Source organism: Labrys sp. E2SS-1L (genome assembly GCF_057073705.1).
This window is the reverse complement of record NZ_CP172712.1, coordinates 3,109,844-3,220,743: the sequence shown is the minus strand read 5'-3', so window position 1 is coordinate 3,220,743 and position 110,900 is coordinate 3,109,844. Positions and strand designations below refer to the sequence as shown.

General features: G+C 63.5%; 118 protein-coding genes (2 of these 118 running past the window's edge). 74 read left to right on the top strand and 44 right to left on the bottom strand.

Annotated features, from left to right (window positions below; translation table 11 throughout):
- The 4 genes from ACIGJE_RS14890 to ACIGJE_RS14875 form a co-directional block, all read right to left on the bottom strand.
- Positions 1 to 593 carry the 5' portion of a hypothetical protein gene (locus ACIGJE_RS14890; protein WP_483677825.1) on the bottom strand. 184 nt of this gene lie to the left of the window's left edge, so the window shows 593 of its 777 coding nt (coding positions 1-593); its start codon is at positions 591 to 593; its stop codon lies off the left edge, out of view.
- Between the two features lie 498 nt (positions 594 to 1,091).
- Entirely contained in the window at positions 1,092 to 1,805 is a 714-nt protein-coding gene (locus ACIGJE_RS14885; RefSeq protein ID WP_483677823.1) for a hypothetical protein, read from the bottom strand.
- A gap of 587 nt (positions 1,806 to 2,392) precedes the next feature.
- Positions 2,393 to 4,288 carry a hypothetical protein gene (locus ACIGJE_RS14880; protein ID WP_483677821.1) on the bottom strand — a complete coding sequence of 632 codons (1,896 nt, stop codon included), beginning with the start codon at positions 4,286 to 4,288 and terminating at the stop codon, positions 2,393 to 2,395.
- Between the two features lie 203 nt (positions 4,289 to 4,491).
- Positions 4,492 to 5,370 (bottom strand): LysR family transcriptional regulator, encoded by an 879-nt coding sequence (locus ACIGJE_RS14875; RefSeq protein ID WP_415087353.1) that lies wholly within the window; start codon positions 5,368 to 5,370, stop codon positions 4,492 to 4,494.
- A gap of 74 nt (positions 5,371 to 5,444) precedes the next feature.
- Between ACIGJE_RS14875 and pdxA the strand changes: the two genes are divergently transcribed.
- Positions 5,445 to 6,515: a 4-hydroxythreonine-4-phosphate dehydrogenase PdxA gene (pdxA, locus tag ACIGJE_RS14870; RefSeq protein WP_415087352.1), complete on the top strand. Its 1,071-nt coding sequence runs from the start codon at positions 5,445 to 5,447 to the stop codon at positions 6,513 to 6,515.
- Complete coding sequence (locus ACIGJE_RS14865; protein WP_415087351.1) at positions 6,515 to 7,522, top strand: cupin domain-containing protein; 1,008 nt, start codon at positions 6,515 to 6,517, stop codon at positions 7,520 to 7,522. Before pdxA ends, ACIGJE_RS14865 begins: the two co-directional genes overlap by 1 nt.
- 22 nt (positions 7,523 to 7,544) lie before the next feature.
- Here the strand turns inward: ACIGJE_RS14865 and ACIGJE_RS14860 are convergent, their stop codons facing one another.
- Positions 7,545 to 7,742 carry a hypothetical protein gene (locus ACIGJE_RS14860; protein WP_311938888.1) on the bottom strand — a complete coding sequence of 66 codons (198 nt, stop codon included), beginning with the start codon at positions 7,740 to 7,742 and terminating at the stop codon, positions 7,545 to 7,547.
- 154 nt (positions 7,743 to 7,896) lie between these two features.
- Positions 7,897 to 8,601 (bottom strand): outer membrane protein, encoded by a 705-nt coding sequence (locus ACIGJE_RS14855; protein WP_415087350.1) that lies wholly within the window; start codon positions 8,599 to 8,601, stop codon positions 7,897 to 7,899.
- A gap of 237 nt (positions 8,602 to 8,838) precedes the next feature.
- Between ACIGJE_RS14855 and ACIGJE_RS14850 the strand changes: the two genes are divergently transcribed.
- On the top strand, positions 8,839 to 10,647 hold the full coding sequence (locus tag ACIGJE_RS14850) for a glycosyltransferase (RefSeq protein ID WP_415087349.1): 1,809 nt from the start codon (positions 8,839 to 8,841) through the stop codon (positions 10,645 to 10,647).
- 65 nt (positions 10,648 to 10,712) lie between these two features.
- On the opposite strand, the gene gpt is transcribed toward ACIGJE_RS14850, so the two are convergent.
- From gpt to ACIGJE_RS14835, 3 genes are all read right to left on the bottom strand, one after another.
- Positions 10,713 to 11,213, bottom strand: a complete 501-nt coding sequence (gene gpt / locus ACIGJE_RS14845; RefSeq protein ID WP_105862778.1) for a xanthine phosphoribosyltransferase — start codon at positions 11,211 to 11,213, stop codon at positions 10,713 to 10,715.
- Positions 11,214 to 11,442: 229 nt separating this feature from the next.
- On the bottom strand, positions 11,443 to 12,213 hold the full coding sequence (locus ACIGJE_RS14840; RefSeq protein ID WP_415087348.1) for a competence/damage-inducible protein A: 771 nt from the start codon (positions 12,211 to 12,213) through the stop codon (positions 11,443 to 11,445).
- A 52-nt stretch (positions 12,214 to 12,265) separates the two neighbouring features.
- A complete protein-coding gene (locus tag ACIGJE_RS14835; RefSeq protein ID WP_311938879.1) occupies positions 12,266 to 13,396 on the bottom strand; it encodes an Mrp/NBP35 family ATP-binding protein in 1,131 nt (376 codons plus the stop codon).
- Between the two features lie 359 nt (positions 13,397 to 13,755).
- Between ACIGJE_RS14835 and ACIGJE_RS14830 the strand changes: the two genes are divergently transcribed.
- The gene (locus tag ACIGJE_RS14830; RefSeq protein ID WP_367626690.1) at positions 13,756 to 14,379 is read left to right on the top strand and encodes a 2OG-Fe(II) oxygenase family protein; all 624 of its coding nucleotides are present in this window, start codon (positions 13,756 to 13,758) and stop codon (positions 14,377 to 14,379) included.
- A 155-nt stretch (positions 14,380 to 14,534) separates the two neighbouring features.
- On the opposite strand, the gene ACIGJE_RS14825 is transcribed toward ACIGJE_RS14830, so the two are convergent.
- Together ACIGJE_RS14825 and ACIGJE_RS14820 are read right to left on the bottom strand one after the other, a co-directional pair.
- On the bottom strand, positions 14,535 to 15,029 hold the full coding sequence (locus ACIGJE_RS14825) for an anthrone oxygenase family protein (RefSeq protein WP_394309494.1): 495 nt from the start codon (positions 15,027 to 15,029) through the stop codon (positions 14,535 to 14,537).
- Positions 15,022 to 15,870 carry an NmrA family NAD(P)-binding protein gene (locus ACIGJE_RS14820; protein ID WP_415085753.1) on the bottom strand — a complete coding sequence of 283 codons (849 nt, stop codon included), beginning with the start codon at positions 15,868 to 15,870 and terminating at the stop codon, positions 15,022 to 15,024. Before ACIGJE_RS14820 ends, ACIGJE_RS14825 begins: the two co-directional genes overlap by 8 nt.
- 174 nt (positions 15,871 to 16,044) lie before the next feature.
- Between ACIGJE_RS14820 and ACIGJE_RS14815 the strand changes: the two genes are divergently transcribed.
- The 3 genes from ACIGJE_RS14815 (at position 16,045) to radC (ending at position 18,490) form a co-directional block, all read left to right on the top strand.
- On the top strand, positions 16,045 to 16,608 hold the full coding sequence (locus ACIGJE_RS14815) for a TetR/AcrR family transcriptional regulator (RefSeq protein WP_311938870.1): 564 nt from the start codon (positions 16,045 to 16,047) through the stop codon (positions 16,606 to 16,608).
- A 295-nt stretch (positions 16,609 to 16,903) separates the two neighbouring features.
- Entirely contained in the window at positions 16,904 to 17,734 is an 831-nt protein-coding gene (gene map, locus ACIGJE_RS14810) for a type I methionyl aminopeptidase (RefSeq protein ID WP_415085750.1), read from the top strand.
- Positions 17,735 to 18,490: a RadC family protein gene (gene radC, locus ACIGJE_RS14805; protein WP_311938866.1), complete on the top strand. Its 756-nt coding sequence runs from the start codon at positions 17,735 to 17,737 to the stop codon at positions 18,488 to 18,490.
- 156 nt (positions 18,491 to 18,646) lie between these two features.
- Here radC and ACIGJE_RS14800 read toward each other — a convergent pair whose 3' ends face one another.
- Positions 18,647 to 19,402 carry a DeoR/GlpR family DNA-binding transcription regulator gene (locus ACIGJE_RS14800; protein ID WP_415085748.1) on the bottom strand — a complete coding sequence of 252 codons (756 nt, stop codon included), beginning with the start codon at positions 19,400 to 19,402 and terminating at the stop codon, positions 18,647 to 18,649.
- 100 nt (positions 19,403 to 19,502) lie between these two features.
- Between ACIGJE_RS14800 and ACIGJE_RS14795 the strand changes: the two genes are divergently transcribed.
- A complete protein-coding gene (locus ACIGJE_RS14795; protein ID WP_311938862.1) occupies positions 19,503 to 20,102 on the top strand; it encodes an NUDIX domain-containing protein in 600 nt (199 codons plus the stop codon).
- Positions 20,103 to 20,171: 69 nt separating this feature from the next.
- Here ACIGJE_RS14795 and ACIGJE_RS14790 read toward each other — a convergent pair whose 3' ends face one another.
- The gene (locus ACIGJE_RS14790; RefSeq protein WP_415085745.1) at positions 20,172 to 21,200 is read right to left on the bottom strand and encodes a zinc-dependent alcohol dehydrogenase family protein; all 1,029 of its coding nucleotides are present in this window, start codon (positions 21,198 to 21,200) and stop codon (positions 20,172 to 20,174) included.
- Between the two features lie 115 nt (positions 21,201 to 21,315).
- Here ACIGJE_RS14790 and ACIGJE_RS14785 point away from each other — a divergent pair, with 115 nt between their 5' ends.
- The 5 genes from ACIGJE_RS14785 (at position 21,316) to ACIGJE_RS14765 (ending at position 27,409) form a co-directional block, all read left to right on the top strand.
- The gene (locus tag ACIGJE_RS14785) at positions 21,316 to 22,230 is read left to right on the top strand and encodes a LysR family transcriptional regulator (protein WP_415085757.1); all 915 of its coding nucleotides are present in this window, start codon (positions 21,316 to 21,318) and stop codon (positions 22,228 to 22,230) included.
- Between the two features lie 373 nt (positions 22,231 to 22,603).
- Positions 22,604 to 23,941, top strand: coding sequence for an MFS transporter (locus ACIGJE_RS14780; protein WP_311938857.1), 1,338 nt, complete (start codon positions 22,604 to 22,606; stop codon positions 23,939 to 23,941).
- 204 nt (positions 23,942 to 24,145) lie between these two features.
- Positions 24,146 to 25,561, top strand: a complete 1,416-nt coding sequence (locus ACIGJE_RS14775; RefSeq protein WP_311938855.1) for a circularly permuted type 2 ATP-grasp protein — start codon at positions 24,146 to 24,148, stop codon at positions 25,559 to 25,561.
- Positions 25,562 to 25,620: 59 nt separating this feature from the next.
- Entirely contained in the window at positions 25,621 to 26,562 is a 942-nt protein-coding gene (locus ACIGJE_RS14770) for an alpha-E domain-containing protein (protein WP_311938853.1), read from the top strand.
- 7 nt (positions 26,563 to 26,569) lie between these two features.
- The gene (locus ACIGJE_RS14765; RefSeq protein WP_415085741.1) at positions 26,570 to 27,409 is read left to right on the top strand and encodes a transglutaminase family protein; all 840 of its coding nucleotides are present in this window, start codon (positions 26,570 to 26,572) and stop codon (positions 27,407 to 27,409) included.
- Between the two features lie 116 nt (positions 27,410 to 27,525).
- Here the strand turns inward: ACIGJE_RS14765 and ACIGJE_RS14760 are convergent, their stop codons facing one another.
- From ACIGJE_RS14760 to ACIGJE_RS14745, 4 genes are all read right to left on the bottom strand, one after another.
- Positions 27,526 to 27,828 carry a hypothetical protein gene (locus ACIGJE_RS14760; RefSeq protein WP_311938847.1) on the bottom strand — a complete coding sequence of 101 codons (303 nt, stop codon included), beginning with the start codon at positions 27,826 to 27,828 and terminating at the stop codon, positions 27,526 to 27,528.
- A gap of 317 nt (positions 27,829 to 28,145) precedes the next feature.
- A complete protein-coding gene (locus tag ACIGJE_RS14755; RefSeq protein ID WP_415085739.1) occupies positions 28,146 to 29,588 on the bottom strand; it encodes an FAD-binding oxidoreductase in 1,443 nt (480 codons plus the stop codon).
- Between the two features lie 32 nt (positions 29,589 to 29,620).
- Positions 29,621 to 30,553: a dimethylarginine dimethylaminohydrolase family protein gene (locus tag ACIGJE_RS14750; protein ID WP_311938844.1), complete on the bottom strand. Its 933-nt coding sequence runs from the start codon at positions 30,551 to 30,553 to the stop codon at positions 29,621 to 29,623.
- Between the two features lie 17 nt (positions 30,554 to 30,570).
- Positions 30,571 to 32,139, bottom strand: coding sequence for a zinc-binding metallopeptidase family protein (locus ACIGJE_RS14745; RefSeq protein ID WP_394309514.1), 1,569 nt, complete (start codon positions 32,137 to 32,139; stop codon positions 30,571 to 30,573).
- Positions 32,140 to 32,278: 139 nt separating this feature from the next.
- Between ACIGJE_RS14745 and ACIGJE_RS14740 the strand changes: the two genes are divergently transcribed.
- The 9 genes from ACIGJE_RS14740 to ACIGJE_RS14700 all read left to right on the top strand — a co-directional run bounded on the left by ACIGJE_RS14740 (position 32,279) and on the right by ACIGJE_RS14700 (position 40,504).
- Positions 32,279 to 33,187 (top strand): LysR substrate-binding domain-containing protein, encoded by a 909-nt coding sequence (locus tag ACIGJE_RS14740; RefSeq protein WP_311938840.1) that lies wholly within the window; start codon positions 32,279 to 32,281, stop codon positions 33,185 to 33,187.
- A 218-nt stretch (positions 33,188 to 33,405) separates the two neighbouring features.
- The gene (locus tag ACIGJE_RS14735; RefSeq protein WP_367626702.1) at positions 33,406 to 34,539 is read left to right on the top strand and encodes an ABC transporter ATP-binding protein; all 1,134 of its coding nucleotides are present in this window, start codon (positions 33,406 to 33,408) and stop codon (positions 34,537 to 34,539) included.
- Between the two features lie 99 nt (positions 34,540 to 34,638).
- Entirely contained in the window at positions 34,639 to 35,754 is a 1,116-nt protein-coding gene (locus tag ACIGJE_RS14730; RefSeq protein WP_367626703.1) for an ABC transporter substrate-binding protein, read from the top strand.
- A gap of 61 nt (positions 35,755 to 35,815) precedes the next feature.
- Positions 35,816 to 36,655 carry an ABC transporter permease gene (locus ACIGJE_RS14725; protein ID WP_367626704.1) on the top strand — a complete coding sequence of 280 codons (840 nt, stop codon included), beginning with the start codon at positions 35,816 to 35,818 and terminating at the stop codon, positions 36,653 to 36,655.
- The gene (locus ACIGJE_RS14720; protein WP_415085734.1) at positions 36,652 to 37,464 is read left to right on the top strand and encodes an ABC transporter permease; all 813 of its coding nucleotides are present in this window, start codon (positions 36,652 to 36,654) and stop codon (positions 37,462 to 37,464) included. Before ACIGJE_RS14725 ends, ACIGJE_RS14720 begins: the two co-directional genes overlap by 4 nt.
- A 146-nt stretch (positions 37,465 to 37,610) precedes the next feature.
- Entirely contained in the window at positions 37,611 to 38,378 is a 768-nt protein-coding gene (locus tag ACIGJE_RS14715; protein ID WP_311938829.1) for a proteasome-type protease, read from the top strand.
- A gap of 188 nt (positions 38,379 to 38,566) precedes the next feature.
- A complete protein-coding gene (locus tag ACIGJE_RS14710) occupies positions 38,567 to 38,974 on the top strand; it encodes a DoxX family protein (protein WP_311938827.1) in 408 nt (135 codons plus the stop codon).
- A 369-nt stretch (positions 38,975 to 39,343) separates the two neighbouring features.
- On the top strand, positions 39,344 to 39,748 hold the full coding sequence (locus ACIGJE_RS14705) for a DUF930 domain-containing protein (RefSeq protein ID WP_311938825.1): 405 nt from the start codon (positions 39,344 to 39,346) through the stop codon (positions 39,746 to 39,748).
- A 30-nt stretch (positions 39,749 to 39,778) separates the two neighbouring features.
- Positions 39,779 to 40,504, top strand: a complete 726-nt coding sequence (locus ACIGJE_RS14700) for an MOSC domain-containing protein (RefSeq protein WP_483677811.1) — start codon at positions 39,779 to 39,781, stop codon at positions 40,502 to 40,504.
- Positions 40,505 to 40,509: 5 nt separating this feature from the next.
- Here ACIGJE_RS14700 and ACIGJE_RS14695 read toward each other — a convergent pair whose 3' ends face one another.
- Entirely contained in the window at positions 40,510 to 41,265 is a 756-nt protein-coding gene (locus ACIGJE_RS14695) for an SDR family NAD(P)-dependent oxidoreductase (RefSeq protein ID WP_394309524.1), read from the bottom strand.
- A 134-nt stretch (positions 41,266 to 41,399) separates the two neighbouring features.
- Here ACIGJE_RS14695 and ACIGJE_RS14690 point away from each other — a divergent pair, with 134 nt between their 5' ends.
- A complete protein-coding gene (locus tag ACIGJE_RS14690) occupies positions 41,400 to 42,290 on the top strand; it encodes an AraC family transcriptional regulator N-terminal domain-containing protein (protein WP_311938819.1) in 891 nt (296 codons plus the stop codon).
- 28 nt (positions 42,291 to 42,318) lie between these two features.
- Here ACIGJE_RS14690 and ACIGJE_RS14685 read toward each other — a convergent pair whose 3' ends face one another.
- Positions 42,319 to 42,921 (bottom strand): exopolysaccharide biosynthesis protein, encoded by a 603-nt coding sequence (locus ACIGJE_RS14685; RefSeq protein WP_105862748.1) that lies wholly within the window; start codon positions 42,919 to 42,921, stop codon positions 42,319 to 42,321.
- Between the two features lie 414 nt (positions 42,922 to 43,335).
- Between ACIGJE_RS14685 and ACIGJE_RS14680 the strand changes: the two genes are divergently transcribed.
- From ACIGJE_RS14680 to ACIGJE_RS14605, 16 genes are all read left to right on the top strand, one after another.
- Entirely contained in the window at positions 43,336 to 43,830 is a 495-nt protein-coding gene (locus ACIGJE_RS14680; protein WP_311938816.1) for a (2Fe-2S)-binding protein, read from the top strand.
- 247 nt (positions 43,831 to 44,077) lie between these two features.
- A complete protein-coding gene (locus tag ACIGJE_RS14675) occupies positions 44,078 to 46,447 on the top strand; it encodes a xanthine dehydrogenase family protein molybdopterin-binding subunit (RefSeq protein WP_483677808.1) in 2,370 nt (789 codons plus the stop codon).
- A gap of 123 nt (positions 46,448 to 46,570) precedes the next feature.
- Positions 46,571 to 47,368, top strand: coding sequence for an FAD binding domain-containing protein (locus tag ACIGJE_RS14670; protein WP_311938812.1), 798 nt, complete (start codon positions 46,571 to 46,573; stop codon positions 47,366 to 47,368).
- 79 nt (positions 47,369 to 47,447) lie between these two features.
- A complete protein-coding gene (locus ACIGJE_RS14665) occupies positions 47,448 to 48,029 on the top strand; it encodes an O-acetyl-ADP-ribose deacetylase (protein WP_483677806.1) in 582 nt (193 codons plus the stop codon).
- A gap of 138 nt (positions 48,030 to 48,167) precedes the next feature.
- Positions 48,168 to 49,085 (top strand): AAA family ATPase, encoded by a 918-nt coding sequence (locus ACIGJE_RS14660; RefSeq protein ID WP_311938810.1) that lies wholly within the window; start codon positions 48,168 to 48,170, stop codon positions 49,083 to 49,085.
- Positions 49,078 to 50,307, top strand: coding sequence for a vWA domain-containing protein (locus ACIGJE_RS14655; RefSeq protein WP_483677804.1), 1,230 nt, complete (start codon positions 49,078 to 49,080; stop codon positions 50,305 to 50,307). The genes ACIGJE_RS14660 and ACIGJE_RS14655 overlap by 8 nt, the downstream gene beginning before the upstream one ends.
- A gap of 201 nt (positions 50,308 to 50,508) precedes the next feature.
- Positions 50,509 to 50,850 (top strand): XdhC family protein, encoded by a 342-nt coding sequence (locus tag ACIGJE_RS14650; protein WP_394309534.1) that lies wholly within the window; start codon positions 50,509 to 50,511, stop codon positions 50,848 to 50,850.
- 39 nt (positions 50,851 to 50,889) lie between these two features.
- Positions 50,890 to 51,618: an XdhC family protein gene (locus ACIGJE_RS14645; protein WP_483677803.1), complete on the top strand. Its 729-nt coding sequence runs from the start codon at positions 50,890 to 50,892 to the stop codon at positions 51,616 to 51,618.
- 10 nt (positions 51,619 to 51,628) lie between these two features.
- Positions 51,629 to 53,245, top strand: a complete 1,617-nt coding sequence (locus ACIGJE_RS14640) for an NTP transferase domain-containing protein (RefSeq protein ID WP_483677801.1) — start codon at positions 51,629 to 51,631, stop codon at positions 53,243 to 53,245.
- A 432-nt stretch (positions 53,246 to 53,677) separates the two neighbouring features.
- Complete coding sequence (locus ACIGJE_RS14635) at positions 53,678 to 54,631, top strand: branched-chain amino acid ABC transporter permease (RefSeq protein ID WP_068299287.1); 954 nt, start codon at positions 53,678 to 53,680, stop codon at positions 54,629 to 54,631.
- A gap of 2 nt (positions 54,632 to 54,633) precedes the next feature.
- A complete protein-coding gene (gene livM / locus ACIGJE_RS14630; protein WP_483677800.1) occupies positions 54,634 to 56,031 on the top strand; it encodes a high-affinity branched-chain amino acid ABC transporter permease LivM in 1,398 nt (465 codons plus the stop codon).
- A gap of 20 nt (positions 56,032 to 56,051) precedes the next feature.
- A complete protein-coding gene (locus ACIGJE_RS14625) occupies positions 56,052 to 56,975 on the top strand; it encodes an ABC transporter ATP-binding protein (protein WP_367626720.1) in 924 nt (307 codons plus the stop codon).
- Between the two features lie 2 nt (positions 56,976 to 56,977).
- Positions 56,978 to 57,700 (top strand): ABC transporter ATP-binding protein, encoded by a 723-nt coding sequence (locus tag ACIGJE_RS14620; RefSeq protein ID WP_311938799.1) that lies wholly within the window; start codon positions 56,978 to 56,980, stop codon positions 57,698 to 57,700.
- A 1-nt stretch (position 57,701) separates the two neighbouring features.
- Positions 57,702 to 58,055 (top strand): DUF6867 family protein, encoded by a 354-nt coding sequence (locus ACIGJE_RS14615; RefSeq protein ID WP_311938797.1) that lies wholly within the window; start codon positions 57,702 to 57,704, stop codon positions 58,053 to 58,055.
- Between the two features lie 123 nt (positions 58,056 to 58,178).
- Complete coding sequence (locus ACIGJE_RS14610) at positions 58,179 to 59,297, top strand: branched-chain amino acid ABC transporter substrate-binding protein (protein ID WP_068299299.1); 1,119 nt, start codon at positions 58,179 to 58,181, stop codon at positions 59,295 to 59,297.
- A gap of 258 nt (positions 59,298 to 59,555) precedes the next feature.
- Positions 59,556 to 60,677, top strand: a complete 1,122-nt coding sequence (locus ACIGJE_RS14605) for a branched-chain amino acid ABC transporter substrate-binding protein (protein WP_311938794.1) — start codon at positions 59,556 to 59,558, stop codon at positions 60,675 to 60,677.
- A 169-nt stretch (positions 60,678 to 60,846) separates the two neighbouring features.
- On the opposite strand, the gene ACIGJE_RS14600 is transcribed toward ACIGJE_RS14605, so the two are convergent.
- On the bottom strand, positions 60,847 to 61,638 hold the full coding sequence (locus ACIGJE_RS14600; RefSeq protein WP_311938792.1) for a cytochrome c biogenesis CcdA family protein: 792 nt from the start codon (positions 61,636 to 61,638) through the stop codon (positions 60,847 to 60,849).
- 363 nt (positions 61,639 to 62,001) lie between these two features.
- Between ACIGJE_RS14600 and ACIGJE_RS14595 the strand changes: the two genes are divergently transcribed.
- From ACIGJE_RS14595 to ACIGJE_RS14580, 4 genes are all read left to right on the top strand, one after another.
- Positions 62,002 to 62,991 (top strand): P1 family peptidase, encoded by a 990-nt coding sequence (locus tag ACIGJE_RS14595; protein ID WP_483677797.1) that lies wholly within the window; start codon positions 62,002 to 62,004, stop codon positions 62,989 to 62,991.
- Between the two features lie 199 nt (positions 62,992 to 63,190).
- Positions 63,191 to 63,862, top strand: coding sequence for a ribulose-phosphate 3-epimerase (rpe, locus tag ACIGJE_RS14590; protein WP_311938789.1), 672 nt, complete (start codon positions 63,191 to 63,193; stop codon positions 63,860 to 63,862).
- Positions 63,863 to 63,942: 80 nt separating this feature from the next.
- Positions 63,943 to 65,253, top strand: a complete 1,311-nt coding sequence (gene purB / locus ACIGJE_RS14585; RefSeq protein WP_311938787.1) for an adenylosuccinate lyase — start codon at positions 63,943 to 63,945, stop codon at positions 65,251 to 65,253.
- Positions 65,254 to 65,419: 166 nt separating this feature from the next.
- Positions 65,420 to 65,983, top strand: coding sequence for an RBBP9/YdeN family alpha/beta hydrolase (locus ACIGJE_RS14580; RefSeq protein ID WP_394309550.1), 564 nt, complete (start codon positions 65,420 to 65,422; stop codon positions 65,981 to 65,983).
- 34 nt (positions 65,984 to 66,017) lie between these two features.
- Here the strand turns inward: ACIGJE_RS14580 and ACIGJE_RS14575 are convergent, their stop codons facing one another.
- On the bottom strand, positions 66,018 to 66,812 hold the full coding sequence (locus ACIGJE_RS14575) for an HpcH/HpaI aldolase family protein (RefSeq protein WP_483677795.1): 795 nt from the start codon (positions 66,810 to 66,812) through the stop codon (positions 66,018 to 66,020).
- A gap of 101 nt (positions 66,813 to 66,913) precedes the next feature.
- Entirely contained in the window at positions 66,914 to 67,237 is a 324-nt protein-coding gene (locus tag ACIGJE_RS14570; RefSeq protein ID WP_311938783.1) for a DUF1476 domain-containing protein, read from the bottom strand.
- Between the two features lie 360 nt (positions 67,238 to 67,597).
- Here ACIGJE_RS14570 and purC point away from each other — a divergent pair, with 360 nt between their 5' ends.
- The 5 genes from purC to ACIGJE_RS14545 all read left to right on the top strand — a co-directional run bounded on the left by purC (position 67,598) and on the right by ACIGJE_RS14545 (position 70,423).
- Positions 67,598 to 68,362, top strand: a complete 765-nt coding sequence (gene purC, locus ACIGJE_RS14565) for a phosphoribosylaminoimidazolesuccinocarboxamide synthase (RefSeq protein WP_068294993.1) — start codon at positions 67,598 to 67,600, stop codon at positions 68,360 to 68,362.
- Positions 68,359 to 68,922, top strand: coding sequence for a hypothetical protein (locus ACIGJE_RS14560; protein WP_415085708.1), 564 nt, complete (start codon positions 68,359 to 68,361; stop codon positions 68,920 to 68,922). Before purC ends, ACIGJE_RS14560 begins: the two co-directional genes overlap by 4 nt.
- Positions 68,923 to 69,016: 94 nt before the next feature.
- Positions 69,017 to 69,583 (top strand): RNA 2'-phosphotransferase, encoded by a 567-nt coding sequence (locus ACIGJE_RS14555; RefSeq protein ID WP_483677793.1) that lies wholly within the window; start codon positions 69,017 to 69,019, stop codon positions 69,581 to 69,583.
- A 64-nt stretch (positions 69,584 to 69,647) separates the two neighbouring features.
- Entirely contained in the window at positions 69,648 to 69,887 is a 240-nt protein-coding gene (purS, locus tag ACIGJE_RS14550) for a phosphoribosylformylglycinamidine synthase subunit PurS (protein WP_483677791.1), read from the top strand.
- Positions 69,887 to 70,423 (top strand): hypothetical protein, encoded by a 537-nt coding sequence (locus ACIGJE_RS14545; protein ID WP_483677790.1) that lies wholly within the window; start codon positions 69,887 to 69,889, stop codon positions 70,421 to 70,423. The genes purS and ACIGJE_RS14545 overlap by 1 nt, the downstream gene beginning before the upstream one ends.
- A gap of 31 nt (positions 70,424 to 70,454) precedes the next feature.
- On the opposite strand, the gene ACIGJE_RS14540 is transcribed toward ACIGJE_RS14545, so the two are convergent.
- The gene (locus ACIGJE_RS14540) at positions 70,455 to 70,802 is read right to left on the bottom strand and encodes a DMT family transporter (RefSeq protein WP_311938777.1); all 348 of its coding nucleotides are present in this window, start codon (positions 70,800 to 70,802) and stop codon (positions 70,455 to 70,457) included.
- Between the two features lie 189 nt (positions 70,803 to 70,991).
- Between ACIGJE_RS14540 and gcvA the strand changes: the two genes are divergently transcribed.
- The 3 genes from gcvA (at position 70,992) to ACIGJE_RS14525 (ending at position 73,805) form a co-directional block, all read left to right on the top strand.
- A complete protein-coding gene (gcvA, locus tag ACIGJE_RS14535) occupies positions 70,992 to 71,942 on the top strand; it encodes a transcriptional regulator GcvA (RefSeq protein ID WP_415085702.1) in 951 nt (316 codons plus the stop codon).
- 137 nt (positions 71,943 to 72,079) lie between these two features.
- A complete protein-coding gene (gene purQ, locus ACIGJE_RS14530; protein ID WP_311938772.1) occupies positions 72,080 to 72,775 on the top strand; it encodes a phosphoribosylformylglycinamidine synthase subunit PurQ in 696 nt (231 codons plus the stop codon).
- Positions 72,776 to 72,821: 46 nt separating this feature from the next.
- Entirely contained in the window at positions 72,822 to 73,805 is a 984-nt protein-coding gene (locus ACIGJE_RS14525) for an asparaginase (protein WP_311938770.1), read from the top strand.
- Between the two features lie 282 nt (positions 73,806 to 74,087).
- On the opposite strand, the gene ACIGJE_RS14520 is transcribed toward ACIGJE_RS14525, so the two are convergent.
- Together ACIGJE_RS14520 and ACIGJE_RS14515 are read right to left on the bottom strand one after the other, a co-directional pair.
- Entirely contained in the window at positions 74,088 to 74,378 is a 291-nt protein-coding gene (locus ACIGJE_RS14520) for a hypothetical protein (RefSeq protein ID WP_068294959.1), read from the bottom strand.
- 244 nt (positions 74,379 to 74,622) lie between these two features.
- Complete coding sequence (locus ACIGJE_RS14515; protein ID WP_156771708.1) at positions 74,623 to 74,865, bottom strand: hypothetical protein; 243 nt, start codon at positions 74,863 to 74,865, stop codon at positions 74,623 to 74,625.
- Between the two features lie 443 nt (positions 74,866 to 75,308).
- On the opposite strand from ACIGJE_RS14515, the gene ACIGJE_RS14510 reads away from it, so the two are divergent.
- Complete coding sequence (locus ACIGJE_RS14510) at positions 75,309 to 75,773, top strand: hypothetical protein (protein WP_311938765.1); 465 nt, start codon at positions 75,309 to 75,311, stop codon at positions 75,771 to 75,773.
- Positions 75,774 to 75,854: 81 nt separating this feature from the next.
- On the opposite strand, the gene ACIGJE_RS14505 is transcribed toward ACIGJE_RS14510, so the two are convergent.
- Positions 75,855 to 76,091 (bottom strand): Lrp/AsnC ligand binding domain-containing protein, encoded by a 237-nt coding sequence (locus ACIGJE_RS14505; protein WP_068294951.1) that lies wholly within the window; start codon positions 76,089 to 76,091, stop codon positions 75,855 to 75,857.
- A 238-nt stretch (positions 76,092 to 76,329) separates the two neighbouring features.
- Here ACIGJE_RS14505 and purL point away from each other — a divergent pair, with 238 nt between their 5' ends.
- From purL to ACIGJE_RS14485, 4 genes are all read left to right on the top strand, one after another.
- Positions 76,330 to 78,552, top strand: coding sequence for a phosphoribosylformylglycinamidine synthase subunit PurL (purL, locus tag ACIGJE_RS14500; RefSeq protein WP_311938763.1), 2,223 nt, complete (start codon positions 76,330 to 76,332; stop codon positions 78,550 to 78,552).
- A 28-nt stretch (positions 78,553 to 78,580) separates the two neighbouring features.
- The gene (locus ACIGJE_RS14495; protein ID WP_105862715.1) at positions 78,581 to 78,811 is read left to right on the top strand and encodes a BolA/IbaG family iron-sulfur metabolism protein; all 231 of its coding nucleotides are present in this window, start codon (positions 78,581 to 78,583) and stop codon (positions 78,809 to 78,811) included.
- A 104-nt stretch (positions 78,812 to 78,915) separates the two neighbouring features.
- The gene (gene grxD / locus ACIGJE_RS14490) at positions 78,916 to 79,257 is read left to right on the top strand and encodes a Grx4 family monothiol glutaredoxin (RefSeq protein WP_311938761.1); all 342 of its coding nucleotides are present in this window, start codon (positions 78,916 to 78,918) and stop codon (positions 79,255 to 79,257) included.
- Between the two features lie 91 nt (positions 79,258 to 79,348).
- Positions 79,349 to 79,654 (top strand): putative quinol monooxygenase, encoded by a 306-nt coding sequence (locus ACIGJE_RS14485; protein ID WP_311938759.1) that lies wholly within the window; start codon positions 79,349 to 79,351, stop codon positions 79,652 to 79,654.
- Positions 79,655 to 79,691: 37 nt separating this feature from the next.
- On the opposite strand, the gene ACIGJE_RS14480 is transcribed toward ACIGJE_RS14485, so the two are convergent.
- Positions 79,692 to 80,600 (bottom strand): DMT family transporter, encoded by a 909-nt coding sequence (locus ACIGJE_RS14480; RefSeq protein WP_311938757.1) that lies wholly within the window; start codon positions 80,598 to 80,600, stop codon positions 79,692 to 79,694.
- An 87-nt stretch (positions 80,601 to 80,687) separates the two neighbouring features.
- Between ACIGJE_RS14480 and ACIGJE_RS14475 the strand changes: the two genes are divergently transcribed.
- Positions 80,688 to 81,614 (top strand): LysR family transcriptional regulator, encoded by a 927-nt coding sequence (locus ACIGJE_RS14475; protein ID WP_440726032.1) that lies wholly within the window; start codon positions 80,688 to 80,690, stop codon positions 81,612 to 81,614.
- 14 nt (positions 81,615 to 81,628) lie between these two features.
- Here ACIGJE_RS14475 and ACIGJE_RS14470 read toward each other — a convergent pair whose 3' ends face one another.
- Entirely contained in the window at positions 81,629 to 82,267 is a 639-nt protein-coding gene (locus tag ACIGJE_RS14470) for a glutathione S-transferase family protein (RefSeq protein ID WP_311938753.1), read from the bottom strand.
- Between the two features lie 295 nt (positions 82,268 to 82,562).
- Complete coding sequence (gene rpsD, locus ACIGJE_RS14465; RefSeq protein ID WP_068294931.1) at positions 82,563 to 83,180, bottom strand: 30S ribosomal protein S4; 618 nt, start codon at positions 83,178 to 83,180, stop codon at positions 82,563 to 82,565.
- Positions 83,181 to 83,642: 462 nt separating this feature from the next.
- Here rpsD and ACIGJE_RS14460 point away from each other — a divergent pair, with 462 nt between their 5' ends.
- From ACIGJE_RS14460 to ACIGJE_RS14450, 3 genes are read left to right on the top strand one after another with little or no spacing between them, the layout of a single operon-like run.
- The gene (locus ACIGJE_RS14460; protein ID WP_367626962.1) at positions 83,643 to 84,005 is read left to right on the top strand and encodes a hypothetical protein; all 363 of its coding nucleotides are present in this window, start codon (positions 83,643 to 83,645) and stop codon (positions 84,003 to 84,005) included.
- Positions 84,006 to 84,020: 15 nt separating this feature from the next.
- Entirely contained in the window at positions 84,021 to 85,037 is a 1,017-nt protein-coding gene (locus tag ACIGJE_RS14455) for a serine hydrolase domain-containing protein (protein WP_311938748.1), read from the top strand.
- Between the two features lie 3 nt (positions 85,038 to 85,040).
- The gene (locus tag ACIGJE_RS14450; RefSeq protein ID WP_311938745.1) at positions 85,041 to 85,751 is read left to right on the top strand and encodes a DUF930 domain-containing protein; all 711 of its coding nucleotides are present in this window, start codon (positions 85,041 to 85,043) and stop codon (positions 85,749 to 85,751) included.
- Between the two features lie 63 nt (positions 85,752 to 85,814).
- On the opposite strand, the gene ACIGJE_RS14445 is transcribed toward ACIGJE_RS14450, so the two are convergent.
- From ACIGJE_RS14445 to ACIGJE_RS14410, 8 genes are all read right to left on the bottom strand, one after another.
- Positions 85,815 to 86,096, bottom strand: a complete 282-nt coding sequence (locus tag ACIGJE_RS14445) for a hypothetical protein (protein WP_311938743.1) — start codon at positions 86,094 to 86,096, stop codon at positions 85,815 to 85,817.
- Positions 86,097 to 86,202: 106 nt separating this feature from the next.
- Entirely contained in the window at positions 86,203 to 86,907 is a 705-nt protein-coding gene (locus ACIGJE_RS14440) for a hypothetical protein (protein ID WP_311938741.1), read from the bottom strand.
- Between the two features lie 40 nt (positions 86,908 to 86,947).
- Positions 86,948 to 87,511: a DUF4337 family protein gene (locus ACIGJE_RS14435; protein ID WP_311938740.1), complete on the bottom strand. Its 564-nt coding sequence runs from the start codon at positions 87,509 to 87,511 to the stop codon at positions 86,948 to 86,950.
- A gap of 267 nt (positions 87,512 to 87,778) precedes the next feature.
- Entirely contained in the window at positions 87,779 to 88,024 is a 246-nt protein-coding gene (locus ACIGJE_RS14430) for a GlsB/YeaQ/YmgE family stress response membrane protein (RefSeq protein ID WP_311938738.1), read from the bottom strand.
- 28 nt (positions 88,025 to 88,052) lie between these two features.
- Positions 88,053 to 88,307: a PsiF family protein gene (locus ACIGJE_RS14425; RefSeq protein WP_068294909.1), complete on the bottom strand. Its 255-nt coding sequence runs from the start codon at positions 88,305 to 88,307 to the stop codon at positions 88,053 to 88,055.
- Between the two features lie 154 nt (positions 88,308 to 88,461).
- A complete protein-coding gene (gene murI / locus ACIGJE_RS14420) occupies positions 88,462 to 89,283 on the bottom strand; it encodes a glutamate racemase (protein WP_311938736.1) in 822 nt (273 codons plus the stop codon).
- A gap of 248 nt (positions 89,284 to 89,531) precedes the next feature.
- Positions 89,532 to 90,029 (bottom strand): CYTH domain-containing protein, encoded by a 498-nt coding sequence (locus ACIGJE_RS14415; protein ID WP_415085692.1) that lies wholly within the window; start codon positions 90,027 to 90,029, stop codon positions 89,532 to 89,534.
- A gap of 73 nt (positions 90,030 to 90,102) precedes the next feature.
- Complete coding sequence (locus ACIGJE_RS14410) at positions 90,103 to 90,849, bottom strand: RNA methyltransferase (RefSeq protein ID WP_367626970.1); 747 nt, start codon at positions 90,847 to 90,849, stop codon at positions 90,103 to 90,105.
- Positions 90,850 to 91,103: 254 nt separating this feature from the next.
- Here ACIGJE_RS14410 and ACIGJE_RS14405 point away from each other — a divergent pair, with 254 nt between their 5' ends.
- The 9 genes from ACIGJE_RS14405 (at position 91,104) to ACIGJE_RS14365 (ending at position 101,232) form a co-directional block, all read left to right on the top strand.
- Positions 91,104 to 91,352 (top strand): hypothetical protein, encoded by a 249-nt coding sequence (locus ACIGJE_RS14405; RefSeq protein ID WP_068294903.1) that lies wholly within the window; start codon positions 91,104 to 91,106, stop codon positions 91,350 to 91,352.
- A 341-nt stretch (positions 91,353 to 91,693) separates the two neighbouring features.
- Positions 91,694 to 93,934: an NADP-dependent isocitrate dehydrogenase gene (locus tag ACIGJE_RS14400; protein WP_367626972.1), complete on the top strand. Its 2,241-nt coding sequence runs from the start codon at positions 91,694 to 91,696 to the stop codon at positions 93,932 to 93,934.
- A gap of 277 nt (positions 93,935 to 94,211) precedes the next feature.
- Positions 94,212 to 94,856, top strand: coding sequence for a glutathione S-transferase family protein (locus ACIGJE_RS14395; RefSeq protein WP_483677780.1), 645 nt, complete (start codon positions 94,212 to 94,214; stop codon positions 94,854 to 94,856).
- Positions 94,857 to 94,970: 114 nt separating this feature from the next.
- A complete protein-coding gene (locus ACIGJE_RS14390; RefSeq protein ID WP_367626974.1) occupies positions 94,971 to 96,182 on the top strand; it encodes an NADP-dependent isocitrate dehydrogenase in 1,212 nt (403 codons plus the stop codon).
- Positions 96,183 to 96,308: 126 nt separating this feature from the next.
- Positions 96,309 to 96,776 (top strand): RidA family protein, encoded by a 468-nt coding sequence (locus ACIGJE_RS14385; protein ID WP_415087167.1) that lies wholly within the window; start codon positions 96,309 to 96,311, stop codon positions 96,774 to 96,776.
- Positions 96,777 to 96,881: 105 nt separating this feature from the next.
- On the top strand, positions 96,882 to 98,120 hold the full coding sequence (locus ACIGJE_RS14380; RefSeq protein ID WP_415087165.1) for a GNAT family N-acetyltransferase: 1,239 nt from the start codon (positions 96,882 to 96,884) through the stop codon (positions 98,118 to 98,120).
- Between the two features lie 5 nt (positions 98,121 to 98,125).
- Entirely contained in the window at positions 98,126 to 98,539 is a 414-nt protein-coding gene (locus ACIGJE_RS14375) for an HIT family protein (RefSeq protein WP_068294889.1), read from the top strand.
- Positions 98,540 to 98,770: 231 nt separating this feature from the next.
- Positions 98,771 to 99,340, top strand: a complete 570-nt coding sequence (locus tag ACIGJE_RS14370; RefSeq protein WP_367626977.1) for a hypothetical protein — start codon at positions 98,771 to 98,773, stop codon at positions 99,338 to 99,340.
- Between the two features lie 464 nt (positions 99,341 to 99,804).
- Positions 99,805 to 101,232, top strand: a complete 1,428-nt coding sequence (locus ACIGJE_RS14365; RefSeq protein WP_415087163.1) for a DEAD/DEAH box helicase — start codon at positions 99,805 to 99,807, stop codon at positions 101,230 to 101,232.
- A gap of 62 nt (positions 101,233 to 101,294) precedes the next feature.
- On the opposite strand, the gene mce is transcribed toward ACIGJE_RS14365, so the two are convergent.
- Positions 101,295 to 101,699, bottom strand: a complete 405-nt coding sequence (gene mce, locus ACIGJE_RS14360) for a methylmalonyl-CoA epimerase (RefSeq protein WP_311938714.1) — start codon at positions 101,697 to 101,699, stop codon at positions 101,295 to 101,297.
- Positions 101,696 to 102,823, bottom strand: coding sequence for an anhydro-N-acetylmuramic acid kinase (locus tag ACIGJE_RS14355; RefSeq protein WP_415087161.1), 1,128 nt, complete (start codon positions 102,821 to 102,823; stop codon positions 101,696 to 101,698). Before ACIGJE_RS14355 ends, mce begins: the two co-directional genes overlap by 4 nt.
- 198 nt (positions 102,824 to 103,021) lie before the next feature.
- On the opposite strand from ACIGJE_RS14355, the gene tyrS reads away from it, so the two are divergent.
- Entirely contained in the window at positions 103,022 to 104,263 is a 1,242-nt protein-coding gene (gene tyrS / locus ACIGJE_RS14350) for a tyrosine--tRNA ligase (RefSeq protein ID WP_483677775.1), read from the top strand.
- Between the two features lie 96 nt (positions 104,264 to 104,359).
- Here tyrS and pssA read toward each other — a convergent pair whose 3' ends face one another.
- Positions 104,360 to 105,184 carry a CDP-diacylglycerol--serine O-phosphatidyltransferase gene (gene pssA, locus ACIGJE_RS14345; RefSeq protein ID WP_367626981.1) on the bottom strand — a complete coding sequence of 275 codons (825 nt, stop codon included), beginning with the start codon at positions 105,182 to 105,184 and terminating at the stop codon, positions 104,360 to 104,362.
- A 2-nt stretch (positions 105,185 to 105,186) separates the two neighbouring features.
- A complete protein-coding gene (locus ACIGJE_RS14340; RefSeq protein ID WP_311938707.1) occupies positions 105,187 to 105,885 on the bottom strand; it encodes a phosphatidylserine decarboxylase in 699 nt (232 codons plus the stop codon).
- A gap of 150 nt (positions 105,886 to 106,035) precedes the next feature.
- On the opposite strand from ACIGJE_RS14340, the gene ACIGJE_RS14335 reads away from it, so the two are divergent.
- From ACIGJE_RS14335 to ACIGJE_RS14320, 4 genes are all read left to right on the top strand, one after another.
- Positions 106,036 to 106,836, top strand: a complete 801-nt coding sequence (locus ACIGJE_RS14335; protein WP_311938705.1) for an ABC transporter ATP-binding protein — start codon at positions 106,036 to 106,038, stop codon at positions 106,834 to 106,836.
- A 135-nt stretch (positions 106,837 to 106,971) separates the two neighbouring features.
- Positions 106,972 to 107,748, top strand: a complete 777-nt coding sequence (locus ACIGJE_RS14330; protein ID WP_311938702.1) for a transporter substrate-binding domain-containing protein — start codon at positions 106,972 to 106,974, stop codon at positions 107,746 to 107,748.
- A 121-nt stretch (positions 107,749 to 107,869) separates the two neighbouring features.
- Entirely contained in the window at positions 107,870 to 108,550 is a 681-nt protein-coding gene (locus ACIGJE_RS14325; RefSeq protein ID WP_311938700.1) for an ABC transporter permease, read from the top strand.
- Between the two features lie 2 nt (positions 108,551 to 108,552).
- Positions 108,553 to 109,281, top strand: a complete 729-nt coding sequence (locus ACIGJE_RS14320) for an ABC transporter permease subunit (protein WP_311938698.1) — start codon at positions 108,553 to 108,555, stop codon at positions 109,279 to 109,281.
- A 144-nt stretch (positions 109,282 to 109,425) separates the two neighbouring features.
- Here the strand turns inward: ACIGJE_RS14320 and ACIGJE_RS14315 are convergent, their stop codons facing one another.
- The 3 genes in view from ACIGJE_RS14315 to alaS are tightly spaced (at most 37 nt apart) and all read right to left on the bottom strand, a layout consistent with a single transcriptional unit that may run on beyond the window.
- Positions 109,426 to 110,217, bottom strand: a complete 792-nt coding sequence (locus tag ACIGJE_RS14315) for an arginine deiminase family protein (protein WP_483677772.1) — start codon at positions 110,215 to 110,217, stop codon at positions 109,426 to 109,428.
- 37 nt (positions 110,218 to 110,254) lie between these two features.
- On the bottom strand, positions 110,255 to 110,443 hold the full coding sequence (locus ACIGJE_RS14310) for a DUF3329 domain-containing protein (protein ID WP_209430862.1): 189 nt from the start codon (positions 110,441 to 110,443) through the stop codon (positions 110,255 to 110,257).
- A 4-nt stretch (positions 110,444 to 110,447) separates the two neighbouring features.
- Positions 110,448 to 110,900, bottom strand: partial view of an alanine--tRNA ligase gene (alaS, locus tag ACIGJE_RS14305; protein ID WP_415087154.1) — the end only. The gene runs 2,217 nt beyond the window's last position; the window shows 453 of its 2,670 coding nt (coding positions 2,218-2,670); its start codon lies beyond the right edge, outside the window; the stop codon is at positions 110,448 to 110,450.

Below are 110,900 nucleotides of genomic sequence, written 5' to 3'. Positions count from 1 at the left end.
AGCAGTCGTTGCGCTTGAACAACATCAGACACACCCATGGAAGCGCAAATTGCGTGTACAACAACCACGTCCGCACTGAAATTCAACATATTTGAGAGGCCACCATGAGGACTCACATATATGTTCCAAGCGTCCTCAAAGTCCGGGTCGGACGACGCAGCGCTGAAGCCGGCCTCAAGCCACTTATCATCAGCAATGTGAAACGAAAATTTATTGCGGATATTGTGTAATCTCCCGCCGCTACCAATCCGCTTGTTAAGCTGTCTCTTAGCTAGACGCCCCGCGTCGCTCATACTATCAACAAGCCATTTGTATTTAAGCGCCCCGAATACACGCTTATCTATGAGTAAGCAGGTCTCAGCAACGGCCCCAATGAAATGACGCAGAATCATATTAGTCTGAGCGCCGGTTACATCGATCTCAGTTTCATCGCATTGTTCTTTATTGGCAGCGAACTTCAAAAGCTTGAACATTAGGTTCAATTGGTTCTCAGCGTAGCCAATTGCGAAAAACAGGGTGCGGTCATCTACCGGCATCGCTCTGAGTGTCTCGATAGGCAGCTTCAGCCGCAGAACTTCAAGCTTATTGTCCATGGCCCTTCCTCCCAAAGCCCCCTGCCAATTACCTCAATGCATCCGGCCCGCACCAATATAGACGCTTCTCCTCATGGGCCGCTGCGCCGGTCTTGTAGGGCACCGCAAGGTCCTCTCGGACTAGGTGCATGCCGGCGTTAAGTCCGCTCGGGCTGCCTATCCTGAGGGACGCCAGGGTCCGCCCATAGGGGTCCTTGCGGGCCTGGGGTCCCGCTCAATGTAGACCGTCTTGCCCCGGAGGAGTCGGGCCAGCCGAGCTTTGGCTTTGAGCCCCATTTCAGCCACTCCTCGCAATCCGGGTGGAAGACCTCGGGAGCGTCGATGTCCTTGAGCCTGACGCGCTCCGAGCAGCCGGGCCGTGGTGAGGCACAAGGGAGAGCCACTGTGTCACCATCAAGGACAATGATGCAGGAGCCATCTATGGGCTGGTAGGTGGCGGCTCTAGCCTGGGTAACTCCCAACTTGGCAACGAGCACCATCACGCCGGTTGTCGTGTGATCACTTCGCATTCGCACGATGCTTACTTATCAGATAGCTTGTAAAGGCGGAGCAGGCAGTTAGCATGAATAGAGCTTCGTCCTCCCCCACATTAGCGCTCCCCTTCTCTAGGAGAGCGTGCCGTACTCCCTCCTCGTCGCTCGCATAGCCGTAGAGGGAGAGAAAGGCCGATTTGAGCGCCTTGTGCATTGTCCATTTACGCTCGAACTCGTTTAGCGCGTCCGATAGCTTATCGGACCCAGTGAAGCCCCGCGCCACCGACTCTACAGCATGAATGCTCTCTCGGATTGAACCAGCACTGTCCCCTTTGCTTAAGGCGCTAGCTGATTTTCTGAGATGCGTATTGGCCCCCTGAAACTCCTTCTGACCGGTGTCCACAAAGGCCTTACTCACTGCCGCAACTTCCTCATCAGAAGCAACGGGCATTATGGTATCGCCATTAACAACTCTGTAGGCTGCCCGATACTTTGCGAGTGCCAGTGCAAAGGCTTCCCGCCAACTCTGCGGGCACAGTCGGTCGCGAATAATAAATTCTACTAGCTCCAATACAGATTCATAAGGGGCGCTTTGAAATAGATTCCTTAATTTGTCTTTCCAAACATACAATGTATCATCAAACTCTGCAAAGCTTACGAGGAATTCAACATGCACCCTACGAAGTATGTCCTCCATGGGCCGTATTACCATTCCCTCAAATGAACTAATTTCCAGCATACTATCGACCTGAGATCACAGATATGCTCTCAGCGGTTGAGTAAGAACTCCTCTTTCCATCTGCGAAGGCAGTGGTCCACCCCTTCCGCCTGCCGAAATGTTAGCCCCCGTCTTCTCTCGTACTCAGCATCCATTACACCGCCGTCCCCGCAAATAACGACAATTGAAGCGCTTGGCGGGGAAGATCACAATAGGCCGTCCTTACTACGAGGTGGATATTCCCCCTCTGATCTGCTTGTACAACACCGTTGGCATACATTTGGAATTGACCGCCAGAAATTTCCCTTTAAAATCAATGGCATCCAACTTCCCAGGCGCAGTCCCGCCGTCCGCACCAGACATAGTTAGTAAATTTTCGCCGTAATTCCCGCGAATGGACGCCATTCGGACCGCTCATTGTCCATAGCTGTGTGGTCGCTGCCCCGTCATGTTCGAGGAGCAAGCCATGTCAGCTTAACTGCGTGTCCACAAAACCGGCAGCGGGCCGGAGTAAATCGATGTGAGCCCCCAAGCGCCTGTCGATTATCGCTGTTCGTGGATCGCCCCAAGGTGTTCTTCCCAGGAGCAGGAGCGCTCGCAGCGTTTACTTACCTAAGCCGGATGCACTGACCCGCATTGGAAACATTGACGGAACCACCTGAGTAAGCTGCGAGGCCCACGAGGTAGACGTTCGTGTTGGCCGTGGCAGTTGTAAAGTCGAACGTCCAGGATGTGAGTGCCCTCGAAACACCCCCTTTCCATGTCCCTGCCTCGGTGATGCTTCCGAGAGCCGGCGTCAGGGGAACTTTGGCGGACGTGGTGTTGAGGCCGGCTTGAATGACCGAGATCGAAGCCCCAGCCGTCGGACTAAGGTAGATATTCGATGAGCACGTCCACATCCCCGGCGGCAGGGACACCGAGGCTACATCGGTGGCCGTGGCGCTTGCCATCCCCGTCACGGATCCCGCCAGGCTATAAATCTCACCGGGAGCAGCCCTGACCAGGCTGTCGGTTCGCGTGGCGTTATCGACCCAATTGAAGGCATTGGCCGGAGGTAGTGGCTGATAGCTCCAAGCATTGACGAACTGGTTGTTCATCACCCGGGTGCCGACAGCCTCGAATTCCTTCCATATCTGCGCATTGGTCGCTGTCAAATTGGCGTATTCGAACTTGTTGTTGTCGACCGTCACATTGTGAGCCGAGCCGCCGAAAGGACCCGCATTGGCCAGGCGCACATAGGAAGAGATCGTCATGGCCTGGGCATTGTTGGAAATATGGGCATCTCGCAGGACACCTGTCTCCACCCGGCCGAACAGGAACCAGTCTTTACCGACACCGGTCCACGAGCCTGTGGGGCGCGCCAGAATCCAAGAGCCGCCGATGATCCGGAGCGCCCCGGCCTGCTCAGCCTGCACGAAGCCCTCATAGGCCTGGCAGGCCATGTTCTCGATATTCCAGTGCAGCGGCGAATAATGATGATCTGTGGACTTGATCCGCACGCAGGCACGGCCTTCCCCGGAAGCCGAGTTCCTTAAGGCGATGTCCTCCATGCCCGCGCTTGCGGGGTTTCCGTAGTCAGCCGCATTCTCGAAGTGCCAGCCATCGGCAAACCCCTGCGTCTGGGAGTTATCGATGTGGACCACGAAGACCGAGTTGCCCATCAGCCGGAAGCCGTCGCCAACGGCCCCGCCTGCAGGCACCCCCGAGGATGCAAACAAGTGGTTGATGTCCCAGCCGCCCGCGCTCCACACTTCAATCGCCTGATTGAAATTATCGACACGAACATTGTCGATCTTCCCGCCAATAGAGCCGGGGATCCATTTGCCGTAGAGGCCGATAGCGGTGTTGCCCGGTGTGGTCTGGCGAAGTTCCAAGTCGCTCAAAAAGATGGGGTTCTGAGTCCTCCCGGTGTCAGGGGAGTTGACGCAGACCTCGATGCCGTTAACGCCGCCGTCATACTGAAGGACCGTCTGCTTGTCGCCAGCACCGGCAATCGTCAGCGTTTGGGAGCAGGCCTTGAGCGCCCTGTTGAAGCGAGCGGTTCCAGCCCCAAGGGTGAAGGTTACCTTGCCGTTGGCGTTCGCATCGATGAGGGACTGAAAGATCGCCCAATCCAGATAATCACCTAGCGAGGTAGCGGCGGGAAGGATGGCCTGCCACTGGCTGAGCGTCCATCCCGACGTCGGGCGCCCGTTCAGGGAAGTAACCGAACTCAATGTCCTGGCGATACCATCGCCCCTATAGCCGAACCCGCGAAGGGTGGTTTCGTCGATCTCCGTAACGTTGCGAAGAGTGGCCGGGAGGTTCCATGCGCCCTTTTCGTCCAAACACCCAAAGGGGACTCCCTTGTCCGTCGCGTTGGAACTGTCGAGATCCCACAGGTAGAGACATCGGGAGGAACCCGACTTGTCGATAGACAATGTCGGCGTACCCCTGGCCTGGGCTTGGGCGAAAGCAGGCCCTGCGCACAGAAGAGCGAGCAGAGCCGCTATGAAACGGGTCATGATGACGAGTCCTGTGTTTCGGCGATTGTATCGCGGGTAGCGCCCAGGGACACCCTGCGGACACCCCGTTCCCCCAACGCTTGCATGCGAACTTCCTACGGATGTCATCGAGCGCGCCACGCCGTACGAGAGCGCCGTTATGGTCCCTCTGCCGAGCAGCATACCGGCATCAAGCCCGCTCCAGCGGCCGATTCAACGGTTCGCTAACCGAACGACTTCTGACATTCCGCCACGAGCCAGGCCATCAACTGCTCGCCTTTCGCACCCAGTTCTCGCTCGCCCGGCCAGACCAGTCCGTAATGCGTGCCGTCGGCCCAGAAACCGGCGGGCGCGGTGAGGCGGCCTCGCTTGAGGTCGTCGGTTGCCAATACCAGCGGGCCGAGGGCCACACCCAGGCCCGCCGAGGCCGCTTCCATCATCAGGAAATGGTGGTCGTAGAAGCGGGTTTCCTGCGGGCGCGGCCGGTGGGGGTGGCGCGCCAGCCATGTCGGCCAGGCGTCGGGGCGCGTCCTGCTGCCGAGGCCGATATAGGCGCCCTCCTCGAAATCGGCGAGGCGGTCGGGCACCATCACCGGCCCGACCTTTTCGGCGAACAGGCGCCGGACCTGCCAGGTCTCGGGCATGGCGAAGTCGAGGCGGCGGATGGCGAGGTCGATGCGCTCGCGCGCGAAATCGATCGAACCGCCGCCGACCGAAAGATGCAGGGCGATCGCGGGATGGGCCGCCTGGAAGCCGCCCAGGCGCGGGATCAGCCAGCGCATCGCCACCGAGGGCTCGCAGGACAGCACCAGGGCATCGTCCTGCGTCGCCGCGGCGCGCAGGCCCTGCACGGTGCTGCGCAATTCGCCGAAGAAACGGTTCACCGTCAGGAACAACGTCTCGCCCGCCGCCGTCAGCTTGAGGCCGCGGCCGCTCTTTTCGAACAGTTGGAAGCCCAGATCATCCGAGAGTTTGGCGATGCGCCGGCTGACTGCGCCATGCGTCAGTGCCAGCGTGTCGGCGGCCAGGCGTACCGAGCCCAGCCGCGCCGTGGCCTCGAAGGCGCGCAAATCATCGAGGGAGGGAATGACGGAGCGATCCATTGGTGATCTGATATCACCGATATCGGTTAGAAACTATCGCTTTTTTCGAACTTGTTTTCCTCGATAATCGGGTCATGCAAACAGTTCCTTCCGAAATCGCAGGCCTGTCCGGTGGAGAGCAGCCTCCCATTGTCCCAGCTGAAGCCCCCTCGCCGCTTGCCATCACCATGGGCGATGCCGCCGGCATCGGGCCGGAGATCATCGCCAAGGCCTTTGCCGGGGGCTGCGGGCGCTGTATCGTCTATGGCAGCGCCGGCGTGATGACCGATGCCGTGGCCCGCCTTGGCCTGGCATTGCGGGTTCGCAGCATCGCCGAGCCGGAGAAGGCCCGGTTCAGCCCTGATGTCATCGATGTCGTCGACGCCTGCGACATCCGAGAAGCGCCGCCTTCCGGCCGGATCAGCGCGGCTTGCGGCAAGGCTGCCCATGACGCGCTGCTGGCAGCCATCGGCGCCGCCAGAACGGGCACGGTGGCAGGCATCGTCACGGCCCCGATCAACAAGGAAGCGCTGGCGGCAGCGGGCCTGTCCTACCCAGGCCATACCGAGATCCTGGCCGCCCACGGCGGAGCCGCGCGGGTGGCGATGATGCTGGCCAATGACGAGATCCGGACAGTTCTCGTCACCATTCATACCGCGCTGCGCCTTGCCATCGAACAGGCCGATTTCGCAGCCCAGATGGCGGCGATCCGCTTTGCGCATGAAGGCGGGCGGGCGCTCGGCATTCCGGCGCCACGCATCGCCGTCGCCGGCCTCAATCCCCATGCCGGCGAAGGCGGCCTGTTCGGCAGCGAGGAGATCGAGATCATCGCGCCGGCCATCGCGGCGGCACGCCGCGAGGGCATCGACGCCAGCGGCCCCTGGCCCGGCGACACCGTGTTTTTCCAGGCCCGGCGCGGCCGGTTCGACGTGGTGGTCGCCCAATATCACGACCAGGGGCTCATTCCGATCAAATATCTCGGGCTGGATCGGGGCGTTAACATCACACTGGGCTTGCCTTTCATCCGCACCAGCCCCGATCATGGCACGGCGTTCGACATCGCCGGACAGGGCATCGCGGATCCTGCAAGCCTCATGACCGCCATCGCCTATGCCCGGCGTCTCATTGCGGCCAAAGCCGATACTGAAAGAGAGAGGGTCTCCTGATGGGTCTTCGCTTCATCTTCATGCTCACCCGCAACGACCAGACTGTCGAGGATGCGGACATGCATCTTCAAACGGCACTGAAACTCGGGATCCGCCATATCGGCTTCAAGGATATCGGCCTGCCGATCGAGCGGCTCAAGGACCTCAGCCGGATGATCCGGGCGGGTGGTGCGACCTCCTATCTCGAAGTGGTCTCCCTCGATCGCGACAGCGAACTCGCCTCGGCCCGGGCCGCTGTCGAGATCGGTGTCGATATCCTGCTTGGCGGCACGCATGTCGAGGAGGTGTCGGCGATCGTCAGGGGCACCCGGATCCGCTACTGCCCCTTCCCCGGCCGCATCAGCGGCCATCCCAGCGTGCTCGAGGGCAGCATCGAGGAGATCGTTGCCAGCGCCCGCAAGCTCGCCGCCCATGAAGGCGTGCACGGCCTCGACCTGCTGGCCTATCGCTCGAGGGAAGATGTGCCAGCGCTGATGCAGGCCGTGTGCGCCGCGGTGTCCAAGCCCGTCTACATGGCCGGATCGATCGAGACGCCCGGCCAGATCGCGGCGGTGAAGCAAGCGGGCGGCATGGGCTTCACCATCGGGACCGCCGCGCTCGACGGGCGCTATCCGGCCGAGAGCAAGGATGTGGCGGGCCAGCTTGCCTCCATCATGCGGGACGTGGCGGAGATCAACAACCATCTCTCCCCCTATCACAAGCAGAGCCTTACCTCAGCTTTCGGCGCCTTTGCCGACACGGCTTCGCCCCGGATTGCCGGGCGGATCAACGACATCGAGATCAAGCTCGCCAAGGTCGAGGCCGAATCCGGCTGGCATTTCAACGCCAGGGAGGATGCCTTCCTGCTGGTGCACAAGGGCCGCCTGCTCATGCGCTTCCGCGACCGCGACGAAGTCGTCGAGGAGGGCGATTTCATCATCGTGCCGCACGGGGTCGAGCATTGTCCGGAGGCGCTGACCGCCGAATGCCAGATCGTGCTGATCGAGCCGCCTCGCAGCCACGCCTGAACGCTGCGCCGGACTGCAATGCTCAGTCCGCGCTCCCCTCCTCCGCTCGTCCCCTCGCCTCGACGATCGCGGACTGCAGGGTGAACAGGCGGTACAAGGTCAGCGCCGCCTTGTAGGGATCGCCATCGCAGTCGCGGATGATGCCGTCCAGGGCTGCCGCTTCCTCCGCGGTCGCCGGCACGACCTCGTCCGCAAAGAGCACTTTCGGATCTATTGCCATCCCTGCCTCCCATCCTCGACTCAGCGCGAAATTAGCCGGGAAGCCAGGCGTTGGCCAGCATTTTGTTCTTGAATTGTTCTTATTTGAAATTCCGCCGCGCCGGACGAAAAAGCCCGGCGGAGCCGGGCTTCTCATACCGTCGCAGTGCGGTTAATCAGAACTTGTAGCTGATACCGGCCGTAACCGTCGTCTGGTTCCAGTCCGCCTTCACGCGGCCATCGGGCGTCGCGTAGCTCTTCTTGTTGAAGTCGCTGTAGCGCACTTCCAGGCGGCCGATCCAGTTCTGGGTGAAGGCGTATTCGGCGCCCAGGCCCACCGTCCAGCCGATATGGGTATTGCTGGAATCAGCACCGGCCGTGGAGAGCTTGGCATTGGCCAGGGCAAGGCCGCCGGTGGCGTAGATCAGGATGTTGTCGAAGGCATAGCCGACACGGGCCCGGGCCGAGCCCTGCCACTCGGTCTTCAGCTTGAGTGTGCGAAGCGTGCCGCCATAGTTGGCATGGGCGCTGCCGTTCAGGTTGGAGTAGTCGATGTCGCCTTCGACGCCGATGACGAACTCGTTGATCTGGTAGTTGTAGCCGGCATGGGCGCCGCCGATGAAACCGCTGAGATCGAACTTGTCCGCGAACTGCGGCGCAACCGTGGTCGTCGTCGTAACCGAGAAGAGCTTGCTCTGGTCGTCATTCTCGCGGCCCCAGCCATAACCGGCATGCAAACCCACATAGGGGCCGCTCCAGTTGTAAGGTGTTACCACCGGCGCAACCGGCTCGACGGCCTGCGCGGCCAGGTCGGCGGCATAGACCGAAGTCGAGCAGAGCAAGGCAGAAAGGCCGGCTATGGCGAAGCAAATCGTACGCATCGAATCCCCCTCGTAAAATGCGATACAAGCTATACTTTCAGGGCAAGTAAAAGTCGGTGACATATCGGCAACAGGCAAAATTAATTCGGCACCATAGCACCGCCATCGATGATTGCCTTGCCGGCGGATTTGGCCAGGGCTTGCAAGGCCTCGCCCGCTCGTGCTCTGCATCCTGCCATGCGGATCGTCCACGCCACGGCGGTGGATCCCGACCATGAAGAGGCAACAGGAGAAGGGATGAGCGAAAGCACTATCTCGATCACGCTTTGCGGCATCGACCTCGCGCTGATCTATCCCGACGATCTGGACGAAGAGATCTGGCCCTATTTCTGGCATGTCGCCCATGACGGCCAGCCGGAGGCTCCACCCGCGACCTTGCGCCTCTACCGCCAGGCCTACGGCCGGCTCGAACTCTATCGCGACGGCGCCCTGGTCTGGAAGGATCTGTCCTGGCCGGAGGCCCTGCATCCCCTGCTCGACGAGATCGGCCGCGTGGTGGCCGCGGCGTCCATCCGCCCGGTTCTGCGTGCCGCGGCAGTCGCCTATGACGGCAAAGTGGTGCTGATTGCCGGCCCTCCCGGCTGCGGCAAAACCGGCCTGGCAGCCTGGCTCGTCGAAAAGGGCTTCCAGTTCCTCGCCGACGATCTCGTCTGCCTCGGGGATGCGGAGGCGTCCGTGAGGCCGGGCTCGCTCGCCCTCGCGCCGCATGCGCAGGCATCGGCCCGGATCCTGTCTTCGCCGGCCTTCATCGATGCCTATGCCAGCCTCACCCAGGCGGGTGCCGTAATCAAGCCGGAGGCCCTGGCGGAGGGACATGCGGCCGAGTGGCCCTGCGCCCTCGTCCTCATCCCGCAACGCCATGAGGGCGCCGAACCCGACCTGCAGACGATCTCGACCGACAGGCGCCGCTTCTTTCTCGAACTCGCCCAGCATCCCGACCAGCGCATATCGGCTGCGACCGAAGCCAGGCTCACCGATTTCGCCCGGCAGGTGCCGATGGTCAGGGCCCGCTTCGGCCAGCCCGGCGACTGGCTCGACAACTTCCTCCGCCGCACGCTCGATGCCGGTCTGCCGGCGGCGAATGCGGTCCATCAGCGCAAGACCGAGGCGCGCCAGCAACTGGAGGCCGTGGCGGCGGTAACGGCGCGTCCGGCCGGCGACTGGTTCTTCCCCAAGCCGGCCCTCGCCGCACCGCGCAAGCGCCTGAGCATCGGCATGGCGACGTTCGACGACTATGACGGGGTCTATTTCACGCTGCAGGCCTTGCGGCTCTATCATCCCGAAGTCGCCGACGATCTCGAACTCCTGGTGGTCGACAACAATCCGAACGGGATGTGCGGCGACGCCCTGCGACGCCTTGCCAAGGGTTCGGGCGGGTTTCGCTATATTCCGGTATCAGAGAGCATCGGCACCGCCGTACGCGATTTCGTGATGCAGGAAGCCGCCGGCGAGCACGTTATGTGCCTCGATTGCCACGTCCTGCTGGTGCCGGGCGCGCTGGCCAGGCTGCTCGACTATTTCGAGCAGCATCCCGGCAGCAACGACCTGCTGCAAGGACCGCTGGTCAGCGACGACCTCACGAGCCTTTCCACTCATTGGAAGGCGGAGTGGGCCGGGGGCATGTATGGCACCTGGGCGCTCGACGCCGCTGGCAGGGATCCGGAGGCGCCGCCCTTCGACATCCCGATGCAGGGGCTCGGCCTCTACGCCTGCCGCCGCGCCGCCTGGCCAGGCTACAACAAGCTCTTCCGCGGCTTTGGCGGCGAGGAAGGCTATATTCACGAAAAATTCCGCCAGGCAGGCGGGCGCACCCTATGCCTGCCTTTCCTGCGCTGGATCCACCGCTTCGACCGACCGATGGGCGCGCCTTATACGATCAGCTGGCACGACCGTATCCGCAACTACATGATCGGCTTCGACGAGCTCGGCCTGCCGATGGACGAGATGCTGGCCCATTTCCGCGAACATGTCGGCCCGAGCGCGGAGCCGATCATCCGCAATTGCTGGGAGGAACTGGAACGGCTGCACATCGCGCAGCCGGGCTGATGCCATATCATCCCGAGAAGAGCGAGAAGAGTTGGTACCAACGCCGCGCTTTCAGCGCGCCGATGTCAGCCCTCGGTGCTCTGGGCGATCGGCGGCTGGAAGGCAAGGCCCATGTCCCAGGGGAAATAGATCCAGGTATCCTGGCTGACCTCTGTGATGAAGGTATCGACCAGCGGGCGGCCGAGCGGCTTGGCGTAGACGGTGGCGAAATGCGCCTTGGGCAAGCGGTCGCGCACCACCTTGGCTGTGGAGCCGGTATCGACGAGATCGTCGACCACCAGGATGCCTTCGCCGCCATTGGCAGCCAGCTTCTCGTCGACGTCCTTGAGCACCTGCAGGCCGCTCTGGGTCTTGTAGTCGTGATAGGAGGCGATGCAGACGGTCTCGATCAGGCGGATGCCGAGCTCGCGCGAAATGATCGCAGCGGGGACGAGGCCGCCGCGCGTGATGCAGACGATGGCATTGAAGGGGCCGCTGCCGGACAAGCGCCAGGCAAGCGCGCGCGCATCGCGGTGGAACTGATCCCAGGATACGGGGAAGGCCTTGTCGGGCTTCGGCGAGTTCATGATCCGGTCCCTAGCAAAAAATTCACCAGCTTCATCCACGGGTGGATGAAGCTGGTGAATTTTGCAAATGTTAAAAATCCCGCAAAGTATGGCTTATCGGGTTTCCGATCCGACGAGCCATAATTTGCGGGTTCGCGGGTCGCTCTTCATAGCGGTGAAATCGAACGGATCAAGCCCAGTTTTCGCCCTTCCACGCCATTTTACGAGCCAATCCCGGAAAAATCGGTGATCAGCGCTTGATGGTGGCGACCATCGCCTCGATATCGGCCTTGGCGGCAGCGACCTTGGCGGCATCCTTGCCCCGGATCACCAGCTGGGTCTGGAAGCCGGCCGGGCCGAAGGAGGGATAGGAGCCGATCGAGACTTCGGGATGAGCCAGCGCGATCGCCGCAAGCGGCTCGGCGACGGCGCCCTCGCCGATCCCCGGCCCCGGCGAAACGCTGTCGGACAGCGTGATGGCGCCCGTACGCATCCTGAGGATGGCGTTGTCCAGCATGCGCTGCATGATGTTGGGCACGCCCGCCATCACGATGACATTGCCCAGCATGAAGCCGGGTGCCGCGGAGACGGGATTGTCGACGAGCTCGGCCCCATCCGGAATGCGCGCCATGCGCAAGCGGGCCGGCGTCAGGTTTGCGGCACCGCCATAGTGCCTGGTCATCACCTCGACAGCGCGCTGGTCGATCTCGATGCCGACCCCGAAGGCCTTGGCGACGGAATCGGCCGTGATGTCGTCATGGGTCGGCCCGATGCCACCCGTCGACAGCACATAGTCATAGCGTGCGCGCAGGGCATTGACGGCCTCGACGATACGCTCCTCCTCGTCGGGAACGACGCGCACCTCCTTCACGTCCACCCCCGCACCCGTGAGGAATTCGGTGATGTAGCCGATATTCTTGTCCTTGGTGCGGCCCGACAAGATCTCGTCGCCGACGACGAGAATGGCGGCCGTCACGGATACAGGAGCGGCTTGCTCGGGATTTGCAGAGAGCGTTTCCATAGGCATTTCCGAATGATGTCGCTGTCGGGTTCCGGCGGGTTGCGGCCGGCCGTCACTCGATGACAATACGCGGCGGCTGGCGTTGATCAACACCCTCCCCCGACAGACCGGCCCAGACCTGCGCCGCGATCCGACGATAGATGCCGGCCTCGGCACTGTCCGGCAAGGTCGCAGTCACCGGCCTGCCGGCATCCGAGCGTTCGCGCACCTCCATGGACAGAGGCAGTTCGCCGAGGAAGGGCACGCCGAGCTTCTCGGCCTCGCGCCGTGCACCGCCATGGCCGAAGAGATGGCTGACATGGCCGCAATTGGGGCAGGAGAAGGTGGACATGTTCTCGATGATGCCGAGGATCGGCACGTTCACCTTCTGGAACATGCCGACGCCACGGCGCGCGTCGATCAAGGCAAGATCCTGCGGCGTCGAGACGATCACCGCGCCGGCCAAAGGCGTGTTCTGCGCCATGGTGAGTTGCGCATCGCCCGTGCCCGGCGGCATGTCGACCACCATGACGTCGAGTTCGCCCCAGACGACATCGCGCAGCAGCGTGGTGAGCGCCGACTGCACCATCGCCCCGCGCCAGATCATCGCGGTCTCCTGGTCGACCAGGAAACCGATCGACATCGCCTTTACGCCATAGGCTTCGAGCGGGATGATTTTCTTGTCGGCATTCTGTTCGGGCTTGTCGGTCAGGCCGAGAAGTTTTGGAACAGATGGTCCAAATATATCGGCATCGAGCAGCCCGACGCTCAGCCCCTGCGCTGCGAGGGCAATGGCGAGATTGCAGGCCGTCGTCGACTTGCCGACGCCGCCCTTGCCGGAGGCGACGGCGACGACGCGCTTGACGCTGGGCAGCACGGGCGGCCGCTGCTGCGGCGCATTGTGCGCGGCGGCCTGCGCCCGCGGGCCCGGCGGTTCCTGCCGCGCCGCGCCGGCCGGCCGCTCGGCCGTCAGCCCCACCAGAACATTGGCGACGCCGGGAAGGCCGCGCACGGCGCTCTCCGCTGCAGCACGCACCGGCTCCATGGCCCGCGCCTCGGTGGGATCGATGGCAATGGCAAACATCACCTTCGAACCGTCGATGCGGATTTCGGTCAGCCGGCCGGTCGAGGGCAATGATTGGCCGCTTGCCGGCAGCTTGACGAGTTCAAGGGCGCGAATGACATCGGCTGGCGTCAGAGACAAGGAACGATCCTCACGAAGCAAGGGAAGGTGCCGGCGAGGCGGCCCCGAAAGTTTCCCTCAATATTGGGAAGCGCGGCGGGGGCATTCAAGCACAACCACCGCCAAGTCCCGCAATAATATGGCGCGCCAGCGCGATTCTCCTATCGGGCAGATTGCAGCAAGGACACGCGTGCAAGCCGGTCACGAAAAGGAGCAGGCAGCAGGGGCTCACAGGACCGCCTATAAACCAAAAGCATCTTGACCACGACGGGCGTCAGCGAGACATTCAAGCCCGTCATATCCATTCAGGGTCGGGGGACGCTCGGGCAGCACCGTGCAGGCTTTGCCAGCCGGTGCCTGCATTCCAGGAGTGACCGGCGATGCCTGTCATCGACCTTGATGTCATCCGCAATGCTGAAATCCATGACGAGCCCTACCGCCACATCATCGGCGAGGGTTTTCTCCAGAAGAACAAGATCCCGTCGCTTCGGCAGGACTTTCCGGCCATCGACAAACCCGGCTTCCTGACCGTTTCCGACATTGCGCTACGAGGCAGCTTCCGGGAGCTGGTCGAGGAACTCGAAAGCAGCGCGATGGCCCAGTCCCTGTCCGAGAAGCTCGGCCTCGATCTCGATCCCCTGCCCCGGCTGACGACGATCCGCCGGCTTTCGCAACTCAAGGACGGGCGCATCCATACCGACAGCGAAAGCAAGCTCGCCACCTTCCTGGTCTATATGAACGATGGCTGGAAGGAAGGTGAAGGCGGATGCCTGCGCGTCCTGAATGGGCCTGACAATTTCGACGACATGACGGCCGAGATCTCGCCCGTCATGGGCTCCTGCTTCGGCTTTCGCCGGGCCGCCAACTCATGGCACGGCCACAAGCCCTTCGCAGGCGAGCGGCGCGTCGTCCAGATCACCTGGCTGAAGGATGCCGGCGAACTCGAACGCAAGAAGAAGCGCAACAGCGTGGCCCAGTTCTTCAAGGGCATCTTCGGGCGTTGAGGGCATTCTCCAGAAAGGCCGGCAGGCTTTCCGTTCCAGAAACGGCGCGAGAACAAGGAGCTCGAGCAGGGTCGGATTCGAAGAAGCCGTACCTCGCTCCAAAGACGCAGCATCGGAAGATGCCAGCCCCTCTCCCGGCCGCCGCGCAAGTGCCCTCAGGCAGTGCTGCGCGCAATCAGCGCAAGCATGAACAGCACCATGGCGAGCGCCGAAGCCGCGGTCCTGACGCTGTTCCAGAATGTCCAGTCCACCAGATAACGCTGCCAGAGTTCCCCGGCCTCGATCGTCTCCGGCTTGACCACGGCGATGGCATCGTTGAGCGGTACGTTCAGAGCCATGGTCACGCCGATGCAGGCGATGAGATAGATCAGGCTGCCAAGCAGCAGCAGTTTGCCGCTCCACTCTCCCAGCCAGAGCCAGGAGCCCAGGGCAAGTCCGAGGCAAAGCACCGCCGTGCCCATGAAGGCCAGCATGAAGCCGGGATTGATCACGGTGACGTTGATCGCCTGCATCGCCGCGATGCCGCTCGCCGGAGCGACACGGCCAAGCGCCGGCATGACGAAATTGGAGAAGGCGAAGAAGATGCCTGCGACCACGCCGCTGCCGACGGCAGCGATGAATGTGGTGACGTAGAGGCTGCGCTCAAGCATGGCTTCCTCCCCAGATGCCGGTGGCGGCAGTGCGGGCGACATAATCGGCGAAGCGGCGCGGCTGATGTCCCAGAGCGCGTGCGACGCCGTCGGCAATCGGCTCGTTGCGGCCGTCGAGCACGGTAGAGAACAGATAGGTGACGAGATCGACGACCTCCGGCGGCAGGCCCTGCTCGACCAAGCCGGCGCGATAGGCCTCCTGGGAAACCGGCACATAGTCGATGCGGCGTCCGCAGGCCTCGGCAATCGCCGCGATGGCCTGCTGGAAGGTCAGGGCTTCAGCACCGGTGATCTCATAAAGCTGGTGGGAATGCCTGGCATCCGCAAAGGCGGCCACTGCGATTTCGGCGATGTCGTCGGCATCCACGAAAGGCTCCGGGGCGAGCGTGTCAGGCAGAACAATCTCCCCCGCCAGGATGGCGTCGAGGAAGAAATTCTCGCTGAAATTCTGGAAGAACCAGCTGCAGCGCAGGATCGTCCAATCGAGGCTGGTGGCCCGCAGCGCCTCTTCCGCTTCCTGGGCCTCCGGCTCACCCCGCCCGGACAGCAGCACGATCTTGCCAACACCGGCCGCCCTGGCTTCGGCGAAGAACCGGCTCACTGCCGCGACCGCTCCGGGCAGGGCGAGGTCGGGCTGATAGGCGACATAGACGGCAGCGATACCGTCAAGGGCGGCGGCCCAGCCTTCCGGCCTTTCCCAATCGAAGGCCGGCTGTGCCTTGCGCGAGCCGAGGCGCACCGTCCGCCCTGCCTTTTCCAGCCCTTCGACAACCCGGCGCCCCGTCTTGCCGGTTCCGCCCAACACCAGCACTGCGCCCTTGGACCAGTGATCATTTGCCATTTCGACCTCCCGCTGATAAACATGAGTAATTCTCATATTTGAGAATGTGATAATTACTCATGTTTTCGCTGTCAAGCCATGCCTGCAAAAAGATCTCCTGCCGCCTCCCCCGCAGAGGCAAGTACAGCAACCCTTCCCCGGCGCGCGCCGGTCCAGCAGCGCAGCCGCGAACGCATGGACAGGATCCTGGCGGTGGCAACGGCAATGATCGGGGTACGCGGCAGCGACCAGTTGAAGATGGGCGAGGTCGCCGAACAGGCCGGCATCTCCATCGGCTCGCTCTACCAATATTTCCCCGACAAGAGCGCCATCATCCGCAGCCTCGCCGAGCGCTGCAGCGCCGAGAGCCGCCGCTGTATCGAGGACGCCCTGACACCAGTTCAATCGCTGGCGGAGCTGGAGGCGGCCTATGGTTCGCTGATCGACATCTATTACGACATCTACCGGGCCGAGCCGGTGATGCGCGACATCTGGTCGGGCACGCAGGCCGACAAGCAGCTCGCGGCCCTCGAACTCGCTGAAAGCCGCATCTGCGGCGGCATGCTGGCCGATGCCATGGCGCGGGCCCACGGGGCGGCGGATGCTTCAGCCTATGCCACCACCGCTTTCACGATCTGGCAGCTCGGGGAGGCAACCATGCGCCTGGCGGTCTCGGTGGACGAAAAGGAAGGAGCGGCCATCGTAGCGGCCTTTCGCCGGATGACTTTGCGGGAAATCCTGGCACCAGCGCGGTCATAGCTTCTGGGATCGCGGACGTCCTCGCCCGCATCTGGAAACATTGCGGGTGATGACAACGAAGTTGCAGGCTGGAAGCCCATAGGCGCTAACTTAAGTTGAGAATGCGCCGATTTCTTACCCTCCCCTGGAGGGGGAGGGTAAAGGGCCCGCACCTCATCCGCAAAGTTAGCGCCTATGGGCTGGAAGCCTGCGATCCCAAGACGATCACAAGGCAGCCATGCGATATTCAGAATTCTCTTTCCTGTCCGCATCCCCAGATGGCATAAGAATCCTACATGTCTAATCAGGTAGTTTCATGAGCTTCATCGACGCAGAACTGTCTCCCCAGCGCAAGAATGGCCAGATCAAGATCCATGGTCCGGAGGCCTTTGCCGGCATGCGCGCGGCAGGCAGGCTTGCGGCCCAGGGGCTGGACCTGATGGTGGACGCGGTCAAGCCAGGCATCACCACCAACCAGCTCGACCGGATGCTGTTCGAATTCGCGATGGACAACAAGGCCTACCCGGCCACCCTGTTCTATCGCGGCTATCGCAAGTCGAGCTGCATTTCGCTCAACCATGTGGTCTGCCACGGCATCCCGGACGACAAGCCTCTCCAGGATGGCGTCATCCTCAACATCGACTATACCGTGGTGCTCGATGGCTGGCACGGCGACTCCAGCCGCATGTATGCAGCCGGCGACATCGCTCGCCGGGCCGAGCGGCTGATGGAAGTCACCTATGAGGCGATGATGCGCGGCATCAACGTCATCAAGCCGGGCGCGACCACCGGCGATATCGGCTACGCCATCCAGAGCTATGCCGAAGCCGAGCGCTGCTCGGTGGTGCGCGATTTCTGCGGCCACGGCCTCGGCCGCCTGTTCCACGACGAGCCCAACATCCTGCATTACGGCCGGCGCGGCGAAGGCGTGGTGCTCAAGCCCGGCATGTTCTTCACGGTGGAGCCGATGATCAATCTCGGCCGGCCGGACGTGAAGGTGCTCAATGACGGCTGGACCGCGGTCACGCGTGACCGTTCGCTCTCGGCGCAGTTCGAGCACAGCGTCGGCGTGACCGAAACCGGCGTCGAGATCTTCACCCTCTCCCCCGCCGAGTTGAACCAGCCACCCTACGCCAAGGCTGCCTGAATGAAGAAGGGGCGCTCGCCTTTGCCGGACGCCCCACTTCCCGGCCTGGGCGAAGCACCCCTGTTCCCGTCAGCCGGCGAACCGGTGGAGCCGCACTATCACGGCCATCGCGAGAGGCTGCGCCAGCGCTTTGCCGAGGCCGAGGGCCGGCTGCCCGACTATGAACTCCTCGAACTCCTATTGTTCCGTTCCATTCCGCGCCGGGACGTCAAGCCGCTCGCCAAGGCGCTGATCGCCCGCTTCGGCTCGCTGGCGGAAGTGCTGGGCGCGCCGATCGCTCGGCTCAAGGAGGTCGACGGCGTCAGCGACGGCGTGGCCGGCGACCTCAAGATCGTCGAGGCGGCAGGCCATCGCCTTGCCAAGGGCGGGATCGCCAAGCGGCCGGTGCTGTCGACCTCGGCGGCGCTCATCGACTATTGCCGCAGCACCATGGCTTTCGCCGAGCGCGAAATCTTCCGCATCCTCTTCCTCGACACCAAGAACGGCCTGATCGCCGACGAGGTGCAGCAGAGGGGCACGGTCAATCATACGCCCGTATACCCGCGCGAGGTGGTGAAGCGGGCACTGGAACTTTCGGCCACCGCGCTGATCCTCGTCCATAACCACCCCTCCGGCGATCCTTCGCCGTCCTCGGCGGACGTTTCGATGACGCGCACCATCGCCGATGTCGCCGGGCCGCTCGGCATCGTGGTACATGATCACATCATCATCGGCCGCGACGGCCATGTCAGCCTGAAGGCGCAGCGCCTGTTCTGAAGGGTGCCCCGGCACCATCCTCACCGGAGACGGCCATGCGCACCAAAGCCATGTTCCAGCGCATCGCTCTGATCAAGAAAATCCAACGAACTTCCTGGGAAACGCCCTCGCCCGACCGACCCGGAGCCTGGGGCATTCCCATCCGGCATCGGAGCATCATACCCGGATGATGGTGACACCAAGCGCACGGAAGGGTTCGACGGCCTGATCAGGCGTGTCCTCCTCCACCAGCATCGCGTCGATCTCCTCCATCGTCGCGACCTGAAAGGGCGAAGCCGCTCCGATCTTCTCCCGGGACGCCAGCACCACCGTTTCCGCGGCCTGCCGGCACAGCGCCCGCTTGATGGCCGCCTCCTCGCTGTCACCGGTGGTCAGGCCGATCTCTGCATGGATGCCCGTCACCCCCATGAAATAGATGTCGGCCCGGATGCGTGCGATCGCCTCGGCAGCGGTTGCACCCACGGCGACCATGGAGTGGCGGAACAGCCGGCCTCCGATCAGTTCCACCTCGATGCCGGCATGGCCGGCAAGCTCGACCGCCACGTTTGGACTGTGGGTCACCACCATGGCCTTGAGACCGGGGGCGAGATGGCGGGCGAGCTGTACCGCCGTGGTACCGCCGTCGAGCATCACCACCTGTCCCGGGCGCACGAGGCGCGCGGCCGCCCGGCCGATGGCGACCTTGCCGGCCACCGAAACCTCGCGGCGCTGGACGAGATCGCCCATGGCCGGCGACGCCGGCAGGGCACCGCCATGCACACGCTGCAGCAGCCCCTCGCCCGCCAGTTCGCGCAGATCCCGTCGGATGGTGTCCTCCGACAGGTCGAGCTCCCGGCTGACCGCCTTGGCGACGACGCGCCCGTCCCGGCCAAGGACCTCGAGAATATAGGCCTTGCGCTCGCTGGTGAGCATGATGCTGCCGCCTCACGAATTCTCTTGACTTTGCACGAAACTGCACGAATTTTGAAATCCATTCAAGGTCATTCAAGATATTTCGTGCAAAGAGGCTGTCATGAGCGTGGCGGATCGGGTGCGTGTGGAGGATGTCGAACTCCTCTCCGACGATTGGTATGTGCTGAAGAAAACCACGTTTCTCTATCGCCGCGGCGATGGAAGCTGGCAAAGGCAGAGCCGGGAAACCTATGACCGCGGCAACGGCGCCACCATCCTGCTCTACGATCCTTCGCGGCGTACCGTCGTCCTGACGCGACAGTTCCGCTATCCGGCCTTCGTCAATGGCTGGGACGACCTCCTGATCGAGGCCCCGGCCGGCCTGCTCGACAATGCCGGACCGGAGGAGCGCATTCGCGCCGAGACGGAGGAGGAAACCGGCTTCCGGATCCGCGAAGTCCGGCGCGTGATGGAGGCCTATATGAGCCCGGGCTCGGTGACCGAGAAGCTCTATTTCTTCGTCGCGCCCTACAGCCCGGGCGACCGTGTCGGCACAGGCGGCGGCCAGGCTGAGGAAGGCGAGGACATCGACCTCCTCGAACTCGATATCGACGAGGCGCTGGCGATGATCGCGCGCGGCGAGATCCGCGACGGCAAGACCATCATGCTGCTCTATCATGCCGCCCTGCATCTTTTCGGCAGAGCAGCGGCGGCGGCATGACGCTACAGTTGCGTATTCTCCGGGAAGCGCCGGATCTGGAGTGTCAGGCGCGAAGGCGGGCTGCTCCAGCTACCGATCCGTCTCGATCACGATCTTGCCGAAGGCACCGCGGTCGAGATGATCGAGTGCGGCCGGGAGCTCGGCGAAACCGTAACGCCTGTCGATGACGGGCCGGAGGCCGAGCGCGTCGACGGCCCGCACCAGATCCTCCTGTGCCCGGCGATGGCCGACGCCGATGCCCTGGACCGTGAGGCCCTTGAGCATCAGAGGAACCACCGGAGCGGAAACCTCCACGCCTTCCAGCACGCCGATGACGGAAATGCGCCCGCCCATCGCGGCCACCTGGACGGACTGCCCCAGATTGGGGCCCCCGGCGACTTCGAGGATGTGATCGGCACCGCGATCGCCCGTCAGGCGATGGACGGCCTCCACCCAGTTCTCGCGGCTGCGATCGATGCCATGGTCGGCCCCAAGCTCGCGGACCCGCACCAGCTTGTCGGCGCTGCCGGAGGTGACGATCACGCTCGCCCCGGCAGCCTTGGCGATCTGCAGCCCGAACAGCGAGACGCCGCCGGTGCCCTGTACCAGCACGGTCTTGCCGGCCAGGGGAGCTCCGCGCTCCACCAGCGCGAACCAGGCGGTCAGCCCGGCTACTGGCAGGGTGCTCGCGGCAGCATCATCAAGTATGGCGGGCGCGAAAGTGAACCAGTCCTCGGGAAAGGCGACATAGTCCGCAAGCACGCCTGGCCGCATGCCCCCCAAGGTGCGATAGGGCGGCACCCGGGCCGTACCGTCGTTCAGCCCGTCGATCCAGCCGGGAATGAAGGTGGAGATCACCCGGTCACCCGGCTTGAATCGCGTGCTTCCCTCCCCGACGGCCTCGACGACACCCGCCATGTCCGACGCCGGGGTGAAGGGAAAAGCCAGGGGCTGGCCGAAGCCGGTTTCGATCACCAGCTTATCGCGGTAGTTCAGGGAAACGGCAGCTACCCTGACCAGGACTTCGCCCGCCGCTGGCCGGGGCTTGGCGACATGCTCGAGCACGAGCCGATCGCGCCCGATTGCGTTCATCGACCACCGTTTCATCTGTTCCGTCATGACCGTCTCCATCGAATTCAGGGAGCCGGCACGGTAATGTTGAATTTCATGCACCAGTGGCGATATAATTTCCGATCATTGGTTCCTAGCTATCTACAAGATCGCCCTTGCCATGGTGGATCGTCTCAACGGTGTCTCGGTCTTCGTCGAAGCGGTGGAAGCCGGCGGCTTTGCTGCGGCTGCGCAGCGGCTCAATTTGTCGCGCTCGGCGGTCGGCAAGTCGATCGCCCGGCTCGAAGAACGCCTGGGAGCCCGGCTGTTCCATCGCACGACGCGCAGCCAGGCGTTGACCGAGGACGGCCAGGTCTTCTATGAGCGCTGCCTGAGGGCATTGGCCGAGATCCGCGAGGGCGAGGCCATGCTCGACAGCGGCCGGCGCGACGTCGGCGGCCGGCTGCGCGTCACCATGCCGGCTCTGTTCGGACGGGCCTGCGTCGCGCCGCTCTTGCTCAAGCTCGCGGCCCAGCATCCGGCTCTCGAACTCGAGCTCAATTTCAACGACAGGCGCGTCGACCTGATCGAGGACGGCTACGACCTCGCCATTCGCAACGGCGCCCTCGAATCCGACGTGAACCTGATCACGCGCCGTGTCGCCCAGCAGCGCATGACCGTGTGCGCCGCCCCTGCCTATCTGCGCGAACATGGAGCGCCGCTCACCCTGGCCGCCCTCGCCGACCACCACGCCATTCTCTACGGGCGCTCGGGCCAACCCCGCTCATGGCTGTTTCCGGTGATGGGCGGGCCTGCCGTCGAAATCATGCCCCCGAGCCGTTTCATCTTCGACTCCCTCGATGCCGTTGCCGATGCCGCGGTGGCCGGAGCAGGCCTTGCCTGGATGCCGTGCTGGCTGGTGGCCGAGCGTGTGCGCAAGGGCGAGCTGATCCGGGTACTGACCGAGCATCCCGGCCTGGTCTTCGACGTGCACGCCCTTTGGCCGCGCTCCCCCGTGCTGCCGCTGCGTGTGCGGGCCGCCATCGATATTCTGGCTGCGAACCTCTCGCGCCTGATGAGCAATGAAGTCGGCCTCTGAAGGCGCAATGCGGGTCATCCGGGAAGAAAACGTTCCGAATTGTCATAGCCAGGCTTGACCCGGCTATCCAGAAGCCTCCTGCGCAACGCGGGGACCCAGGCTGGATTGCCGGGTCAAGCCCGGCAATGACAAAGGTCGAGCAAACACGAGGACACTCAGGTGCACCGCATTGGCCTCTGAAGACGCGCCTTCCCGGATCGATCGCTAATCCTGCCGTTCGCTGCCTTCCAGGTGCGAGAACGCCATCCCTTGCCATCGGGCGCGAATGGGGTTATCCAGTATTTAATTAACATATTAAATATCAAGAAATCCAGGTCGATCTTCTCGGCAAGCATGCTTCGAGGCGACAGATCGGGAGCGACAGGAGGAAGCCGTGGCCAATCAGGGCTATTCGCAGGGTGATGTCGCCGGCCGAGATTTCGCGATCGACGCGGATATCCAGGCCGTCGGCAATGCGATCCATCGGGTCACGGCGTGGCGGATCATGCCCCTGCTGCTGGCCTGCTACGTCTTCGCCCATCTCGACCGCATCAATATCGGCTTTGCCAAGCTGCAGATGACGTCCGATCTCGGCTTCAGCAACACCGCCTATGGCCTGGGGGCCGGCCTGTTCTTCGTGGCCTATGCCCTGTTCGGCGTGCCGAGCAACATCATGCTCGACAAACTCGGCCCGCGGCGTGGCATCACCCTCATCATGCTCGTCTGGGGAATTCTCTCCGCCTCGACCTTCCTGATCAGCTCCGCCCTGCAGTTCTATGGTCTGCGCTTCCTTCTCGGCATCGCCGAAGCGGGCTTCTTTCCGGGCGTCCTCGTCTACATCAATCGCTGGTTTCCGCAGCGCCGGCGCGGCCAGGTCACGGCGCTCTTCGCCCTTGCCGTGCCGGCCGCCGGCCTGCTCGGCGGCCCGATTTCGGGCAGTATTCTGGAAAGCTTCCACGACATCGCCGGCCTGCGCGGTTGGCAGTGGATGTTCCTGCTCGAAGGCCTTCCCGTCATCGCGCTGGCCTTGGTGGTCTACGCAGCGCTCCCCGACACCGTGCGCGATGCCTCCTGGCTGAGCCAGCCGCAGAAGGAACATCTGACCGCAATCCTCGCCGCCGAACAGAAGCCGACGGCGAATGTCTCGCTGTCCCAATGCCTTCGCGATCCCCGGGTCTGGCAATTGGTCGGCATTTATTTCGCCGTCATGCTTGCCGTGAACACGATCGCTTTCTGGACACCGGCCTTGATCAATGGCGCCGGTATCACCAGCGATATGACGATCGGGCTCCTCAGCGCCATCCCCTATCTGGCGGGCTGCATCTTCATGCTTGCCACCGGCCATTCCTCGGACAGGTTCAGGGAGCGCCGCTGGCATCTTTGCATCCCCCTGCTCATGGCAGCCGGCGGCCTCGCGCTCATCGGCTTCGATCCCGGCAACCCGGTATCGGCCATGGTTGGCCTGACGATCGCCGGCATGGGTGCCAGCACCTCCCTGCCCCTGTTCTGGCAATTGCCGCCCACCGTGATGTCCGCCGCCGTCCTGGCGGCCGGCATCGCCTTGGTGAGTTCGCTGGGCAATGTCGCGGCTTTCCTCGCCCCCTATTTCCTTGGCTGGATGCGCGACGCGACTCAGAGCTCATCGCTCGCGCTCTATTGTCTTGCGGTTCTCATTGCGATTGGTGGCCTCGCCGTCCTGCGCCTGCCGGCTTCGCTCGTGAATCCCCGCTGACCAAAGGCCGCGGACGCATCGACTGCGGCCGAAGCCTCAGCCGCCATTTCAGGCAAACAATGCCAGCAGGGAAGGCAAGATGCCTCCGCACTAGGCAAATCTGCAATTCTGCCCATGATCTCGCCAATCGATCTACGCAGATCGCTTGCCGCCTTGCACGATCTCGCTCAATGTAACGCCAGATTGCACGTCTGGAGGGATTGCATGGCGGCGTTCGACGAGATGACCCTGAGCGACGGCGCTATACGTCCCGCCTATGCCGATCTCGCGCAATGGCTCTCCACGGCCCCCAAGGAATTGCTGACCCACCGACGCAACGAGGCCGAGCTCTTGTTCCGGCGCATCGGCATCACCTTCGCCGTCTATGGCGACAAGGATGGCGCCGAACGCCTGATCCCCTTCGACATCATCCCCCGCATCCTGGCGGCCCAGGAGTGGAACACGCTCAAAAGCGGCCTCGAACAGCGCGTGCGTGCGCTGAACATGTATATCAAGGACGTCTACGGCAAACGCGAAGTGGTGCGCGCCGGCGTGGTGCCGGAGGACCTGATCTTCAACAATCCGGCCTTCCGCCCCGAAATGGCAGGCCAGAGCGTGCCCCATGACGTCTATGTCCATATTGCCGGCATCGACATCGTGCGCGTCGACGCCGATACCTTCTATGTGCTCGAGGACAATGCGCGCACACCTTCCGGCGTCTCCTACATGCTGGAGAACCGCGAAGTCACCATGCGCCTGTTCCCGGAAGTGGTGGCGCGCCATCGCATCGCCCCGGTCGAGAATTACACGGACGAACTGCTCGCCACCCTGCGCTCGATCGCCCCTCGCACGGCCTCGCGCGATCCGGTCGTGGTGCTGCTGACGCCGGGCATGTACAATTCGGCCTATTACGAGCATTCCTTCCTGGCCGACCGCCTCGGCATCGAGATTGTCGAGGGGCGTGATCTCTTCGTGCGGGACGAAATCGTCTATATGCGCACTACGGAAGGGCCTCGCCGGGTCGACGTGATCTATCGACGCATCGACGACGACTTCCTCGATCCCCTCGCCTTCCGCCCGGATTCGGCCCTCGGCGTTCCCGGCCTGATGACCGCCTATCGCGCCGGCAACGTCACGCTGACCAACGCTGTCGGTACCGGTGTCGCCGACGACAAGGCCGTCTATTCCTACATGCCCGACATCGTGCGCTTCTTCCTCGGCGAGGAGCCGATCCTGCAGAATGTGCCGACTCATCGCTGCCGCGAGCCCGAGGCGCTGGCCTATGTGCTCGACAATCTCGAAAGTCTGGTGGTCAAGGAGGTCTCGGGATCGGGCGGCTACGGCATGCTGATCGGCCCGCACGCCAGCAAGGCCGAGATCGCCGACTTCAGGGCCAAGCTGAAGGCTCATCCCTTCGGCTATATCGCCCAGCCCACCTTGGCGCTCTCGACCTGCCCTTGCTATGTCGAGGAGGGCATCGCGCCTCGCCATGTCGATCTCAGGCCCTTCGTCCTCACCGGTTCGGACAAGGTCCGCATCGTGCCCGGTGGCCTGACCCGCGTGGCACTGAAGCAAGGCTCTCTGGTGGTGAACTCGAGCCAGGGGGGCGGCACCAAGGATACCTGGATCCTGGATCGGTGATATCAGCCATGCATCGCTCGCCCTCCTTCTCCCGTTCCCTCTCGCCCGGACATTGAGCCATGCTGTCGCGTACCGCCGATAACCTGTTCTGGCTGGCCCGCTATGTCGAACGGGCCGAATATCTCGCCCGCATCCTCGATGCCGCCTACCGCCTGTCGTCCCTGCCGGCCTCCTATGGCGGCTTGACCACGGAATGGGAAAGCGCGGTGGAAACGGCCGGATGCGGCCCCGCCTTCTTCGCCGCCTATGAGGAGGCCAATGAGCGGACCGTCACCGAGTTCCTGGCCTTCTCCGCCGAGAACCCCTCCTCGATCCGCAATTGCTTCGAGATGGCGCGTACCAACGCCCGCGGCGTGCGCACCGCCCTCACGGCGGAGATGTGGTCGACCATCAACGACGCCTGGCTCCAGCTCAAGCGCTATGACCCGGCCCGGATGAGCCGCGAGGAAATCTCTCGCTTCCTCGACTGGGTCAAGGGCGTCTCCCTGATGTTCGACGGCTCGGCCTACCGCACCATGCTGCGCAACGACGCCTATGCCTTTGCACGGCTCGGCCTGTTCCTCGAGCGTGCCGACAACACGGCCCGCATCCTCGACGTCAAATATCATGTGCTGCTGCCGCCCTCGGAAAGCGTCGGCGGCAGTCTCGACTATTTCCAGTGGACCGCCATCCTGCGCGCCGTCTCCGCCCTTACCGCCTATCACTGGGTCTACAAGGAAAGCCTCAAGCCCTGGCTCGTCGCCGATCTCCTGACCCTGAACACACAGATGCCGCGTTCGCTTGCTTCATGCTATGAGAACCTGAACGGGAATCTCGACCAGCTCGCTCAGGTCTATGGCCGGCAGGGTCCCGCCCAGCGTCTGGCTCGCGTGACCCAGTCGCGCCTGCAGAATCTGAGCATCGACGAGGTCTTTCAATCCGGTCTGCATGATTTCATCACCGACTTCATCACCGACAACAACAATCTGAGCACGGCGATCGCCGAGCAATATCTGATCTGACGAACCCATGCGCATCTGCGTTGCCCACGAAACCGTCTATCGCTACGAGCGGCCGGCCAAATCCGTGATCCAGACCCTGCGGCTGACCCCGCGCTCGCATGACGGCCAGCATGTGGTGCGCTGGCGCATCGACGTGGACCAGGATGTCAGGTTGAGCCAGTCCGAGGATGCCTTCGGCAATATCAGCCATGCCTTCACGGCGATCGGCAGCATCGAAAGCCTGCGCGTGCGCGTGGAGGGCGAGGTCGAGACCCACGACAATGCCGGCGTGCTGCACGGCGTGATCGAGCGTTTCCCCGTCGCCCTCTATCTGCGTGATACCGACCTCACCCAGGCCGATGCTCCGATCCGGGACTTCGCCCACCGGAGTGCCGGAACAGCGGGAGGCGGGCTTGCCGCCTGCCACGCCTTGATGCAGGCGATTCATGATCGCATCGAGGTCAGTGGCGACCCGAAGCAGCCGGCAGTGGGCCTGACGCAGGCATTCGCCGCCGGCAACGGTGTCGCGCAGGACGCCAGCCATCTGTTCATCGCCTGCGCCCGGACGCTCGGCATACCCTCGCGCTATGTCAGTGGATTGCTCTGGCAACCGCCGACGCAGCAGGGCAGCGCCAGCCATGCCTGGGCAGAGGCCTATGTCGAGGGTCTGGGCTGGGTTGGCTTCGACCCGGCGCTGTCGGTCTGTCCGACCGTCCAGCACATCCGCGTCGCGGTCGGCCTCGATTATCTGGGCGCGGCGCCGGTACGGGGCGCCCATTACGGTGGGGAAGGCGAAAGCCTGGAGGTCACCGTCGATATCGGTGAAAAAGGCGAGCGTCCTCAGGCGCAGCGCCAGTCGCAGAGCTGATCAGACCCGGTGCTTCACCGGCTATCGCTGACGCCAGATATCGCTGAGCAGATGATCCGCTGCCATGCCCAGGCCGCGCGCGATCGGCACACGCACGATCGGCATTGGGCAGTCTCTCAAGGCCGGCTTGAATCGTGTTCGTGCTCGTAGCGTCGCACCAGGCCCGGCCGCAATTTCGGAGCCAGTTTGCTGACGGCGAGCAAGACCAGTATGCCGAAGACATAGCCCACCTGCAGGGCGATGGCGATGGCCACCATGTCGATCAAAGCGGTCCCCAAGCCGAAACCGGCCATCCAGATGATGAGGGCGCTGCCGATCGAAGCGATCAGGGCAATGATCGTGAATGCCAGTACCGGAACAAAGGTCCCGCATACCACGCCCAGCACCATCGCGACGATGACAGGCCAGATCACGAACATAGGTCTCTCCAACTATCCCGTTGGTCTGCTACGAAACTCGGCTTTCATTCTACCTGTCTGTAGCGGGATCGATCTTGCCGATACTGGGCCCCCGGAGTCTAGCAAAAACTCCTTCGAAAGAAGGGGGCTGGCTTTTTTTACCTGAAACCAACTTCCATACATGACGATTTCGGACAGTGGGTTCTTTCGACGAAAGAAGCAATGCCCTATTCGGATGAGGTAGGCGTTATATCGGACCAGTGCACACAACTGCATGACGGCAGGGCCGCAAGGCTGCCGGTATGCGCCGCCAATGGCATCTGCCTGCACAGGCGGTGTCAGTCCGAATGCTTCGCGTCGGCAAGACGAGAGGGATCGATCACCTTGCCGGGATTCATGAGATCCGCCGGGTCGATAATCGCCTTGATCGCGTGCATCAAGCTGAGCTTGACCGGATCCGCCGTGGCATAGAGGGCATGGATGCGCTTGGAACCGACGCCGTGCTCGGCCGAAAACGAGCCGCCGCGCTGGCGGATGCCGCCATAAAGCACCACTTCCACCCCGGCGATGTCGTCCGCTGTCAGCGCGTCTTCCGCCCGGTTGAGCATGATATGGAGGTTGCCATCGCCCAAATGGCCGAAGACGAAGGGAGCGAGCCCCGGCGAGACGCCAGCAAGGCCGGCGATGCTGGCGCGCACATAGTCGTCCACTTGCGACAAGGGTAGCGAGACGTCGAAGCTGGGTGAATTGGGATAGTCGACATAGATGACGGCCGATTCCTCGCGCAGCCGCCAGATCGCCTGCTCCTGCGCCAGCGAGCTTGCCAGGACGGCGCTGGTCTCGGGATGGGTTTCCAGCAATTCCTCATAGATTGCAGCCAGTTCCTCCTGCAGCGCCGCTTCGTCGGCGCCGCCGAGGGAGAGGATGAGATAGATCCGGTGTTCCATGGAGAAATCCGGTGCCGACCAGGCGAAATGGCGGGCGGCATAGCGGAAATAATCGGCCCACATCGCCTCGGCCGCGCGCAATTCGCCGACCCGTGCGTCGAGTGCCCGCCGGATGGCGGCCAGGGCGGCGGGCACGGAGTCGAAACCGAACAGGGCCACGGCATGGGCCGGCGGTACGGCGTCCAGCTTGATCGCGACCTTGGTGACGATGCCGAGCGTTCCCTCGGCACCGATCAGCAGGTGCTTGAGATCATAACCCGCCGAATTTTTCACCACCCGGGTGAGGTCGGAATAGACGGAGCCATCCGGAAGCACCGCCTCCAGACCGAGGATGCGATGGCGCATCACGCCGTTGCGGAAGGCCATGATGCCACCGGCATTGGTGGAGATCATGCCACCGATGGTGGCGGAGCCGCGCGCCGGCAGGTCGATGCCGGGCTCGAGGCGGTGGACGAGCGCGGCCTCCTGCAGGGCCTGAAGCGTGCAGCCGGCTTCCACCACGGCGACGCGCTCATCGGCGACGAGCCGCTCGATCCTGTCGAGGCGGCGGGTTGAGACGACGATCTGTCCCGCCGTCGAGACACCGCCGCCGACGAGGCCGGTGCGTCCGCCCTGCGGCACCATGGAGACGCCATGCCGAACGCACAGCCCCACGATGGCGGCCACCTCCCCGGTCGTCCCCGGCGAGACGACGGCGGAGGCGCCGAGATTGTGCGGTTCCTCACCCGGATCGAGCTCGGCGATCGCAGCACCGGTGCGGATGTTGGCGGCGCCTACCGCCGAGGCGAGATCGGACAGGAAGCCTGCCGGCAGCGCGTTTTCCTGCTCGATCATCGCCTTACCTCATCGTCTTTCGCCGTGGGCGCTCAAGCCGCGCGGCGCAGGGCCTGCGCCATGCAGTGGATGCCGCCGCCCGTCTTGGATATCTCGCTGGTATCCACCGCCGCAACCTCGAATCCACGGGCCTTGAGCTGACCGATCAGGCTCTTGCTCGCCGTGGGCGCGATGATGCGGTCATTGCCCAGCGACATGAAGTTGCAGCCGAGTGCCATGGTGTCCTGGAACGGCACGTCGATGATCTCGTGGCCCTTGGCCTTGAGCCAGTCGACGATGCCGGGCTCGGTGCAGGCCAGGCATACCGCGGTCAGCTTCGGGGCGATCGGCACCACCATCAGGTCGATATGGACGTAATATTCGTCGATGAAGGCGAGACGGACCTCCCAGCCTTCCTTCTCGAACCACTCGGCGACCTGGCGGGCGCCCTCCTCCTGGGTGCGGGCACCGCCGCAACCGATCAGCACGCAGCCTTCCTCGATCACGTTGAAATCACCGCCCTCGAAGGTCCCTGATGTCACCATGTCGTAGATCGGGATGCCCATCTTCTCATAGGCACGGATGGCGGCGTAGTTCTCGCCGCGGCGCCACCAATTGGCCATGGCGGTGATGACGACGCCATAGGGGGTCATCACGCTGGAATCGCGCGTATAGACCTGCATCGGCAGTTCGACTTCCGGCTCCAGCCAGTGGATGTCGACGCCGAAATGCTCATAGGCCGAAGCCAGTTCCTTGTGCTGGGCCTGCGCGGTCTGGATGTTGCAGGGCGCCTCGCGCAGATGCTTGCGCGACAGGGAGCTGGTCGCCATGTGCCTCAGATAGGCCGGCGAGCCGAGCAGGACGTCGGTCAGCCTGTCGGTCTCGTTGCGAAAGCCCCAATGCTTGAGCGGCTTGGTGCCGCCGGCAAGGTTGCGGCGGCGCAGGGTGAAGGCGTCGTCGACATGGATCTGTTCGATGCGGTTCATGGTCGTTTCCCTTTTCATCAGGTGGGGATCCACCATTCGCGCCCGCGAGTGGTGGTGACATATTCGGGCCAGCGAAAGCCGATCGGCGGCGGATAATCGGCCAGCGGCGGAATCCAGCTGGAGCCGCCGATACCGCCACCGGTACGTTCTTCGAATTCACGGCGGGCGGCGGCGCGCGCCTCCCCGTCCTCGATCAGGCGCAGGGCCGAAAGCGCGATCGTCTTGGCGGCCGTCGTCACCATCGGATCGATGGTGGCCGGCATGCCGCCGAGCGCATTCATCACCCAGCCCGGATAGGTATAGCCCTCCGGCGCCCTGAGAGCCGGCCGGGCCACATAGAAGCGGGCCGTCGGGGCATGCCAGCTCATGTCGGTATAGTCGTCCGACGTCGAGTTGAGCTGGGAGGGCGGCAGGTCCCGCCGCAGGATCGCCTCGGCTTCCTGAGGGGCGATCAGGCGTTCGCATTCGGCCAGGAAGGGCTCTTCCATCGGTTCCAGGCCGAGATTGACCTGGATCTCGCGGGCGAGCCGGCAGGCTTCTTCGCCCCAGCGCGGCGCTCCCACCGTCGACATCGCGTCCCACACGACATTGGCGATGGCGTGGTTGGCCAGGCCCGGGCGCGACTTGCATACCCAGTGGCGTTCATAGCGGCAGCCTGTCATCTGCGCCGCCATCTCGGCATTACGGTCGAGCATGGCGGTTGCCTGCTCGGCCATGTCGAGCGTGGGCATGCGCATCATGTATTGGATTTCGGCGAGGCCCGCGGGAAGATTGTCCGCCGTTGCCTGGCCGGCCGTCAGGATCGCCTCGCTGATCGACCAGCCGCCCTGGTGGGTCAGCATGGAGTCGCGCAGGGCCTTGGAGGCCATGTACATCATCATCAGCGCGTCATTGGCGCCGGGCGCGCGCACGGCCGAATGCGACTGCGGGATCGGCGCGCCGGCGGCCCGGTTCCAGGCCTCCGGCTCGTCGCAGACGAAGCGATAGATCATCGAATAGGCGGCGCCGCAATGGGTATCCCAGCGCACCGTGTTGCACATCGGCAGCATGTAGAAGGGATGGAAGGAGAGCATACCGTCGAGGCCGTCATAATAGCCCTTGGCGGCATGGAGGGGCTTGGAGCCCCTCACCTTCTCGGCCGGTTCGCCCGTGAAGCGCAGCGTGCCGGCAAGGCCGTGGCGCTCCATTGCCTGCTTGGTGGCGAGCAGCCCGCCCAGGCTGGAGGTGCCGAGCGCCGAATGGGGATCGGTATGGCCGCCGGCATGCTCGCTGAGGCCCGGCCGCGGGCGCTTGACGGTCGCCGCATCCTGGCAATTGCCGGGCACCGCGTCATATTCGGCATACATGCCGATGGTCGGCCCGCCCGGCTTGCCGGTCCAGTGCGCGCAGAAGGCGGTCGGCATGCCGGCCGAGCCTTCCTCCACGGTAAAACCGTGCCGGCGCAGGAGATCGACATACCAGCGGGCGGATTGATATTCGCGCCAGGCCGTCTCGCCGAAATCGAAGATCGTGCGTGTCCAGGTCGACAGGTCGCCGGCGATGGCATCGACATGCGCAAGCGCCGTTTGCTGAGCTGAACTGGTCACTTCCTACCTCCCTGATTGACGGGGAGGATAAGCGGTGAACATCACTATCAAAAAGTGATATGTTTTGCCTGTTTGAACAAATTCCATTCACCTTTAGGCAATCTTGCCCGAAATCTGGTGAGAGATTTCCGGAGTTCCCTTGCGCATTCCCTCCACCCAGGCCCTGCGTGCCCTCGACAGCTTCGCCCGCCACGGCAGCGTCTGGCGTGCCGCCGAAGAGCTCTTTCTCACCCGCAGCGCCGTCAGCCACCAATTGCGCCTGCTCGAGCGCGATCTCGGCTTCGACCTGCTGGAGCGCAACGGCAAGGGCGTGATGCTGACCGTCCGCGGCCGCCACTATGCCAACGAGGTGCGCAAGGCCCTCACCGTCATCGGGGATGCCTCGCTGCAATATGGCGACAAGGGCGTCGTCGGCACGCTGCAGGTGAGCTGCACGCCCGGATTTGCCTCGCTTTGGCTATGCACCCACATCGCCGAGTTCCAGGAAATGTATCCGGACGTGTCATTGCGCGTGGTGACGCCGCGGCGGCTCGACGACGTCTCCAACCCCGATGTCGACCTCTTCATCACCTTCGGCGACGGCAATTGGCCCAATCGGGCGGTCGAGTTGCTGTGCGAAGTCCAGTTCACGCCATTATGCAGCCCGGCTTTGCTCAACAAGGTCGGCGGTCTCAACGAACCCTCGGACGTATTGAGGGCACCACTGCTTCACCTGGGCGATTTCGACGATTGGACGCGCTGGCTGGCCCTTGCCAATGTCGAAAATCCCAATGCCGAATGCGGCATGATCTTCTCCGACATGAATCTCGTCTTCGCCGCCGCTACCGCCGGCCAGGGCATCGCCATGGGAGATGAACTCACCTGCCGTACCGCCATGAAGGCCGGCCAGTTGATCCGCCCCTTCGACCTCGCCATCAAGTCGCCGCGCTCCTATTTCCTGGTGATGGAGCATGCCAAGATCGGCCATGCGGTCTCGCGGGCCTTCGCAGACTGGTTGAAGTCGGCCTTGGCGCAGACGAGCCCGACATACCGCCCCAACTATGGCTGAACGGCTGTAGCGGGCTACCCGTTGGGGTGAATCAAATTTTTCCCCAGAGGCAACAACATTCAATTGTCGTGAACGATAATCACGCTTAGGCTTTAAACGGTTTTCCAAAGCGTTTTGCGATTTGACGAAATCGGCAAGAACCGCAAAGACGCGTCGAAACAAGGAATCGGAGCAAAACGCGTTCATCCCTGAATGCGCTTTGCTCTAGGAGGACATGCATGGCGCAAAACGGCGGGGTAGCGCCCGGCAAAGCAGCCGGTCATTCGGGCATCGAACACGCTGCCGAGATCCGGGCCGAAGGCATCGGCAAGACATTCGGCAAGTTCGAGGCGCTCAAGGGCGTTTCCCTTACCATTGCCCGCGGCGAATTCCTCACCCTGCTCGGCCCCTCGGGCTCCGGCAAGACCACCTTCCTGATGATCCTCGCCGGCTTCGAAAAGCCGACGGTCGGCCGCCTCACTCGCGACGGCACCGATATCACCACGCTTTCCGCCGAAGAACGCGCCTTCGGCATGGTGTTCCAGGGCTATGCGCTGTTCCCGCATATGACGGTGGAACAGAACATCGCCTTCCCCCTGCATATCCGCAAGGTGCCCGGCGACGAGATCCGTCGGCGCGTCGGCGAGATGGTGGCGCGTGTCGGCCTGTCCGGTCATGGCCACAAGCTTCCTGCCAAACTCTCCGGCGGCCAGCAGCAGCGCGTGGCCCTGGCGAGGGCTCTGGTATTCGAGCCGCCCGTGCTCCTGCTCGACGAGCCCTTTTCGGCTCTCGACAAGAACATGCGCAACTCCATGCAGGACGAGGTCAAGCGCCTGCATGAAGAGCTCGGCACCACCTTCATCTTCGTCACGCACGACCAGAGCGAGGCAATGGCGCTGTCATCGCATGTAGCGATCTTCAACCAGGGCCAGCTCCTGCAGGTCGGCACGCCGCAGGAGGTCTATGAGAAGCCGACCAACCGTTTCGTCTCGGAATTCCTCGGCGACATCAATCTCCTGCCGCTGCACGACGTCCAGCGGGAAGCCGGCAACGCCCGCGGCTCCTGCGACGGAGCCCTGCTCGACGTGCCGTCCCAGAGCCATATCGGTAAGACTGGCATCCTGGCGATCCGCCCCGAGCATATGGATGTCTCGGCCAGGCCGCAGGTAGAATCCCTCAACTGCCTGGCCGGCACCGTGACGGCCTCGACCTATCTCGGCTCGGCCACCAAACTGTCCCTGACCACCAAGAGCGGCACGCCGGTGAGCCTGACGCTGCCGACGGATCGCGCAGCGGAGGCCTTGGCAAACGGGCCGGACCTTTGGCTCACCTGGCCCAAGAGCAAGGGATTCCTGTTGCCGGAAGATGCGTAAAGCAACTGCTTCTCCTGCAATAAAACACTGTAAAAAACAAATAATTATAACGAAATTCTCACCATCCGCCTTCGCATACCCAACAGGGGAACATCGGCTATGAATGAAGCCTTCCAGAAAGACTGTCTCGAAATCCTCGCCTCGAAGGTCGAAGCCGGCCAGATCAGCCGCCGGCGTTTTGCCCAGCTCGCCGCCATGGTCCTCGCCGGCGCTCCCTTTGCCCTGCGCACCGGCCCGGCCCGCGCCGATGGCGGCCAGCTCGTCCTCGTCAACTGGGGTGGCGATGCCATCAAGGCCTATGACGCCGCCTATGGCCAGCCCTTCCAGCAGGAAACCGGCATCACCGTGAAGGAAGACGGCACCGGCCCGACCGAAGGCGGCATCACCGCGCAGTTCAAGAGCGGCAAGCCGACCTGGGACATCGTGGACGCCGACCCGTTCTCCGCCATCTCCCTGGGCAAGCAGGGCATGCTCGAGCCGATCGACTACAAGGTGGTCGACAAGTCGAAGTTCCGGCCTGGCTTTGGCTGGGAACATGCCTCCTCGACCTATTTCTTCTCTTATGTCATTGCCTATGACGCCTCCAAATTCGGCGACAAGCCGCCGACCGGCATGGCCGATTTCTTCAATGTGGAGAAGTTCCCCGGCAAGCGTTCGCTCTACAAATGGGGCGCCGGCATGTGGGAGGCGCTGCTGCTCGGTGACGGCGTGGCGCCGGAGAAGCTCTATCCGCTCGATCTCAAGCGCGCCCACGACAAGCTCGCTGCCTTCAAGGACAATGTGGTGTCCTATTGGGGTGGCGGCGCCGAAAGCCAGCAGGTGTTGTTGAATGGCGATGCCTCGATGGCGCTGATCTGGTCCACGCGCGCCTCGGTGCTGGAGAAGGATTCGGGCGGCCAGATCAAGTTCATCTGGGATCAGGGTCTGATCTCGCCCGGCGCCATGGCGGTGATCAAGAACAATCCCGGCGGCAAGGACAATGCGATGAAGTTCATCGCCAGCGCGCAGGATCCCAAGAAGCAGCTGGTGATGTTCGACATGCTCGGACAGGGCCCCGCCAATCCGGCCACCGATGCCCTCATCCCCGCCGACCAGAAGCGCCTCAATCCGGTCGATCCCGCCAATATGAGCAAGCAAATCGCGCTCGACATGAACTGGTATGCCGAAAATTACGGCGCCGCGCTGGACGCCTACACCAAGATCATCTCGGCCTGACCTTTCATCCACTGCCCGGGCGGCCTCCAAGTCCGGGCAGTGAAGACATGCGAGAGCTTTGATGCGCAAGCCCTTGTCTTCACTTTCATTCCTGGTTCTGGCAGGGCCGTTGCTGGCGTTCCTGACGCTGGTCTATCTCATTCCCTTCCTCGGCGTGGCCCAGTGGAGCATCACGCTGCCCGAACCCGGATTGACGCAATATCAAAGGCTTGCCGGCGACCCGCTGGTGCTCTCGGTCTTCCTGCGTACCTTCCGCATCTGCGCCATGGTGACGGTGATCACCGTCATCGCCGCCTATATGATCGCCTATGTCTGGGTGCGTGGCACGCCGCTACAGCAGCGCCTGGCGGAATTGTGCATCCTGATCCCCTTCTGGATCTCGGTGCTGACCCGCGCCTTCGGCTGGCTGGCGCTGCTCTCCAATCGCGGCCTGGTCAACAGCTGGCTCCAGAGTCTCGGCTTCATCTCGGAGCCGCTGACGCTGGTGCGCAACGAGTTCGGCGTCATCATCGGCATGACGCATTTTCTCATTCCCTTCGCCGTGTTTCCGCTGGCCTCGGCCATGCGGAGCCTGGACGAACGCGTCTTTCTGGCCGCTCGCGGCATGGGTGCCGGTCCGCTGCGCATCTTCTGGAAGGTCTTCGTGCCGATGACCTTTTCCGGCATCATCGGGGCCACGCTCATCGTCTTTGTGTTCGCCCTCGGCTTCTTCGTCACACCCGCCATTCTCGGCGGCGGCCGCAGCGTGATGGTGGCCGAACTCATCTATCTGCGCATGTTCCAGAGCCCGGATTGGGGCCTCGGCGCGGCGATCAGCGTCACGCTGGTGGTGATCGTGGCAGCGCTGATGGCCCTGCTGTTTCGCTATGCCCGCCTCGGCGATACGGGAGTGTCCAAATGACATCGCATCGCCCCGGCCTGATCGCCCTCACCGCGGCGGCCCTCGTCGCCGTCTTCCTGCTGCTGCCGCTATTGGCCGTGGTGCCGGTGTCGTTCACGGCAGCCCGCTACCTCTCCATGCCCAACGGCAACTACGCCCTGACCCATTACCGTACCCTGTTCACCAATCCGGACTGGGCGAATTCCATCCTGCTCAGCATCCGCATCGGCGTGGTTTCGAGCGCTCTCGCCACCACGCTGGCGACCCTGTTCTGCGTCGGCATCTGGATGTTTCGTCCCCGCTTCGGCGCCGCCCTCGTCGGCTTCGTGCTGCTGCCGATGATCGTGCCGCCGGTCGTCTCGGCGATGACGCTCTATTTCCTGCTCACCGGCCTGTCCCAGGTCAGCTCCCTCGTCGGCTTCGACACCTGGCTCGGCGTGGTCCTCGCCCATGTGGTGATGATCGTCCCCTTCTGCGTGGTGCTGATCATGGTCTCGCTCAGCCAGGTCGACCGCCGCATCGATCTCGCCGCCCGCGGCATGGGCGCCAGCGTCTGGCAGCGCGCCACCCGGATCATCCTGCCTAACATCAAGTTCGGCCTGCTGACCGCGGCGATGCTGTCCTTCGTGCTGTCCTGGGAGGAAATCGGCGTCACCCTCTTCATCACCAGCGTGAATGCGATCACCCTGCCCCGGCTGATGTGGAGCGGGGTGCGCGACAACATCGATCCGGCGATCGCCTCGATCTCCGTCATCCTGATCGTGCTGACCACGCTGGTGCTGATCATCCGCATGGTCTATTCGAGCCTGCGCTCGGCGCCGAAGCATTAGGTCCCCTGCCGCTTTTTGCCGCTCTCCCGACCGGCCTTGCGCCCGTAGGCGGCAAACGAATCTTGCTCTATGGGAAGGGCGTGGCAGCCTGAGGGTTCAGGCTTGCTTGGGGGGCACCGCCGACAGGCGGCTTGGGAGTTCAGTCGATGACCTATTGCGTCGGGATTTCGGTTCGCGAGGGCCTGGTGATGATCGCGGATACGCGCACCAATGCCGGCATCGACAACATCGCGACATTCCGCAAGCTGCATGTGTTCGAAGAGCCGGGCGAACGCGTCCTGGCGGTGTGCACCTCCGGCAACCTCTCGGTGAGCCAGGCCGTGCTGGACCATATCCAGGAGGGCCTGGAAAATCCCGATACCGGCGCCGTCGATACGCTGATGAGCATGCCCAGCATGTTCAAGGCCGCCCAGCTGATCGGCCGGGCCATTCGCCAGGTCTACGCTACCGATGGGCGCAGCCTGGAGGAGCACAACAGCCGCTTCGACGTGGCCTTCCTGTTCGGTGGGCAGATCAAGGGCGGCAAGATGCGGCTCTTCATGATCTATTCGGCAGGCAATTTCATCGAGGTGACGGCCGATACCCCCTATCTGCAGATCGGCGAGCACAAATATGGCAAGCCGATCCTCGACCGCGCGGTGAACTACGAGACGGAAATGCCGGACGCCCTCAAGGTCGGCCTGATCTCGATGGACTCCACCATGCGCTCCAATCTCGGCGTCGGCATGCCGATCGACATCCTCACCGTGCGGCGGGACGCGCTCAAATCCGAAATCAGCCATCGCATCGAGCCGGGCGAGCCCTATTTCCACGATCTGCGCGAGCGCTGGTCGGCGGCCTTGCGGGCCGCCCACATCGCCATTCCCAGGCCACCCTATATCATCGGCAAGACGGGCGTGCTCGACACGCCCTGAACCGGAGCGGATCGGCGCGTGCCTTGCTGGAGCAGGCCGCCGGAACGCCCCGGAAAATCCGCCAAATCTGGAATGACGTTAAACAAGAACGTGATGGTTCGTGATCGCCGAACCGGCCGCACGGGCTGGAAAGTCGTGTCTGACTAACCTAAGGCTGCGTTCCCCTCAGCGACCACGGACGGAGCAGCATGTCGCAATCCTCGACGCAATCGACCCTCCAGGCCTATGCGCCGACCATTCTTTCCCTCGTACGCATCGTCGCCGGCCTGATCTTCCTGGCACACGGCACCCAGAAGCTGTTCGGCTTTCCGGCGCTCCCGCCCGACCGCGAGATCCCCGTCTTCGGCCTGATGTGGTTCGGCGGCATACTTGAGGCCTTTGGCGGCCTGCTGATCGTGATCGGCCTGTTCACCCGCCCCGTCGCCTTCATCCTTTCCGGGCAGATGGCCGTGGCCTATTTCATGTTCCACGCGCCGAAATCCTTCTTCCCGGCCCTGAACGGCGGCGACGCCGCCATCCTCTACTGCTTCCTCTTCCTCTATTTCGTTTTCGCCGGCCCGGGATCGATCAGCGTGGACGCGGCACGCAAGCGGTAGAATCGAACCACACCCATCGCCCGGGTGCCCAGATCCGCCATGGATCGACAAGATGAGGATGAGGCGCTAGGTTGCGCTCCCTGAATCGGCACAGGGTCGACCTGGGTTTGAAACCAGACCCATCTCTTCCCGGGCCGATCCTCCCCACCATGGAGATGACTGCCCCGGCCATCGGGGCCTGTCGCCCGGAGCAATAAGCGCGGTTGTCAAACGCCTTTGTTCGGGCTCCTCATTTCCAGACGCCGCGCGATTTCCCGGGGGGCTTCCACCCGATCGTGCGGCGCGTGGTGGGGATCATGGCCAATACCGGGCCTGTGCCGGTCGCTCACGCGATCCGGCCCGGGTTCGCTTCTGCCTGGACTGGATGGAATGAAATCGACGCTGCTTTCGATCGCCCTGATCGCCCTTGCCCTGACACCCGCCTCAGCACGCCAGAACGTCAAGCCCGGCCGGACCGAGGCCGGCCTCGCCAAACTGGCCCCGGCCGACCGGTTTCAGCAGGCCTGCGACATCGAGTTGATGGAAAGGCTGCGCCACGAATCCCGCCCCTACAAGCCCGACAGCGTGATCGCCTATGCGCTGGGCGATCCGCATGTGACGGGCGACACGCTCAAGGGCGACGGCGGCGCCTTCCGCAGCGGCGGGATCTGGTATCAATATTCCTTTACCTGCGAGGCGACGCCCGATCGCATGAAGGTGATATCGCTGGAATACAGGGTCGGCGAAGCCGTCCCGCGCGACGAATGGGATTCCCACGGCCTCTCCATCCACTGATCCCCTTCAACCCCGGATAGGCGAACGGGCATGGGCAAAAACGGTTTGATCGGCGTCATTCGTCGGATCCAGCGTTTTCCGGTCAAATCCATGGGCAGCGACATCCTGGACACGGTGGAACTGCGCTGGAACGGCCTGGCGGGTGACCGGCAATATGCCTTCGTGAAAACCAATGATCGCGGCCGCTTTCCCTACCTCACCGGCCGGGATCTGCCCGATCTCCTGCTCTACCGCGCCCGTTACCTCAAGCTGGAGGATCCCAAAACCTCGACGCTGGTCGTGCACTCCCCCAAGGGCGGCGAATACGACATCGACGATCCCGCCTTGTGCCGGGAATTGAGCGAGGCGGCTGGCGAGCCCGTGCACCTGATGCAGCTCGGCCGAGGCCATTTCGACAGCGCCGTCATCTCTCTGGTGAGCACGACGACGGCCGGCCGCCTGGCGCAGGCCCATGGCGGCGATATCGATCTGCAACGCTTCCGCATCAATCTTCTGATAGAACCCGCGGATGCCGAGAGCTGGGAACGGGATTGGCTCGACAAAAGGGTCACCGTCGGCAACCGGGAGGTCCGTCTGCGTACCGACCGGCCGATCGAGCGCTGCGTGATGATCACCCTCGATCCACAGACGGCCCAGCGCACTCCCGCGATCATGAAGACAGTCGCACGTCAGTTCGCCAACCAGATCGGCATTTACGGCACCGTCGAGCAACCGGGAACGATCGGCCTGGGCGACGGCATCCGTTTCAGCGATTGAGCGGCTCAGATGGCTTGGCCGCCCGAGACCTCGATCCGCTGGGCGTTGACCCAGCGATTGGCGTCCGACAAGAGGCTCGCGATCATCGGCCCGATGTCCTCGGCCACTCCGGCTCGCCCAAGCGCGGTCATCTGCGCAAAGATCTTGTTGATACTGGGATCGTCGCGAACGGCACCACCGCCGAAGTCGGTCTCGATCGCGCCCGGCGCCACGGTATTGACCGCAATCCGCCTTTCACCCAGTTCCTTGGCCAGATAGGTCGACAGAACCTCCACGGCCCCCTTGGCCGCGGCATAGGCTGCATAGCCTGGATAAGACACGCGTGTCAGGCCGGAAGATAGATTGACGATGCGACCGCCATCCGCCATCAGCGGCAGCAGGGCCTGGGTGAGGAAGAGAACGCCCTTGAAATGGACGTTGACCAGGGCATCGAACTGCGCCTCGGTCGTCTGGCCGATCAGGGCGTAGTCGCCATGGCCAGCATTGTTCACCAGATGATCGAATGTCCCCCGCGACCACGTGTCGTGCAGCGTTGCCCGCACCCTTTCGGTGAAGGCGGCAAAGGCTGCGACGTCACCTGTATCGAGTTGAAAGGCGATCGCCTTCCGGCCCATGGCCCGGATTTCAGCGACGACCGCCTCGGCATCCTCGCTCCGGCTGCGATAGGTGAGGATGACATCGCCGCCAAGGCGGGCAATATTGAGGGCGGTGCTGCGACCAAGACCGCGACTGGCCCCGGTTACGAGTGAAATCCTGGTCATCGGGCAAACTCCGTTGGTGTGACGGCCTCCGATATCGGGCCAAACCTGCCTTCGGTGTTGCTGGAATCTCGATGTTTCTTGCCTAATCCTCCAAGAGGCATGCAGGACGGACGCGAAGCGAGTAGGCTGTCACCATGACCGCCCTGCTTGAAGCCATTCGCCGCCATGCCCAAGTCCACGCCGACTCGAATGGTATCGCGGCCACGCCGATTCCGGGTCTCACCACCGTGCGGGCGACGGCGCCCAGCGGCCTGGTTCATGCCATCTCCCGCCCCCTCGCCTGCCTTGTGCTGCAGGGAAGCAAGCATGTCACCATGGGCATGCAGGCTTTCGACTTCGCGGCTGGCGATTCCCTGCTGATCACCGCGGATGTGCCGACCGTGAGCCAGATCACCCACGCCAGCGCCATGGCTCCCTATCTGTCGCTGGTGCTGGAGCTGGACGCTGCCGTGATAGCCGATCTGGCTGCGCAGATGAATGCCTTTGGCGGAGCCGACCATGCCCCGGTACGCGTCCAGCCCACCGATGCTGAGGTCGCCGACGTGGCACTACGGTTGATGCATTTGCTCGATCGACCGGCTTCGGTGCCGGTGCTGCAAGCCCAACTCGTGCGTGAGATGCATTACTGGCTGTTGGCCGGCCGTCACGGTACGGCAATACGACGACTGGGCTGGCCCGATGGCCACGCACAGCGCATCGCACGTGCCGTCGCTATACTGAGGGCCGAATTCATGCAGCCCTTGCCGGTCGAGCGCTTGGCCGCGGCTGCCGGCATGAGTTCCTCCTCATTTCACCAGCATTTCAGGTCGATAACCTCGCTCTCTCCCCTGCAATTCCAAAAGCAGCTGCGCCTGATCGAGGCCAGGCGATTGATGCAAGCCGAGGGTATGGGCGCGAGCGGGGCGGCATTCTCGGTCGGCTATGAGAGCGTTTCCCAATTCACTCGCGAATATGGCCGGTTGTTCGGCCTGCCGCCGGTTCGCGACACCAAGGCAGCAAGGGAACGCGCTCGAACGGCCGCCTGAATATCGACGGGACTGTCGCCGGCGCGCCTCAGAAGATGGCCAGCGCGCCCTGGAAGATGAGATAGCCGAGCCCGGCCGTGATCAACAGGCCCACGCTGGTAGCGATATAGCCAGCCAGGATGACGGCGCCATCGCGCTCGACCAGGCCGAGGCCGAGGATGCAGATGGGAATGCCGAGCGGGATGTTGCCGATGATGGGGATCGGCAGCAGCAGGGCAAGGCCCAGCACCAGGGCGACGATGCCAACGATCCGCCGGGACCGCGCGTCGGCGAACAGATGCAGGCGCGGCTTGGCAAAACGCTCGACCCACTGGATCCAGGGCTCCGCCTTGGTGACGATACGCTGCAGATCCTTGCGGGCGAAGCTGCGTTTGGCCAGGAATTGCGGCAGCCAGAGATTGTCGCGCCCCATCACCATCTGCGCCGCGATCAGGGCGACGATGATGCCGCAGATCACCGGAATGCCCGGCGGCATCGGCAGGCAGTTGGGTATGCCGAAGAGCAAGAACAGAATACCGAAGGCGCGGTTGCGCATGGCGGCCGTCAGGTCGCCGAAATAAATGCGCTCCTCTCCTTCCGCCGAGGCAATCGCCGCAAGGAGTTCGGATGTTCTGGGGTTACGCGGTTCCAAAATTAGGCTGACTCGTGGGATCCTTGCCGGGCTTATAGTGGGACTCTGCGACAATTTCGAGATGATTGTGCGAGCGAACGCTAAACGGGGCGCGGCATTTGCGGATGGGTGTTGTGCTTTTGCCGCATAGTTCCCTTTGCAGCACAGCATTCCATGCTGCATTGCAAGACCCCGCACTCGTGCTGTCTTGTCGCAGGCGCCCTTTGCCGACCTTGTTCGAAAAATCGCAAAAATCGCGAAAAACCCCGCAAAAACGACCCTCAACTTTTCGAGCTTGTCACTTGACCACCGAAAAACGGGGGTCCAGACTGGAATCATTCCGATCTGCTTCATGAGAGTCCTTGGTTCAGACCACCAAATGAATGGTGGCGAACGCAGAGGGGACAACAGATCGCGAACCGGTTGGAGGACCCCATGGCTTCCGTTTCGCTTCTCGTCAATGGACGGGAAATTACGGCTGATATTGACCCACGTACTTTACTTGTCGAATTTCTGCGCGAGCACCTCAGGCTTACCGGCACCCATGTCGGCTGCGATACCAGCCAATGTGGTGCCTGCGTGGTGCATATCGACGGCAAGGCCGTCAAATCCTGCACCACCCTCGCCGTCCAGGCCAGCGGCGGCTCGGTGACCACCATCGAGGGCCTCGCCAACAACGGCCAGCTCCATCCGATGCAGGAAGCCTTCCGCGACAATCATGGCCTGCAATGCGGCTTCTGCACGCCGGGCATGATCATGACCTCGGTCGCCATGGTCGACCGACTCGGCGGCGATCTCGACGAGGCCACCATCCGCCATGAGCTGGAAGGCAATATCTGCCGCTGCACGGGCTACCACAACATCGTCAAGGCGGTGGCGGCAGGAGCCAAGGCCATGACCGAAGGCCAGACGCTGCAGGCGGCCGAATAAACGTTCTCTCCCGGACTGCGTCACCCAACTGTTCGCGGCAGCCCAAAATGCCGTCGATCGACGCTCCGGACCTCGATCATTTCATCGACTCTCTCGGCGAAGCCTTTGTTTGCCGGGGATTATTCCAATCCCATGGCGTTTTGCGACCCGAGGAAATCGGGCCAGACCGCAAAACGCGTCGAAACAGCGAATTGGAGCAAACAAGCGTTCACGCCTGAACGCGCGCTGCTCCAGGGGAGAGAACGTCATGAACGCCACGGGCGTGGGCGCACCAGTGCGCCGCAAGGAGGACTTCCGGTTCATCACCGGCAAGGGCAATTATACCGGCGACATCAATCGCCCGGGCCAGGCCCATGCCTATTTCCTGCGCTCGCCGCATGCACATGCGGCGATCAAGTCGATCGACATCAGCCAAGCCCGCAAGCTGCCGGGTGTCATCGAGATCCTCACCGGCGAGGATTTGGCGCAGGACAAGATCGGCGGCTTGATCTGCGGCTGGATGATCCACTCCAAGGACGGCTCGCCGATGAAGGCCGGCGCCCATCCGGCGCTGGCCCAGGGCAAGGTGCGCTATGTCGGCGACCATGTCGCCGTGGTGCTTGCCGAAACCCTGGCGCAGGCCAAGGACGGTGCCGAGGCCATCAACGTCACCTATGAGCCGCTGCCGGCCAGCGTCGATACCGCCAAGACCCAGGCCAAGGACGCGCCCCAGGTCCATGCCGAGGCCGAGAACAACACCGTGTTCCAATGGCATCTCGGCGACAAGACGGCCTCCGACGCCGCCTTCAAGGCAGCCAAGCACATCACCAAGCTCGACATCCTCAACAACCGCCTGGTGCCCAACGCCATCGAACCGCGTGCCGCCGTCGGCGACTACGATTCCGGTACCGAGGCCTATACTCTTTATACCACCTCGCAGAACCCGCATGTCGCCCGCCTGGTGCTGTCTGCCTTCATCGGCATCGCACCCGAGCACAAGCTGCGCGTGATCGCCCCCGATGTCGGCGGCGGCTTCGGTTCCAAGATCTTCATCTATGCCGAAGAGACGGTGTGCGTGTGGGCTGCCAAGCGCATTGGACGCCCGGTGAAATGGACCGGCGACCGTACCGAGGCCTTCCTCGCCGACGCCCATGGCCGCGATCACGTCACCCGCGCCGAACTCGCCATCGACGCCAACAACAAGATCACCGGCCTGCGCGTCCACACCATCGCCAATCTCGGCGCCTATCTCTCGACCTTCTCCTCCAGCGTGCCGACCTATCTCTATGCGCCGCTGCTGTCGGGCCAATACGACATCCCGGCGATCTATGCCGAGGTCGACGGCGTCTACACCAACACCGCCCCGGTCGACGCCTATCGCGGCGCCGGACGGCCGGAGGCGACCTTCGTGGTCGAGCGCCTTGTCGAGGTGGCGGCGCGTGAACTTGGCCTCGATCCGGCCAAGTTCCGCAAGAAGAACTTCGTGAAGTCCTTCCCGCACCAGACCCCGGTGATCATGACCTATGACGCCGGCGACTATAATGCCTCGCTCGACAAGGCGATGGAGTTGCACGACGTCAAGGGCTTCGGCGCCCGCCGCCGCGCCTCCGAGCGGGCCGGCAAGCTCAGGGGCCTGGGCTATTCGGCCTATATCGAGGCATGCGGCATCGCGCCCTCCCAGGCGGTGGGCTCGCTCGGCGCTGGCGTCGGCCTGTGGGAATCGGCGGAGATCCGCGTCAATCCGATCGGCACGGTCGAGGTCCTGACGGGCTCGCACAGCCATGGCCAGGGCCATGAGACCACCTTCGCGCAGTTGGTGTCCGACCGGCTCGGCATCCCCATCGACTCGGTCGCCGTCGTGCATGGCGATACCGACAAGGTGCAGTTCGGCATGGGCACCTACGGTTCGCGTTCCGGCGCGGTCGGCATGTCGGCCATCGTCAAGGCGGTCGACAAGGTCATCGCCAAGGGCAAGAAGGTCGCCTCCTATGTGCTGGAGGCCTCCGAAGGCGACATCGAGTTCAAGGATGGGCGCTTCTCGGTGGCCGGCACCGACAAGGGCCTGGCTTTCGGCGAAGTGGCTCTGCAGGCCTATATCGCCCACAAATTCTCGGGCCAGGACCTTGAACCCGGCCTCAAGGAAGGCGCGTTCTACGATCCCACCAATTTCACCTTCCCGGCGGGCGTGCATATCTGCGAAGTCGAGATCGATCCCGACACCGGCGTCACCACCATCGCGCGCTGGACGGCGGTGGACGATTTCGGCGAACTGATCAACCCGATGATCGTCGAGGGTCAGGTGCATGGCGGCATCGCCCAGGGCGTCGGCCAGGCCCTGCTCGAGGGTGCGGTCTACGACAAGGACGGCCAGCTCCTGACCGCCTCCTTCATGGACTATTGCATGCCGCGCGCGGACGACCTGCCTTCCTTCAATGTCGGCATGACCAAGACCACCTGCCCCTCCAACCCGCTCGGCATCAAGGGCTGCGGCGAGGCGGGCGCGATCGCGGCACCGCCCGCGGTGATGAACGCCATCACTGATGCCATCGGCCTGGAAGACATCGCCATGCCGGCTTCGCCCCAGGTGGTGTGGAACGCCGTGCAGCGCGCCGCCAAGGGCAAGAAGGCAGCGGAATAACGGGGGCGGGTCTTCTCAGCTCCGTCGGCACGCCGATGGAGCGGGACCCGCCAGGAACCTCCAAGCCACGAGAATCAGGCGGGTCTGAAGACCCGCCCCCCACTTCAACCCTGGGAGCCTCCCATGTATCCGTTCACCTATCAGCGCCCAACCTCCGTGCGCGGGGCCGTCGCCGCCCTCGCCAAGGCGGAAGACGCCAAACTGCTCGCCGGCGGGCACACCTTGCTGCCGACCATGAAGCAGCGCCTCGCCAGCCCCACCACCCTGATCGACCTCACCAAGATCGAGGGCCTCAGCGGTATCGAGGTGAAGGGCCGCAATCTCGTCATCGGCGCCACCACGCCGCATGGCGACGTGGCTGCGAGCGCCACGGTCGGCGAAGCCATCCCGGCTCTCGCCGCTCTCGCCGGCATGATCGGCGATCCGGCGGTACGTTCGCGCGGCACCATCGGCGGCTCGCTCGCCAACAACGATCCGGCCGCCGATTATCCGGCGGCGGCCCTCGCCCTCAACGCCACGATCATCACCAACAAGCGCAAGATCCCGGCCGACGAATATTTCACCGGCCTGTTCGATACCGCGCTGGAGGAAGGCGAGATCATCACCAAGATCTCCTTCCCCATTCCGGCCAAGGCAGCCTATCAGAAATTCCCCAATCCGGCTTCGCGCTACGCCCTGGTCGGGGTGTTCGTGGCCAAGAAGGGAAGTTCGGTGCGCGTCGCGGTCACCGGCGCCGGCTCCGATGGCGTGTTCCGCCACACCAAGGCCGAAGAAGCGCTGTCGTCGCGCTTCCATGCCAAATCGCTCGACGGGGTGAGCCTCTCGTCCAAGGGGCTCAACGGCGACATCCACGCCAGCGCCGACTACCGCGCCCACCTGATCGGCGTGCTGACCAAGAGAGCCGTCGCAGCCGCCAAGTGACCGACCCAAAGCGTTTTGCTCCCCGGGAGCGCGGCCCTCATTTGCGCTCCCGTCTCCTGCACCGACCGAAAGCGCGCGCATGCCCGCATCTTCAGGAACCATGCCCGAAGCCGAATTCTCCACCGATTTGGCCAAGACCCGCTTGACGGTCCTCGTCGCCAACATCACCACGCTGGGGGTGGAGGCCATCGTCAACGCCGCCAATACCTCCCTGCTCGGCGGTGGCGGCGTTGATGGAGCCATCCACCGTGCCGCCGGGCCGGAGCTGGTGGCGGAGTGCTGTACGCTGAACGGTTGCAAGGTGGGCGATGCCAAGATTACCGGGGGATACCGGCTGCGGGCCCGTCATGTCATCCATACCGTTGGCCCGGTCTTCATTGGCGGCGCCCAGGGAGAGGCCGACAAGCTCGCCTCCTGCTATCGGCGCAGCCTCGAAGTCGCCGCGGCCAATGCCATTGCCTCGATCGCCTTTCCGGCCATTTCCACCGGGATCTACCGTTACCCGGCGGACGAAGCGGCCACGATCGCCGTCGCGACCGTCATCGATACCTTGCCGCTGCTGTCGGCGCCCCCGTCACTCGTCGTGTTCTGCTGTTTCGATGCGGGCACGGCCACCCATTACCGCCAGGCCTTCGTCGATGCTGGCCTCGCCCCCTTCTGATCGGGCCCGATCAGGATAACTCTGCAGGATCTCAAAGACTTGCGGAGTTTTTCGACATTGCCCATTCATGGGCCCCATCGAGAAATTCCGCTTGGCAGGGACTCGTCCTATAGTGCCGGCAGATTTCAGGAGTTTGCCTTGCCTGCCTCCCTTCCCGCCTCCATCGACGCAACAGCCGCCCTACTCGCCAAGGCCGACTATGTAGCCGGGCGCGACCTTGCCACCGTCTTGTTCCTCGCCTTGCGCATGGGCCGCCCGCTTTTCCTGGAAGGGGAAGCGGGCGTCGGCAAGACCGAGATCGCCAAGGTGCTGTCTGCGACGCTGGGCCGCTCCCTGATCCGCCTGCAATGCTATGAAGGCCTCGACATCGCCTCGGCGGTGTATGAATGGAACACCATGGCGCAGATGATCGAGATCCGCCTGGCCGAGGCCGGCGGCAATGTCGACCGCGCCAGCCTCGGTTCCGATCTCTTCTCCGAACGCTTCCTGATCGCCCGGCCCATCCTGGAAGCGGTACGCCCCCAGGCCGGTGGTGCGCCGATCCTGCTGATCGACGAACTCGACCGCACCGACGAGGCCTTCGAAGCCTATCTCCTCGAGGTTCTTTCGGATTTCCAGGTCACCATTCCCGAATTCGGCACGGTCAAGGCGGAAGCGCCGCCCATCGTCGTGATCACCTCCAACCGCACCCGCGAGATCCATGATGCCCTAAAGCGGCGCTGCCTCTATCACTGGGTCGATTACCCCAGCGCCGAGAACGAACTCGAGATCCTGCGCCGCAAGGTGCCGCATGTGCCTGCCAAGCTGTCGCGCGAGCTGATCGGCTTCGTGCAGGCGCTGCGCCGGGAGGACCTGTTCAAGGCGCCGGGCGTCGCCGAGATGCTGGACTGGGCCACCGCCCTGACCGAGCTCGATGCCGTGGCGCTCGATCCCGCGCTCGTCTCCGACACGCTCGGCGTGCTCTTGAAATATCAGGACGACATTGCCCGCCTCTCCGGCAGCCAGGCCAAAAGGCTGATCGACAGCGTCAAGGCCGGGGCGCAGGCCCATGCCTGACATCGCGCCTGCCGAAACAGCGCCCCCCGAGATCGGCAGGCTTGCCGACAACATCGCCTATTTCGGCCGCCTCCTGCGCGACGCCGGCCTGCCGGTCGGCCCGGCCAGCGTGCTCGATGCCATCCGGGCGGTGGAGACAGCCGGTCTCGGCGGCAAGCAGGATTTCTACTGGACACTGCACAGCGTCTTCGTGACGCGGCACGAACAATCGCTGCTCTTTCGCCAAGCCTTCGAATTGTTCTGGCGCCAGCGCGCCCTCACCGAAAAACTCATCGCCATGATGTCCCCCCAGGCGGTGGCGATGAAGGAACCGCCCAAGCCCAAGGCCGGCGCGCAGCGCGTCAACGATGCCTTCTACAAGGAGCCGCCGCGCGAGGTGGAGGAGAAGAAGCTCGTCGAGTTCGACGCGCGCCTGACCATGTCGGAGCGCGAGATCCTCAAGGAGCGGGACTTCGCCCAGATGACCGCGGAGGAGATCGCTGCCGCCAAGAAGGAAATGGCAGGGCTGCGCCTGCCTTTCGACAATGTCCCGACACGCCGCCTCAGGCCCCGAGGCAGCGAGGTCATCGACCTCAGAAGGACGCTCAGAGCCGCCATGCGCAGCGGCGGCGATCTCGTATCCATCGCCTATCGGCAGGCCGGCGAGAAGCACCCGCCCCTCGTGGCGCTTTGCGACATATCCGGATCGATGGCGGACTATTCCCGCCTGTTTCTGCATTTCCTGCATGCGATCTCGGAAAAGGGCCGGCGCGTGCATGCCTTCGTGTTCGCGACGCGGCTGACCAACATCACGCGTTCGCTGAGAACGCGCGATCCCGACGAAGCCCTCGAACATGCTTCCAGAGCCGTCAAGGATTGGGATGGCGGCACTCGCATCGCCCATTGTCTGGAGCGCTTCAACAAGGACTGGTCGCGCCGCGTGCTCGGCCAGGGCGCCACGGTGCTGCTGATCACCGATGGGCTGGAGCGTCAGGTCGATCCCGGCCTCGCCAAGGAACTCGACCGCGTGCATCGTTCCTGCCGCCGCCTGATCTGGCTCAATCCCCTGCTGCGCTTCGACGCCTTCGAAGCGCGCGCGGCCGGCATCAAGGCCATGCTGCCGCATGTTGACGAATTCAGGACCATTCACAATCTCAAGAGCATGGGCGACCTGGTCAAAGCCCTCGACCGCAGAGCCGACGCCGCCGCCGATCCCAGGAGCTGGTTGAAACGCGTTGGTTGACGGGCCCTGTAGCTGACGTAAGGAGGAAACACTCCGAATTGTCATTGCCGGGCTTGACCCGGCAATCCAGGCCTGGGCCCCGCAGCGCGGGGGCTTCTGGATGGCCGGGTCAAGCCCGGCAATAACAAAGGTCATGCAGACACCAGGGCGCTCGAGTGAACTGTATTGCGGCTGAAAGGCCCGTCTCAAGGAACAATTTCGATGAGTGATACCACCAGCAATTTCGCTTCCGACACCGACATCCTCGCCAGTGCCCAGCAATGGCGCGAACAGGGCAAAGGGGTCGCCATCGCCACCGTGGTGGAGACCTGGGGCTCGGCGCCGCGCCCGACGGGCTCGAACCTGGTGATCGACGAGGACGGCAATTTTCTCGGCTCCGTTTCCGGCGGTTGCGTGGAAGGCGCCGTGGTCACCGAAGCACTCGATGTTATTCAAGAGGGTAAGCCGCGCCTGATCGAGTTCGGGGTCGCCGACGAGACCGCCTGGAAGGTCGGCCTGTCCTGCGGCGGCACCATCCGGGTCTATGTCGAGAAACTGGACTGAAGGCCGCTTTCCTTCGCAATATTTGTCGCAGGCTCCGCCATGAAACTTGCCACCCTCCAGGCCCTCAACCAGGCCAAAGCCGCCCGCAAGGCCGTTCTTCTCGTCACCGATCTCGAGACCGGCGAGGAACGCCTGGTCGAGGAAAGCGCGATCCCGGCCGATCCGCTGGCCTCCGTGCTGTCGCAGCAATTGCGGCAGGGTCGCTCCGCCACAGTCGAGCAGGATGGCAGGCGCCATTTCATCACCGTCCACGTGCCGCCGGTACGCCTGGTGATGATCGGCGCCGTCCATATCAGCCAGGCGCTGGTCCCCCTGGCCCGCCTCGTCGGCCAGGATCCTGTTATCGTCGATCCGCGTACCGCCTTTGCCACGCCAGAGCGCTTTCCCGACGTCAAACTGTTCGCCGAATGGCCCGATATCGCCTTGCCGCCCCTCGGCATCGACCGTTACACCGCCTTCGTCGCCCTCACCCACGACCCGAAGATCGATGATGGGGCGCTGATACATGCGCTTGAACGCGAGTGCTTCTATGTGGGGGCGCTGGGCTCGCGCAGGACGCATGCGCGCCGCATCGAGCGGTTGTGCGAGGCCGGTGTCGGCGAGGCCGCGCTGGCGCGTATCCGGGCGCCCATCGGCCTCGACATCGGCGCTATCAGCCCGGCCGAGATCGCCGTCTCGATCATGGCAGAGATTACTGCCGCGCTTCGACTGGAGAGTGGCGAGAGGCAACCCAGGTCGCCTGTCCTGTCAAAACCCTGTTATAAGTGACTGTGTTTCCATGTTTTTCGGCGAGATTTCCATAGACCAGGCCCAGGGCGGCGTTGCTGTCCATTCGATCCGCAAGGGGGGGCTTGTCCTCAAGAAGGGCACGCATATCGGGCCAGCCGAAATCGAGGCGCTGCGCCGCGAAAGGGTCGAGTCCATCGTCATCGCCAGGCTCGATCCCGGCGATGTCGGCGAGGATATCGCCGCCGAGCGCATTGCCATCAGATTGGGAGGTGAAGGCGTGCGCGTGGCCGAGCCCTTCACCGGCAGGGCCAATCTGTTCGCCGAGCAGGCCGGCGTGCTGGTGATCGACCGTGACGGCGTCGATCGGGTCAACGCCATCGACGAAAGCATCACCTTCGCGACCCTCCCTGCCTTCGATCCCGTCAAGGCCGGCGAAATGATCGCAACCGTCAAGATCATCCCCTTTGCAGTCGAGGCGCCGACCTTCGAGCGCGCGCTTGCGAGCCTGGGTGCCCCGATCATCCGGATCGCTCCCTTCCGGCCCCTCAAGGTCGCTGCGATCTCGACCGTGCTTCCCGGCCTCAAGGAGAGCGTGATCGCCCGCACCCTGCAGGTCCTGAAAGAGCGCCTGGCTCCTGCCGAGGCCAGGCTAGTCCTCGACGAAAGGGTGCCGCATCAGGCCCCGGCGCTGGCGCTTGCCCTCGATCAAGCCAAGGCAGCTCAGGCCGACCTCACCATCATCTTCGGCGCTTCGGCCATTGCCGACAGGCGCGACGTCATTCCCGCAGCCATCGAAATATCGGGCGGCACGGTCGAACATTTCGGCATGCCGGTCGATCCAGGCAATCTCCTGCTGCTGGGGCGTTCCGGCGCCATGTCGGTGCTGGGCGCGCCGGGCTGCGCGCGCTCACCCAAGGAGAACGGCTTCGACTGGATCCTGCACCGCCTGCTGGCCGGCCTGCCGGTCACCCGCGCCGATATCGTCGGCCTCGGCGTCGGCGGCCTGCTGATGGAGATCGTCAGCCGTCCCCAGCCGCGCGCAGCGGCCGGGAAGACGGGCGAGAGCCCTCCTCACGTCGCGGCCATCGTCCTGGCTGCCGGCCGCTCTACGCGCATGGGCGGGTCGAACAAGCTCCTGGAGGATTATGCCGGCAAGCCGCTGGTCCGTCATGCCGTGGAAGCGGCGCTTGCCAGCAAGGCGGGTTCGGTCACGGTGGTCACCGGCCATCAGCAGGCCGAGGTTCGCGATGCCCTGGCCGGACTGGCTGTCTCCTTCGTGCACAATCCGGACTTCGCCGAAGGCCTCTCCACTTCCGTGCGCGCCGGCATCGCGGCCCTGCCCGCCGAATGCGACGCTGCCCTGATCGCGCTGGGCGACATGCCGCTGGTGGATGCCGCCCTGCTCGATCGGCTGATATCGGCCTTCGAACCGGACAAAGGCGCCCTCATCGTGCTTCCCGTCACCGAGAGGCAGCGCGGCAATCCCGTGATCTGGGCACGGCGATTCTTCGACGAATTGCAGGCCATCGAGGGCGACGCCGGAGGCCGGCAGATCCTCAAGGCCAACGGCGATGCGGTGGTCGAGATTCCCGTCTCTTCGAGCGCCGCAAGCTTCGACGTGGACACAAGGGAGGCGCTCGCGCAATTGCGACAACTCCCGACCTGACATTTTGTTGCTCGCCCCGCCGCCGCAACATTCGCGCGCAAGGGGTGTGCGCAATTATTCAGCAATATTCTTTCCCCTGATGAAGGATAGTATGGCCATCGAAATTTTTGTGTGGATCTAGACGAAATCTAACAGCCGTTACACGTCTGCACGACTGGAGCCATTCAGCCGCTAAATCGTTTTTTGGGCGTTACTGGTGCAAAATTGACGCTTCTAACGCCAGCCGACGCTAAAAAATTCGTCGGGCTGCATAAATATTTCGTGATTTCCAGAAACTTCGCTTTCGAGACCATCGCGGTGATTGTCAGTTTGCAAAGCGCTTGCTATGACAGGAAATCGTCGAATGACTGCCTGTCTCTTAGGCAAAAATCCCGCCAAAGGGAGACCAGGAGAAGCAAGGACGGCGTCGACAGAGGGGAAAGTTTGTAGACGATGGCAGAGTTTTTACAGCAGCTCATCAACGGGCTGGCGGTAGGATCGCTATATGGTCTTATCGCCGTGGGTTACACGATGGTGTTCGGCATCATCGGCATGGTGAACTTCGCTCACGGCGATCTGTTCATGCTCTCCGCGATCATCGCATTCATCTGTTTCGTGATCCTGGTAACCTTGCTCGGACTTTCGTCGGTCATCGTGGCCTTGCTGGTGGTCATGGCAATCGGCATGGTCCTCACCAGTATCTGGAACTGGGCCATCGAGCGCATCGCCTACCGCCCGCTGCGTGGATCCTTCCGCCTCGCTCCGCTGATCTCCGCCATCGGCGTCTCCATGGCCCTGTCCAATTTCGTACAGGTCAGCCAGGGCGCCGAATCCAAGGCGATCCCCCACGCCGTGGACGCTGCCCTCAGCGCGAAATATCAGATCTGGTCGGAGGTCACCTCGGACGGACGCGCCATGGACGCCTCGCTCTCGCTCAAGGCCATCCTGATCTTCGTCACCACGGCGGTGCTGCTGGCAATCTTCTGGTACATCGTTTCCCGGACCTCGCTCGGCCGCGCCCAGCGCGCCTGCGAGCAAGACCGCAAGATGGCCGCCTTGCTCGGCGTCGACGTCGACCGCACCATTTCCATCACCTTCATCATGGGTGCCGCCCTGGCTGCCGTCGCCGGCCTGATGTTCCTGGTGCTCTATGGTTCCGTGAACTTTCGTGACGGCTTCGTGCCCGGGGTCAAGGCCTTCACCGCCGCGGTGCTGGGCGGCATCGGCTCCCTGCCCGGCGCCGTGCTGGGCGGCATGCTGATCGGCCTGATCGAAAAACTTTGGGAAGGGTCCTTCGACGGTGATGTCGCCGCCTATCGCGACGTCGCAGTGTTCTCGGTGCTCGCCATCACGCTGATCTTCATGCCGCAAGGCCTGTTGGGACGCCCCGAAGTGGAGAAGGTGTGATCATGGCCGAATCCGATACCGCGCGCATTTCATCGGCCGAGTTGTTCAAGGATCTCATCTTCTGGGCTGTGGTCTCCACCTGCATGTTCCTGCCGGTGGTGGGACTGACGACCTATTCGGACCAGGCGAGCAACAGCTTCCGCCTGAATTTCCTCAACCCCGATTTCGCTTTCGGCAAACGCTTCGGCGGCCTGATCACCACCGCGGTCCTCGTCGGCATCATCGTGCTGGTCCGCCTGTACGTGTTGCTGCGCCCCCGACGCTCCGAACACAAGAGCCCCTCCAAATTCGCCCAATCGATGACCCGCATCGGCATGTCGCCCTGGGTGATGGCGTTTGGGGCCGGGCTCGCCATCGTCTTCCCGCTTGTCATGCTGGGCACCCTCGGCGACAAGGGCTCGCTGAAGTGGATCGACAGCTACGGCATCCAGATCCTGATCTACATCATGCTGGGCTGGGGATTGAACATCGTGGTCGGCATGGCCGGCCTGCTGGACCTGGGCTATGTCGCCTTCTACGCAGTCGGCGCCTATTCCTACGCGCTCCTGTCCGTCTATTACGGTATGACCTTCTGGGAATGCCTGCCGATCGCGGGTTTCCTCGCCGCTCTCTGGGGCATCATTCTCGGCTTTCCCGTGCTGCGCCTGCGCGGCGACTATCTTGCTCTCGTCACACTTGCCTTCGGTGAAATCATCCGCAGCGTGCTGGTGAACTGGAAGTCCTTCACCCACGGCAATGACGGCATCACCTCGATCAAGCCGCCTACCTTCTTCGGCATCCCCTTCACCGCCGGCCCGAATGGTTTTGCCAAGACCTTCGACCTCGCCTTCTCGCCGATCCACGGCAAGATCTTCTTCTACTATGTCATCCTCATTCTCGCGGTGATGACAGCCTACATCACCAGCCGCATGCGCAGGCTGCCGGTTGGCCGCGCCTGGGAGGCGCTGCGCGAGAACGAGATCGCCTGCCGCTCGCTCGGCATCAACACCACCACCACCAAGCTCGCAGCCTTTGCCAGCGGCGCCCTGTTCGGCGGTCTCGCCGGCGCCTTCTTCGCGGCCAAGCAGGGCTTCATCAATCCCGAGAGCTTCGTGTTCCAGGAATCGGTGATGGTGCTCGCCATCGTCGTGCTCGGCGGTTCGGGCAGTCTTCTCGGCGTGGTCGTGGCCGCGATCCTGCTGGTTGGCGGTTCGGAAATCCTGCGTGAGCTCACCTTCATGAAGTGGATCTTCGGGCCCGACTTCGACCCGAGCCAGTATCGCCCCATGATCTTCGGCCTCGCCATGGTCTCGATGATGCTGTGGAAGCCGCGCGGTCTCATCTCCAACCGTGCTCCCACCGTCTATCTGAAGGAACGCAAGATCGTCTCTGGCGCCCTCGTACAGGAAGGTCACGGATGAGCGCGCCCGAGAACAACGACATGATCGATCCCGCCCTCGCCTCGCACGCCCATCCCGAACAGCACTGGCACAGCGATCCGATCCTCAAGGTCGAGAAGCTGACCATGCGGTTCGGAGGCCTCACCGCCGTCAACGCCGTCTCCTTCAATTGCGGCCGGGGCGACATTACCGCCCTGATCGGCCCCAATGGCGCCGGCAAGACCACGGTGTTCAACTGCATCACCGGCTTCTACAAGCCGACGGAAGGCCGGATCGGCCTGCGTCACGGTTCAGTGGCGGCCTGGGGCGAATTCGATGCCCTGACCGCCACCACCCAGCAAAAGCTCAGCCATGGCCAGGACACGCTCTATCTGCTCGAGCGCATGCCCGACTTCATGGTCTCCCGCCAGGCCAAGGTCGCCAGAACCTTCCAGAACATCCGCCTCTTCGCGGGCATGACGGTGCTGGAGAACCTGCTGGTCGCCCAGCATGTCCACCTGATGCGCGCGTCGGGCTTCTCCGTCTTCGGTATTCTCGGCCTGCCCACCTACAGCCATGCCGAGAAGGCTGCGATCGAGAAGGCGAAATACTGGCTCGACAAGACCGGCCTGATGGCCCGAGCCGACGATCCGGCCGGCAGCCTTCCCTATGGCGACCAGCGCCGCCTGGAGATCGCGCGCGCCATGTGCACCGAGCCGGTGCTGCTTTGCCTGGACGAACCGGCCGCCGGCCTCAATCCGAGGGAAAGCCTCGATCTCAACAAGCTGCTGCGCACGATCCGCAGCGATCACGACACCTCTCTTCTCCTGATCGAGCATGACATGTCCGTGGTCATGGAGATTTCGGACCATGTGGTGGTGCTCAATTACGGCACCAAGATCTCGGACGGCACACCCGAGCAGGTCCGCAACGACCCAGCCGTGATCGCCGCCTATCTCGGCACCGACGAGGAAACGGAGAGTTGAGCATGTCCTCGCCCCTGCTGGCCGTCCGCGGCGTACACACCTATTACGGACAGGTCCACGCTCTCAAAGGTGTCGACGTCGACATCAACCAGGGCGAGATCGTCACCATCATCGGCGCCAACGGCGCCGGTAAGTCGACCTTGATGATGACGGTCTTCGGTTCGCCCAAATGCCGTGTCGGTTCGATTTCGTTCGACGGGCAAGACATCACCCACATGCCGATGCACCTGATCGCCCGGCTGCGTATCGCCCAATCCCCCGAGGGACGGCGGATCTTCCAGCGCATGACGGTCTACGAGAACCTGCAGATGGGAGCCGAGATCGACGGCAATGCCCATTTCGCCGACGATCTCGAGCGCATGTACACGCTCTTCCCGCGTCTGAAGGAACGCGCCAGCCAGCGCGGCGGTACGCTTTCGGGCGGCGAACAGCAGATGCTGGCAATTGCCCGCGCCCTGATGAGCCGGCCGCGCCTTTTGATGCTGGACGAGCCCTCGCTCGGCCTGGCACCGCTGATCGTCAAGCAGATCTTCGACGCGGTGCGGGTGCTCAACGAGACGGAGAAGCTGACCGTCTTCCTCGTCGAGCAAAATGCCTTTCATGCCCTGCGCCTGGCGCATCGAGGTTATGTCATGGTCAACGGCCAGATCACCATGTCCGGCACCGGCAAGGAACTGCTCGCCCGGCCCGAGGTGCGCGCAGCCTATCTGGAAGGGGGTCATTGAGATGGAAACCTACCTCTACGAGGACAGTCCCTTCGTCTTCGTGCTGGTCACGCTGCTGATGGGTGGCTGGGCCGCCTGGATGACCGGCAAGGCCAGCGCCTCGACCTGGAGCCGCTACCCGATCCTGTTCTTCTATCTGGTGCTGCTGACCATGGGCGTGCGCTTCCTTCACCAGGCGCCGTTCGGGGGCAACATGTTCTCGCCCTATTATTTCGTGGTCGACCTCGTCATCATTCAGCTCATCGGTCTGTTGTCCTATCGCGTCCGGCTCGCCAAGCAGATGGTCGGCAAATATGGCTGGATGTTCCAGCGATCGGGTGCGCTTGGCTGGAGTGCACGATCGAGCGCAGAATGACCGAATACAAGCAACAAGGAAATCGGATGAGCTGTACGCGCAACTTGGGCTGACGGCCTCGTTCACGTCCTGACTATCCGCAGACCGGAGCCGCAAGCTCCACCAATCCACTGGGAGAACGACATGAAAAAAGTCTGGTTGACAGGCGCAGCGCTGGCGGCAGGCCTGCTGCTCAGCACGTCCGCCTTCGCGCAGATCAAGATCGGCATCGGCGCACCGATCACCGGTCCGAGTGCAGCCTCCGGAGCCCAGATCAAGCAGGGCGCGGAACTCGCCATCAAGAACATCAACGCCGCCGGCGGCGTGCTCGGCCAGAAGCTGGAATCGACCGTCGGCGACGATCAGTCCGATCCCAAGCAGGGCGTTTCGGTCGCCAACAAGTTCGTCGGCGACGGCGTGACCTGGGTGGTGGGACACTACAACTCCGGCGTGACCATCCCCGCTTCCGAGGTCTATGGCGACAATGGCATCGTCGCCATCACCCCGGCCGCCACCAACGAGAAGGTGACCGACCGCAAGCTCTGGGGCATGTTCCGCACCTGCGGCCGTGACGACCAGCAGGCCAAGGTCTGGGTGGATTACGTCAAGGCCACCTATCCCGGCAAGAAGGTCGCCATCGTCCATGACAAGACCACCTATGGCCAGGGCCTGGGCGAAAATGCCAAGAAGCTGATGGCTGCCGACGGCATGAAGGAAGTCCTGTTCGAAGGTGTGAACACCGGCGAGAAGGACTACTCGGCCATCGTCACCAAGCTCAAGGCCGTCGGCGCCGACGTGCTGATCTATGGCGGCCTCTACACCGAAGCGGCCCTGATCCTCAAGCAGCTGCGTGACCAGGGCATGCAGACCGTGATGGTCTCGGGCGACGGCCTGGTCTCTTCTGAATTCGCCACCATCGGCGGCGACGCCGTGATCGGCACCCAGATGTCCTTCGCGCCCAAGGCCGAGGATGATCCGTCCAACGCCGCCATCGTCAAGCAGTTCAAGGACAGCGGCTTCACGCCGGAAGGCTATACGCTGAAGGCCTATGCTGCCGTGCAGGTCCTGGCCCAAGCCGCGGAAGAAGCCAAATCGGCCGATCCGCAGAAGATGGCCGAGGTGATGCATTCGGGCAAGGCCTTCAAGACGGTGATCGGCGACGTCTCCTATGACGACAAGGGCGACATGAAGCAGATCGACTACGTCATCTTCTCTTGGAAGAAGGGTCCCGACGGCAAGATCGACTTCTTCCAGAACAAGTGACCTGCCTTCATTCTTCGTAATATCTCAATCGCCCCGGTTCGCTGGGGCGATTTCTTTGGAGGCCTCCTATTCGCGGCTCGGATCGGGCCGCGACATGGGACATGACGCAGGGGGAGATGGCCAGGCCGCCCTCCCCTTTGCGAATTCGCCTGAATTTCCGTGACAAGCCGCTGGAAATTTAGACAATGGCGTCATCGGGCCCAGCCGAACCGGTCCAGAAAAGAACGGTCTGCGCCCAGTACAACAGGGAAGAACCCCATGAACAAACTTTCATTGGCCGGCGCTGTACTCGCAGCGGGCCTCGCCTTGGGCAGCAGCGCGCAGGCGCAGATCAAGCTCGGCGTCGGCGGCCCGATGACCGGCCCCGCTGCTTCCTACGGCCTGCAGGCCAAGGCAGGCGCCGATATGGCGGTGAAGGACATCAACGCCAAGGGCGGCGTGCTCGGCCAGAAGATCGAGATCAGCGTCGGTGACGACCAGGCCGATCCCAAGCAGAGCGTCTCGGTCGCCAACAAATTCGTGGGCGACGGGATAACCTGGGTCGTCGGCCACGTCACCTCCGGCGGTGCCATCGCCGCCTCGGATGTCTATGCCGACAACAACATCATCAACGTCACTCCCTCTGCCTCCAGCGAGAAGCTGACCGATCGCGGGCTGTGGAACACCTTCCGGACCTGCGGCCGCGACGACCAGCAGTCCAAGGTATGGGCGGACTATGTCCTGGCGCATTTCAAGGACAAGAAGATCGCCATCGCGCACGACAAGCAGACCTATGGCGAAGGCCTGGCCAAGGGCGCGAAGAAATACCTCAACGATGCCGGCGTGAAGGAAGTCCTTTATGAAGGCGTGAACGCCGGCGAAAAGGACTATTCCGGTCTCGTTACCAAGCTGAAGTCCAGCGGCGCCGACGTGCTGCTGTGGGGCGGCTACTACACCGAGGGCGCGCTGATCCTCAAGCAGCTGCGCGACCAAGGCGGCAAGACCATCATGATGGGCGCCGATGGCCTCAACTCACCGGAATTCGCCACCATCGGCGGTGACGCCGTGGTCGGCACGCTGATGACCTTTGCGCCGAAGATCGAGGATTATCCGGCGAATGCCGACCTGGCGAAGCGCTTCCGCGAGGGCGGCACCGATCCGGCCGGCTTCACCCTGCTGGCCTATGCCGGCGTGCAGGTGTTGGCGCAGGCGGCCGAAGAGGCCAAGTCCGCCGATCCGCAGAAGATCGCCGAGGTCATGCATTCGGGCAAGAAGTTCCAGACGGTGATCGGCGAGATCTCCTACGACAAGAAGGGCGATCTGGCTCAACCGGCCTACGCCATCTACACCTGGAAGAAGGCTGCGGACGGCAAGATCGCCGCGGAGCAGAACCCTTCCTGAGGCGCCTCGCCTCCTATCGCAATGACGACCATGACCCGCTCCGGTTCACCGGGGCGGGTTTTTATCTGGGCCGAACGGCAGCAACAGCCCCTTTGCACTCGCAAAAGTGGGGAAGCACGGAGTGTCAATCAGGAGATTGACACTCCAAAAGCGAACCGATCCCTCGATATCAGCCGAGCTTGCTGAGGATCGGAAAGGTGTTCTGTAGCCAGATGGCGAAATCGGCCATGCCGCCCGTCAGGAAGGCAATGCCGGCCACCACCAGCAGCCCGCCCATCGCCTTCTCCACCGTGCCGAGATGAGCCCGGAAGCTCCGCAGGAATCGCATGAAGGGGTTCATGGCAAAGGCGGCCACCACAAAGGGCAGCCCCAGGCCGAGCGTGTAGATGGCGAGCAAGGTAACTCCCTGGCTGACGCTGCCATCCTTGCCGGCCACGGCGATCACCGTGCCGAGCACCGGACCGATGCACGGGGTCCAGCCAAAGGCAAAGGCGAGGCCCATCACGAAGGCGCCCCAGGGGCCGGAGCCGGTGCCGGCCTGCAGGCGGGCCTGGCGATAGAGCAGCGAGATGCGGAAGACGCCGAGGAAATGCAGGCCCATGGCGATGATGACGATGCCCGCCAGCAGGTAGAACGGGTCGATCGAATTGGCCCAGGAGGCGGGAAGAATACCCTTTTCGGCCAGGCTGCTGAGGCCACTGGCCATCGCCCTGCGCAGGACGAGCAGATAGGAGGCGCCGGCGCCGAGCGAGATGAAGATGGTGGCAAGGCCGGCGACGAAACACAAGGCCGAGATCACCGCACGGCGGCGGACACCCTTATCGATGGTCTGTCCTGTCATCTCATCCAGCGTGGAGCCGGCCAGGAAAGTCAGGTAGGGCGGCACCAGCGGCAGCACGCAGGGAGAGAGGAAGGAGAACAGGCCGGCCACGAACACGGCAGGCAGGGTAATATCGGCCATGGACCCATCCAGAACAGGCATTCACGCGTCAACACCACCTTCCGGCGGCGAAGCCCCTGCTCTAGCGCGCCCACGCCTTTTGCCCAAGCCCGTTTCGTCAAACTCCCTGTCTCGTGATCGGAAGTGATGTCGCAGGGCCTCATTACCTGAGCCTGCGGACTCGGGCTAAGAAGCGCATGGGCCTGGGCGTCGAGCGAGCGTTTCTTCCGGACACACGGGCATCTTACCCGTTCTTGGAAACACCGTGTTCGCGAGCGAGGAAAAACGGGCAGGATGCCCGTGCGCCCGGAGTTCGCGCTTCACCCCAAGCGGTTGTCTCGCCCTATGGCGGGTGCGAAGCTGCCGACGAACGGAGGCTGATTCATGCGCAATCTCATCACGGATGTCGCCGGCGTGCTGGTCGGCAATGCCGAAGACGCCGCGATTGCCTCCGGCACGACGGCGGTGGTGTTCGAGGAGCCGGCGGTCGCCGCCGTCGATGTGCGTGGCGGCGCACCGGGAACGCGGGAAACCGATCTGCTCGCCCTGGAGCGGACGGTCGAGCGGATCGACGCCATCGCCCTGTCGGGCGGTTCGGCTTTCGGCCTGGAAGCCGGCGCCGGCATCGGAGCCCTTTTGGCGGAGCAGGGTCGTGGTTTCCAGGTCGGCGCCGTCAGGGTTCCGATCGTGCCAGGCGCCATCCTGTTCGACCTTCTCAATGGCGGCGACAAGAAATGGGGACGCTTTCCGCCCTATCGAGAACTCGGCTTCACTGCGGCCGAGGCGGCGGGCGACACCTTCGCCCTGGGATCGTCGGGCGCCGGATTGGGCGCTACCACAGCCGGCCTGAAGGGTGGTCTCGGCTCCGCCTCGGCGCGCTGCGGGCGCCATGTGGTCGGGGCGCTGGTCGCGGTCAATGCGCTCGGCAGCGTCACCATCGGTGACGGCGCCCATTTCTGGGCGGCGCCCTATGAGCAGGCCGGGGAATTCGGTGGCCTCGGCCTGCCGATCCCCTGGCCCGACGACGCGCTGGCGCTGCGCCACAAGGCCATGCAGGCAGGCAACACCACGATCGCCGTGGTGGCAACGGATGCCGTGCTCACCAAGGCTCAGACCAAGCATTTTGCCGTGATGGCGCAGGATGGCCTTGCCCGCGCCATCCACCCGATCCACACCCCGCTCGACGGCGACACCGTGTTTGCCGCCGCCACGGGGCGCGTGGCGCTGGCCGAACCGATCGGCGACCTGATCGCCCTGGGCACGGCGGCGGCGCATGCCCTGGCGAGGGCCTGTGCCCGTGCCGTCTACGAGGCGAAAGCCCTGCCCTTCCCCGGGGCCTTGCCCAGCTGGCGGGATCGTTTCGGAGGGCGATGACGGACCGACATCGGGAGGAAGTCGATTGCCTGGGACCGCAGGCGTCCCGCCTGCTCTTGAAAGCGACGCCTTTGCAGGAAGGAAGATGCAGGCGAGACGCCTGCGGTCCCAGAAGGATGCTCCCTCAACGATTGCAATGGACGGCCGGCTCTGGCAGGTACTGCCCGTTCACCGCGACCGTCACAGCCCAGGATCCGCCATGTCCCGCCCGATCATCATCGCCCCCTCCATTCTCTCCGCGGATTTCGCGGCGCTCGGCGCAGAAGTGCGGGCGATCGAGGAAGCCGGTGCGGATTGGGTGCATTACGATGTGATGGACGGCCATTTCGTGCCCAACCTCACCATCGGTGCGGGTGTAGCCGCTGCCCTGCGGCCGCATGTCCGCACCAAGCTCGATGCCCATCTGATGATCTCGCCGGCCGATCCCTATCTCGACGATTTCGCCAGGGCCGGCTGCGACACCATCACCGTTCATGCCGAAGCAGGCCCGCATCTTCATCGCTCGCTGCAGCACATCAGGAAGCTCGGCAAGCGCGCCGGCGTGGCTATCAATCCGGGCACCTCGCCCGAAGTGGTCGACTATGTGCTCGATCTCGCCGATCTCATCCTGGTGATGACGGTCAATCCCGGTTTCGGCGGCCAGGCTTTCATTCCCGAGACCCTGTCGAAGATCGCCGCCGTCCGGGCCCGGGTGGGCAAGCGCGACATCGATATCGAGGTCGATGGCGGCATTACGCCCGAAACCGCGCCGCTGGTGGTGCGGGCTGGCGCCAATGCTCTCGTCGCCGGCTCCTATGTGTTCAAGGGCGGACCGGCTGCCTATGCCGCCAACATTGCCGCCATCCGCGAGGCCGCGACGGCGGCTCTCTGATATCGTCGCCTTCCACCCGCAGATTTGCGTTTCACTTTCCCGGCACCCGCGCCTAAAAGGGGCGCGAAAGGACTTTCTCCATGATCCCACGCTATAGCCGCCCGCAAATGGTCTCCATCTGGGCGGAGCAGTCCCGTTTCCGCATCTGGTTCGAGATCGAGGCCCATGCCACCGACAAGCTGGCCGAGCTCGGCGTCGTGCCCAAGGAGGCGGCTGCCAAGGTCTGGGAGAAGGCCAGGGACGCCACCTTCGACGTGGCGCGGATCGACGAGATCGAGCGGGAGGTCAAGCACGACGTCATCGCCTTCCTCACCCATCTGGGCGAGATCGTCGGCCCCGAGGCCCGCTTCCTGCATCAGGGCATGACGTCCTCCGACGTGCTCGACACCTGCCTGGCCGTGCAGCTGTCGCGGGCCGCCGACCTGCTGATCGCCGATATCGACGAGGTGCTCGCCGCCCTGCGCAAGCGCGCCATCGAGCATAAATATACCCCCACCATCGGACGCAGCCACGGCATCCATGCCGAGCCGGTCACCTTCGGCCTCAAGCTTGCCCAGGCCTATGCCGAATTCTCGCGCAACCGCGAACGCCTCGTCGCCGCACGCAAGGAGATCGCGACCTGCGCGATCTCCGGCGCCGTCGGCACCTTCGCCAATATCGATCCGGCGGTGGAAGCCTATGTCGCCGAAAAGATGGGCCTTGCCGTCGAGCCGGTCTCGACCCAGGTGATCCCGCGCGACCGCCACGCCATGTTCTTCGCGACGCTCGGCGTGGTTGCCTCCTCGATCGAGCGCCTCGCCACCGAGATCCGCCATCTGCAGCGGACCGAAGTGCTGGAAGCCGAGGAGTTCTTCTCGGCCGGCCAGAAGGGCTCGTCGGCCATGCCGCACAAGCGCAACCCCGTGCTGACCGAAAATCTCACCGGCCTCGCCCGCATCGTGCGTTCGGCGGTGACGCCGGCACTGGAGAACGTTGCACTCTGGCATGAGCGCGACATCTCGCATTCTTCGGTCGAGCGCATGATCGGTCCCGATGCCACCGTGACCCTGGACTTCGCGCTGGCGCGCCTCGCCGGCGTGATCGACAAGCTGGTGATCTATCCCGAAAACATGCGCCGCAATCTCGATCGCCTCGGCGGCCTGCACAATTCGCAGCGCGTGCTGCTGGCCCTCACCCAGGCCGGTGCCAGCCGCGAGGATTCCTACCGCCTGGTCCAGCGCAACGCCATGAAGGTCTGGCGGGGCGAAGGCGATTTCCTCGCCTTCCTCAAGGCGGACCCGGAAGTCTCGGCCAAACTGTCGGATGCGGCACTCGAGGCGATGTTCGACGAGGGCTATCACTTCAAGCATGTCGACACGATCTTCGACCGCGTCCTCGGCCCGGGAACCTGAACCGGGGGCGGACGTTCGCCCTGTAGTTGTGGACGAGCGGCGCCGCGGGAGCATCCCGGTTTTCGGCCCGCCGTCTCGCTCCTAGAATAGACACATGGTCTTGAGTCGAGACGGGCTCGATCCCAGTGGCCGAAGTGCCTGTTAACCGAGCAGGAGAAACATCGACGTGCGCATTTCCGATGCCGACATTCTGATCGTGCCGGGCCTCGGCAATTCCGGGCCGGATCACTGGCAGTCACGCTGGCAAGCCAAGCTCTCGACGGCCCGTCGCGTCGAACAGGACGACTGGGATCATCCCGAGCGCGAGGCCTGGGTGAACAGACTGGTCGAGACGGTGCAGAGTTCGAGTCGTCCGGCCATCATCATCGCCCATTCGATCGGCGTGATCACCACCGTCTTTGCGGCCGAGCGTCTGAAAGGGCATGTCATCGGCGCGATGCTGGTGGCGCCTTCCGATTGGGACAAGCCGGACCTGTTGCCGGGCTATGATCTCGACTTCAACCCGATCCCGATGACGGCCCTGCCCTTCCCGTCTCTCCTGGTGGCGAGCCGGAACGATCCCTATTGCGAGATCAACCGCGCCACCGCCTTTGCCGAGGCCTGGAACAGCGAATTCGTCGATGCGGGCGAAGCCGGCCATATCAATGTGGAGTCAGGGCACGGCCCCTGGCCGGAAGGCCTGCTGCGCCTCGCCTCCTTCCTCTCCAAGCTCAAGCACGAAAGCCAGTAGCGCTGGAGCGCACCCGGAATCAGCAGCGGCTGACTCAATAATTCGGGCCGGCAGGGCCCGCATGGCCGCGAGCGGCCTTCAAGGCGGCCTGGGCGCCGGCGGTCAGGAAGGCCCAGTCCGAGCCGATGCCCATGATATCGAAGCCGAGCTCGGCGTTGCGGGCTGCCGCCTCGCCATTGCCGCAATAGATCGCCGTCAGCTTGTTGCGTGCCTTGGCGGCGGCGAGAACCCGATTGATCACTTCCACCGATTCCGGCAGCTGATGATCGAGCCTGGCACCGTTGCTCAGGCTGATCGACAGGTCGCTCGGCCCGACGAAGACGCCGTCGAGGCCAGGCACGTCGAGGATCTCCTCGAGCGCATCGGCTGCCTGTCGCGTTTCGATCATGGCCAGCGCGATCAGCTGGTCGTTCGCGGCGCCGCGATATGCCTCGGTCTCGGCACCGAACAGGGAAATGGCGCGGGTGCCGCCCCAGCTTCTTCCGCCGACCGGGGGGTATTTCAGCGTGTCGACGAGACGGCGGGCATCTGCCACCGAATTGATCATCGGCAGGATGGCGAACTCCGCGCCGACGTCATAGAGCCGTGCGGCATCGCCGAAACCGTCGAGGCCGACCCGCACGCCCGTCGGTGTGCCGGCCAGATGCGCTGCGCTGATGGCATCGCGCGCTTCGCCGAAGGAAGCCTCGCCATGCTGCAGATCGACGATGACGGCATCGAAGCCGGCGCGACCGAGCGCCTCGGCCATGCGCGGATAGGCTGCCCCCATCCAGGCCGCAAAGATTTTTTCGCCTTTGGCCAGGCGCGCGCGCAGCGTGGGGGCGGTCATGGCACTTCCGATCACATTGCTGCGATGCCCCGCACGGACGGGGCATCGTGAGAGATGGATTGAGCGAGGGCGGTCAAACGCCCTCTTTCAAACGCCGGGCATCAAACGCCGTTCTGGATTTCCTGGACGGCGCGGCCGAGCAATTCGGTCATGACCTGGCGGACCTGCGGCTCGCTCATGCTCAGATTGGCTTCGGCGAAATCGCTGAGAACCTTGCGCACCACGTCGTGGTCACCGGCTTCCTCGAAGTCCGACAGGACGACAGATTTGGCATAGGCGTTGGCTTCGTCACCCGAAAGGCCGAGCTTTTCGGCAGCCCACAGGCCGAGGAGCTTGTTCCGGCGAGCGGTCGCCTTGAAGCGCAGATCCTCGTCATGGGCGAATTTGCTTTCGAAAGCCTCTTCCCGCTTGTCGAAGGTGGTCATCCGTTAAATCCTGTTCAGCTACCGGTTTTCCTTGAAGGACCGGCCATGCCTGTTGCATATAGGCGCGCAATCCCCAAATCAAATTAATGCGCCGTAACGCCCTCTCCTCCCCTGGATGCCGGGCGTGTTGAAACTACACTCATGCCGGGCACTAGCAAATGTGCTTTGGCTTGATTCGTGAAGCTTGGTTCCGATCGGGTGCGCCGCCTGCACGAAGTTGTGCGCGGAGGCATGATCGGGTAAGTTGGCCCCGTCTCCGGTTTGCTCCCGCAAATCGAATCGCCAATTGCGCCGGCCACGGATCGCATTTCCAGGAGCCCAGGCCCTTTGACGGATTTTCTCAAACCACGGTACATCCCGATGAACCGCCGCCGCCGCATTTACGAAGGCAAGGCGAAGGTCCTCTATGAGGGTCCCGAGCCCGGCACGCTGATCCAGCACTTCAAAGACGACGCCACCGCATTCAATGCCAAGAAGCACGAGGTCATCGACGGCAAGGGCGTCCTCAACAACCGCATTTCCGAATATCTGTTCCAGAACCTCAACGATATCGGTGTGCCCACCCATTTCATCCGCCGCCTCAACATGCGTGAGCAGTTGATCCGCGAGGTGGAGATCATTCCGCTCGAGATCGTGGTCCGCAACGTCGCCGCCGGTTCCATCGCCACGCGCCTGGGCATCGAGGAAGGCACGCAGCTTCCCCGTTCGATCGTCGAGTTCTACTACAAGAACGATGCGCTCAATGACCCGATGGTATCGGAAGAGCACATCACCGCTTTCGGCTGGGCCAGCCCGCCCGAACTCGACGACATCATGGCGCTCGCCATCCGTGTCAACGACTTCCTGTCCGGCCTGTTCCTGGGCGTCGGCATCCGCCTGGTCGATTTCAAGATCGAATGCGGCCGCCTGTGGGAGAACGACATCATGCGTATCGTCCTGGCGGACGAGATCTCGCCGGACTCCTGCCGCCTGTGGGACATCAAGTCGAACGACAAGCTCGACAAGGATCGTTTCCGCCGCGACATGGGCGGGCTCGTCGAGGCCTATACCGAAGTCGCCCGCCGTCTCGGCATCATGAACGAGATGGACAATGTCGTCGTCAAGGGGCCCAAGCTGGTTCAGTGAGCGCGTTCAGTGTAACATTGCGTAAGGGGCTCGCGCGTCACGGCGTTCGAGCCCTTTTTGCTGGCGTGGGCCTCGTCGCCCTCGCCGGCTGCAGCCTGTTCGACATGTGGACTGGCGATCCGGCCGTGTCGCTGCCCGATTCCGGTTCCTGGGTGGTGCTGCCGATGCGGGCCTTCGTCTCGCGCGAGAATATCCGTGTCGACGGGCTGCAACTCTGCACCAAGATGCGCTGTGGCTATGACGCGGCCATCGAGCGCTTCACCGTGACCGGCCCCGACGCTCTGGCGATCGAGCGTTCCCTGGCTGAGCCGAAGCGGCTTGCGGCCTTGCTGGCCAAGTCCGATCCCAAGTCCAAGATGCCGCCGCCCACGGTGAGCGTCGACAGTTTCGGCTCCGGCGGCTGGCAGGGAATTCAGCTCGCGATGACGGGTGGCAAGAAAGCCCATCACATCAACGCCTACGCCGTCGGCCAGCGCAAGGCGGATGAGACCAGCTTCATCGTCGTCATTGCCGGCGAACCGCGCATCGCCAGAAAGCTCATCGACGAGGCGACGCAATAGCGCCCGAAGCACCAAGCCGAAAAGAGAATGTAGCTTTTCGGCGGGATGCGCGACGGTGACCAACGGTATCGGATATCACCCTCGGACATCACCTATGGATGACAAGAAACTCAGCAAATTCATGAGCCTCGTACTCCGCCATGCCCCCGAGACGGCTGGGCTGGTGCTCGACGCGCAGGGTTGGGTCGAGATCGACGATCTCGCCAGGGCCGCGGCCGAACAAATGAGCGCGGGCCGGCAGGATATCGAACGGGTCGTCAGGGAGAGCGACAAACAGCGCTTCATCATCGCCGGCACGCGCATTCGCGCCAATCAGGGCCACAGCGTCGCTGTCGACCTCGGTCTCTCCGCCACCATGCCGCCTGCCGAATTGTGGCACGGCACCGCAGCCTCCAACCAGGCCGGCATTTTTTCTTCCGGCCTCGAAAAGCGCTCGCGCCGGCACGTGCATCTCTCCGATGATCCCGATACCGCCCGAAAGGTCGCCATGCGGCGCGCCGGCCCCTGGCTCATCCTGCAGGTCGATGCCGCGGCGATGCAGGCGGCAGGGCTGCCATTCTACCGCAGCGACAACGGCGTCTGGCTGACCGAGGCCGTGCCGTTTCGCTTCCTCAGCGTGTTCGAGACATTTTCCCGGCCCGCTCGGCAAGGCAATGATTGAACCATCGGCCGGACTGCTTTAAGCGCAAGCCAAGGATTTCTCATCGTTGGAAGGCAGGTGTTGCATGAAGGCCCGTGTGATCGTTACGCTCAAGAACGGCGTCCTCGACCCCCAGGGCAAGGCGATCGAGGGTGCTCTCGCTTCGCTCGGCATCAAGGATGTCGACGGCGTGCGCCAGGGCAAGGTGTTCGACATCGAGCTCGGCCAAGCCGATGCCGAGACCGCACGCGAAACGCTGAAGGCCGCATGCGACAAGCTCCTCGCCAACACGGTGATCGAAAACTACAGCATCGATATCGCCTGATGCTGGTCCGGCTGCTTGCAGCCGTGCTGTGCGTGGCTGGAGCCAGCGGTGCCTGCCACGCGGAAGAGCTTGTCGAGACCGGCGGTTTCAGCCTGCGCTATGACGACAGCGTCTGGGTCAGGGAAGCGTCCGCGCCGCCCACCCTGCTCGTCCTGCGTTGCGCCGCCCCGACCTGCCCACCCCATGCGGTGGCAACCTTCCTGTCCGATGAACGCAGCCTGACAAGCCCTGGTTTTGGCGCATTCGGCCCCGGTGCCGTGACCGGGGCCATGATCGACCTCAGGATCCAGAGCCTCACCCCCGGCTCGCGCATACGTCCCCGCCAGCCGGTCGAACCGGTCGGGTCTGGCGACATGACGGGTTATCGCGGCTTGTACGATATCGAGGATAGGGCCCTCGCCAAGACGGCCGCCGCCATTGCCTTGCTGCGGCTCGGCAACGGCACGCTGGAAATAAGGATGAAGGCCGACCGGCTGATGCCGGCCGACCTGGTGCTGTTCGATCGTCTTGTCGAAAAGATCGAGCTGAAGGACTGAGATTGCCGGTAATCAGTTCAGGTCCCGGAATTTACACCGTCGACGCCTTGAGGCCGGCGACACCGGCAACGATGGCGATGGCGCTGACGATCTTCATGGCCGTGAGCGGTTCGCGCAGGAAGATGTAGCCGAAGACCACGGTTCCGAGCGTACCGACCGCCGTCCAGATCGGATAGGCGACACTGACCGGCAGGCTCTTGAGCGCCAGGGTCAGCAGGCCGACGCCACCGATCACCGCGATGAGCGTTATCGCTGTCGGCAGCGGGCGGGTGAAGCCCTCCGCATATTTCATGCTCAACGCAAAAATCACTTCGAAGACCGCCGCAGCGGCCAGATACAGCCAAGCCATGATGGCTATCCTTTGCAAAACTGAATTCATCTCATGGGAACCATGAGCGTTCCTCGTCGTATTAAGTGATTGACTTTCAATTCAACAAATTCGAAGTTCTCAAGTGATGGATGAATTTGATTCAGGCATACGAACACAGGGAACGGGCACTGTCGGACTATTGGTCCGAGGCGGCATGACGGCGCGGCTGCGACAGGATGCCAGCCCGGATCGGAGCCGATGATGCGCCGCTTGCCGCCCCTGGCCTCGCTGCGCACCTTCGAGGCCGCCGCACGACAGGAGAGCTTCAAGAAGGCTGCCGCCGAGCTCGGCGTCACCGCGACCGCCGTCAGCCACCAGATCCGCCAGCTGGAGGCCTATCTCGACGTATCGCTGTTCGAGCGCCAGACGCGTAAGGTCCAGCTGACTGTCGAGGGCCGCAGCCTGTACCCAGCCCTTCGCGCTGCCCTGGACACCATGGCCGAGGCCGTCGAAGCGGTCAGGAAACGCCCGCGCCGGCGCATCGCGACCCTGTCGGCGACCGTCGCCTTCACCGCCAAGCTGCTGGTGCCGCGGGTCGGCACGCTGCGCAGCCTGCATCCGGGGTGGGACCTGCGCCTGCACGCCTCCGACGACACGGTGGACCTCAATGCCGGCGATGCCGACGCCGCCATCCGCTACGGCCTCGGACATTATGCCGGCATGACCGCCCTGCCCCTGCTGACAGACAGATTCGCACCGGTCTGCAGCCACCGCCTGGGCCTGCGTGAGCCGGCCGATCTTCCCGGCGCGACGCTGCTGCATTTCGACTGGGGCCCGATCGCCTCCACGGTGGACGTGCCGAACTGGCGTTCCTGGGCCCGGCGCGCCGGCATCGACCATCTCGATCCCGACAGCGGCATCAGCTTCAATGACGAAAGCAGCGCCATCCAGGCGGCCATCGCCGGCCAGGGCGTTGCTTTGCTGAGCCTGTCCCTGGTTGCCGACGAACTTGCATCGGGCGTGCTGATACAGCCTTTCGGCCCGATCATGGAGGGCCTCAAATTCAGCTTCGTCTATCCGGAAGGCGCGGAGAGCCGGCCGGCGGTGGCGGTGCTGAAAGACTGGGTTCTGGCCGAATTTGCCGAGCGTAAGTCCTCCCCTTCCTCGACGACGGACGAAACCATCGCAAAGCCTGCACGTTCGCGGTAATTGCCCCAGTTTAGGAGCCTGGCGCCCACTCTTTGCTTGACCCCGCTGCCCCTCTGGAACCATATGCGCACGCATGGCGGAAGGCTGGACGCCCAAAGCCTCCGAGGCCCCTTGCCGCAACCGAAAAGCAGGATCCGATGAAAGCAGCTGTCGTCATTTTTCCCGGCTCCAACCGTGAAGGGGACGTCGCCAAGGCCCTCAAGCAGGCCGGCGCGCATGTCGACATGATCTGGCATGCCGACACGGAGCTGCCGGCAGGCACCGATCTGGTCGTGCTTCCGGGCGGCTTCTCCTATGGCGACTATCTGCGCTGCGGCGCCATCGCCGCCCGCGCCGCCATCATGGATGCCATCCGCCACCATGCCGCACGCGGCGGCCTCGTCCTCGGCATCTGCAACGGCTTCCAGATCATCACGGATGGCGGCCTGCTGCCAGGCGTCCTGATGCGCAATGCCGATCTCAAATTCATCTGCAAGCGAGTCCATCTCAGGGTCGAGCGCACCGATACGGCCTATGCCAACACCTATCGCCAGGGCCAGGCCATCGACGTCTGCGTCGCCCATGGCGAGGGCAATTATTTCTGCAGCTCCGAGACCCTCACGCAGATCGAAGGCGACGGCCTGGTAGCGTTCCGCTATTGCGATGCCGCCGGCAAGGTCAGCGCCGCCACCAATCCCAACGGCTCGCTCAACAATATCGCGGGGATCTATTCGGCCAATCGGCGCGTTCTCGGTATGATGCCGCATCCCGAAAACCTGATCGATCCCCTGGCCGGCGGCACGGACGGCCGCGGGCTGTTCACCAGTGTCGTCAACGCCATGGCCTCGGCCTGATCGTCGACGACGACGCAGGATTGAAGACCCCAGGATTGAAGACCCAATGACGCGCAAGGTTCATCTGATCACCACGGGCGGCACGATCGCCTCCCGGCGTGACGAAAGCACCGGCGACGTGGTTGCCGGCCTCGACGGACAGGCGCTGCGCGCCATGCTGCACGACCCCCTGCCCGGGATCGACATCGAGGTCGAGGAGTTCTGCAACCTCAACAGTTTCGCCATCGACCTGCCCATGGCCTTCGCCCTGGCCACCCGCATCAACGAGCTTCTGGCGCTGGAGGATTGCGAGGGTGTCGTCGTCACCCACGGCACCGACACCATGGAAGAGAGCGCCTATCTCGCCGACCTCCTGCTGGCCTCGGACAAGCCGGTGGTCTTCACCGGCGCCCAGCGCGCGGCCGACGAGCCCGATGCCGACGGCCCGCGCAACATCGCCGATTCCATCCGCCTCGCCGCAGCTCCCGCTGCGCGCGGCCTCGGCGCGATGATCTGTTTCGAGCAGGAATTCCACGCCGCCCGCGACGTCGCCAAGACGCATACTTCGCGCACAGATACCTTCATGTCCTGGGAACATGGCAAGCTCGGCGAGATCGACGCGGGCGCCATCTGCCTGCATCGCCGCCCGGCGCTGCGGCGCGCCTATGCTCCCAGCGCCATCGAACCCAATGTCACGCTGATCCGCCTCGCCATGGGCATGGATGGCGGCTATCTCAACTATGCCGCCGATCACGGCAGCAAGGCCATCGTGCTCGAAGGATTCGGACGTGGCAACACGCCGCCATCCGTGACCAAGGCGGTGGCTGACGTCATCAAGCGCGGCATTCCGGTGATCATCTGCTCGCGCTGCCCGCGCGGGCGTGTGCTGCCCGTCTATGGCAATGGCGGCGCCACCGATCTCCAGCGCGCCGGCGCCATCTTCGCCGGGGACCTCAGCGGCCACAAGGCACGACTTCTCGCTGCCGTGCTGCTCGGCCAAGGTCTCGACCACGACGCCTTGCGGGCAGAAATCGAATATCTGGGCGGGTAACGGTCCGCATCGCTTCAGCCGATCGTCGTCACCGCCGGATGCCGGGTCGCCGGCCTGTATCCTTTGGGATTGCTGCGAAGGCGGATCGGATCTCGGAAGGCAGGACTGAGGTCAGACTATAGCGTTTTGCGATTTGACGAAGTCACGATTTGACGAAGTCACTTGGACTCGCAAAGACGCGCTGAAGCAAAGAGTTGGAACAAACAAGCGTTCAGTCATGAACGCGTTTTGCTCCAGGGCGGTCATGGCGACCCTGTTGCGCCGCCATGACCGTAGAGTGGCTCAGGCAGCTGCGCTGAGGGTCACCATCGTTTCGGTGTTGATCGGCGGGTGGGGCACCAGGCTGGCCTTGCTCTCATCGGCCCACCTGGCCAATCTGACGATACGGACCTTGTCGAGATCGGTATCTCCGGCCTCTACCGGTTCCACCGTGCTGAGCCCCGCATTGGAAACGAAGAAGGTATGGTCCCCGAAGATAGAGATGAGTTCCTGCACGATCGGATTGGATTCGGGAATGACCCGGCCATCCATCTGGGTCAGAGCGCGTTCGATTCGCACCGATGTCAGCTTCATGGCGTCGTCCTTTCGGGTTGAGTGGCTTGTCTGTCGACGGAGTGACGTCACGGCTGTCCTGCTCACCGTCGGCATTGATCGCCTCCCGCCCCGCAGGCGGTTCGAAACGCGGCAAACACTCGGGCGGCCCCATGACCGGCCCGGCGTCCACGTCCTGGCGTCAGGAGCTTTGCCGAGGCGCATTCTTCTCGCGAAATCTGGCCATAGTCTGCCTCAAGCGTGACCATTGCATGAAAGAGCCGCCTCAGGCGGCGGCTTCCAGGGCTTCGAGCAATTCCTCTTCGCTGATCTGCCCCTCTGTGCGTGGCGCAACGACCACCTGCTTGCCCAAGAGGTGCTTGACCTTGTGGGCCACCGGCAAACAGTGCCCGTCCTCCCGGTGATAGACATGATAGCCCTCGCCGGGATTCACGCCGATATCGAGGGCACAACCCTGGCTGACGAAATGCCAGACGCCGTTGCCATCCACGATTCTGACCTTGCTCATCGAAATCTCCTCAAGTTCGAAAAGGGCGGCTACCGACAGATAGCGGACGGGCATCGGCCGCAAGCGTCCGGGGCAGACTGCCATTCCGTGCGTGGTGATCTCCAAAAGGCCCGTCGTCCGAACCAGTCGCCCCTGGGATGCCGGTTCTATATCGGGTGAATGGGGCCATTGTCCGGCGCTACCACGTCGACAGCTTGGTCATTCCGACGCCCCGCATGCTCCAGGCGCGTTCCAGCCATGCCAAGTGTGCTCGCACGCAAGATTCTATCCCGCTTTGCCGGGCCGTTAACGTTGTCGCAGAAGTTCTGCATGAATCTGCTATTGCGTGTGCGTTTTGGCACATCCTGCGCCGGTGATTCATTTCAGGTGGTGCGCAGGCACACAGCGGGTTGCCAGCCCGCCAGGGTGGTGCGATTCTGATTTCGGTGCACTGGAGCAGGCATATGAACCATCATTCTTCCCGTCAGCGTCTTGCTTGGGGCTTGTCCGGGGCCGTTGCGCTTTCGCTGGTGCTGGCCGCCTGCGGTCCGCGTTCCGGCGAAGCCGGCCGGCCAGACGTTTCCAACCAGCAGCCGGTCGTCACGGCGGACGGCACCCAGCAGTTCCCCGTGCCGCAGGCCGGCCGGGCAACCCTGGCCCACAAGCTGACCCAACTCGTTCCCGGCCGCATCACCGATGCGCGCATCTCCAACGGCTGGCGCACGCCGGCCGCGGCAAAAGTCCATCCCGACCAATATGCCGCTTGCGTCAGCGCCGACTCCGGCAGCGGCCAGCAGGTCTTCCTGATCGTCACCAATGGCTCGCATACGGGCGACGTGATCTCCGGCAGCAAGGCGGCCGAACGTTGCGCTGACGGCAATCGCGTCACGCAGTGGGCCACACTGCCGGAAGCCATGGGTCAGAGCTGACCGACGGCTCTCAAGCTTCATTCGGCACATCGAAAAATGGCGGCTCGAAGCCGCCATTTTGCATTTGAGGGTTTCAGCCCCTCAGAAGGCGCGATAGGTCAGGACCGTGCGCGTATTGGCGATACCGGGGATGGACTGCACCTTCTCACCGACGAAATGGCCGATATCGACATCGTCATTGACGTAGAATTTGGCGAGCACGTCGAAGTCGCCGGCGATCGAATAGATCTCCGAGGCGATTTCGGCTTCGGCCAGTGCGCTGGCGACCTCATAGGTGCGGCCGAGCTGGCATTTGATCTCCACGAAAAACGTCCGCATCGCCGATACTCCGAGACTGGAAACGAGTGTCCGCCCACAGGAAGGCCAACAAAGTTGCGGTGTCAATGCGGTTCGCGGCCCGTATACGCGATCAATGGTTTACATTCGGCTCGGATACCCCTATCGCCTGCCGTGAACAGAAGCGCTGGAGCGCTGTGCTGGGGCTTGCCGGCCGGAGCCATGGGCCGTCCGCCGTTCCCCCTGCCGAAGCGCTGCCTTGACAGGAGATCGACCCGGCATGTCCGCCCACTCGGAACCCGCCATCACAGCCGAACTCATCGCCCAGCACGGGCTGAAGCCGGATGAGTATCAGCGGATCCTGGAGTTGATCGGACGCGAGCCGACCTTCACCGAGCTCGGCATCTTCTCGGCGATGTGGAACGAGCATTGCTCCTACAAGTCCTCGCGCCTCCATCTGAAGAAGCTGCCCGTCACCGGCAAATGCGTGATCCAGGGCCCGGGCGAGAATGCCGGCGTGATCGACATCGGGGATGGCCTCGCCGCCGTCTTCAAGATGGAGAGCCACAACCACCCCTCCTATATCGAGCCCTATCAGGGTGCGACGACGGGCGTGGGCGGCATCCTGCGCGACGTTTTTACCATGGGCGCGCGCCCGATCGCCTGCATGAATGCGCTCTCCTTCGGTGCGCCCGATCATCCCAAGACCCAGCACCTCGTCTCCGGCGTGGTCGCCGGCGTCGGCGGTTACGGCAATTCCTTCGGTGTGCCGACGGTGGGCGGCCAGGTGCGCTTCCACACCCGCTATGACGGCAACATCCTGGTCAACGCCTTCGCCCTCGGCCTCGCCGAGCAGGACAAGATCTTCTACGCCAAGGCTACCGGCGTGGGGAATCCCATCGTCTATCTCGGCTCCAAGACCGGCCGCGACGGCATCCACGGCGCCACCATGGCTTCGGCCGAGTTCGACGACAAATCCGAGGAGAAGCGCCCCACCGTGCAGGTCGGCGACCCCTTCGCCGAGAAGCTCCTGCTCGAAGCCTGCCTGGAACTGATGGCGACCGACGCCATCATCGCCATCCAGGACATGGGCGCGGCCGGCCTCACCTGCTCGGCCGTGGAGATGGGCGCCAAGGGCGATCTCGGCATCGAGCTCCACCTCGACAAGGTGCCGGTGCGCGAGGCCGGCATGACCGCCTATGAGATGATGCTGTCTGAAAGCCAGGAGCGCATGCTCATGGTGCTCAAGCCCGGCAAGGAAGCCGAGGCCGAGGCGATCTTCCGCAAATGGGGCCTCGACTTCGCCGTGGTCGGCAAGACCACGGACGACCTGCGCTTCCGCATCTTCCACAATGGCGATCTGAAGGCGGACCTGCCGATCAAGGAACTGGGCGACGAGGCGCCGCTCTATGATCGCCCCCATGTCCCCTCGCCCAAGCAGCCCGTGCTCGAAGCCGGCTCGCTCAAGACCAATCTGTCGACGGGCGAGGCACTGCTCAGCCTGATCGGCTCGCCGGAACTGGCGTCCAAGCGCTGGGTCTACGAGCAATATGACACGCTGATCCTCGGCAATTCGATCCAGACGCCTGGCGGCGATGCTGCGGTCGTGCGCGTGCTCGACGGCCCCAAGGGACTGGCAATGACGTCGGACGTGACCCCGCGCTATTGCGAGGCCGATCCCGTCGAAGGCGGCAAGCAGGCCGTCGCCGAGGCCTGGCGCAACATTTCCGCCGTGGGCGGCCTGCCGCTCGCCGTGACCGACAACCTCAATTTCGGCAATCCCGAGCGCCCCGACATCATGGGCCAGTTCGTCGGCTGCCTCGACGGTATCGGGCAGGCCTGCCGCGCCCTCGATTTCCCCATCGTCTCCGGCAATGTCTCGCTCTACAACGAGACCAACGGCCGCGGCATCCTGCCGACCCCGACCATCGGCGGCGTCGGTCTCGTCGACGACGTGGCCGTGACGGCTTCGATCGCCTTCAAGGCCGAGGGCGAGACCGTCATGCTGGTCGGCGGCCCCGGCACCTGGCTCGGCCAGTCCATCTGGCTCGCCGAGATCCTGAAGCGTGAGGAAGGTGCACCGCCGCCGGTCGACCTCACCGTCGAGAAGCGCCATGGCGACTTCATCCGCGGCCAGATCCGCGCCGGAAATCTCAAGACCTGTCACGACGTCTCCGATGGCGGCCTCGCCGTCGCCGTCGCGGAAATGGCCTTGGGGCGTGGCATCGGTGCCGACCTGTCACAGGCGCCGCAGGGCGGCGAACCGCATGCCTTCTGGTATGGCGAAGATCAAGCCCGCTACGTCGTCGCCCTGGCCGCCGACAAGGCCGAGGCCTTCGCCAAGGCCGCAACCGAAGCCGGCGTGCCGGTCACCACGCTGGGCACAACCGGCGGCAATGCCTTGATCCTGCCCGAAGGCCGGCCCATCCTGGTTTCGGCGCTGAGCGAGCGTCACGAATCGTTCCTGCCGACCTTGATGGGCTCAGCGCGCCAAGCTGCCTGACAAGTCGCCTGAAGAGGACCCAATTCCAATGCCGATGCCGGCCGCCGACATTGAAGCGATGATCAAGGAAAGCTTCCCCGATGCGAAGATCGAAATTCGCGATCTCGCTGGGGATGGCGATCACTACGCCGCGACGGTGATTTCCGAAGCGTTCCGGGGCAAATCCCGCGTGCAGCAGCACCAGATGGTCTATGCGGCGCTCAAGGGCAAGATGGGCGGCGTGCTGCACGCGCTTGCGCTCTCCACGAGTGCCCCCTGATCGATAAATTATGTTAGGTTGAGCCCTGACATTGGGCGCGAGTGTGCTTACATACTTGGCATTATCCGCGTCAGATCCAGCATTACCAAGATCGAGATTGAGCCATGAGCGACATCGCCACCTTCATCGAAAACGAGATCAAGTCCAATGACGTCGTGCTCTTCATGAAGGGCAACAAGGCGTTCCCGATGTGCGGGTTCTCCGGGCAAGTCGTGCAGATTCTCGATTATCTCGGAGTCGACTACAAGGACCATGACGTGCTGCAGAATCCCGATCTGCGCAGCGGCATCAAGGACTTTTCGAACTGGCCGACCGTGCCGCAGCTCTACGTCAAGGGCGAGTTCGTCGGCGGCTGCGACATCGCCCGCGAAATGTTCCAGTCGGGTGAGCTGGTAACCTTCCTGCAGGAAAAGAACATTTCGGTAAAGGCGCCGGCCAAGGCCTGATCGCCGCCGCAACAGCAAGCTTGCCGCGATACCAAGCCAGGCTTTCAAAGCCTGGCTTTTTCTTTGGGCAGGGCCAGATCGGGAGAGACCCATGAGCAAATTGCTGATCGTCGGAACCGTGCGCCTGCCGGCCGCCAACCTGGCCGCGGCGCGCCCAGCCATGAAACGCATGGTGGAGAGCAGCCGTGCCGAGGAGGGCTGCGAGGAATATTCCTACGCCGAGGACGTGCTCGATGCCGGTCTCATCCATGTGAAGGAGATCTGGCGTGATGCAGTTGCCCTTGACCGCCATTTCGCCTCGCGGCACATCGCAGAGTGGCGGGCGAGCTGGCCCGCACTCGGCATCGGCGAACGCAATCTGCACTGTTACGAGATCGGCACGCCCCGCCCGACATGAGGCGAGATAGGGGCTGGTCTCCAGACCAGCCCCTATGTTACCGGCCCTTCATTACGTTGACGATCACCACGCCGAGGATCGCCAGCGCGCCGCCCAGCATGCCGACGGGCGTCGGCACCTCGCCGAGCCAGAGGAAGCCGATCAGCGTGGCCGTGGGCGGCACGCCATAAAGGAAGTTGGAAGCCCGCGCCGCCGAAAGCCGCTTGAGGGCGATGGCCCAGGTGACATAGCCGATGGCGGTGGGAAAGATCACGAGATAGGCGACCGCCCAGTTGACCTCGGCCGGGGCGACCGCCATGGCGCGGAGCGTGGTGGGCACCGCCGGCAGCAACGGCAAGGCGCCGATGAACAGGATCCAGGCCGTGATCGCCAGGGCCGGGAACCGCCCGAGCAGCGGCTTCTGCAGCACGCTGGCAATGGCGGCGCACACCGCAGCCCCGAAGATCATCAGCGCATTGGGATCGAGCTTGAAGCCCGTATCCGTCGCCACGGCGATCAGCGCGACGCCGGCGAAAGAGGTGGCGGTACCCACCCAGCCCCAGCGCCCGAAACGCTCGCCGAGCGCGAAGATCGCAATCAGGGCGGTGAGCACCGGCATGGTGTTGATGATGAAGCTGGCAGGGCCGGCCGGCACGGTCTGCTCGCCGGTGTTGAGCAGCACGGCATAGACGGCAATGAACAACACGGCAGCAATGGCTAGGCGCAGGAAGTCCCGCGGCAGCGGCATGGGCGGACGCACAGCCACCAGATAGGCCAGACCGATGGCCCCCGCCGCGACATAGCGCGCTGCGGCAAGCTCCATCGGCGTCAGGGCCGTCAGGCAGACGCGGATCAGCGCGAAGGACGAGGCCCAGGAGAGAATGGTCACCAGAATGGCGCCGAAGGCGACCGCGTCGAATCCGCTCTTCTTTTTGGTTGCCTCGGCTTCACAGGCCACGCTGCTCATTATCGTCTCCCGACTCTCAGTGACCTCCGTGACCTATCTCCGTTTGCCGTGCTTGAAAAGCACCTCAATCAATGATCTTGTGTGTCCATGGTTCACAGCTCGCCCAGCCTTCCGCCGCTCGACACGCTCGAAACCTTCGCGCGCGCGGCACGCCTCGGCTCCTTCTCGGCTGCGGCTGAGGAGAGCGGCGTCACCCATGGCGCGGTCTCCCGTCAGGTGTCGCGCCTGGAGCGCTGGATGGGCGTACGCCTGTTCGAACGCAAGGCCCGCGGTGTCAACCTGACGCCGGAGGGCATGCGCTTCTTCGCCCGGACAGAGGAGGCCCTGGCACTGCTCGGCAATAGTGGCGAGCGCTGGTCGCCCCGCCGCGCCAAGGCGGTGGTACGCCTGTCGGTGACGCCCTCGGTCGCCTCGCTCTGGCTGTTTCCCCGCCTTGCCCGTTTGGAAGGCAGCGACATCCATCTTGAACTGGTCCTCGAACATCGCTTGGCGGATCTCGGCGAAGGCAGCGATCTGGCGATACGCTGCGGCAAGGGACCTTGGGCCGGCGTGCGTGGCGTGCAGCTCTGGCGGGAGGAGGCCTTTCCGATCGCCTCCCCGGCCCTCGCCGAACGCCTGCGGCACGGCAAGGACGCGCAGGCTCTGCTCGAACTGCCGATCCTGCACGATTCCAATATCGAGGGATGGCGGCGCTGGCTGTCGCCGGAAGGCGTGGATTATGTGCCGCGTGGCCAGGACCGCCGCTTCGAGGACTATAATCTGGTCATCGATGCCTGCTGCCAGGGGCTGGGCATCGCGCTGGCGCGCCCGCCTCTTTCCAGCGCCGCCCTGGCGGACGGACGCCTGGTGCCGGTTTCAGACCGAACGATCGATTACCACGTGGCTTTTCATCTGATCCGCTCGGACGAGGCCCTGCGGGCCCCCGCCGCGGAGCTTGCCGGACGCCTTCTGCGCGAGGCGGGCCACGACGAGGCTGATATCGCAGCCTTTACCGCTCCGGGGCGGAAGGGCTGAGCGAGCCGCCCCGCTCAGTTCTCCTGCTCGCCGAAATGCCGGCGCCAGATCGGCGCGATGACAGGCCGCTGCGCCACGGTCTCGGCGATGCGGGTCAGCTTCGGGCATTCCCTGGCGCGCCATTCATTGCCGATCGCCCAATTGCTGATGGCGGCGATGGCGAGATCGATGGCCGAAAAGCCCGACAACAGGAAGCTGCCTTCGGCGCTGGCCGCCTGCTCCACCAATTGCCAGCGTTCGCGGATGCGCTGGCGCACACGCGAACGCATTGCGGTCTCATGCGTCTCGGGCGGAGCAAATCGCAAGGGATAGTCGTAGAGTTCGATGAGAGGATAGATCTCGGCCGCCACATGGATCAGCCAGCGCAGGGCATGGCGGCGGTCCGGGGCATCAAGAGCCGGCATCAATCGCGCTTCGGGATGTTCTTCGCTCAAAGCCAGCAGAATGGCAGCCGACTGTACGATCGTGGTTCCGTCGTTGAAGCGCAGCGCCGGGATCTTACCCAATGGATTGATCGCAAGATATTGAGCGTTGTGCTGCTCGTCCTTGGTCAGATCGATATCGATCAGGTGAACGTCCTGCCCCGCCTCGGCCAAAGCGGCCTCGACCATGAAAGAGCCGGAATCCGGTTCGCCCCAAAGCGTGTAAACCATACAGACCTCTTAGCATCGACCGGCTGCAGGCCGGTCACCTCCCGACATTTTGCGGCGATCGCGAAAGACCGCCCCAACCTCTTACTTATTGGTTATGTGCAGCCCCTGCCGCTGTTCTTGCTTGTTTCGCCGGCTCGTCAGATCCGACCATAAGCGACTGAGCCGGCGTGTCGCATGATCTTTTTGCAATACGGCCATCCCGATTTGCGGACCTTCCAGAGTGCGCAGTCAGACCGGCCAAGAAAAAGGGCCGCCAAAATGGCGGCCCTCATGTAGTCTTTCAACTCGTATTCGCTTAGCGCGAATAGAATTCGACGACCAGGTTCGGTTCCATCTGGACCGGATAAGGCACGTCCTGCAGCGTGGGAACGCGGACATACTTGGCGGTCAGCTTGGAATGATCGACTTCGATGTAGTCGGGAACGTCGCGCTCGCCTGAAGCAACGGCCTCGAGCACCAGCACGAGCTGCTTGGAGGCTTCCTTGACCTCGACGACATCGCCCGGCCTGACCTTGTAGGAGGGGATGTTGACGCGGCGGCCGTTGACCTTGACGTGGCCGTGGCTGACGAACTGGCGAGCAGCGAACACGGTCGGCACGAACTTGGAGCGATACACCACCGCATCCAGGCGCTGCTCGAGCAGGCCGATGAGGTTGGCGGAGCTGTCGCCCTTCAGGCGGCGAGCTTCTTCATAGATCTTGCGGAACTGCTTTTCCGAGATCGAGCCGTAATAGCCCTTCAGCTTCTGCTTGGCGCGGAGCTGGGTGCCGAAGTCGGACATCTTGCCCTTGCGGCGCTGGCCGTGCTGGCCCGGACCGTACTCGCGGCGATTGACGGGGCTCTTCGGGCGACCCCAGATATTCTCGCCAAGGCGGCGATCGATCTTGTACTTAGCGTTATGGCGCTTCGACATTCGCGTCCTCTATGGTTTGCGAAGTTTATGAGGAACGCGCCCTCCTCTCCCGGAACCCGGGCGACAGACAGCCGGAGAACCGGCCGTCACGGGAGCGTAAAACATCACGCGGGACCCGAAGGCCCCGCGTGTGGCGTTCGCTTAGTCGAAAGATCGCCGCATGTCAATTCCAAGACAGGATCCGCTTGCCTGTATCCGGGGCAATCGGGTGAACGAAAAATAGCGTCATCCCGTGCGTGATGCAGCACGAAATGCTGCGTCGCAGACACGGGACCATCTCGATGATGCATCAAAGTCGGCTCACGGTCCCGGATCTTCACCGCATCATTGCGTGCTGCGGTGCAGATCCGGGATGACCCCAACCTTTTCACCCGATTGCCCTGTCCCTGTATCCTGGGCAACTCGACAGTAGCATGGCGGGTGACTAGCTTGAGCAAACTCGGCCCATGTGAGTCTTCATTGATGAAAACCCTTTTTCTCTCCGCTGCATTTCTGGCGGCCTCGTTGAGCTTTGCCAGTGCAGCACCGCTCGAAACCTATACGGCCCGCCTCTCCAGCGCCGATCATTTCAACACGAATGGCGAAAGATTGACCTCCGTCGCCGCGATCATCCGGCAGGACCGCGCCAATTTCTATCTGGGCTATCATCGCGACAGGGAAGACGAACCCGACCGCTTCTTCTCCAGCAAGGAAAACCGCGCGCGGCTGGAGAGCATGCTCAATCGCGGCCGCATCAGTGCCTCTGCGGCGGAGGCCGTCATCAACGGATCGCCGCTGATCAATGTCGAGATCTACGAGGATTTCATCGCAGTAACCGTCGAATAGACCGGACGCGGAGCGATGAGGCGGCTCCCCATCCTCGCACTCCTCATCGCCTGCATCATCGGCCCGTCCTCCCCGGCACGGGCCGAACCCGGCCGACATTGGCAGACCGCCCCGGCCGAAAACGGCTGGACCGACGAAATCGCCAAGGCTGTCACCGCCTTTGCTGCGACCCACCACCCGACTGCCCTGGCCGTGATCCGGGACGACCATATCATCGCCAGCGCCGGCGACCTCAGCCGGCGCGTCAACGTCGCCTCGGTGCGCAAAAGCCTCCTCAGCGCGCTCTACGGCATTGCCGTCGGTGAGGGCAAGATCTCGCTTGGCGACAGCCTGGAAAAGCTCGGTATCGACGATACCTCGCCAGCCCTGACCGCCGCCGAAAAGCAGGCTGATATCCGCGACCTCTTGATGGCCCGATCCGGTGTCTACCATCCTGCCGCCTATGAGACCGCGGACATCCGCAATAAGCGCCCGGCACGCGGAAGCCATCCGCACGGTACGTTCTGGTTCTACAACAATTGGGACTTCAACGTCCTCGGTACGATCTATCGCCAAGCGGGTGGCGAAGACATCTTCACGAGTTTCGACAAGCGCATCGCCCGCCCGATCGGCATGGAGGACTTTTCGGCCCGTGACGGGCGCTACGTTCTGTCGCCCCAGTCGCACCATCCGGCCTATCCCTTCCGCATGAGCGCAAGGGACCTTGCGCGCTTCGGCCTGCTCTTCCTCAACCAGGGCCGCTGGAACGGCCGCCAGATCGTCCCCGCCGACTGGGTTCGCCGGTCCACCGCCGCCTATTCTCCCGTGCCCAAGCGCAAGAGTGCCTACGGCTATCTATGGTGGTCCCTGCCTTCCGAGAACTGGGGCGAAGGCGCGGCCATGGCAGCAGGCTATGGCGGGCAATTCCTTGCCTATATTCCGACAAAACGCCTCGTCATGGTGCAGACCGTCGATCCGGCGCAGAATCCGGCCGGCATCCATATGAAGGATTTCATGGTGCTGATGCAGCAGATCGCCACGGCCGCTCCCTGAGCGATGCCTGCCGCCACGCTCTCGCAGAATCGTACCATATCCTTCGGTCTGCCGGCGGCGCTGCTGCTGCATGCCATCGCCCTTGCCCTGCTGTTCCTGCTTCCTCGGCCCGCTCCGCTGGAACAGCCTCCAGAAAACAGCATCGAGGTCGAATTCGTCGCGGAAATACCAAAGCCGGCGGCGCCAGCGCCGCAGCCTCCTGCGCTGCCGGCCAGACCGCAGGCGCAGGCCCCCTCGGCGGAGAGCGTTCCGCAGGAAGGAGCGCCCCCTCCCAGGCCGAGCGAAGCCCTGCCACCGCCACCGCCACCGCCACCGGCGATGATCGAGGCCCGGAAGATCTTGTCCGACCTCGCTTTGGCAGGACCACGCAACCGGCAAGCCCGGAAGATGCTGCCCCTTCTCGGCCGTGACGAGCGCATGGAGCAATTGTGCAACATCGAGGCGATGGCCCAGTTGCGGGCCTGGAACCATGATCTCGAGCCCGACCTCACGATCGCCTATGCACGGGCGGAAACGAGGGTGGGAGATGCCGGCATCACGGCCGACGGCGCTGCTTTCCGGAGCCGGAAGCAGTGGTTCGCCTTGAAATATCGCTGCGACCTCACTGCGGACCTTGCCAGGGTCTCAGCGTTCGCATTCCAGGCCGGTGCAACCATACCCAGGAAGGACTGGGAACGTTTCAACCTGCCCGCGAGCGACAAGCCGGACGACTGAAGCCGATGCAAAACGGCTTGCAATACCGCCCCTCGGAGCCGCCCCCTGCCCCATGGTTCGGGGCTATGTCTCGTCATGCCGCAGTGCGTCGGCGCGTTCATAGGTTTGCGCCGAGATCGGCGCCAATCCCGAACCGTCCAGCATGGCGTTGATGACCGCCTGCGCATGATCGAGCGCGCTGCCGACGACATAGTCGCCATCGAGCCAGGCGGGCAGTTCATTGAGCACATTGGTGAGGCAGGCCAGAAGCAGGGCTTCGTTGTCGGTCAGGCTGCTCCTGATGCGCTTGAATTCGGCCGCCACGATGGTTGGGTGCTCGTCATGGGACAAGGGTTGAAAGGTCATGGCGAACATCCCGACATCGTCGATGCCCGGCGGTCCATCGGCATCATGCCATGATGGCCCTTCACCGGAGATTTGAGAGGAAGAGGTTCCAATGCCGCCCGCAATCTCAGGCCAATATGTTGACCGCCCGGGCGGCCACGAGGGCGACCGTCAGGAGCGAAATCATCGCCTCGGCGAGCATCAACAGCTTGGCCCTCGGGGTCAGCGGCATCGTGTCCGTCGGGGAGAATGCCGTGGCATTGGTGAAGGCCAGGAACAGATAGTCCACGAAGCCCGGCAGCCAGTCACGCAGATGCGGATCGTTCAAGGTCATCTGCGGAAACAGGAAATCGGAGCGGGCACGCTCGACCAGGCCGCAGGTCGGCGGTCCACCGCGATCCGTGCTCCAGAACCACAGGGTGAAGACGATGATGTTGGTCACCCAGATGTTGAGCGCATCGATCAGCAGGGTCGTGCCGTTGCCGGCGTGGCCTTCGATCAAGGCCCGCACCAGCAGAAACAAGGCGCCGCAATTCATGAAGCTGATGACGGCCGTCAGGATGAGGGCCGTCCGGCGGATCAGGATGCGAAAGCGATTGACCGCCTGCCAGTGGTGATCGGCCACCGCATTGCGGATACCGGCCTGCGTCCATGCCGTGGCGATCGACAGCGGGATCAGCAATATCAGCTCGACGGCCGGGGCTAGCCAGCGAGGACCGAAGGAAAGCTGGTTGATCACCAGCAATTGCAGGCACACGATGACCAGAACGGCGCCGCGCGCCAGCCAGAAATCGAGCGCCCGATGTCGAAAGACGATATGGCGTTCACGCATGGGAACCTCGGGGGGAACAGGCTCGATTGGAGAGCGAAAATCAGACATAGGCGAAGGCGGCGGCCACCAGGCCCAGCGCTCCGAGCGCCAGGGAGCACAGCCAGGGCCAGCGCCTGCCGCGGGTGATGATCGAGAGCGTCGCCACCGCGATGGCGACATGCAGCAGCGTTACCGCCAGGGTGAGGACATGGTGGCGATGGGCCCGTACCTCGCTGTCGCGCAACTTGGCGTCGACATGGCCTTCGATCTCGACGGCCTGGGTCTGAATCGCCTTGGCGTCGTCGTCGTTGTGCTTGGCCTTGGCAAGAAAGTCGTCCTTGCTCGGCCCCCCGCCCGCGGCCGCGATCTCATAGGCGTTCTTCTTGATGCTCTTGGCCTGATAGAAGGCCCACTGATCGCTGGCCCTGTTCTGCAGATAGGCTGCCTCGCTCTTGTCGTTGATGGCCTCGGCGGTCTCCAGCGACTCGAAACTGCCGATGGTGGCGGCCAGTACGGCGAGGACGGCAATCGTGACCGATACCGTGATCAGGAAGGGATTGCCCTCATGGGCCGCATGTTCGGCATGTTCGGCGTGCTCGAGATGTTCCTGCGTCGTGTCTTCCATCGCTCCATCCATCGACATTCAACAGTCGCTGGAGCGCCTCGTCGCAAGGAGCGTGCCATGAGGTCAATCGGCTGAAGAGCCCGGCCTTTGGTCACCTCCGGTTCTCAGCCGCGACAGGAGCGCCTGCACGCCATGGAGGAAACTACAAAAAGCGTAAGGGGCCGCCGGGCCGGGATCGGCCTCGCCAACGGAAAAGGGCATGCGACACTTCAAGGTCGCATGCCCTTTCTACGGCGCCGGCTCCGGCGCATTGCTCTCGGATCGAGGCTAGGCTCGCTTCAGCAATCGCAGTGCAAGAAGCAGGATGACGGCCCCAACGACCGCGAAGACGATTTCATTCACGATCGCACTCCCGACATGAATGGGAATGTGGGGCTGCAAGAAGCCACCGATGAACGAGCCGACCACGCCGACGATGAGATCGCCAATGAGGCCGAAACCGCCCCCGCTGACGAGCATGCCGGCAAGCCAGCCGGCGATGACTCCTACGATCAGGAACGTGAGCAGATGCATGGCACACCTCCGACGATGAGGTTAAGCCTCAACCAGCCTTGCCCCCGCTCTTCATGCAGGACTGACGGAACTTCTTGCGATCCTTGCCATGGAGCCCCTTGGCATCAGCCTGAGCGGAACAGGCCTGCGATGCCGCCGATTGCGGGGCCTTTGTCTTGGCTTTTGCGGGAGCGGTCGTCGCGGCGGGGGGCGTGGAAGGCGCAGGCGTTGCGGTCTGCGCAAGAGCACCGGTCGCGACAAATCCCGCGACGACGACGGAGGCCAACAGCGTGCTGATCTTCATGATGAGCGTTTCCAGGTTGAGCCCCCAACCCAACCGCAGGTTGCCACCGTTCCCACACCAACACAATGACGTTGCGATACATCCCAAAGTATAGGGTGGAGCACCAGGGCGCATCGTTTTAAGCGAAAACCGGCGTCCGTTTTCGGCGCGATGTCTAATGCCAGCGCGGCGGCATGGCCTCGACGGCGATGGCCGGCAGGCCGCGGGCGGCAAGCACCGCCTTGAGGTCGTCGGTCAGTCCCGCGCCGCCGGTGAACACGGCCAGGCCGTCTTCCACCACCGTGCGCGCCGGAATCGAGCCAGCGAGATCGGCAGCGCGACGCGCGATGGCCGGGGCGGGATCGAGCCAGGTAACCGGCCAGGGCGCCACCCGCTTCATCGCTTCCAGCACCAGGGGATAATGCGTACAGGCCAGCACCACCACGTCAGTCCGCTTGCCGTCGCGATCGACGAAACAGGGTGCGATCTCGCGGGCAATCGCAGCATCCTCGACGGGCTGGCCACGCAAGACGGCTTCCGCCAGGCTGGCCAGTCCCACCGCGCCGACGAGTTCCACCTCGATCGTGGCGGCGAAGGAACGGATCAGCTCACGCGTATAGTCGCGTTTGACGGTGCCCGGCGTCGCCAGGATCGCCACCCGCCCTGTCTGCGTCAACGCAGCGGCGGGCTTGATCGCGGGCACGGTGCCGACGAAAGGCACCGCGAAGCGCTGGCGCAGCACGGGCAGGACGACGGTGGAGATCGTGTTGCAGGCAATGACTACCTGGGACGGCTGGTAACGCGGGATCAGCCGCTCCATCACCTCGACGACGCGCTCGACCACGACGCCTTCGGCAAGGCGGCCATAGGGAAAAACGGCGTCGTCGGCGGCATAGACGAAGCGCGCGCCGGAAAGCGTCGCTCGCAATTCTGAAAATACGGTGAGGCCGCCAAGGCCGGAATCAAAGACAAGGACAGTTGGAGCGCGGTCAGACATGACCGCAGCTCCATAAACCGTGCCAGCCAGAAGGTCGACCCTGTGGGGCAAACTAGTTTGCCCGAGAAGGCTAGCCTTCATGGGACGCTCTTCGGAATGATCGATGCCATCCGGAATCAATCGCTGCATATTGGTTGCCCGTACGCACTACCCAACCGGGCGCACGCCTATTCAAACCCAGATGAGTGAATGAAGCGTTGCGATCGTGATCTTTTTTTGATCCCAAAGCGGCACGCGCGATAATTTCCTCACAGGACATCAGCCGGCAGCAATTCCTCACCCCAGCTTGCAAAGGGAAAACGCGCCAAGTTCGAATTGCCGTAGCGCCGGTCGCCCGTCACTTCCTCGCCGACCCAGTCAGGCAATGGAACGGGCTGGTCCTCGTGCTCAAGCTCGACTTCGGCCAGCACCAGCCCGTGATTGGGGCCGGTGAAGACGTCGACGGCCCAGCGCAATCCAGCATGGTCGACGTCGTGGCGCGTCTTGGTGACCAAAGGCTCGATCGAAAAACGCCGGATGATCTCGGCGGCGTCGGATTGCGGGATCTCATATTCGAACTCATGACGGCTGCGCGTGCCCGGTTCGCTCTTGAGCGTGATGAAGCCCTTGTCGCCATAGATGCGGATGCGTGCCCGCAACAGAGGCGTGCGGCAGAAATAGCCCTGCCGGATGACGGCGGAGCCTCGAACCTGCGGGCGCCAATCGTCGTTGCGGACGAGGAATTTGCGTTCGATCTCGACAGCCATGCAACACCCATTCCGATGGAAATGGGCGCAGCCTAGCGAGGGCCTGCGACAGGTGTTCCGCGCTCGCCCCGGTTCAATCGCGCTTGATTCGCGTGCCGTTCCGGCTGCCGACGAGCGAGGCCACCGCACCACGCAGGGTCTGGACGTCCTGCTCGGTCATCGCCAGCCGGTGCCAGATGTTGCGGAAATTGCGCACCATCACCTCACGCTTTTCGGGCGGATAGAAGAAGGAGACGGCGTCGAGTTCCCCTTCCAGATAGTCGAAGAAGGCCAGCATGTGCTCGCGCGTCGCCGGCGGCGAGCTGCGGGTGGGTGCGATCGGCGCTCCGCCGCCCGAGACCAGTTTCCACCATTCATAGCCGACCAGCAGCACCGCCTGGGCGAGATTGATCGACTTGAAGGCCGGGCTGACCGGGAAGGAGATGATGGCATCGGCCAGGGCGACGTCGTCGTTGGAAAGCCCCATGCGCTCGGGCCCGAACAGGATGCCGCTGCGGGCGCCCTCTCCCGCCAGGGCCAGCATTCTGCCGGCCCCTTCGTCGGCGGCGAAGATATCCTTCATCTGGCCGCGCTCGCGCGCCGTGGTGGCGAAGACGTAATTGAGATCGGCGATGGCCTCTTCGGTCGTCTCGAACAGCTTGGCATTGTCCAGCACGGCCGAGGCGCCAGAGGAAGCCTGACGCGCGCCCTTTTTCGGCCAGCCGTCGCGCGGGGAGACCAGGCGCATCTCGCTGAGGCCGAAATTCATCATCGCGCGGGCGCACATTCCGATATTCTCGGCGAGCTGGGGGCGGACCAGGATCACGGCGGGAGGCGTCACGGCAGTGCTCGCATTCGACTGAGACATCACGAAAAAGGCCCGAAAACAGGAAAAGTCCGGGCTGCATAGACCATTCGGCGGATAAAGACAGCTTCTTTGCAAGCCCCCGAACCGGGACGGTCCATGTTCCCGCGGATACACGCCGCCGATCGGTGGCCGAGCCAATGTGCCCGAACGCACCGCCGGGCCGGATCTGCGTCGCTAGGATGCCTTCATCAACAAGGGCAGGAAGCCCGGCTTAAAGGACCACGATTATGCGCAAGATCTTTCTGACCCTCGCTTTCGCTGCCACGGCCTTCACCGCCGCCACCGCTTCGTCCTTCGCCGATGATTGCGACAATGGCTATGCGAGCGGCTACAATTATCCCACCTACTCCAATTCCTATCGCGTAACCCAGACCTATAGCCGCACGACCTATTACGATTGCCGGACGGTGAGCTATCGCGTCTGGGACGATTATGCGCAGAGCTACATCTATCGCACCCGCGAAGTGTGCAACTGACCGCAGCCTCCCGGTCCCCCTCAATCCCAGACGATCTGCCGACACTCCCGTGAGCGCTGCTCCGGGAGTGTTTTGCCGTGCCGATCCTGCCCTCTCGGCAACCGTGGCATGGCCCAGGGCTGCGGCATAAATCAGTTGCCGAAGCCGGAAGCAGGTGGCAGTTTCAGGAGGTCATCGAGCGCCAAGTCGTCGAGATCGTCGCATCGAGGTCACCCGTTGCCGGAAAGACACGCCCCCTGACCATCCCCGTCCTGCAATTCGCGGAGCACTCAGCGCCGGCCCATGTGTCGGCGTGAGCGCCTTTTGTTGCCCTGATTCCGACCGACCAAGGAAGCCAGCGTATGAGCGCCACACCTCCCACCATCATCTACACGCTGACCGATGAAGCCCCGGCTTTGGCAACGGCCGCCTTCCTGCCCATCGTCCGCACCTTCGCGGCGCCCGCCGGCATCGACGTCACCACCAGCGACATCTCGGTTGCCGGTCGCATCCTCGGCGAATTTCCGGAATTCCTGACCGATGCGCAGCGCGTTCCCGACAATCTCGCGGAGCTCGGCCGGTTGACGCTGCTGCCCGACACCAACATCATCAAGTTGCCCAATATCAGTGCCTCGGTAGCGCAGTTGACGGCCGCGATCCGGGAATTGCAGGCCAAGGGCTACAACATCCCGGACTATCCCGAGAACCCGAAATCGGACGAGGAAAAGGCGATCCGCGCCCGCTACGCCAAATGTATCGGCAGCGCCGTGAACCCGGTGCTGCGCGAGGGCAATTCGGATCGCCGCGCGCCGCTGGCGGTGAAGAACTACGCGCGCAAGAACCCGCACAGCATGGCCGAATGGAGCCAGGCCTCGCGCACGCATGTCTCCCACATGCATGATGGCGACTTCTACCATGGCGAGAAGTCGATGACGCTCGACAAGGCGCGCGACGTGAAGATGGAGCTGATCACCACCAGCGGCAAGACCATCGTCCTCAAGCCCAAAGTCTCGCTGCAGGACGGCGAGATCATCGATTCCATGTTCATGAGCAAGAAGGCGCTGCTGGATTTCTACGAGAAGCAGATCGAGGACGCGCACAAGACCGGGGTGATGTTCTCGCTCCATGTGAAGGCCACGATGATGAAGGTATCGCACCCCATCGTGTTCGGCCATTGCGTGAAGATCTTCTACCGCGATGCCTTCGCCAAGCATGGCAAGCTGTTCGACGAGCTCGGCGTCAACGTCAACAACGGCATGGTCGACCTCTACAACAAGATCGCAACCCTGCCGCAAAGCCTGCAGGACGAGATCAAGCGCGACCTGCATGCCTGCCACGAGCACCGGCCGGAACTGGCGATGGTCGACTCGGCCAAGGGAATCACCAATTTCCACTCGCCCAACGACATCATCGTGGACGCCTCCATGCCCGCCATGATCCGCAATGGCGGCAAGATGTGGGGTGCCGACGGCCGGCTGAAGGACGTCAAGGCCGTGATGCCGGAAAGCACTTTCGCCCGCATCTACCAGGAGATGATCAATTTCTGTAAATGGCATGGTGCCTTCGATCCACGCACCATGGGCACCGTGCCGAATGTCGGGCTGATGGCGCAGCAGGCCGAGGAATATGGCTCGCACGACAAGACCTTCGAGGTCCCCGAGGACGGCGTGGCCAACATCACCGATCTCGCGACCGGCGAGGTGCTGCTGAGCGAAACAGTCGAGCAGGGGGACATCTGGCGCATGTGCCAGGTCAAGGACGCCGCCGTTCGCGACTGGGTCAAGCTCGCGGTCACGCGCGCCCGCAATTCCGGCATGCCCGCTCTGTTCTGGCTGGACCCCTATCGCCCGCACGAGGCGCAGCTGATCGCCAAAGTGAAGGCCTATCTCGCCGAGCACGACACCACCGGCCTCGACATCCAGATCATGAGCCAGGTGCGCGCCATGCGCTACACGCTGGAGCGCGTGATCCGCGGCCTGGATACGATTTCCGTCACCGGCAACATCCTGCGCGATTATCTCACCGATCTCTTCCCCATCATGGAACTCGGCACCTCGGCCAAGATGCTGTCCATCGTGCCCCTGATGGCCGGCGGCGGCATGTATGAAACGGGCGCCGGCGGCTCGGCGCCCAAACACGTGCAGCAATTGGTGGAGGAAAACCATCTGCGCTGGGATTCGCTGGGCGAGTTCCTGGCGCTGGCGGTCTCGCTCGAGGATCTCGGCATCAAGACGGGCAATGCCAAGGCCAAGCTGCTCGCCAAGACGTTGGACTCCGCCACCGGCAAGCTCCTGGACAACAGGAAGTCCCCCTCGCCCCGCACCGGCGAATTGGACAATCGCGGCAGCCAATTCTATCTGGCCCTGTACTGGGCCCAGGAACTTGCCGCCCAGACGGAGGACCCGGCCCTGCAGGCGCAGTTCAAGCCGCTGGCCGAGGCGCTGGCGCGCGACGAGGCCAAGATCCTGGCCGAGCTCGCAGCCGTGCAAGGCAAGCCCGCGGATATCGGCGGCTATTATCTGCCCGACCGGCAGAAATGCGAGGCGGTGATGCGGCCGAGCGCCACCCTCAACGCCGTGCTGGCGCAAGCGGGAGCAGCATAGAGCCGAGTTTAGCCCAACCGACAGTTGCGCTTGCATGAAGGAAGGCGGGACATGCGGAGTGTCGGCCGGAGGCTGACACTCCCACTCCCGCTTAATACAAATGTGGTGCTGGCAGTGTGCCCATGCCGGTACGGCCCCCACTGGGGCGGCATTGCACCGTCATAGGCACTCAAGCCCTGCGCGTTCCTCGCTCGCGGTCCCGGCCGGCCGGCATTGCCCTGGCCAAATCCGGTTGCATGGCTATGCTCCCGCCACCACTTCCAGCAGGACAAGCCCCATGAGCGATGAACTCGTCTTCTATACCAATCCGATGTCGCGCGGCCGCATTGCCCGCTGGATGCTCGAGGAAACCGGCCAGCCCTATCGCACCGAGATCCTCGACTTCGGCACCAGCATGAAATCGGCCGACTATCTCGCCCTCAATCCGATGGGCAAGGTACCCGCGATTGCACATCGCGGCGTGGTCGTCACCGAGGGCGGCGCCGTCTGCGCCTATCTCGCCGATGCCTTTCCGCAGGCCGAACTGGCGCCCCCACCAGGCTCCCCGCAGCGCGGCCTCTATTATCGCTGGATGTTCTTCGCGGCCGGCCCGGTCGAGGCGGCAGTGACCAACAAGGCGTTGAACATCGAGATCCCCGACGAGCGCAAGCGCATGGTCGGCTATGGCTGCTATGCCGACGTGATCGACGCGCTCGACTATGCCGTCTCCCAGAACGAGTTCATCGCCGGCGATCGCTTCTCGGCGGCGGACGTCTATTTCGGCTCGCAGGTCGGCTGGGGCCTGATGTTCAAGACGATCGAACCGCGCCCGGCCCTCGCCGCCTATTGGCAGCGAATCGCCGGCCGTCCTGCCGCCATCCGGGCTCGCGAGATCGACGACAAGCTGGTCGCTGAGGCCAAGCAGGCGCAGTCCCCCCAATAATCGCCCGTTTTCTGCCCGGCAAAAACAACAGGCGCCATCGCCGGCCGAACTTCCCCCAGCCGGATCGCGGTGCTATAGCCCCGCCGATATTTCCCAATCAATGAGGCTTGTACGATGGCGAAGATCAAGGTGGCCAATCCGGTCGTCGATATGGACGGCGACGAGATGACCCGGATCATCTGGCAGCAGATCAAGGACAAGCTGATCTTCCCCTATCTCGACCTCCAGCTCGACTATTACGACCTCAGCATCGAGAACCGGGACAAGACCCGCGACAGGGTCACCGTCGAGGCGGCCGAGGCCACCAAGCGCCATGGCGTGGCCGTGAAATGCGCCACCATCACGCCGGACGAGGCCCGCGTGAAGGAGTTCAATCTCCAGGAGATGTGGAAGTCGCCCAACGGCACCATCCGCAACATCCTCGGCGGCGTGATCTTCCGCGAGCCCATCATCTGCCGCAACGTGCCGCGCCTGGTACCGGGCTGGACTCAGCCCATCGTCGTCGGCCGCCATGCCTTCGGCGACCAGTATCGCGCCACCGACTTCCGTTTCCCCGGCAAGGGTACGCTGACCATCAAATTCGTCGGCGAGGACGGCTCGGTGATCGAGAAGGAAGTCTTCAAGTCGCCGGGCGATGGCGTGGCGCTCGCCATGTACAACCTCGACGAATCGATCCGCGAGTTTGCGCGCGCCTCGTTCAATTACGGCCTGCAGCGCAATTTCCCGGTCTACCTGTCGACCAAGAACACCATTCTCAAGGTCTATGACGGGCGCTTCAAGGACATCTTCGCCGAAGTCTTCGCCAATGAATTCAAGGCCGAGTTCGACAAGCGCAAGCTGACCTATGAGCACCGCCTGATCGACGACATGGTCGCTTCCGCGCTGAAATGGTCGGGCGGCTATGTCTGGGCCTGCAAGAACTATGACGGCGACGTGCAGTCCGACATCGTGGCCCAGGGCTTCGGCTCGCTCGGGCTGATGACCTCCGTGCTGCTCAGCCCCGACGGCAAGACGGTGGAAGCCGAAGCTGCCCACGGCACGGTGACGCGCCACTACCGCGAACACCAGAAGGGCAAGGAGACCTCGACCAACTCCATCGCCTCGATCTTCGCCTGGACGCGGGGCCTTGCCCATCGCGCCAAGCTCGACGACAATGCCGAGCTCGCCAAATTCGCCGCCACGCTGGAGAAGGTCTGCGTCTCAACCGTCGAGACCGGCTTCATGACCAAGGACCTGGCCCTGCTGGTCGGTCCCGACCAGAGCTGGCTGTCGACCACCGGCTTCCTCGACAAGATCGACGAGAACCTCAAGAAGGCCATGGCCTGACGCTGGAGCGCGGGCTTCTCAGCGACAGGCTTGCGTGTCGCGATGCCCGCTCTTCCTCTACTTCATCCGCCGTCCCCCTGTTCCCAGATGCGGACAAGATGTCCGCGCTCCGAAAAGGTTCGCTCCATGTCCGTCATCGACGCCCGCATTGCCGAACTCGGCATCACCCTGCCCACCCCGGCCGCTCCTGTCGCCAACTATGTCGGCACGGTGCGCACCGGCAATCATCTCGTGATCTCCGGTCAGCTCTGCTTCAACAATGAGGGCAAGCTGGCCGCTACCGGCAAGCTGGGTACCGGTACGGTCACCGTCGAGGACGCCCGTGTCGCCGCCCGTTACTGCGCCATCAACATCCTGGCGCAGATCAAGGCTGCCGTCGGCTCGCTCGACAATGTGGTGCGCGTGGTCCGCCTCGGCGGCTTCATTGCCGCAGCGCCGGAATTCACCACCCATCCGATGGTGATGAACGGCGCCTCCGACCTGATGGTCGAGGTCTTCGGCGACAAGGGACGCCATGCCCGTTCCACCGTGGGCGTGCCCTCCCTTCCCCTCGATGCCACCGTCGAGGTCGAGGCGCTGATCGAAGTGGCCTGAGATCGTGCATAGGGGGCGCGGCAACGGAACTCGGGCCGCGCCTCTTGCATTCGACGCGAATAGGCCCAGATTCCCCGGACAGGTATCCGTTGAGGGAATGCAAGCTTGAGCGACCAGGGCTTTACGATCAAGGCAGCTTCCTCGATCGAGGCCATCGGCCGCCAGGCCTGGGATCGCTGCGCCAATCCGCTCGTCGCCGCGCCCCAGGATTGCCTTTCCGGGCGCCGCCCGGGCGCCGAGGATGAAGCAGCCGCTCCCGATCCCTCGGCCGAGCACTTCAATCCCTTCATTTCCTACGATTTCCTGCACGCTCTCGAGGCGAGCGGCTGTGTCGGGGGACGTTCCGGCTGGACGCCTCTCCATCTGTTCGTCACCCATGACGACGACCGGGTCGCCGGCGTCATGCCCGCCTATGGCAAGAGCCACAGCCAGGGCGAGTATGTATTCGATTGGGGCTGGGCCGATGCCTATGAGCGGGCTGGCGGGCAATATTACCCCAAGCTCCAGGTGAGCATCCCCTTCACGCCGGCGACGGGCCGGCGTTTCCTGGTCGCGCCGGGCGAGGATCCGGCCCTCGTTTCATCCGCACTGGTGAGGGGTGCCAAGGCTGCCCTGTCATCCATCGGCGGCTCCTCGATCCACGCCACCTTCATCGGCCATGACGATTGGCAATGGCTCGGTGGCCAGGGCTTCCTGCAGCGCACCGACCAGCAGTTTCACTGGCTCAACGAAGGCTATGGCGATTTCGAGGCCTTTCTGGCTTCCCTCGCCTCCCGCAAGCGCAAGACCATCAAGCGCGAGCGCCGCGATGCGCTCGCGAACGGCATCACCATCGAGAGGCTGACCGGGGCCGATATCACCAAGGAGGCCTGGGACGCCTTCTACGCCTTCTACATGGATACAGGCTCGCGCAAATGGGGCCGCCCCTACCTCAATCGCAAATTCTACGCCCTCATCGGCGAAACCATGGCCGAGCATGTCCTGCTGGTGATGGCGCGGCGTGAGGGCCGCTACATCGCCGGGGCCATCAACTTCATCGGCTCCGATACGCTTTACGGCCGGAACTGGGGCTGCATCGAGGACCACCCCTTCCTGCATTTCGAGGTGTGCTATCATCAGGCCATCGAGTTTGCCATCGAACGCCGCCTCCGGCGCGTGGAAGCCGGAGCCCAGGGCGAACACAAGCTGGCACGTGGCTACCGGCCCGTGACAACCTATTCCGCCCACTATATTGCCGATCCTGGTTTTCGCCGGGCGGTCGACGACTATCTCGCGCATGAGCGCGCCGAGGTCGCGGCCCACCACGAAGCTCTCGACGAGGCAACGCCCTTCAGGAAAGGATAGCGGGTATGACCGCTTATGATCCCGACAACATCTTCGCCAAGCTGCTGCGTGGGGAAATTCCCAACCACACGCTCTACGAGGACGATCGTACCCTCGCCTTCCTCGACATCATGCCGATCGTCGACGGCCATAGCCTGGTGATCCCCAAGAAGCCCGCCCGCAACATCTTCGACGTGGAGCCGGAGGAACTGGCCTACCTCGCCCAGATCGCCCAGAAGGTCTCCCTGGCCGCCTGCAAAGCCTTCGGCGCGGACGGCCATACGCTGCGCCTGCATTCGGAAGTCTCGGGCGGGCAGGAAGTGCCGCATATCCATTTCCACATCCTGCCGATGAAGACGGGCGTTCCCGTCCGCCCCCGCGCCATGGCGGATCACGCCATCCTGGCCCAGCACGCCGCCAAGATCCGCGCCCTGCTGTAAAGCTTGGAGCGCGGACTTCTCAGCGACAGGAAACATGTCGCGATATCCGCTTCTTCTTTGCGGTCTGCCTCATGCAAGAGCGGACTGGAAGTCCGCGCTCCGACACCGCGACCACTCGACGAAACTTGCCTCGGCAAAATTTCTTGGCGCTTGATTCGCCTTGGCAAGTTTTTCTTCACCATCACGCGCAATAGTGATTCTCACCGAGGTCGCGTTGAGTTGGAGTTCGTCATGTTGGTCGCAAGTGCTGTCGATATCACTGTCGGCTGGCTTTGGCACACTGCCTACCGGGCCCGCCACCACTGGAAACTGAAGCGCGAAGGCGCCCTGGTCGCCGCCGGTTTCGTCGCTTTCGTCGGCGCCATCGACACGGCCCGCTCGATCCATGCGGCACCGGCTGCGCCTGCCGAGGTCGCGGCGGTGGCAGCCCCGGCCCCCGTGACGACGCCGGTCATTGCCAATCTTGCTCCGGCACCGGCTGCACCTGCCCCTGTAACCCCTGCCGATGCCAATTCGATGCAGGCGGCGGCCAATCCCACCCTCGCGCCGCAGTTCCCGATCATCCAGGATCAGACCGGGTCGATCGACCAGGCCGATCCGATCGAGACCATCCTGCCGATGGATCCGGAAGCGCAGCGCGACGATCCCATCGCACGCAAGATCAACGAGCGTTTCGGCGATGCCACGGAAGCCCCTGTGGTCAAGAAGCCCAAGCCCCGCCCGGTCAAGACCGCCGAAGCCAAGCCCGCCAAGCCTCCGGTCAAGCCCGCCAAGAAGAAGGCCGAGACCGTGGCCGAATAAGGCCGGCTCATCATCATGCAGAAGTAAGGCGGGCCAATGCCCGCCTTTTTGTTTTCCGTGTCTTGTTGGAGCCAAGTGCACTCACAGCTGAGCGCTTATTTTCTAACTAATTGTTTTCACTTAATTTTATCATTTCGAATGCCTCCATCAAATCGCAGGCTGCCATTGCTTCGCCACCGCTGAATTGACGTAAGGGAATGATCGTCGTCCCAGCTGCTCGAGCATGCAATCCTGCCGTCTGATCATCGCCAAAAGCGCCTATCAAGCAGCAAACCGGCGGGAAAGCCCTGAAAATCAAGCGAAAACGGTGGCTTTGGCCGGCAAAACCATTGACATTTCCTCGCCTAACCCTATGGTCGCGCCGTCCGGGCCCCACCCGATAGGGCCCTGTTTGTTCGTGCGGCGATGCGAGCCGCCCTCCGCCGTCCGATCGGGGCGGCCTCTGTTGGTTCGACATTTCCGCAATGAGCTTCGCTGAACTCGGTCTCTCTTCAAAGGTCCTCGCCGCCGTGGAAGCGGCCGGATACGCCAATCCTACGCCCATCCAGGCCCAGGCCATTCCTCACGTGCTGCAACGCCGTGACGTGCTCGGCATCGCCCAGACGGGCACGGGCAAGACGGCAGCCTTCACGCTGCCCATGCTGACGCTGCTGGAAAAGGGGCGCGCCCGCGCCCGCATGCCGCGCACGCTGATCCTGGAGCCGACCCGTGAATTGGCGGCCCAGGTCCAGGAGAATTTCGACCGCTATGGCAGCAAGAGCGGCCTGTCGGTCGCCCTCCTGATCGGCGGCGTCTCCTTCGGCGACCAGGATGCTAAGATCACGCGCGGCGTCGACGTGCTGATCGCCACGCCCGGCCGCCTGCTCGATCACGTCGAGCGCGGCAAGCTGCTGCTCACCGGCGTGGAGCTGCTCGTCATCGATGAAGCCGACCGCATGCTCGACATGGGCTTCATTCCCGACATCGAGCGCATCTGCAAGCTGGTGCCCTTCACCCGGCAGACCCTGTTCTTCACCGCGACGATGCCGGCCGAGATCAAGCGCATCACCGACCAGTTCCTGCACAATCCGGTGCAGGTGGAGGTCGCCCGGCCTGCCACTGCGGCCGCCACCATCACCCAGGCGCTGGTGCACACCAAATCGACTCCCGCCGAAAAGCGCGTGACGCTGCGCCGCCTGATCCGCTCGGCGGAGAACCTCAAGAACGCCATCGTCTTCTGCAATCGCAAGTCGGAAGTCGCCATCCTGCATCGCTCGTTGGTGCGCCATGGCTTCGGCGCCGTCGCGCTGCATGGCGACATGGACCAGCGCGCCCGCATGGCCGCGCTCGACAGCTTCCGCAATGGCGAGATGCCGATCCTGGTGGCTTCGGATGTCGCCGCACGCGGTCTCGACATTCCCGACGTCAGCCATGTCTTCAATTTCGACGTGCCGGTTCACGCCGACGACTATGTCCACCGCATCGGCCGCACCGGCCGCGCCGGCCGTTCGGGCTGGGCGTTCACGCTGGTCAGCTCCGCCGATGGCAAGCATGTCTCCGCCATCGAGACCCTTACGGGCAACAAGATCCCCTTCACCGGCGATCCGCCGCCGATCGAGGGCGACGACGAGGAAGAAATCCACGCCAAGCCGCGGCGTGGGCGCCGTGAGCGCGGCGGCAAAGCCGAGGAACCGCGCCAGCACGGCAAGGGCCGCGAGGCCAAGCCCCCACGCGAGCGCGACGAGGCTCCCAAGGCTCCGCGCCACGAACCGCAGCCGACCTCCGAGCAGCGCCGTCCGCAATCCTCCAGGCCGCATCGTCGCGACGAGGACGATGGTCCGGTGGTGATCGGCATGGGCGATCACGTGCCGTCCTTCCTGCTCACGCCGATCCGGCGCAAGAGCAACGGCTAAGCCGGGAACTCGCTAGCAAAACCAGCTTGCCTCCTCCCCTTGCGGGAGAAGGAAGTCGCGCTTCAAACCTGCTCCAATTCCACCAGCGTGCCCGAGAAATCCTTCGGATGCAGGAACAGGACCGGCTTGCCGTGGGCGCCGATCTTGGGCTGGCCATCGCCCAGCACTCGCGCGCCCGCCTGTTTCAGCTGGTCCCGCGTGGCGAGGATGTCGTCGACCTCGTAGCAGATGTGATGCATGCCCCCATCCGGGTTCTTCTCGAGGAACCGCGCGATCGGCGAGGCCTCGCCCAGGGGCTCCAGGAGTTCGATCTTGGTGTTGGGCAATTCGATGAAGACGACGGTGACGCCATGCTCGGGCAACGCCTGGGGCTGCGAGACATGCGCGCCGAGCGTATCGCGATAGACGGCGGTCGCGGCACCGAGGTCGCGCACCGCGATGGCGACGTGATTGAGGCGGCCGATCATGCGCTTGCCCGCTTCTGGCCCGGCACGGCAAGAATGCCGCCGGTGAGCGCCTTGCGGACGCCGGTGCTGGAGGGAAAGCTCAAGGGCAATTCCTTCAGGGATCGAACCGCGAGATAGGCAAAGGCCTGTGCCTCCATCATCGACGCCGACCAGCCGAACTCGTCGGCCGTGCGCACGGGCACACCGGTCTCGGCGCGCAGGAAGTTGAGGATTGCCGGATTGCGGGCGCCGCCGCCGCAGACGATCCACAATTTCGGCTCGGAGGGCAGCCATTGCCGTGCCGCCGCCGCGCTGCGGGCCGTGAAGGCGGCCAGCGTCGCCACCGCATCGGGCGTGGCCAGGCTCATAACCGCCTCGCGGGAAAAGGCGTTGCGGTCGAGCGATTTGGGCGGCGCTTCACCGAAATAGGGATGTGCCATCAACTGGCCGAGCACGGTCTCGTCGACCTTTCCGGCCAAGGCCTGCCGCCCGTCCTGATCGAGGGCGATGCCGGTTCGCTCCATCATCAGATCGTCGATCAGCGCATTGGCAGGACCGGTGTCGAAGGCAATGGGATCGCGCCCCGTTGCAACATAGCTGACATTGCCGACACCGCCGAGATTGAGCACGGCGACGGGACCGGCGAGCTTGGCGGCCTGCACCAGAGCCCGATGGTAGACCGGCACCAGCGGCGCACCCTGCCCGCCCTCGGCGACGTCTGCGGCCCGCATGTCATAGACGGTCTGGATGCCGAGGCTGTCGGCGAGCGCCTGGCCGTCGCCGAGCTGCACGGTCAGCCGCTCTTGCGGGCGGTGCAGCACCGTCTGACCATGGAAGCCGATGACATCGATATCATCGGGGCTGAGATCATGAGCCTTGAGGAAATCGGAGACGACGTCGGCATGCTTGCGGGTGATCAGCTGCTCGGCCGCCACCAGGGCGCCGGGACGCTCGTTGCGGCGTTTCATCGCCACTGCATCGGCCAGGGCTTGTCGCAGCAGGCTGCGTTCATCCTCGCTATAGGCGAGCTCGACTGTCGGTCCCATCTCGACGGCACCCTCGCCGTCGGTCTCGATCAGGGCGGCATCGATGCCGTCCATCGAGGTTCCGGACATCAGCCCGAGTGCCGTCATCATCGTCTTCATGCGCAAATCACCCGATTTCGCGGTCACCCTGTACCAAAGCGCCGACAAACCTGTTAGAGGGCGCTTAAAGCGTTTTGTGAACTGGCGGACACGCCAAGAATCGCAAAGACGCATCGAACCAAAGAGCTAGAGCAAACGGACGTTCCGTCCAAACGCGCTTTGCTCTAGACACCTATAAGCCGTTTGAAAGCGTTTGCCATGACCGCGTTAAAATCCGATTTCCTGCGCACCCTTACCGAGCGCGGCTTCATCCACCAGGTGTCGGATCTGGAAGGCCTCGACCAGAAGGCTGCCAGCGAGCGCCTGACCGCCTATGTCGGCGTCGACCTGACGGCAAGTTCGCTGCATATCGGCCATCTCGTGCCGATCATGATGCTGCATTGGCTGCAGAAAACCGGGCACCGCCCCATCACCCTGATGGGCGGCGGCACCACCCGCGTCGGCGACCCGTCCGGCCGCGACGAAACCCGCCGCATCCTGCCGCTCGAGCAGATCGAGGAGAACAAGAACAGCATCCTCAAGGTCTATGACAAGTTCATCGACTATTCCGACGAGCGGGCCATCCTGGTCGACAACGCCGAATGGCTGACCAAGCTCAACTATATCGAGATGCTGCGCGACATCGGCCGCCACTTCTCGGTCAATCGCATGATGTCCTTCGATTCGGTGAAACTCAGGCTCGACCGCGAGCAGGAACTTTCCTTCATCGAATTCAATTACATGATCCTGCAAGCCTATGATTTCGTGGAGCTTTCCAGGCGCTACGGCTGTGCGTTGCAGATGGGCGGCTCCGATCAGTGGGGCAACATCATCAACGGCATCGATCTCGGCCGCCGCATGGGCACACCCCAGCTCTACGCCCTCACCTGCCCGCTGCTGACCACGGCCTCGGGCGCCAAGATGGGCAAGACGGCCGCCGGCGCGGTCTGGCTCAACGAGGACATGCTCTCGGCCTATGACTACTGGCAGTACTGGCGCAACACGGAGGACGCCGATGTCGAGCGCTTCCTCAAGCTGTTCACCACCCTGCCGCTCGACGAGATCGCCCGTCTTGCCGCCCTCGGCGGCTCGGAGATCAACGAGGCCAAGAAGCGCCTGGCCACCGAGGCGACCGCCCTCGTCCATGGCCGCGACAAGGCCGACGCGGCCGAGGAGACCGCGCGCAAGACCTTCGAGGAAGGCACGCTGGCTGGCGACCTGCCGAGCTTCGAACTGGCGGGCCTCGCCGAGGGCGTCGGTGTCCTCAACGCTTTCGTGCAGGCGGGCCTGGTTCCATCGACCAGCGAAGCGCGCCGCCAGATCGCCAGCGGCGGCCTCAGGGTCAACGACGCGGCGATCAGCGATCCCAAGGCCGTGCTTACCAAGGCCGACGTCACCGCCGATGGCGTGATCAAGCTGTCGCTCGGCAAGAAGAAGCACGTGCTGGCAAAGCCGATATGACCTCGGAGCGCGGACATCCTGTCCGCTCTTTCGTTCGGCAAACACCGTGCATGCTAAAAAGGAAGAGCGGACAGGATGTCCGCGCTCCAGCAGGATTTACTCGCCCTTCCGCTGCGCCTGTAGCGAGGCCTGATAGGCCTTGGCCTGCTTGCGGTAATAGATGACGCCGAAGGGAATGGTCGCCAGATAAGCGACGGTAAGCGAGGTCAGCGACTCCCAGGGATAGAGCGCCAGCAGCATCACCACCACCACGGCCACCACGAAGATCGGCAGCACCCATTCGCGCGGAATGCGGTTGCCCAGCTTCTTGCCCGAGAAGGTGGGGATGGTGGAGATCATCAGGAAGGCGATGAGCAGCACATAGGCGAGCTCATATTTGGCATGGCTCGGCTCATGGGTGAGGCCGAGGAAATCGAGATAGATCGGCAACAGCACCGTGCAGGCCCCGGCCGGCGCAGGCATGCCGGTAAAAAAGTTCGCCTGGAAGGCCGGCCGGTTGGGATCGCCGCTGGTCACGTTGAAGCGGGCGAGACGCAGCACCATGCAAATGGCGAAGACCAGCGAGCCGATCCAGCCGATCGATCGCAGATCGTGCAATCCCCAGAAATAAAGGACGATGCCGGGAACCACGCCGAAATTTACGAAATCGGCAAGCGAATCGAGTTCCGCCCCGAATTTCGAGGTGCCCTTGAGATAGCGCGCCACGCGTCCGTCGACACCGTCCAGCAGCGCCGCGACCACGATGCAGCCGATGGCGAGGTCGAGCTTGTTCTCGATGGCCAGGCGAATGGCCGTCATGCCCGCGCAAAGCGCGAGCAGCGTGATCATGTTGGGGATCAGCACGCGCAGCGGAATGGCACGCCGCCTCGGGCCCTCCGGATCCGGACTTCCTGGCTGGAAAGGCGGGAAGAGCGGGTCCATGGTCAGCCGACGCGATGGGTCAGATTCGGCATCGCCGCATTGGCATCCGCCAGGATCGTTTCTCCGGCCACCATCTTCTGGCCGATGCCGACCAGGGGGCGCACCCCTTCCGGCAGATAGACGTCGACACGCGAACCGAAGCGGATCATGCCCAGGCGCTGGCCGACGGCGACATGCTCGTTCTCATTGGTCCAGCAGACGATGCGCCGCGCCACAAGGCCGGCGATCTGCACCACGCCGTAGCGGGTGGCACCGGTATCGATGATGAAGCCGTTGCGCTCATTGTCCTCGCTGGCCTTGTCGAGATCGGCATTGAGGAACTTGCCCGGCTTGTAGGCGATCTTGGTGATCGTTCCCGTCACCGGGCTACGGTTCACATGGCAATCGAAGACGTTCATGAAGATGGAAACGCGCAGCAGGGACTGGCTGGCCAGCCCCAGTTCGGGCGGCGGCAGCACGTTGGCGATCTGGCTGACCACGCCGTCGGCAGGCGAGACCACCAGCCCCTCGCGCACCGGCGTCACCCGCTGTGGATCGCGGAAGAAGTAGGCGACCCAGGCCGTGATGATCAAAAGTGGCCAGAACAGAACCTTGATCCATCCCAGCGCAATCAGCGTGGCTACGCCCGCGATCGCCAGGAAAGGGTAGCCTTCGCGGTTGATCGGCACCAGGACTTTGCGGATGGAGGCGGCAAGCGACATAGGCAGGGTTCCAGTTTAGGCCCTGCCTATCGCATGCAGCGGATAAAGACCAGAGCATGTCGTTATCGACAAGAGTGGCTGCCCGCACCTTGTGCAAACTGAAATGGCTGATACAGTTCTGGGCAGCCGAACGTCAGAAGAGGTCGCTTTATGCCAGAGGACGCCCCACAAGCGGGAGCGAGCCGGACACCCGTTGTTCAACTCGACAATATTCACAAGAGTTTCGGCCTCCTGGAAGTCCTCAAAGGCGTTTCCCTTACGGCCCATGAAGGCGATGTCATCGCCCTGATCGGAGCGTCGGGCTCGGGCAAGAGCACGATGCTGCGCTGCACGAATCTGCTGGAGGTTCCCAATTCCGGCCGCATCCTGATCGGAAACGAGGAGATTCGCCTCAAGCCGGACGGCCATGGCGCCATGTCTGTGGCCGATCACAAGCAACTGCAGCGCATCCGCAGCCGCCTGGGCATGGTGTTCCAGAGCTTCAATCTGTGGGCGCACCGCACGGTGCTCGAAAACGTCATCGAAGCACCGGTGCACGTCCTCGGCGAGAACAAGGCAGAGGCCATCGCCCATGCCGAGCAATTGCTGCACAAGGTCGGCCTCTACGCCAAGAAAGACGTCTATCCCGCCTTTCTCTCCGGCGGCCAGCAGCAGCGCGCGGCGATCGCTCGCGCCCTTGCCATCCGCCCCAAGGTGATGCTGTTCGACGAGCCGACCTCGGCGCTCGACCCGGAACTGGTCGGCGAAGTGCTCAAGGTGATCCGCGATCTCGCAGCAGAGGGCCGCACCATGCTGCTGGTGACCCATGAAATGGCCTTCGCCCGCGATGTCGCCAACCATGTGATGTATCTTTACAACGGCAATGTCGAGGAGGAGGGCCCACCCCAGAAGGTGTTCGGCAATCCCAACAGCGAGCGTTGCCGTCAATTCGTCACGCCGCGCCAGCACTAGGGCTAGGGCGGCCTGCGAGGCAAGCGTTTCCGCTTGACGGAAAAGTTCGGGGGGCAGGAGGGCACCAGGACTCGCGCATCAGGTACAACAATCCAAGAAAACCTAGAAAAAACAGCCATCTATCAGGGGACCAAAATGAAACACTTCAGCGCCAAACTCCTCATGGCGACCGCTTTCTTTTGTAGCGCGGCCTTCGCCTCGGCCCAGGCCGATACCATCAAGGTCAGCGTCGCGGCCGAGCCCTACCCGCCCTTCGCGTCAAAGGATGCCTCCGGCCAGTGGGTCGGTTTCGAGGTCGATCTGGCCAAGGCCGTCTGCAAGGCCGCCAAGCTTGATTGCGAGATCGTCGCCACGGCCTGGGACGGCATCATCCCTGCCCTGATCGCCAAGAAGATCGACGTGATCTGGGCTTCCATGACGATCACGCCGGAACGCTCGGCCCAGATCGGCTTCACCATCCGCTACTACAACACGCCCCCCGAGTTCATCGGCAACAAGGCCGACAAGTTCGACTTCACGCCGGAGGGCATGAAGGGCAAGTCGATCGGCGTGCAGACCAGCACCATCCACGCCCAATATGTCCAGAAGACCTACCCCGACGCCGACATCAAGAGCTATGGCACCCAGGACGCCGCCAATGCCGACCTCGCGGCCGGCCGTCTCGACCTGGTGATGGCCGACGCCGCCGCACTCGACGACTTCCTGGCCGGCAAGGACGGCCAATGCTGCGAGATGAAGCAGTTCCCCAAGGATCCGGTCTTCGAAGCTGGCGTCGGCGGCGGCCTGCGCAAGGAGGATACCGATCTGAAGGCCAAGCTCGATGCCGGCATCAAGGCGGTCTATGCCGATGGCGAATTCGACACGATCCAGAAGAAATACTTCAAGTACGACGTCGGCACGCCGCCGAAGTGAGATAGGCAGTCCGGTTCACTCCTGCTGAACTGAACCGGGCTTTCTCCGGCCGGCCTGAGAATTCGGGCCGGCGCCTTTTCTTCCTGCGGGGTCGGGCGTGGAAGCTTTCTGGAATCTCCTGATGTCCGGATGGGGCGTATCGTTGCTCCAGGGCCTGGTCATCACCATCGAAATCTCGGTCGGCGGCTATCTGACCGGCCTCGTCATCGGCGGCTTGGTTGCCTGGGCCAAATTGCGCGGGCCGCGCTGGCTGGTCGCGCTCGCCAATGGCTATTCTACCATCTGCCGTGCCGTGCCCGAGGTGCTGCTGATCCTGATCCTCTATTATGCCGGCCAGCAGGGGCTCAATGCCCTGATGGCCTGGCTCGGCTATGGCACGCTGGGAATCGGCGGTTTCTTCGCGGCCATCACCGTGCTCGGCGTGGTCAATGGTGCCTATACCTCGGAGATTCTGCGCGGTGCCGTGCTTGCCTTGCCGAAGGGGCAGATCGAGGCGGCCCGTGCCTATGGCATGCATGGCTTCGGCCTGTTCCAGCGCGTCATCCTGCCCTTGATGATTCCCTTCGCCTTTGCCGGCCTGACCAATCTCTGGATGACGATGCTGAAGGATTCGGCCCTGATCTTCGTGGTCGGCTACAACGAGCTTACCTTCACGGCCGTGCAGGCGGCGGCCTCGACGCGCATGTATTTCCCCTTCCTGCTGCTCTGCGGCGCGATCTATTACGCGCTGACGCAATTCTCCAACATCTTCATCAAAATGTTCGAGCGTCACATCCGGCGCTGGACTCCCAAGCTGGGGTGACCATGTCCGCGGATCTGGCAAGCTGGTTTTTCGAGAATTTCGGCTGGATCGGCAAATATTGGCCGGCCATCCTCAGCGGCTTCTTCACCACGCTGAAACTGCTGTTCTTCTCGCTGCTCTTCGGTTTTCCCCTGGCGGTGCTGGTGGGCTTCGGCCGGGTTTCCAAGAACAAGCTGATCTATGCCATCGCCTCCAGCTTCGTGTCGGTCATCCGCGGCACGCCCCTGCTGGTGCAGATGTTCGTCTATTACCAGGGCCTGGGCTCGCTCTTTCCCGCCATCCCCGGCATCCGGCAATCCTTCATCTGGCCGGTCCTGAAGGACGGCTATTATTACGTCATCTTCGCCCTGGTGCTGAGCGTGGGCGGCTATGTCGGAGAAGTCGTACGCGGCGCGCTGCTGTCGGTCCCGCGCGGCGAACTGGAAGCGGCGCGGGCCTATGGCTTTCGTGGTTTTGCGCTGGTGCGTCGCATCTGGCTGCCCCGCGCCATGCAGGCGATGATGCCGACCTTTGCCGGCGAGACCGTGCTCTGCCTGAAATCGACCGCCCTCGCCTATCTGGTCAGCGTCCAGGATCTCCTGGGCCAGATCAACATCATCCGCTCGCGCGAGGCGATCACCTATACGCCTTTGCTGGTGGTGGCGATCGGCTACCTCATCACCACGCTGGTGATCGAAGCCATCTACCGGCGCCTGGAGGCCGGCTTCGCCAAGACGGTGAAGCCGCACTGAGGCGGCGCATCACGGAGTGCCGGCCTCGCAGTTCCGGCACTTGATGGTGCGAGGTCGACGACCTCCCGCCGACAGATGCAGCCTATCCAAGAGTGTCGACCAGAGGTCGACACTCCAAGCCACCCTTTTCGCGGGTGCCGGATTTCAGCTGTGCCAGCGTAGCGACATGCAGGACAGGCCCGCGTCGATCTTGGCGATCTGCGAAGTCGGCAACCGGACGACGCTATAGCCCTCGGCTTCGAGCAGGGCCGCCGTACGCGGATAATCGATGCCGACGAAGACCCGGTCGTTCACCCTGAGCGCGTTGGCACCCGCCTCCTCGCCTTCCGGCGTCAGCAGCACCCGCATGCCCTCGAACACGCCCGAGGCGGCGAGACGGGCGGTCGACAGCATGGTGGTATCGTCGAGCAGCGAACAGTCGGACTTGAAATGCAGGACGCCTGGCGGCGTGGTGACGACGACGCCCTTGCGGCCGAGTTCGGCCAGCAGAGCAATCAGCTCCTCCGCCCCTTCCCGCGTGGTGCGGTCGGAGAGGCCGATCATCACCGCCTGGGGCGTCACCAGCACGTCGCCACCATCGACGAAACCGGGCCCCTGCAACGCCAGGACCTTCTTGAAGCGCGCGCGCAACACGGGCGTGATCTCCGCCGTCTCGCCGAAACGGCTCTGGGCGCCGACCCGCAGCAGGATCGCTCCCTCGGGAAACACCAGGGCCGGATCCTCCACGAACAGCGAATCCGGAAACGCCTCGAGGGCAGGCAGAACTTCGACGGCAACCCCTGCGGCCTGCAAGGCCTCGATGTAGAGACGATGCTCGGTCGTGACGCCCTCATGGGTCGGCGCACCACGATCCTCGGCCCGCAGGCCCTGGGTCACGCTCACCGGTGGCAGGCGCACGATGGCATTGTCGAAAGCATAGACGGGAAAGGCGCTCATGCTCGCTCCGATCGAAAGGGATTGAAGTCCGCCGGTATCACTCTTCCGGCGGACGGTATTGAATGACCTGGGTCCACAGCCCATAGGCAGCAACGGCCGCGAACATCAGGCCCCAGAACTGGTTGCCATTGTAGAGCTCGACCCCGGCCCAGGCCGCGGGCAGCACGCAGAGCAGCACCCGGACCCAGAGCGGCCTCATCCAGTTCGGCGTGTTGGGCTGGGCCATCGGCTCAGCCCTCGGCCAGCGCCGCGGCGATGGCATCGAGCGCACTCTGGGCCTTGGACCCATCGGGGCCGCCGGCCTGCGCCATATCGGGCCGTCCGCCACCGCCCTTGCCGCCGAGCGCCTCGGAACCCTTGCGCACGAGATCGACGGCATTGAAGCTGTCGGTCAGGTCCGCCGTCACGCCGACGACGAGGCCGGCACGGCCGTCCTCGGAGGTCGCCACGATGGCGACGACGCCCGAACCCACCTGCTTCTTGCCCTCGTCCGCCAGCGCCTTGAGGTCCTTCAGCTCGATACCGGTGACGGCCTTGGCCAGCAGCCTCGTCTTGCCGACCGTGCGGATCTCGCTGTCGCCCCCGCCGCCGCCCATGGCGAGCTTCTTGCGCGCCTCGGTCAGTTCGCGTTCGAGCTTGCGGTTCTCCTCGACCAGGGTGGCTAGGCGATCGCCCGCTTCCGC

Coding starts and splice junctions, on each gene's coding strand:
- ACIGJE_RS14885 (WP_483677823.1), bottom strand. CDS start 1,805: ATGCTGGAAATTAGTTCATTTGAGGGAATGGTAATACGGCCCATGGAG.
- ACIGJE_RS14880 (WP_483677821.1), bottom strand. CDS start 4,288: ATGACCCGTTTCATAGCGGCTCTGCTCGCTCTTCTGTGCGCAGGGCCT.
- ACIGJE_RS14875 (WP_415087353.1), bottom strand. CDS start 5,370: ATGGATCGCTCCGTCATTCCCTCCCTCGATGATTTGCGCGCCTTCGAG.
- pdxA (WP_415087352.1), top strand. CDS start 5,445: ATGCAAACAGTTCCTTCCGAAATCGCAGGCCTGTCCGGTGGAGAGCAG.
- ACIGJE_RS14865 (WP_415087351.1), top strand. CDS start 6,515: ATGGGTCTTCGCTTCATCTTCATGCTCACCCGCAACGACCAGACTGTC.
- ACIGJE_RS14860 (WP_311938888.1), bottom strand. CDS start 7,742: ATGGCAATAGATCCGAAAGTGCTCTTTGCGGACGAGGTCGTGCCGGCG.
- ACIGJE_RS14855 (WP_415087350.1), bottom strand. CDS start 8,601: ATGCGTACGATTTGCTTCGCCATAGCCGGCCTTTCTGCCTTGCTCTGC.
- ACIGJE_RS14850 (WP_415087349.1), top strand. CDS start 8,839: ATGAGCGAAAGCACTATCTCGATCACGCTTTGCGGCATCGACCTCGCG.
- gpt (WP_105862778.1), bottom strand. CDS start 11,213: ATGAACTCGCCGAAGCCCGACAAGGCCTTCCCCGTATCCTGGGATCAG.
- ACIGJE_RS14840 (WP_415087348.1), bottom strand. CDS start 12,213: ATGGAAACGCTCTCTGCAAATCCCGAGCAAGCCGCTCCTGTATCCGTG.
- ACIGJE_RS14830 (WP_367626690.1), top strand. CDS start 13,756: ATGCCTGTCATCGACCTTGATGTCATCCGCAATGCTGAAATCCATGAC.
- ACIGJE_RS14825 (WP_394309494.1), bottom strand. CDS start 15,029: ATGCTTGAGCGCAGCCTCTACGTCACCACATTCATCGCTGCCGTCGGC.
- ACIGJE_RS14820 (WP_415085753.1), bottom strand. CDS start 15,870: ATGGCAAATGATCACTGGTCCAAGGGCGCAGTGCTGGTGTTGGGCGGA.
- ACIGJE_RS14815 (WP_311938870.1), top strand. CDS start 16,045: ATGGACAGGATCCTGGCGGTGGCAACGGCAATGATCGGGGTACGCGGC.
- map (WP_415085750.1), top strand. CDS start 16,904: ATGAGCTTCATCGACGCAGAACTGTCTCCCCAGCGCAAGAATGGCCAG.
- radC (WP_311938866.1), top strand. CDS start 17,735: ATGAAGAAGGGGCGCTCGCCTTTGCCGGACGCCCCACTTCCCGGCCTG.
- ACIGJE_RS14800 (WP_415085748.1), bottom strand. CDS start 19,402: ATGCTCACCAGCGAGCGCAAGGCCTATATTCTCGAGGTCCTTGGCCGG.
- ACIGJE_RS14795 (WP_311938862.1), top strand. CDS start 19,503: ATGAGCGTGGCGGATCGGGTGCGTGTGGAGGATGTCGAACTCCTCTCC.
- ACIGJE_RS14790 (WP_415085745.1), bottom strand. CDS start 21,200: ATGACGGAACAGATGAAACGGTGGTCGATGAACGCAATCGGGCGCGAT.
- ACIGJE_RS14775 (WP_311938855.1), top strand. CDS start 24,146: ATGGCGGCGTTCGACGAGATGACCCTGAGCGACGGCGCTATACGTCCC.
- ACIGJE_RS14770 (WP_311938853.1), top strand. CDS start 25,621: ATGCTGTCGCGTACCGCCGATAACCTGTTCTGGCTGGCCCGCTATGTC.
- ACIGJE_RS14765 (WP_415085741.1), top strand. CDS start 26,570: ATGCGCATCTGCGTTGCCCACGAAACCGTCTATCGCTACGAGCGGCCG.
- ACIGJE_RS14760 (WP_311938847.1), bottom strand. CDS start 27,828: ATGTTCGTGATCTGGCCTGTCATCGTCGCGATGGTGCTGGGCGTGGTA.
- ACIGJE_RS14755 (WP_415085739.1), bottom strand. CDS start 29,588: ATGATCGAGCAGGAAAACGCGCTGCCGGCAGGCTTCCTGTCCGATCTC.
- ACIGJE_RS14750 (WP_311938844.1), bottom strand. CDS start 30,553: ATGAACCGCATCGAACAGATCCATGTCGACGACGCCTTCACCCTGCGC.
- ACIGJE_RS14735 (WP_367626702.1), top strand. CDS start 33,406: ATGGCGCAAAACGGCGGGGTAGCGCCCGGCAAAGCAGCCGGTCATTCG.
- ACIGJE_RS14730 (WP_367626703.1), top strand. CDS start 34,639: ATGAATGAAGCCTTCCAGAAAGACTGTCTCGAAATCCTCGCCTCGAAG.
- ACIGJE_RS14725 (WP_367626704.1), top strand. CDS start 35,816: ATGCGCAAGCCCTTGTCTTCACTTTCATTCCTGGTTCTGGCAGGGCCG.
- ACIGJE_RS14720 (WP_415085734.1), top strand. CDS start 36,652: ATGACATCGCATCGCCCCGGCCTGATCGCCCTCACCGCGGCGGCCCTC.
- ACIGJE_RS14715 (WP_311938829.1), top strand. CDS start 37,611: ATGACCTATTGCGTCGGGATTTCGGTTCGCGAGGGCCTGGTGATGATC.
- ACIGJE_RS14710 (WP_311938827.1), top strand. CDS start 38,567: ATGTCGCAATCCTCGACGCAATCGACCCTCCAGGCCTATGCGCCGACC.
- ACIGJE_RS14705 (WP_311938825.1), top strand. CDS start 39,344: ATGAAATCGACGCTGCTTTCGATCGCCCTGATCGCCCTTGCCCTGACA.
- ACIGJE_RS14700 (WP_483677811.1), top strand. CDS start 39,779: ATGGGCAAAAACGGTTTGATCGGCGTCATTCGTCGGATCCAGCGTTTT.
- ACIGJE_RS14695 (WP_394309524.1), bottom strand. CDS start 41,265: ATGACCAGGATTTCACTCGTAACCGGGGCCAGTCGCGGTCTTGGTCGC.
- ACIGJE_RS14690 (WP_311938819.1), top strand. CDS start 41,400: ATGACCGCCCTGCTTGAAGCCATTCGCCGCCATGCCCAAGTCCACGCC.
- ACIGJE_RS14680 (WP_311938816.1), top strand. CDS start 43,336: ATGGCTTCCGTTTCGCTTCTCGTCAATGGACGGGAAATTACGGCTGAT.
- ACIGJE_RS14675 (WP_483677808.1), top strand. CDS start 44,078: ATGAACGCCACGGGCGTGGGCGCACCAGTGCGCCGCAAGGAGGACTTC.
- ACIGJE_RS14670 (WP_311938812.1), top strand. CDS start 46,571: ATGTATCCGTTCACCTATCAGCGCCCAACCTCCGTGCGCGGGGCCGTC.
- ACIGJE_RS14665 (WP_483677806.1), top strand. CDS start 47,448: ATGCCCGCATCTTCAGGAACCATGCCCGAAGCCGAATTCTCCACCGAT.
- ACIGJE_RS14655 (WP_483677804.1), top strand. CDS start 49,078: ATGCCTGACATCGCGCCTGCCGAAACAGCGCCCCCCGAGATCGGCAGG.
- ACIGJE_RS14650 (WP_394309534.1), top strand. CDS start 50,509: ATGAGTGATACCACCAGCAATTTCGCTTCCGACACCGACATCCTCGCC.
- ACIGJE_RS14645 (WP_483677803.1), top strand. CDS start 50,890: ATGAAACTTGCCACCCTCCAGGCCCTCAACCAGGCCAAAGCCGCCCGC.
- ACIGJE_RS14640 (WP_483677801.1), top strand. CDS start 51,629: ATGTTTTTCGGCGAGATTTCCATAGACCAGGCCCAGGGCGGCGTTGCT.
- ACIGJE_RS14635 (WP_068299287.1), top strand. CDS start 53,678: ATGGCAGAGTTTTTACAGCAGCTCATCAACGGGCTGGCGGTAGGATCG.
- livM (WP_483677800.1), top strand. CDS start 54,634: ATGGCCGAATCCGATACCGCGCGCATTTCATCGGCCGAGTTGTTCAAG.
- ACIGJE_RS14625 (WP_367626720.1), top strand. CDS start 56,052: ATGATCGATCCCGCCCTCGCCTCGCACGCCCATCCCGAACAGCACTGG.
- ACIGJE_RS14620 (WP_311938799.1), top strand. CDS start 56,978: ATGTCCTCGCCCCTGCTGGCCGTCCGCGGCGTACACACCTATTACGGA.
- ACIGJE_RS14615 (WP_311938797.1), top strand. CDS start 57,702: ATGGAAACCTACCTCTACGAGGACAGTCCCTTCGTCTTCGTGCTGGTC.
- ACIGJE_RS14610 (WP_068299299.1), top strand. CDS start 58,179: ATGAAAAAAGTCTGGTTGACAGGCGCAGCGCTGGCGGCAGGCCTGCTG.
- ACIGJE_RS14605 (WP_311938794.1), top strand. CDS start 59,556: ATGAACAAACTTTCATTGGCCGGCGCTGTACTCGCAGCGGGCCTCGCC.
- ACIGJE_RS14600 (WP_311938792.1), bottom strand. CDS start 61,638: ATGGCCGATATTACCCTGCCTGCCGTGTTCGTGGCCGGCCTGTTCTCC.
- ACIGJE_RS14595 (WP_483677797.1), top strand. CDS start 62,002: ATGCGCAATCTCATCACGGATGTCGCCGGCGTGCTGGTCGGCAATGCC.
- rpe (WP_311938789.1), top strand. CDS start 63,191: ATGTCCCGCCCGATCATCATCGCCCCCTCCATTCTCTCCGCGGATTTC.
- purB (WP_311938787.1), top strand. CDS start 63,943: ATGATCCCACGCTATAGCCGCCCGCAAATGGTCTCCATCTGGGCGGAG.
- ACIGJE_RS14575 (WP_483677795.1), bottom strand. CDS start 66,812: ATGACCGCCCCCACGCTGCGCGCGCGCCTGGCCAAAGGCGAAAAAATC.
- ACIGJE_RS14570 (WP_311938783.1), bottom strand. CDS start 67,237: ATGACCACCTTCGACAAGCGGGAAGAGGCTTTCGAAAGCAAATTCGCC.
- purC (WP_068294993.1), top strand. CDS start 67,598: ATGAACCGCCGCCGCCGCATTTACGAAGGCAAGGCGAAGGTCCTCTAT.
- ACIGJE_RS14555 (WP_483677793.1), top strand. CDS start 69,017: ATGGATGACAAGAAACTCAGCAAATTCATGAGCCTCGTACTCCGCCAT.
- purS (WP_483677791.1), top strand. CDS start 69,648: ATGAAGGCCCGTGTGATCGTTACGCTCAAGAACGGCGTCCTCGACCCC.
- ACIGJE_RS14545 (WP_483677790.1), top strand. CDS start 69,887: ATGCTGGTCCGGCTGCTTGCAGCCGTGCTGTGCGTGGCTGGAGCCAGC.
- ACIGJE_RS14540 (WP_311938777.1), bottom strand. CDS start 70,802: ATGAATTCAGTTTTGCAAAGGATAGCCATCATGGCTTGGCTGTATCTG.
- gcvA (WP_415085702.1), top strand. CDS start 70,992: ATGATGCGCCGCTTGCCGCCCCTGGCCTCGCTGCGCACCTTCGAGGCC.
- purQ (WP_311938772.1), top strand. CDS start 72,080: ATGAAAGCAGCTGTCGTCATTTTTCCCGGCTCCAACCGTGAAGGGGAC.
- ACIGJE_RS14525 (WP_311938770.1), top strand. CDS start 72,822: ATGACGCGCAAGGTTCATCTGATCACCACGGGCGGCACGATCGCCTCC.
- ACIGJE_RS14520 (WP_068294959.1), bottom strand. CDS start 74,378: ATGAAGCTGACATCGGTGCGAATCGAACGCGCTCTGACCCAGATGGAT.
- ACIGJE_RS14515 (WP_156771708.1), bottom strand. CDS start 74,865: ATGAGCAAGGTCAGAATCGTGGATGGCAACGGCGTCTGGCATTTCGTC.
- ACIGJE_RS14510 (WP_311938765.1), top strand. CDS start 75,309: ATGAACCATCATTCTTCCCGTCAGCGTCTTGCTTGGGGCTTGTCCGGG.
- ACIGJE_RS14505 (WP_068294951.1), bottom strand. CDS start 76,091: ATGCGGACGTTTTTCGTGGAGATCAAATGCCAGCTCGGCCGCACCTAT.
- purL (WP_311938763.1), top strand. CDS start 76,330: ATGTCCGCCCACTCGGAACCCGCCATCACAGCCGAACTCATCGCCCAG.
- ACIGJE_RS14495 (WP_105862715.1), top strand. CDS start 78,581: ATGCCGATGCCGGCCGCCGACATTGAAGCGATGATCAAGGAAAGCTTC.
- grxD (WP_311938761.1), top strand. CDS start 78,916: ATGAGCGACATCGCCACCTTCATCGAAAACGAGATCAAGTCCAATGAC.
- ACIGJE_RS14485 (WP_311938759.1), top strand. CDS start 79,349: ATGAGCAAATTGCTGATCGTCGGAACCGTGCGCCTGCCGGCCGCCAAC.
- ACIGJE_RS14480 (WP_311938757.1), bottom strand. CDS start 80,600: ATGAGCAGCGTGGCCTGTGAAGCCGAGGCAACCAAAAAGAAGAGCGGA.
- ACIGJE_RS14475 (WP_440726032.1), top strand. CDS start 80,688: ATGGTTCACAGCTCGCCCAGCCTTCCGCCGCTCGACACGCTCGAAACC.
- ACIGJE_RS14470 (WP_311938753.1), bottom strand. CDS start 82,267: ATGGTTTACACGCTTTGGGGCGAACCGGATTCCGGCTCTTTCATGGTC.
- rpsD (WP_068294931.1), bottom strand. CDS start 83,180: ATGTCGAAGCGCCATAACGCTAAGTACAAGATCGATCGCCGCCTTGGC.
- ACIGJE_RS14460 (WP_367626962.1), top strand. CDS start 83,643: ATGAAAACCCTTTTTCTCTCCGCTGCATTTCTGGCGGCCTCGTTGAGC.
- ACIGJE_RS14455 (WP_311938748.1), top strand. CDS start 84,021: ATGAGGCGGCTCCCCATCCTCGCACTCCTCATCGCCTGCATCATCGGC.
- ACIGJE_RS14450 (WP_311938745.1), top strand. CDS start 85,041: ATGCCTGCCGCCACGCTCTCGCAGAATCGTACCATATCCTTCGGTCTG.
- ACIGJE_RS14445 (WP_311938743.1), bottom strand. CDS start 86,096: ATGACCTTTCAACCCTTGTCCCATGACGAGCACCCAACCATCGTGGCG.
- ACIGJE_RS14440 (WP_311938741.1), bottom strand. CDS start 86,907: ATGCGTGAACGCCATATCGTCTTTCGACATCGGGCGCTCGATTTCTGG.
- ACIGJE_RS14435 (WP_311938740.1), bottom strand. CDS start 87,511: ATGGAAGACACGACGCAGGAACATCTCGAGCACGCCGAACATGCCGAA.
- ACIGJE_RS14430 (WP_311938738.1), bottom strand. CDS start 88,024: ATGCATCTGCTCACGTTCCTGATCGTAGGAGTCATCGCCGGCTGGCTT.
- ACIGJE_RS14425 (WP_068294909.1), bottom strand. CDS start 88,307: ATGAAGATCAGCACGCTGTTGGCCTCCGTCGTCGTCGCGGGATTTGTC.
- murI (WP_311938736.1), bottom strand. CDS start 89,283: ATGTCTGACCGCGCTCCAACTGTCCTTGTCTTTGATTCCGGCCTTGGC.
- ACIGJE_RS14415 (WP_415085692.1), bottom strand. CDS start 90,029: ATGGCTGTCGAGATCGAACGCAAATTCCTCGTCCGCAACGACGATTGG.
- ACIGJE_RS14405 (WP_068294903.1), top strand. CDS start 91,104: ATGCGCAAGATCTTTCTGACCCTCGCTTTCGCTGCCACGGCCTTCACC.
- ACIGJE_RS14400 (WP_367626972.1), top strand. CDS start 91,694: ATGAGCGCCACACCTCCCACCATCATCTACACGCTGACCGATGAAGCC.
- ACIGJE_RS14395 (WP_483677780.1), top strand. CDS start 94,212: ATGAGCGATGAACTCGTCTTCTATACCAATCCGATGTCGCGCGGCCGC.
- ACIGJE_RS14390 (WP_367626974.1), top strand. CDS start 94,971: ATGGCGAAGATCAAGGTGGCCAATCCGGTCGTCGATATGGACGGCGAC.
- ACIGJE_RS14385 (WP_415087167.1), top strand. CDS start 96,309: ATGTCCGTCATCGACGCCCGCATTGCCGAACTCGGCATCACCCTGCCC.
- ACIGJE_RS14375 (WP_068294889.1), top strand. CDS start 98,126: ATGACCGCTTATGATCCCGACAACATCTTCGCCAAGCTGCTGCGTGGG.
- ACIGJE_RS14370 (WP_367626977.1), top strand. CDS start 98,771: ATGTTGGTCGCAAGTGCTGTCGATATCACTGTCGGCTGGCTTTGGCAC.
- ACIGJE_RS14365 (WP_415087163.1), top strand. CDS start 99,805: ATGAGCTTCGCTGAACTCGGTCTCTCTTCAAAGGTCCTCGCCGCCGTG.
- mce (WP_311938714.1), bottom strand. CDS start 101,699: ATGATCGGCCGCCTCAATCACGTCGCCATCGCGGTGCGCGACCTCGGT.
- ACIGJE_RS14355 (WP_415087161.1), bottom strand. CDS start 102,823: ATGAAGACGATGATGACGGCACTCGGGCTGATGTCCGGAACCTCGATG.
- tyrS (WP_483677775.1), top strand. CDS start 103,022: ATGACCGCGTTAAAATCCGATTTCCTGCGCACCCTTACCGAGCGCGGC.
- pssA (WP_367626981.1), bottom strand. CDS start 105,184: ATGGACCCGCTCTTCCCGCCTTTCCAGCCAGGAAGTCCGGATCCGGAG.
- ACIGJE_RS14340 (WP_311938707.1), bottom strand. CDS start 105,885: ATGTCGCTTGCCGCCTCCATCCGCAAAGTCCTGGTGCCGATCAACCGC.
- ACIGJE_RS14335 (WP_311938705.1), top strand. CDS start 106,036: ATGCCAGAGGACGCCCCACAAGCGGGAGCGAGCCGGACACCCGTTGTT.
- ACIGJE_RS14330 (WP_311938702.1), top strand. CDS start 106,972: ATGAAACACTTCAGCGCCAAACTCCTCATGGCGACCGCTTTCTTTTGT.
- ACIGJE_RS14325 (WP_311938700.1), top strand. CDS start 107,870: ATGTCCGGATGGGGCGTATCGTTGCTCCAGGGCCTGGTCATCACCATC.
- ACIGJE_RS14320 (WP_311938698.1), top strand. CDS start 108,553: ATGTCCGCGGATCTGGCAAGCTGGTTTTTCGAGAATTTCGGCTGGATC.
- ACIGJE_RS14315 (WP_483677772.1), bottom strand. CDS start 110,217: ATGAGCGCCTTTCCCGTCTATGCTTTCGACAATGCCATCGTGCGCCTG.
- ACIGJE_RS14310 (WP_209430862.1), bottom strand. CDS start 110,443: ATGGCCCAGCCCAACACGCCGAACTGGATGAGGCCGCTCTGGGTCCGG.